Below are 115343 nucleotides of genomic sequence, written 5' to 3'. Positions count from 1 at the left end.
CACCCGTACCCGTGGGGATAGCTGTCGATGGGGCGGGTACACCGCAGAGATCGGCCACAGCGGCACCGGGTACTCGCCCAACACCTGGACCAGCGTGCCCTCGGCCAACTGCCGCCGAACGTGGTAGCGCGGCACCTGGATCAAGCCGAAGCCAGCTTCGCAGGCCGCGACATAGGCGTCGGCATTATTGACGGTCAGCTCACCAGGCAGTTGCCTCTCGTGCACCTGCCCGGCCACCTCGAATTCGAACGGAAAGAACCGCCCATTGCCGGATGCGAACCGGATGACCCGGTGTGACGCCAGATCCTCCGGCACCTGGGGCGTGCCCGCGCGGGCAAGGTAGCCGGGGCTGGCACAGGTCAGTTGTGGCAGGCGCACGATGGGTCGCGCCACCAAGCCCTGGTCGGCGATGTTGCCGGCGCGGATCGCACAATCCACGCCTTCGCGTTGCAGGTGGACCTGCCAGTCATGGAAACCGATGTCCAGTTGCAACGCCGGGTAGCGCGCATAGAACGCCGGCAACCGAGGCACGATCCAGGCGCAGCCAAAGGCAATGGGCATGTCCACGCGCAACGTGCCATGGGGTTGGCTGCGCTGCACCGACAACGAACTTTCCAAGTCGTCGAGGTCGTCCAGCAACTGGCCGCTGCGCTGGTAATAGGCCTCGCCGTCGAGCGTTGCGCGCACCTGTCGGGTGGTGCGGTGCAGCAACTGCACCCCGAGGTGCGCTTCCAGTTGCTGGATCAACAGGCTGACGGTGGCGCGCGGCAGCTTGAGGTCGTCGGCCGCCTTGCCAAAGCCGCCCAGCTCGACGATACGCCGGAACACCTGCATGGCCTGTAGTCGATCCATCATCGGGCTCACTGTTTAGAAATGACGAATAGTTAAACCAATAATCACGGATTTATCCACCCAACCGTTTACTGGACACTGAACTCGTCATTCAACACCAGGGAAACCTCACCATGAACACCCGTCAACTCGGCCATCACGGCCCCCACGTTTCCTCCATCGGCCTGGGCTGCATGGGCATGTCCGATTTCTACACCACGGGCGTGGATGAGCAGGAAGCCATCGCCACCCTCCACCGCGCCGTTGAGCTGGGCGTGACTTTGTTCGACACCGCCGACATGTATGGGCCGCACACCAACGAAGCGCTGCTGGGGCGTGTGCTGCGGGGCAAGCGCGAGGGTCTTTACCTGGCGAGCAAATTCGGCCTGGTGCGCAGCAGCGATCCCCATGCCCGTGGCGTCAATGGCCGCCCCGAGTACATCAGGCAATCGATCGACGGCAGCCTCCAGCGCCTGCAAACGGATTACCTGGACCTCTACTACCAGCACCGCATCGATCCGCAGGTGCCGGTGGAAGAATCCGTCGGCGCCATGGCCGAGCTGGTCAAGGCCGGCAAGGTCCGCCACATCGGCCTGTCGGAAGCCAGCGCCGACACCATCCAGCGCGCCCATGCCGTGCATCCGCTGGCGGCCGTGCAAAGCGAGTACTCGTTGTGGTCACGGGAACCGGAGCGCAATGGCGTGCTCCAGACCTGCCAGCGCCTGGGCATCGCCTTCGTCGCGTACAGCCCGCTGGGCCGAGGCTTTTTGACCGGCACCCAGACGTCCGCGCAGGATTTTGCCGCCGATGACTATCGCCGCACCAACCCACGCTTCCAGGCGGACAACTTCAACCACAACCTGGCCCTGGTGGAACGGGTCAAGGCATTGGCCGCGGACAAGGGCATCAGCGCCGCCCAATTGGCCCTGGCCTGGGTCCTGGCTCAGGGCGAATACCTGATCCCGATCCCGGGGACCAAGCAACGCAAGTACCTGGAAAGCAACGTGGCGGCGAGCTCGATTGCCTTGAGCGCTGACGAGCTGGCACGGCTGGACGGGATCTTCACCGCCGAGGGCGCGGTGGCGGGCGACCGCTATGCAGCCGCGACCATGACGCTGCTCGACGGTTGAGCCCATCGTCAGGCGCAGCCCCCAGGCAGCGGCCCGTTACGCTCAAGCCGCTGCCAAACCCGCCGATAGCCTGATGAGCGTTAAGTGATAACGCTTGGGCCTGACCAGGCCTTGCGGGTTACTTAGGGTAATGATCGATGCTTTCTGCGCTTAACCGCCTGTTGTGTGGTGTCCTGCTGGCCCTGGCTGCGAACGCTTGCGCGGCCGAGGCCCCGCTGCGCATCGTCACCGAGGAACTGCCGCCCTACAACATGACGGAAAATGGCCGGGTGACGGGCATGAGCACCGAAGTGGTCGAGGCGGTGCTCAAGGAAGTCGGCATGGACGCACCGATCCATCCCATGCCCTGGGCCCGCGCGTATGAGCTGGCGCTCAATGAAAGCAACGTCCTGATCTATTCCATCGTGCGCACCCCCACGCGTGAATCACTGTTCCAGTGGGTCGGCGCGATTGCGCCGACCCAGTGGTACATCTACTCGCTGGCCGACCGCCCGGTGAAACTCAACTCGCTGGCCGACGCCCATGGTCACCAGATCGCCACGGTCAACCAGGACGTTGGCGAGCAATACCTGGTGTCGAAAGGTTTTCGCATCGGCGAGGAGCTGCAGTCGAGCACCAAATACGAGCACAACTACCGCAAGCTCAAGGTCGACCACGTGGAGCTGTGGATTTCCAACGAACTCAACGCCCTGTACCTGACCCGCCAGAACGGCGAAGACCCGGACAAAGTGCTGATCCGCTCATTGGCGCTACCCGACTTGAGCAGCGAAGGCCTCAACATGGCGTTCAGCCGCAACACGCCGGTCGAGACGGTCGAGAAGTTCCGGGCCGGCCTGGAAGCGATCCGCCGCAACGGTGTTTACGATGCCATCGTTCGCAAATGGCTATGACATGACCGGCAACTTCAGGGCCGTGTCCAGCGCGCAACCGCGTACCGGGGCATTCAGTTCCCTCGGCCGCCGCCTGGTGCTCGCGACCCTGTTGTTCAGCCTGGTCTTCACCCTGGCGATGGTCACCTGGCGCACCTGGTTGGCCTGGGAGAACAACCTGGCGGAGATGAACTCGGAGCTGGTGCTGATCGACCAGGTGTTCCAGAACACCCTGGCCCACGCCATCTGGGAAATGGACCGTGAATCCCTCGACCAGCAGATCGCCAGCGTCGCGACGGCCGCGCCAGTGGGGCGCGTGGTACTGAACATCGTGCGGCCGGGCCAACCGCCGGAAATCATCGAACTCAACCGATACACCGTCGAGTCTTCCGGTGCCGCGCCGGTGCTGCATCGCCAACTCGTCGCACAGCCCTACGCCGGGGCGCACGAAAAGGTCGGCGAGTTGACCATCGAAGGCGATAACCGCCTGCTGTGGGAACGCCTCTGGGACGAAGCCCGCAGCATCGTCATCACCCAAGTCATCCAGTCGTTGCTGCTGGCCGGGTTGGTCATGACCATGTTCAACCGCCTGGTGACCGTGCATGTGGTCCATATCGCCCGCCACCTGGGCGAAGTCGCGCCACAGACCCTCAAGCGCCACCTGCGATTGCAACGGGCGGTGCACCGCCAGGACGAGCTGAGCCTGCTCGAATGCCAGGTCAACGAACTCCAGGACAACCTCCACGCCCACCTGGAGCGCCAGCGTTCCGATGAACTGGCCCTCGCCGCCAGCCGCGACCAATTGGCCCAACTGGTGGAGGCACGGACCGCCGAACTCAAGGCCGCCAACCAGGCGCTCGAAGCCCTGTCGCGTCACGACGCCCTGACGGGCCTGGCCAACCGGCGCTATTTCGACGAACTCAAGGAGGTCGAATTCCGCCGGGCCATCCGCCACAAGACGCCACTTGCGGTGCTGATGTGCGACGTCGACTTCTTCAAGATCTACAACGACACCTACGGGCACATGCAAGGCGACCAGTGCTTGAAGCAGATCGCCGAAACCCTGCGCAGCGTCTTCGGCCGCTCGGGTGAACTGGCCGCTCGCCTGGGCGGCGAGGAATTCGTCGTGGTACTGCCCAACGTCAACGCCCGGCAGGCCAGCGAAGCCGCCCATCGGCTGCGCGCCAGCCTGGCCGAGCGTGAGCTGCCCCATAGCGGCTCCAGCGTCTCGCGCTTCGTCACGCTGAGCATCGGCATCGCCGAGTTGGACCCCGAGAGCATGGACCACTTCGATCAACTGTTGCAGCGCGCCGACCAGGCGCTGTACCGGGCCAAACACCAGGGGCGCGATTGCGTCGCTCTTTAACACCACGCGGCCAACGAGGTCTGTATGCCTAATCGCCTGACACTCTGCTTATGCCTGCTCCTCGCCCTCTTCAGCCTGAAAAGCCAGGCCGGGGCCATCGAAGTCGTGACCGAAGACTCCCTGTACGCCTACCTGCGTGAAGACAAGGTGGCCGGGCCCGGCACGCAGATCGCCGAAGAAACCCTCAAGGGCGCGGCCCTCAACGACTACAGCGTGCTGCTCTACCCCTGGGCCCGGGCCTACGAAAAGGCGCTGCACGAACCCAATGTGCTGATTTTCCCCCTGGACCGCACGCCGGCTCGCGAGCAGTCGTTCAAATGGGTGGGCGAGATCCTCCGGGTGCCGAGCAAGCTCTACAAGCTTCGCGGCGATGACAGCATCGCCGTCAAGGTCCTCGACGATGCCAAGCAGTACAGCATCGGGGTGGTACGCAACGACGCCAAGCAGATCTACCTGCAACAGCGCGGCTTCACCCGCCTGGTGGTGTCGGCTGACAATCACGATAACTTCCAGAAACTGCTGAACCATCAGATCCAGTTGCTTCCGATGCCGGAGAACGCCGCGCGCCTGATGAGCCAGGACACCCACGTGGACTTCAACAGCCTGGAAGAAGTCTATTCCCTCGACGAACAACCCCATCGGGTCTACCTGGCCTTCAGCCTGAGCACCCCGGACGACATCGTCGCCAAGGCCCAGCGCGCCTTCGAACAACTCAAGGCATCTGGCGAAGTGGCGCGAATCATGGGCGAAAAGCGGTAAGCTCTGGGGATCGGCACGCCCGCGTGCCAACCACCCAGGAGGTCAGTCCCTATGAGCAAAGCGTCCTATGTTCCGCCCAAAGTCTGGACTCATGAAGCCCCATCTGGCGGCCAGTTCGCCAGCATCAACCGCCCGATCGCCGGGCCGACCCACGAAAAGACCCTGCCGACGGGCAAGCAGCCACTGCAGCTCTACTCCCTGGCCACGCCCAATGGGGTCAAGGTCACCATCCTGCTCGAGGAACTGCTGGCCCTGGGGCACACGGGCGCCGAGTACGACGCCTGGCTGATCCGCATCAGCGAAGGCGATCAGTTCTCCAGCGGCTTCGTCGAGATCAACCCCAATTCGAAGATCCCGGCCCTGCTCGACCGCAGCGTGGAACCGCCGATCCGCGTGTTCGAATCAGGCTCGATCCTGTTGTACCTGGCGGAAAAATTCGGCGCCTTCCTGCCCACCGACCCGACCGGGCGCACCGAGACGCTGAACTGGCTGTTCTGGCAGATGGGTTCGGCACCTTACCTGGGTGGCGGCTTCGGGCACTTCTACGCCTACGCACCGGAAAAACTCGAGTACCCGATCAATCGCTTCACCATGGAAACCAAGCGCCAACTCGACGTCCTCGACCGCCGCCTGGGCGAAAGCCCGTACCTGGCCGGCGACCACTACACCATCGCCGACATCGCGGTCTGGCCGTGGTACGGCCAACTGGTGCGCAACAACGTCTATTCGGCCGCCGAATTCCTCGACGCCCAGCGCTACACCCACGTGCAACGCTGGGCCGAAGCCATCGCCAACCGCCCCGCCGTCCTGCGTGGACAACGTGTCAACCGGACCTGGGGTGATGAGGCCAGCCAGGTGCCGGAGCGGCATCGGGCTGAAGACCTGGACTGAAGGTGCGAGGGTCTACTTGTACTGATCCCCCGCCGACGCCGGACTGGTCTGCTTCGCCAGGGCAAACACACACTCATCCAGATAGGGCCTGACGTCCGCCCATTTCTTGCCATCGACGGCAAACCCTCGCAGCTTCTTGCCGGCGTCCACCACGTCAGGCTCATGTTTCATCAGCATGAGCCTGGCCACCGCACTGGCGTCGGCGTCCTTGTGCTTGGTGTGGTTCTGCCTGGCGTAGGAATGGAACTCCTCGATGCGGGCCAGGACCGCCTGGGTACCGTCCATGCACTTGTCGCCGAGAATTTCCTCCCGGCGCTGGACATGGCCACCGGCAAAACTGTCTTCCACCAGGTGCAACAGGCTGCCCAAGGCCACCTTGTCCACGTTGGTACGCAGCCAGGGGCGGCCGACGGCGAACAGGTCCTGCACGGTCTGCCCATTATTGAAATGCTGGTCCCAGCCGTCGATCCTGATGTCCTTCAAATAGGTATTGATGGGGTAAGTACCATCCGCAACCCCCCAGGCGAACTCTGCCCACATCATGATCTCCCGTTTGGTCTTCTCTGCGGGATTGCCCTCCTGGGAAGCCATTGCATGCAGAAACTGCAGGTCGCCGAAATGCGAACGTGCGATGTAGTTTCCCGTGCCCATGAAGGCCATCGGGTCCACGGCGCTCTTGTCCTCTGCCTCTTCGAAAAGGTTCACCCAACACCGGGTCTGGGAAATGAACCCCACCGAATAACGACCATCGCACCCCTTGGTCTTGACATCTTCGGCACTGGGCATGAACACCGGATCGTCGTTCCAGCGAACACCGGCAATGACATACGCACCGGCATCTTCGAGGTTGGGGTTGTTGCAATACTGCCAATCCCCGTCACACCCATAGATTTTCTGCGTCAACGCCTCATGGGCGGAATCGCCGAAGCTGTGCAACGCGAAACTCATGAGAGGCACCGACGCCTTATAGGAAACCCCATACTTCTTGGCCATCTCCCGCTCGGCCTCGGTACCGCTCGGCGAGAGCTGAAACGCCCCGGCCTGCCCAACGCAACCCAACCAAACGCCCCAGGCAATTGCCGCCACTTTCTTGTATTTATTCATGGGTTGTCTCAGCAAAGGCGATGACAAGCTGACGTCTCGTCTGTCGCCATGAAATCGATGGAGTGTTCAGGGTAAATGGCCAGAGGCCATCGCGGAAGCATAGCGGGTGCCGCTGGGGCGTCCAGGCGTTGGCGAGCTGATTTTTCGGGACAGCTAGCCCCCCAGCTCTTCCTGGCTCTGCACATCCAGCATCTCCCCGGCGTGGTCTTCAGCCCAGCGCACCAGGGCCGTCACGGGGGTTTCGAGTGTCCGGCCAAGGTCGGTCACTTCGTATTGAACGGCCACGGGCGAGGAGCAGATCACCTCGCGGCGGATCAACTTGTGGCGTTCGAGGCGCCTGAGGGCCTCGGTCAGTGATTTGTGGGTGATGTTCCCCAACAGTCTGCGCAGTTCATTGAAACGGACGGGCCCGTCGGCCAGCCGGGTCATGATCATGATCGACCATTTGTTGGCGATCTGGTCCAGGACCAGACGGGTTTGCTCCAGCCGTTGCGGGGTGCATTCGGGCTTTGCAGTATCGTCGAGCATATCTAGTACCCTTAAGGTGCGTAATTGCAACCTAGTATCCGATGTATACCATGGCAACTCAACCGTAAATCTCGTCGTGAATCCTCACGATGAGCACAAGAGGATGGGTCATGAACGCACTGACTGGACAAGTCGTACTGATTACCGGTGCATCGAGCGGCATTGGCGAAGCCACCGCGAAGAAACTCGCCGCCGCGGGCGCGAGGGTGGGTCTTGCGGCGCGCCGGGCCGATCGCCTTCACGCGTTGCACGCTGAGATTGAACAACAAGGTGGCCAGGCCCTGGTCCTGGAAATGGACGTCGCCGACAAGGCCTCCGTCGACGCCGGCGTGAGGAAACTGCTCGACACCTACGGCAGGATCGACGTGGCCTTCAACAACGCCGGGCTGATGCCGTTGTCGAGCGTCGATGAATTCAAGACCGACGAGTGGGACCGCATGGTGGACGTCAACATCAAGGGCGTATTGAACGTGTCGGCGGCGGTACTTCCACAGATGATCGAGCAGCATTCCGGCCACATCATCAACACGTCATCGGTCGCCGGTCGCAAGGTGTTCGGCCAGGGTTTCGCCGTGTACTCAGCCACCAAGTTCGCCGTGAGCGCCTTTACCGAAGGCCTGCGCATGGAGGTCGGGCACAAGCACAATATCCGCGTGACCAGCATCCAACCCGGTGCGACGGCCACGGAATTGACGCAGCACACGACCAGCGAAGAGTATGTGCAGATGATTGCCGGCTTCTCGGGCCAGTTGCAGTTCCTGTCGCCGGAAGACATTGCCGACACGGTCCTGTTCGCGGTCTCGGCCCCCGCAACGTCAACATTGCCGAGTTGTTCGTGATGCCGACCAATCAGGTCTGAATCGAACGAGCGGCTGCGGATCGAAGTTCGATCCGCAGCCGCCCCCCTTCAGGCCACCTTGAAACGACTGACCAACTGCTGCTGGTACTCCGCCAGGCGCGCCAGTTCCTGGCTGGTGATTGCCGTCTGCTCGGCCCCGGCGCTGACCTGGATCACCAGGTCATTGATCTCGTTGACATTGCGATTGATGTCTTCGGACACCGCACTCTGTTCTTCCGCCGCCGAAGCGATCTGGATGTTACGGTCGCTGATGGTCGCCACGCCCTCGGCAATTTCCACCAGCAACTCACCCGCCCGCTCGACCTTGCTCGCACCATCCTGAGCCTTGCCCAGGGTCTGCTGCATGGACAGCGCCGCGCGGTCCGAACCGGCCTGCAAGTTGCTGATCATCTGCTGGATGCTGCCCGTGGACTCTTGCGTCTTTTGCGCCAGGGTACGCACTTCCGAGGCCACCACCGCGAACCCGCGACCGTGATCGCCGGCACGCGCAGCCTCGATCGCCGCATTGAGGGCCAACAGGTTGGTCTGCTCGGCAATGCCACGAATCACATCCAGCACCGAGGAAATGGCATCGCTTTCCTCCTTGAGGTCCCCGATGATCGCTGCAGTCTCCTCGGCCTGGCCGGACAACTGGCGGATCAGCCCGATGGTGCTTTCAATCTCGACCCGGCCCTGAGCGGTGCTGATGTTCACCTGCTGTGACATGTGCGCCGCATCGTTGGTGCTTTGGGCCACCTCTCGCACCGTTGCGCTCATCTGGTTGATCGCCGTGGCGACCAGTTCAGTGCCCTGGCGTTGTTGCTCGACACTCTGGCTGGTCTGGATCGTCACCGTGGAAGACTCTTCCGCCGCCGTCGCCACTTGTGCCGTGGCGTTGCCGATTTCCTGCACCACCCCGCTGATCTCCTGGGCCATGCGGTTGAGGTTGCGGGAGATCTGGCCGAACTCGTCCTTGCCTTCGTGACTTGCCCGGGCAGTGAGATCACGCTCCGCCAGGTCATTGAGGACCTGATTCACGTCGCGCACCGCCAGGTCGATCATGCGGATGATCAGGTACGACAGCACCGCCACCGCCAGCAACGCAACGACCACGGCACCGATCGTCAGCCACAGGGCACGGCTGGCGCTATCGCGCTCGTGCATGGCCAGGCGGCTGACACTCTGACCGAGGGCTTCTTCCACCTGGCCCATCAGGTCGATCCGTTGGGTCGCGGTTTCAAACCAGTCTTGCGGCTTGATGCCCAGCAGTTGGCCCAGCGGCACCTCGAATGCCAGGCGCTGCAACCGGGCAACATCGACGGCCGCCGGCTTGCGCATCTGATCATCGAACTGCTGCAGCAAGACGGGTGGGGCCTTGCGACGGAAAGCGTCCAGGTAGGCGGTAAATTCACCCCAATTGCGGCTGAACCGTGACAACAGCCCTTCGTCGAAGCGGTCCTGGGCGAACACCAGGCCGAGCACGACGCGCTCGCGCCCGGCCCGTTCTTTCATTTCGATGAATTGATTGAGTGCGCCGAGCGCATGAACAATGGTCGCGTTATTGATGGTCGCTTCCAGGGAGTGGGTGTAACCGATCAATACTTGAATAATGTCGGTGTAGCGAACACCGGATTCGGTGCTGCTGATATTTAACTTGTCGACTTGTGCACGCACACTGGACAACTCATCCAAGGCACTAATGACTTTGGTGAGTTGATTGTTCCCCGACACCGGCAATTCACGAATCACAGCGACCGATGTGTCGGCATCCCGGCGCATCTGGGCCAGCCGGTCACCCATGGATTTACCGCCGCTACCGAGGAAAACCCCGCTGGCGCCGCGTTCGCGCTGGAGGGTGGTGATGAGCAGGCTCAGTTTCTGGGCGGTGGCGCTGGCGGTCACCGTCGCGTCCATGTCGCGCAGCGTCCGGTAGTTATCGCCGACAAAAATACCGGCCAGGGTCAGGAATCCTAATAACGGCAGTAAAAGAATCAATAAAAGTTTCAGACGTAGCGGTGCATTCCTGAGCATATTCGTTCAAGCCTCATTCCATACTCGATTAGTTGACGCGCGGCGCTGTTGTAAGAAGGGATTTTGTACACGCTGATCGTGGGGTGATATTAACCCAATATCAAATAGCCATCACCCCTAATATCCTACCGTACAGCGTTTATCTAAGCGCCAAGTGCAGAATTTGAATTTGCCTTGATCAAGATCAATAACCTGGCATTTAGTTGATGAGTGGCGGTACGTCACATCTGAGTCTTGTGCCGGGTGCAAGCCCCCTCCCCGGAGGCGGATTCAGGCACCACCGCGCGCCGGCCCCGCATGCGTTCCACCAGGGACAGCACCGCGACATAGAACACCGGCACCCACAGCACCCCGAGCACGGTCGCGGCCAGCATTCCGCCGATCACCCCGGTGCCGATCGCGCGCTGGCTGGCCGCACCGGCATCGCTGGCAAGCGCCAGGGGCAGCACGCCCAGGATGAACGCCAGCGAGGTCATGACAATCGGCCGGAACCGCAAGCGCGCCGCCTGTGCCGCGGCCTGCGCCAGGCTTGCCCCTTCGGCGTGCAACGCCCTGGCGAACTCGACGATGAGGATCGCGTTCTTCGCGGACAAGCCGATGATGGTGATCAAGCCGACCTTGAAGTAGACATCGTTGGGCAAGCCCATCACCGTCACCGCCAGTACCGCACCGAGCACACCCACCGGCACGATCAGCAGCACCGCGAACGGGATCGCCCAGCTCTCATAGAGCGCAACCAACACCAGCAACACCATCGTCAACGACAGGCCCACCAACAGCGGCACCTGATCGCTGGCCTGCTGCTCTTGCAACGACAGCCCTGCCCACTCAAGACTGAAGCCGGCCGGCAACTGCCGGGCGATCGCCTGCAACGCGGCCATTGCCTGGCCGGTGCTGTAGCCCGGCGCGGCATCCCCGGAAAAGCGCAGCGATGCCGAACCGTTGTAGCGACCGATCTGCAACGGCCCGACCTGCCACTCGAACCGACTGAAGGCTTCCAGCGGCACCAGACGGCCCTGGCGATTGGGCACCTGCAGGCGCAGCAGCGCTTGCGGGGTCTGCCGACTGGCCCCGTCGGCCTGGATGATCACCCGTTGCATGCGGCCCTGGTTGACGAATTCGTTGACCTGCTCCGACCCCAGCGCCGAAGACAACGCCGCGCTGATCACCTCGAAACCCACGCCCAGGGCTTCGGCCTTCTCGCGGTCGATGCTGACCTTGATTTGCGGCGCATCCGCCAGGCCATCCTCCCTCAGGTGTGCGATCACGGGCGAGGCCTTGGCCGCCTCGAGCAATTGGCGACGCGCCGCCAGCAGTGCCTCGTGCCCATGCCCTGCGAGGTCCTGCAAGCGCAAATCGAAGCCGCTGGAGGTGCCGAGGCCGTCCACCGGCGGCGGCACGACGCTGTACAGCGTGCCATCGGCCACGTCCTCGAAGGCGGCGTTCGCCCGCCGGGCCACCTCTTCGCTGGTCTGGCCAGTGCCGCGCAACGACCAGTCCTTGAGGGTGACGTAGGACAACGCTGCGTTGGCCCCTTCCCCGGAAAAACTGAAGCCCATGATCGCCAGCACCTGATCGGTGGCCGGTTGGGCCAGGGCATATTTTTCCCACGCCTGGACCGTCACGTCCGTGCGCGAGGCCGAGGCGGCGGGCGGCAGCTGGATATCGGTCACGATGTAGCCCTGGTCTTCCTCGGGCAGGAACGAGGACGGCAACCGGGCATAGGCGAAGGCCAGCACCAGCAGCAACGCCAGGTATAGGCACAGGCTGCGGGCACGGCGGCGCAACCAGCGTTCGCCCAGCCGGTCATAGCGCCGGGCCAGGGCCTGGAAGTGGCGATTGAAGCCCTGGGCCCAACGCGGCACGCGCACCGGGCGCGTCGGATCAACCGGCTTGAGCAGGGTCGCGCACAAGGCCGGCGTCAGGCTCAGCGCGAGAAAACCGGAGAACAGGATCGACACCGACAGGGTCATCGCGAACTGCTGGTAGATCACCCCCACCGAACCGCCCATGAATGCCAGGGGCAGGAACACCGCCGACAGCACCAGGGTGATGCCGACAATCGCCCCGCTGATCTGCTGCATGGCCTTGCGGGTCGCCGCCTTGGGCGACAGGTGTTCCTCGCTGATCAGCCGCTCGACGTTCTCCACCACGACAATGGCGTCGTCCACCAGGATCCCGATCGCCAGCACCATGCCGAACAGCGTCATCATATTGATCGAGAAGCCCAGCGGCGCCATGACCGCCATCGTGCCCAACAGACAGACCGGCACCACCACCGCCGGGATCAGCGTATAGCGCAGTTTCTGCAGGAACAGCAGCATCACCAGGAACACCAGGACCATGGCTTCGATCAGCGTGTAGAGGACTTGCTTGATCGCCACCTCGACAAAATACGAGGTGTCGTAGGGCACGCTCAGGGCCATGTTCGCCGGCAAGGTGCTCGACAGTTGATCCAGCCGCAGCTTGATCGCCTCCGCGGTTTCCAGCGCGTTGGCGCCCGGTGCCAGTTGCACCGACATGGCCGCCGCCGGCTTGCCGTTCAGCCGCGCGTCGAAGCGGTAGTCCTTGCGCCCCAGTTCAACCCGCGCCACGTCGCGAATCCGCACGCTGGAGCCGTCGTCATTGGCCCGCAGCACGATGTTGCCGAAAGCCTCCACCGAGTCCAACTGCCCTTGCACCATGACGGTGGCGGTAATGTGCTGGTCCGCCGGCCCCGGCCGCTCGCCCATGCTGCCGGCCGGCACCTGGATGTTCTGCCCGGCGATGGCCCTGCCCACATCGCTCATCGACAGGTCATAACCCACCAGGCGCGCCGGATCGACCCAGATCCGCATCGCCCGCTCGGCGGTGTACATCTGCACCCGCCCGACCCCGGCCACCCGACGGATTTCATTGTTGATCGCGCGAGCGGCATAGTCCGCCAACCCGACGGAGTCCTGCTGGTCGTCGGTGTAGGACAAGGCATACACCAATAGGAAGTTGGAGCGCGCCTGCTCCACCTCCAGGCCTTGCTCGATCACCGCCTGGGGCAAGCGACCGACCACCCGTTGCAGGCGATTCTGTACATCGACCTGGGCCATGTCCGGGTCGGTGCCTGGCTTGAAGGTAATGGTGGTTTCGGCACCGCCGTTGGCACTGTTGGACTCGTAGTAAAGCAGGCCCTTGAGGCCGTTGAGCTCTTCTTCGATCAGGCTGGTGACGTTCTGGCTGACGATCTGTGCCGACGCCCCTGGGTAATCGACACTGACGTTGATTTGCGGCGGCGCCACGTCCGGGTACTGGTTGACCGGCAGACGCCCCAGGGTCAGCGCACCCGCCAGGGCGATCAGCAGTGCGATGACCCAGGCGAAGTTCGGACGGTTGATGAAAAAATCCGGCATGGTGTGCTTCCCAAGGTCGGTCAGTGGCGAGCTTGCTGCCCGGCCAGAGTGACAACGTGGACCTGCGTCCCCGCGCTGAGCTTGTCGGCCCGCTCGATCACCACCTGCTCGCCGGCCACCAGGCCCTGGGTGATCTGCCAGTCGGAACCGAGCATGGCGCCGGTGCTGACCACCCGCTCACGGACCACGCCACGGTCGTCCACCAGCATCAACCGGGCCTGACCGTCGGCGCCGCGCTGCACGGCCTGCTGCGGCACGAACAACGCTTGCCGATCGACACCGGCCGGCGCGATCACCCGCACGTACATGCCGGGCAGCAGGAGGTTGTCCGGGTTGGGAAACTCACCGCGCAAGGTTACCTGGCCGGTGCTCCGGTCCACGGAGATGTCGGAAAACATCAAGGTGCCACGGCGTAACTGGGGAGGATTGCCCACTTGCACCGTCACCTGCGCCGTACCGTTGCCATCGAGGCTCAGGCGCCCGCTGGCCAGTGCCTGCTGCAAGGCCACCACCTGGTCGGCGGACTGGGTGAAGTCAGCGTAGATCGGGTCCAGTTGCTGGACTCGCGCCATTTGCGTCGCCTCGTCCTGCCCCACCAGCGAACCTTCGCTGACCAGAGCCCGACCGATGCGCCCGCTGATCGGCGCACGCACCTGGCAGTAACCAAGGTTGAGCCGCGCACTGGCCACGTCGGCCTGGGCCGCCAGGCGATTGGCCTGGGCGCTCTTGAGGTCGGACATGGCTTCGTCGAAGGTTTGCGGGCTGACGGCGTTGATCGCCACCAGTTGCTTGAAACGCTGCACCTGGGCGTTGGCCCGATAGACATCGGCCTCGGCCCGCGCCAAGGCACCCTCGGTGCGCATCAGCGCAGCCTTGAGCGGCGCCGGGTCGATGCTGAACAGCAACTGGCCGGCCTTGACGTCGCTGCCTTCCTGGAAATGCCGGGTCAGCACCACCCCGGCCACCCGCGCGCGCACCTCGGCGATGCGCACCGGCTCGATCCGTCCAGGCAAGTCCGTGGTCATGGCGAACGCCCGAGGCTGCACCGTCAGCGTCTTCACTTGCGGCACCGCCGCAGCCGGTTTGGCCGGTGCTTGCCGGTCGCCGCACGCGCTTAAACCCAGCAAGCCCAGCAACACCCAGGCGGGTGCCATCGCGGCGAAAATCTTCTGCATGGTCACTCCCTGCCCAATGAAAAAAGGCCCGCCGATTGCAATCGACAGGCCCCAATACCCCGTGGGAATGGGCTCGCTCGCGAAAGCGTCATCCCATCCAGCATCACTTCAAGCTGACCCACCGCTTTCGCGGGCAAGCCCGCTCCCACAGGTAATGTCGGCGAACACATCACGTGCAATCCCCACCCAACCCCTGTGGGAGCGGGCTCGCTCGCGAAGGCGTCATCCCATCCAACATCACTTCTAACTGACCCAACGCTTTCGCGAGCAAGCAGCGAAAACGCTCAATCAACGCGCTGAACGCTCGTTGAGGCTGCTCGCTGCCTGGAACAGGATCTTCGCCACGAAGTCGACCTCCTGCTCGGTGATGATCAACGGTGGCAGCAAGCGCACTGTCGCACCGTGCCGCCCACCGAGCTCGACGATCAAACCGTGTCGCAGGCAAGCCTGCTGGAAGGCCTTGGCCCTGGCCGTGTCCACTGGTGGATGGCCCTGGGCATCCGGCGCCCCCTGGGGATCGACGATTTCCATGCCGAGCATCAGGCCACGGCCGCGAACATCGCCCACCCAGGCGAATTCGTTCTGCAACGCCTCAAGCTGTTTGCGCAGTTGCGCACCCACCGTTTCGGCGTGCTTGACCAGGCCTTCATCGCGGATAAAGCGCAAGGTCGCGGTGCCCGCCGCCATTGCCAGCTGATTGCCGCGGAACGTGCCGGCGTGAGCGCCCGGCTGCCAGACGTCCAGCGAATCGTTGTAGACCATGACCGACAACGGCAAGCCACCGCCAATGGCCTTGGACAACGTGATGACATCCGGGGTGATGCCCGACTGCTCGAAACCAAACATCCGGCCGCTACGGGCGATGCCGCACTGGATCTCGTCGACGATCAACGGGATGCCATGGGCCTGGGTCAGTCGGCGCAGCTCCTGCAACCAGCGATCCGGCGCGGCAATCACCCCGCCCTCGCCCTGGATCGGTTCCAGGATCATCGCCGCCGGCGCGGTCACGCCGCTCTCCGGGTCGTTGAGCAAGTGTTCGAGGTAACGCACGTTCAAGGTGACCGCCTGGTCGCCGGCCACACCGAACGGGCAACGGTAGTCGTGGGGGAACGGCAGGCGCTGTACACCCGGCATCAACGCACCGAGGGCATTCTTCGGCGACAGGTTGCCGCTGATGGCCAGCGTGCCCAGCGTCATCCCGTGGTAGGCCCCTTCGAACGCCAGCACCGAGTGCCGGCCAGTCGCGGTGCGGGTCAGCTTGAGGGCCGCCTCCACCGCATCGGCCCCGCTTGGGCCGCAAAACTGGATGCGTGCGTTGCGAGCGAACTCGGCAGGCAAGCAACCGAAAATTTCCTGGACGAACGCGTCCTTGACCGGCGTCATGAGGTCCAGGGTGTGCATCGGCACGCCCGCCGCCATGACCTGGGTGATGGCTTCGATGATCACCGGATGATTGTGCCCCAGGGCCAGGGTGCCAGCCCCTGCCAGGCAGTCGACGAACACTTGCCCGCGGCTGTCCTGAACATAAATGCCATGGGCCCTTTCGAGCACCAGCGGAATGCGCCGCGGGTAACTGCGGGCGTTGGATTCCTGCTGTTGCTGGCGCTCCAGCAGCGGCGTCGGATCGAGGCAGTAAGGGCTCGACAGACCGGTATGCAACAGGCGTAGCTGTTGCGCGCCACCCGCTGTGACATTCGAAAAAGCACTCATGATTTCCTCCATGGAGGCTGGGTTTGGAAGGGAACTGCAGCCTGGAAACACATCGCTGACCTGCACCCTCGAGCGCGGGGAGATTGCCTCCCCGCGCCTTCGGTTTTACATGTCGTAGCGCAGGATCATCCCCACCGTGCGCGGTGCGCCGACGTCGATGATGGTGTCGTCGCGGTTGTTGGTGATGTATTCCTTGTCGAACGCATTCTTGACGTAGGCAGACACAGCGACATTCTTGGTGACTTTGTACTCGGTATTGAAGTTGACCAGCACATAAGCGTCGCTCTTACGCTCCCCACTGACCTTGCCGTTGGAGTCGAACTCGTACTCCGAGGGCGCAGTGCTCTGATAGACAATGTCCGTGCCGAACATCAGGCGATCATCGAAGCGATAGACACCGCCCATCGACGCCTTGTATTTCGGCGAATAGAGGAACGACTCGCCGCTCCTGTCCTGGCCATTGTCAGCAACGAAGTCCTTGTATTTGCTATCGGTAACGGCGCCGCCGAAATTCAGGGTCAGCTGCTCGGTGATGTCTTTCTCGACGAAGACTTCCAGCCCCTTGATGTCACTGCGACCGGCGTTGTAGATATCAATGACGGTGCTACCGGGCTGCCGAACGCTGACCTGCTGATCTTTCCAGTCGGTGTAGTACAGGTTGGCGCGGGCACGCAGGCTCTTATCGAAGAACGAACCGCGATAGGACAGCTCGTAGTTGGTGGTGTATTCCGGGTCGTAGGCTTGGTGACCGCTACCGGAGCGCAGGTTGACACCGCCGCCGCGATAACCCTTCTGCACCATGAAGCCAAGGTACTGATCCGTTGCCAGCTCGTAGTCGATACCGAGTTTCGGCAACACGGCATCAAACGACTTTTTGATTTTCTCGGGAACGAAACGGCCGTCTGCCTCGATGTCGGTATCGTTCGTCTCGTGGTCGTAACGCAGGCCGGTGATCAATGTCCAGCGCGGCGCGAACGTCCAGTTGACTTCACCGAACACCGCCTTGTTCTCAATCTTGGTATCACCCTTGACCGTGCGAGCCAGCACGTTGTCGAACAACAGCCGGTCATGGAACTTGTTGGTGTTATGGCCGTAATAGGCACCAATGAAACTCTTCACCGTGTCCGAGTCGTAATTCAGACGCAGCTCCTGACTGAACAGGTTACCGTCCTGCTTACGCAGAACGACCTCGTTGTCCACGGCGGTCTGGTCAAAGTCCAGGCGGTTGCTGTAGTCCGAACTGGTATTGGCGGTCATGCTCGTCAGCGACCAGGCATCGTTCAGGCGATGATCGATCTTGGCGCTGACGGTGTCCTGTTTGAGGTTATCGAAGGCTTCGGTGTTGGATGAAATGTCGTAATAGCTGGGCTTGCCGTCGGAACCGCGCATGGTCGAGCGATCACCCTGGCGGTGTTCGTTGTGGGCATAGGTCAGCAGGACATCGGTATCGTCATTGGGCAGGATCAGCAATTTGCCGCGGGCGTTGCTGGTGCGGTGCGGGTTGGCATCCTTGTCGAGCGTGGTGTTGCGGATGTAACCGTCACCGTCGGAATAGTCCACGGCGATACGACCGGCGATCTTGTCGTCGACGATGGCGCCGCCACCGGCAACCGCGGCCCCATGCTCACCGTAGTTACCAACGTTGGTTTGCGCCGAGAAGCTCGGTTCGAAGGTTGGATTCTTGGTGCGGATTACCACCGCACCGGCCAGGGAGTTGCGGCCCTGGGTGGTGGATTGCGGGCCGAGGAAGACTTCGACCTGCTCGGCGTCCCACAGCGGAACCGGGCTCAGGGTCAGCGCGCGGTTCGGTTGTACGGCACCGTCGACATACACCGACACCGCACCGTTCAGGGCCGCCGGGCCCTGGTCATCGAAACCGGATACCGGCACGCCACGAATGCCCCAGTTTTCGTTGCCAGCCTGGCTGTAGACGCCTGGCGTGCGGGCAAACACATCCACCAGGTCTTTGTCGCCGTGTTCACGCAGGGTCTTGTCAGTCATGACCACCACGCTGGACTGGGTCTGGTCCAGGGTACGGTCAATCTTTTCACCGGTGACGGTGATCGGAGCGATCTCCATCTTGCCGGCCTCTTCAGCCGCCCACGCACCGCTGCTCAGGCCCAACGCCGACCCCACAGCCAACGCAATTGTAGTCTTTTTGAAATTCACGCCCCGCTCCCCTGCGACAGATATTTTTGGTTTTCTTCGAGCTGGCTGAAGGCTGTTCGGTGCCAGCGGAGCGGAGTCTAATCCAAAAAATTATTTAAATAAATAGTATTGATAATCTCTCTCATTTGTACCTAATATGCCGTCCTGTATTGTTTTGCATACATTTACAGACCCGTCCTACATCTGCGACCACTGCCTTGCTGTTCCGGTCGTGACGGGTCGAAAAAGCTATAAGAGGATGCGCAAGGATGACCTCAATCGAACACCTGAACGGGCGTTCCGAGCCTGTTCCATTGGCTTGCACGGATGGCAGCGCAACGGCGTTACCCGTGCTGGTACAGGCCACACCAGGGCAGTCGATCCACGACCTGGAAGCTTCGATTCGCGAACGCCTGCCCCACCTGCTGGCGACCGTTGGCGGTGTCCTGTTTCGCGGATTCGGCGTGCCCACCCCGATCGATTTCAAGCGCTTCGCCGCCAGCTTCGGCGCGCCGCTGGCCAGCTACGAATTCGGCTCCACGCCCCGCAGTAAAGTCTTTGCCGGGGTCTACAGCTCCACTGAATACCCGGCCCACCAGTTCATCCCCCTGCACAACGAACAGGCCTACACCCGGCCCTGGCCTTCGCGCATCTGGTTCCACTGCATCAAGGCCAGCGAGACCGGCGGCGAAACGCCGATCGCCGACAGCCGCCTGATCTACCAGCGCATACCCGACGAAATCCGTGAGCTGTTCGCCCGCCGCGAGCTGCTTTACGTGCGCAACTACAGCGGCGCCCTAGACCTGCCCTGGGAGAAGGTCTTCAACACCCAGGATCGGGCCCAGGTCGAGCGTTACTGCCAGGACAACGACATCGAGTGGGAATGGAAAGCCGACGGCGACCTGCGCACCCGCCAGCGCTGCGCGGCGGTGCAACAGCACCCCGATACCGGCGAATGGGTCTGGTTCAACCAGGCGCACCTGTTCCATGTGTCGGCCATCGAGCCGAGCGTGCGCGCCAGCCTGCTGGCGGCGGTGGGTGAAGAGAACCTGCCGCGCCATGTCTATTTCGGCGATGGCTCGGTCATCCCCGACGCCATGCTCGACACCGTGCGCGAAGTCTATCGCCAGACCGCCATCAGCTTCCCCTGGCAGCCCGGCGACGTTCTGATGCTCGATAACCGACTGGTGGCACACGGTCGCAATCCTTATACCGGTGACCGCAAGGTCATCGTGGCCATGGCGTGAATTGCAGATGTTTTCATTCAAACAGTGGATCGAAGTGCTGGAGTCCAACGCCCGGCATTTTCCAGAGCGTGCGGCCCTGCACTTTTTGCCGGACGGCGTAGAGATCGGCGAAACCCTGACCTTTTCCCAATTGCACGAGCAGTCCCAGTCCCTGGCCGCCGCGTTGCAGGCACGCTACGCGCCGGGTGACCGGGTGTTGCTGATGCTGCCCAGCAGCCTCGACTACGCCCGCGCATTCTGTGCCTGCCTGTACGCAGGCATGATCGCGGTGCCGCTGTTCCCGCCGCCGTCACGTAAACCGCGTCACCTCGAACGCGTGCGAAACGTGGTGGTGGACGCCGAGCCGGCGCTGATCCTGGCCCCGGCGGAGCATTGCGAAGGCTTGCGAGAACTGGTGCAAGGCCGGGTCGACGTGCTGACGGTCCAGCACCTGGGCACGCCAGCCGCCAGCCAGTGGCAACGCCCGGCCATCGACGGTTCGACCGTGGCCTTCCTGCAATACACCTCAGGCTCCACCGGCTCGCCCAAAGGCGTCGAGGTGCGTCAGCGCAACCTGATCGCCAACGTCGAGCTGATGCGCCAGGCCTACGGTTTCGATGAGCACGGCGCCATGGTCAACTGGCTGCCGCTGTACCACGACATGGGCCTGATCGGCGGCCTCCTGGCGCCGCTCTACAGTGGCATGCCCTGCTACCTGATGGCTTCGCAGACCTTCGTCAACGCACCGTCCACTTGGTTGCAGGCCTTGAGTCGCTACCGTGGCACCGTGAGTTTCGCCCCCAATTTCGCCTACGCCCTGTGCAACCGGGTGGTCAGCGACAACCTGATCGCCCAACTCGACCTGAGCGCCTGGAAACACGCCATCAACGGCGCCGAGCCGATCCACCCCGGCACACTGGATGCCTTCGCCCAGCGCTTTGCCGCCTGCGGGCTCAACCCGCTGGCGATCAGCCCCGGTTATGGCCAGGCCGAAGCGACGCTGTGTGTCAGCGCCACCCCGGCGGATGTGCTGCCGGTGGTGTTGCGCCTGGACAAGGCTGTGCTGGAAACCGGCCGCGCGGCCCTGGCGAACGCCGATGCCGCCGCCGTCGAATTCGTCGCCTGTGGCTTCCCGCAGGCCTTGCACAGCATCGCCATCGTCGACCCGCAGACCCACGAGCGTTGCGCCGCTGATCGCATCGGCGAAGTCTGGCTCAAGGGCCCGAGCAACGCCGAGTCCTATTGGAAAAACCCCGAGGCCACCCGCGAAGCCTTTGAAGCACAGATCGTCGGTTCCTCCGAGCACTACCTGCGCTCCGGCGACCTGGGTTTCATGCACGAAGGCCAGGTGGTGATCTGCGGACGGCTCAAGGACCTGTTGATCCTCAACGGGCGCAACCTCTACCCCCACGACATCGAGTTCGCCATCACCGATGCCGAGCCCGGCATCCGCACCGGGCGCATCGCCGCGTTCTCGGAAATGGACCCGGTCCTGGGCCGCGAGAAACTGGTGATCGTCGCCGAGCCGCAGCGCAAGTTCGTCGACCCGGCGCGGCATCCGGCGCTGTTCGCGTCGATGCAGAACGCCGTGCGTGAAGCCGCTGACTGTGGCATCGACCAGATCGTGCTGGTGGAAGCCGGCACCATCCCGATGACCACCAGCGGCAAGATCGCCCGCCAGGGCGCACGCAAGCAACTGGCGGCGGGCACCTTGAGCATCATCGCCCAGAGCGGCGGGCCGGTGCCTTCCCCGCATGAAACCCTCGATGCAGGCCAGCTCAAGGCCCTGGTCCAGGCGTCGAAACACGAGACCCAAGGCGCCTGCCGCCAATGGCTCGCGCAGACCTTGCACGAGGTCAATCCGTACCTGGCCGTGGATTTCCAACAGAGCCTGGTAGGCCAGGGACTGGACTCCATCAGCGTCGCCGATTTCGCCGCACGCCTGCACCGGGACCTGGGTTGGAACCTCGACACCCAGGACCTGTTCGGCGAGCAGACCCTGGCGCAATGGGCCAAGGCCCTGCTGGATTTCCTCAGTGAGCCGCCAGCGGCCGAGCGACCCTCGACGGCGCGCGACAACGCCAGCGAACATCGCCAATCCTTCGCCCAGCGCCGCCTGTGGTTCCTGCGCCAACTCAACCCGGACGACACCCGGCACAACCTAGTGCTGCACCTGAGCCTGCGAGGTCCACTTGAAATCGAGGTGCTGGCCGAGCGCTTGAGCGCCTTGGTCAACCGACACAGCGTATTGCGCACGGTCTACCGCGATGGCATCGACGGCCCGCAGCAACAGGTGCAGCCCGCCACGCCGGTCGCATTGGACTGGCACGACCTGCAAGGGCAGAGTGAGGCGCAGCAACGGCAAGCGCTGCGCGACGCCCTGGCACGCGAACACACCACCCCGGTCAATCTCACCGAGGGGCCGCTGCTGCGCGCCCAACTGCTGAGCCGTGACGCGCAGCAACACGACCTGCTGCTGACCCTGCACCACATCGCCTTTGACGGGCGTTCGGCGCAAGTGCTGCTGGCGGAGTTGGCCGGTGTAGCGAACGCCCAACAGCCGGTGCAATACCTCGATTTCGCCCAGTGGGAAGCGACCCATTGGAGCGAACAGCGGATCGCCACCGAGCAGGACTTCTGGCGCGCCCATCTGGCCGGCCTGCCGCAAACCCTCGAACTGGGCGGCAGCGGCCAGGCCAAGGGTGAACACAGCCTGCACTTCAACGTGCCCCAGGCCACCTGCGAACAACTCTCGGCATTGGCCCGCGAGCGCGGCATGACCCTGTTCATGCTGTTGCTGGCCCACTACCAACTGGTGCTCAAGCAACTGGGCGGCCAGCAACGGTTCCTGCTCGGCACCGACGTCAGCGGTCGACCGTTGGCGGAGCACCACGACGTGATCGGTTTCTTCGTCAACCAACTGACGCTGCGCTGCGACCTGCACGGTGAGCCGACGCTGGCCGGTTTTCTTGAGCGGGTCCGCGATGAAGCGCGTCTGGCGTATGCCCACCAGGGCCTGCCGTTCGACCTGGTGGTTTCGGCCCTGGCGCCGCAACGCCTGCCCGGCCACTCGCCGCTGTTCCAGGTCAAGCTCAACTATCAACCGTCCCGCGTCACACCCGCCAGCATCGCCGGTGCGCAGTTGGACACGCTGGAAGTGGCGCAGGCGCCGGGGGATTTTCACCTGGTGCTGGACCTGGTGCACGGCACCGATGGCCTGGAAGCGACCCTCAAGTACCGCGGTGAATACTTCGACCAGGACCGTGCCTTGCGCCTGCAACACCTGTGGACGCGCCTGCTGGAAGACACTCGCCAGCAGCTGGACGAGCCGCTGCCGGCGCTGGCTGCGCGCGTCGACGCCTGGGACCAGGCGTTCCAGCGTGAGCGCCAGCAGGCCCAGGCGCAGACCGGACGCAGCCAGATGCTGCAAGCCAAACGTCGTTCCATGCCCCTTTAACCGAGTCGGATGCCGTTATGTCTATCGTGCCCCCATCGCCCCGCGCCCTAGGCGCCGTGCGTCGCAAAGCCATGAACGTCTCGGAACAGCGACTGGTCACCGAGCGCCTGCTCAGCCCCGAACACGCCCTGCCGCTGGTGATCGAACCGGCGGTCAGCGGCGTTGACCTGGTCGCCTGGGCCGCCCGCGAACGCGAGTCTCTGGAGCAAAAACTGCTGCAATACGGCGCCTTGTTGTTTCGCGGGTTCAACGTGGCGTCGGTCGAGCAGTTCGACCAGGTGATCGCCGCGCTCTCCCCTGGCGCCCTCGAATACATGTTCCGCGCCTCGCCCCGAACCCGGGTCGGCGGCAACATCTATACCTCGACCGACTACCCGGCCGACCAGATGATTTTCCCCCACAACGAACACTCCTATTCGCCACGCTTCCCGCTGCGATTGTTCTTCTACTGTCAGCTCGCTTCCGAGACCGGTGGCGAAACGCCGATCGGCTCGACCCGCGCGGTCAAGGCCCGCATCAGCCCGGAAATCGAAGCACGCTTCCGGGAAAAAGGCGTGTTGTACGTGCGCAACTATGGCGACGGTTTCGGCCTGCCCTGGCAGAGCGTGTTCCAGTCCGAAGATCGCAGCGAAGTGGAAACCTACTGCGCCAGCGTCGGCATCGAAGTGGAATGGAAGGACAACAATCGCCTGCGCACCCGTCAGCGCGGGCCGGCCGTGGTGCGTCATCCGCGCACCGGCGAAGAAGTCTGGTTCAACCATGCGACCTTCTTTCACATCAGCACCTTGCCACCGCGCATCCGGGATTCGCTGCAAAGCAACTTCAGCGACCTGGACCTGCCCACCAACACCTTCTACGGCGACGGCGAACCGATCGAGCCGCAGGTACTGGAGTCGCTGCGAGCGGCCTACCTCGACTCGCTGGTGCGATTCAGCTGGCAGCCGGGCGACGTGTTGTTCATCGACAACATGCTCGCGGTGCACGGTCGCGAACCCTTTACCGGCAAGCGCGCAATCATGACCGGCATGGCCGAAGCCCTGCTGTCGAGCGACGTCGCCGTTTGACTTCCAACGGGTCCACCCACCGCTTGCCAGCGGCTCGCTCGACTCTCGGTCAGCGAGCCCCGGCGGGCGCGGTGTCACCCCGATCCAAGCCCCCTTTCCAGACGAGTTGAACATGAGCGGACTTCAAGGTTTTCGTATCTCGCCGCAACAGGCAGCCCTCTACCCACACCTCAATGGCGTCGCCGCGCACCCTTACGGCTGTCACCTGCAATGGACGCTGTCCGGCCCGACGGACGTCGACGCGCTGGACAACCGCCTGCGCACGCTGCTGGCCGACTGCGAGATCCTGCGCACGCGCCTGATGCCGGTGCCCGGCCTGCGCCACCCGGTGCAAGTGATCGACGACAGCGGCTCGCTGGCGGTGACGTCGGTGGACCTGCGCCAACGTCCTGTCGCCGAACAGGAGGCCGAACTGGCGCGCCTGGCATCGCAGCCGCGGGACTGGACCACGCCGCTGGCCGTGACCGTGGTGCAACTGTCCGATGACCGCGCCGTGCTGGACCTGGCCGGCGCCAGCAGCCATTTCGACCTCGCCAGCCTCAGGTTGCTGGCGAACATGCTGTTGCAGGACACCCCACCGGACCTGTCCGAGACCCTGCAGTACGCCGACTACGCCGAATGGCGCTGGAGCCTGGTTGAAGACGAACCGGACCACCCGGGCACGCGCTTCTGGAAAACCCTGGGCCAGACCGAGCAGCCCACCTTGCAGCTGTCCCTTGAGGCGCCCTGCGGCAGCGGTTTTGCCCCAGCACGGCACACGCTGGCGCTGCCGGACGACCTCAGCCGTCACCCGAGCCTGAACGCAGACCTGCTATTGGCGGCCTGGGCAGCGGTGCTCGGCCGGTTGGCGGGCCAGCAACAGGTCCCGGTCACGCTGATCCATGAAAGCCGTGGCGTCGAGCTGGAAAGCGCCCTCGGCCTGTTCGAACAGGGCCTGCCCCTGAACATCGACCTGGATGCCCAGGCCACCCTGGCCCAGCAGAGCCAGCAGGTACGCGCCAGCGTCGAGCACGGCACCGGCTGGCAAGACTATTACACCGAGGGCTTCAGCACCGGCTACGCCTTCGCATGGCGCTCGGGCGACGCCCGGGAACGCTACGCCGACGCGCGGATGAACCCGCTCAAGGCCTGTCTGAACGTGCGCCAGTTGCCCGGCCAACTGTTGGCAGACCTGACGTACGATCGCCACGTGCTGAGCGCCGAAGCCGTGCGCTGCCTCGGCGAGCAGTGGCTGCAACTGCTGCTGGGCGCCCTGGCCGAACCGCAGCGAGCCTGGGCGCAATTGCCCTTGGGCGGCCCACTGCAATCGCAACTGCTGGATACCGGCGCCCACCTGCCGGTGATCGAACCCGTGACGCTGGTTGAACTCATCGCCCGCCAGGTTCGCCAGCAACCGGACGCCATCGCCCTCAGCGACCAGGCCGGCGACCTCAGCTACGCCCGCCTCGATGCCTGCGCCACGCGCCTGGCCCATCAACTGGTGGCTGCCGGCATCGGTCGCGACGTGCCGGTGGGCATCCTCTTCCCCCGTGGCAACGCCGCCATCGTCGCCATGCTGGCGGTGTTGAAGGCCGGTGGCGCCTACGTGCCGATCGACCCGACGTACCCGGCCGAACGCCGTGCCTACATGCTCGCCGACAGCGCCATCGCCCACATCGTCGTCAGCGCCGACCTGGCCGACAGCGTGCCGGCCAGCCTGCAACGCTTCGTCCTCGATGACTTGCAAGAGCAAGGCCACGCCGACCTGCCGCCCCTGCCCCAACCGGACCCGGACGCCCTCGCTTACCTGATCTACACCTCCGGTTCCACCGGCGCTCCGAAGGCCGTGGAAATCAGCCACGGCGCGCTGAGTTTCTCGACCCAGGTGCGCATGGCCGCCTATGAAACGCCAGTGCGCGCCTACCTGCTGCTGTCATCGTTTGCCTTCGACAGCTCGGTCGCGGGGATTTTCTGGACCCTGGCCCAAGGCGGGCGACTGGTGCTGCCGGCGCCAGGGGAAGAACTGGAGATGGCGCGCCTGGCGCAACTGGTGACCCAGCATCACGTCAGCCACGGCTTGTCGCTGCCGTCGCTCTACCAGGCGTTGTTGGAGCAGTTGCAACGGGCCGGTGGCAGCGAAAGCCTGCAATGCTGGATCGTCGCCGGCGAGGCCTGCCCGCCGACGCTGGTTAGCCAGCACCACAAGGCCCTGCCCCAGGCGCGCCTGGTGAACGAATACGGCCCCACCGAAGCCACGGTCTGGGCCAGCTACGACGTGCTGGAACCCAACCGCAGCGTCAGCATCGGTCGCCCCATCGCCGGCATGGACCTGCGCCTGCTGAACGAATTCGACCAGGCCTGCGGCATCGGCGAACCGGGCGAAATCGTCCTCGCCGGCCCGACCCTGGCCCGCGGCTACCGCAACAAACCCGACGAAACCGCCAAGGCTTTCGTCACCCTGGCCGACGGCACCCGCGCCTACCGCACGGGCGACCTGGCCTGTTGGCTGGCGGACGGGCGCCTGGCGTTCCTCGGGCGCAAGGACCACCAGGTGAAAGTCCGCGGTTACCGCATCGAACTGGGTGAAATCGAACGCCAGCTGTGCCTCCACAGCGACGTGCGCGAAGCCGCGGTGATCGTGCAGGAACACGCCGCCGGCAAGCGCCTGCTGGCCTACATCCTCGCCGCCCACGGCTATGCACCGGACTCCGAAGCGCTCAAGCGTTTCCTGGGCGAACGCCTGCCCTCGTACATGGTGCCGGCCCGGGTGCTGACCCTGGCGACCTTTCCGCGCACCCCCAACGGCAAGCTCGACGCCCGGCAACTGCCCGACCCGGATCAGTTCGACGAAAGCACTCATGTGGCGCCGCGCAACGCCATGGAAACCGCCTTGCAAGCCATCGTTGCCAAGGTGCTGAAACTGGCGTCGGTCAGTGTCACCGACAACTTCTTCGCCATTGGCGGCGACTCGATCCTGAGCCTGCAAGTGGTGGCCCAGGCCCACGAGCAAGGCATCGCGCTCTCGGCCAAGCAGGTCTTCGAGCGCCAGACCATCGCCGCCATGGCCGACGTCGCGCAACCGCTGGCCGAGTCCGCCGCCGAACCGCTCGCCCAGAGCACCGAGTTCAGCGCCTCGGGCCTGTCCGATGACGAAATGCAAGCGCTGATGGCTGAACTGAACGAGGCCGACCTGTGAGCGGTTTCACCCGTCGCCAGGCCATCACCGTCGCCCCTTTTTACGCAGGACGCTTTCAATGACCACCGCAAAGACCACCGGCAACCCGATCGAAGACATCTACCCGCTGTCGCCGCTGCAACAGGGGATGCTGTTCCATTCCCTGCTCCACGAAGACTCCGGTGTCTATCTGATGCAGGATCGCTACCGCATCGGCGGGGCCATCGACGAAGCCCTGTTTCTCGAATCGTGGCGCCAGGTGGTGGCGCTGCACCCGTCCCTGCGCGCCAGTTTCCAATGGAAAAGCCAGAAGCAACCGGTGCAGGTGATCCACCGCGAGGTCAAGGTGCCCCTGGATACCCTCGACCTGCGCGGCCTCGCCCCTCACGAACAGGAGGCACGCATCCGCACCCTGCTCGAAGACGAGCAGAAAGTCGGCTTCAACCTGTCGAAGCCACCGCTGATTCGCTTCCGCCTGGTGCGCCTGGCCGACGAGTCGTACGAATTCATTCGCAGCTTCCACCACATCCTGATGGACGCCTGGTGCATTTCCCTGGTGACGGTGGACTTCCTCAAGGTCTACGAAGCGCTGTGCAACGACCGCACTCCTGAACTGAAAAGCCCGCGGCCGTTTCGCGACTACATCCAATGGCTGCAACGCCAGGACGCGAGCAAGGCCGAACAGTTCTGGCGTGGCCAACTGCAAGGCCTCAATGCGCCCACGCCATTGACCGTGGACAACGGCGTGGCCCGCGACCGCTACACCGACGCGGTGCTGGTAGACGATCAACTGATTCACCTCAGCGCCACGCAGACCCAGGCGCTGGCCGCATTCTGCCGCAGCCGCCGGATCACCCCGAACACGTTTTTCCAGGGCGTCTGGTCGTTGCTGCTGTCGCGCTACAGCGGGCAGCAGGACGTGGTCTTCGGCGTCACCGTGGCCGGCCGTCCGGCGGACCTGACCGGCGTGGCGGAAATGATCGGCCTGTTCATCAACACCCTGCCGCTGCGGGTCTCGGTTGACCCGAACGCTACCCTTGGCGATTGGCTGGGTGCCCTGCAGGGGCTCAACGTCGACATGCGCGACTTCGAGCACACGCCGTTGACCGACATCCAGGGCTGGAGCGATTTCCCTCGCGGCGAAACCCTGTTCGACAGCATCCTGGTGTTTGAAAACGCGCCCATCGACGAGCAAATCCTCGAGGGCGGCTTCCAGTTCAGCCTTGAAGGCATGGACCACAGCGTGCACACCCACTACGGCCTGACCGTGGTGATCCTGCCCGGCGAGCAACTGGGCATCCGCGTGTCCTATGACCGCGAACGCTTCGAAGCGTCTACCGTGCAACGCCTGCTCGGGCATATCGCCAGCCTGGTCGAAGGCATGCTGGCGGCGCCGGACGCGCCCCTGGGCAGCTTTGAACTGCTCGCCGTCGAAGAACGCCAGCAATTGCTGGGCGATTGGGCGGTCAACCCACACGACTTCCCCCTCGACCAGAGCTACGCCCAGTTGTTCGCCGCCCAGGTCGCCCAGCGCGGTGATCAGGTTGTCGCGCGCTGTGACGACGAGTCGCTGACCTATGCCGAGCTGGACCGGCGCTCCACCCGCCTGGCCCACGCCTTGCGCGACGCCGGTGCCGGAGAAGATCAACTGGTCGCCCTGGTCGCTCCCCGTGGCCTGGCACTCCTGACCATGATGATCGCCGTGTTCAAGGCCGGCGCCGCCATGCTGCCGTTGGAAGTCAACCACCCGCCCGAGCGCCTGCGGGAAATCCTCGGCCTGGCCCGCGCGCCGTTGCTGGTGGTCAGCGAAGCGGCCGGCGGCTTGCTCGAGCCCTTGCTCAGTGGCCTCGACCAACCCCCTGCGGCGTTGTTCGCCGAAGCCTGCTGGAAATCCTGCAACGACGCGCCGCTGCCCCTGCTCGGTCGTCCGCAGAGCCTGGCCTACGTGCTGTTCACCTCGGGTTCGACCGGTACGCCAAAGGGCGTGATGATCGAACAGCGCGGCATGCTCAACAACATCTTCGGCAAGGTCCCGGCCCTGGGGCTGGGTGCCGAGGACCGGATTCCCCAGACCGCCTCGGTGGCGTTCGACATTTCGGTGTGGCAGTTCCTCGCCGCCCCGGTGCTCGGTGCCACCGTGCACATCCTTGCGGACGAAATCGCCCACGACCCGCAGCGCCTGCTGCACGTGCTCGCCAGCGAGCGCCTGAGCGTGCTGGAAATCGTCCCGAGCCTGATGCGCACCTTGCTCGCCCTGTGCCCGTGCGACCTGCAACTGCCCGACCTGCGCTGGGTCCTGCCCACCGGTGAAGCCCTGCCGCCCACCGTGGCCCGGGACTGGTTCGCGCGCTTCCCCGACATTGCCCTGATGAACGCCTACGGGCCGGCCGAGTGCGCCGACGACGTGGCGTTCCAGCCGATCTTTGCCGCACCCGATGCCAACGTCAGCCACATGCCCATCGGCCAGCCGACCGCCAACAACCGCCTGTATGTGCTGGACGAAAGCCTGCGCCCGGTGCCGGTCGGCGTGGCCGGGGAGATCTGCGTCGGTGGCGTCGGTGTCGGCCGCGGCTACCTGCACGACCCTAAGCGCACCGCCGATGCCTTCATCGACCACCCATCACTCAACGCTCGCGTGTACCGCACCGGTGACCTGGGACGCTGGCGTGCCGACGGGGTGATCGAATACCTCGGCCGACGCGACCAGCAGGTAAAACTGCGCGGCCACCGGATCGAACTGACCGAAATCGAACACCGCCTCGCCCAGCATGCCAACGTGCGCGAAGCCGCCGTGCTGCTGCGGGAAAACACCGCGGGCGAAGCCTGGCTGGTGGCGTACTGGTCGGCCCATGACGACACCCTGGGCAGCGATGGGCTGAGCGACCACCTGCGGGCGCAGTTGCCGCCGTACATGGTGCCGGCGGCGTTCGTCTGCCTGGAACGCCTGCCGCTGAACAACAACGGCAAGGTCGACCGCAAGGCCCTGGCCGCCCGGGAGCTGGACTGGCAGGTCGACACCCGGCAAAGCATCGCCCCGCGCAACGCGCTGGAAAGCGCCGTGGCCGCCATCTGGGCCGAGGTCCTGGGGCGCGACAGCATTGGCGTGGAGGACAACTTCTTCACCCTCGGCGGCCACTCGCTGCTGGCGACCCAGATCGTCGCGCGGCTGCGCAGCCACTTCAAACTGGAGCTGCCGCTGCGCACGCTCTTCGAACAACCGACCGTGGCCCTGCTGGCCGACGCCATCGCCGCACGCCAGGCCGACGCCGCCGCGCCGCAGGCCACCGCCCTCGCGGCGCCGACCGCCCGACCGCGCCCGGCCTTGCTGCCGCTGTCGTTCTCGCAGCAACGCCTGTGGTTCATCGAACAACTGACCCCGGGCACGACGCTGTTCAACATCCCGTTCGCCCTGCACCTCAAGGGCGCGCTCAATGTCGAGGCCCTGCACGCCAGCTTGAATGACCTGCTGGCGCGCCATGAAATCCTGCGCACCGGCATCGACAGCCGCGACGGCGTGCCGAGCCAATGCATCAGCCCGTCGCTGACCATCGCCCTGCCCTTCGACGACCTTTCCGGACTTTCCACCACGGCGCGCGAGGGCGCGCAGTTCACGGCCCTGCAAGACACCTTCGAGCAGCCGTTCGACCTGGCCACCCCGCCGCTGCTGCGCGCACGCCTGCTACGCCTGGCGCCGCAGGAACACGTACTGGGCATCGCCCTGCATCACCTGGTGTCGGACGCCTGGTCGGCCACCATCGCCCTGCGCGAACTGGCCCTGGGTTATGAAGCCCGCTGCAACGGCGGCGCCGCCCAACTGCCAGCCCTGGCGCTGCAATACGCCGACTTCGCCCTCTGGCAGCGCGAACACCTGCAAGGCGCCGAACTCAAGCGCCAGCTCGACTACTGGACCACCACCCTGGATCGGCGCGACAGCGAAGGCAGCCCGTTGCTGGCGCTGCCGACCGACCATCCACGGCCGTCGGTGCAAAGCTACCGCGCCGGGATCGTTCAGCGTGAACTGACCACCGACCTCAGTGACCGGGTACAAGCCTTTGCCAGCCGCCTGGGCACCACGCCGTTCACGGTGTTGTTCGCCGGTTTCGCCGTGCTGATGCACCGCCTGAGCGGCGATGCCACGGTGCTGGTCGGCACCCCGGTGACCCATCGCGAGCAACCGGGCACCGAAGGCCTGCTCGGCATCCTGCTGAACAACCTGGCGATCCGGGCCGACTTTACCCCCCAGGCAGACTTCACCGCCCTGGTCAAACAAGTGGCCGAACGCCTGCGCAGTGGCCTGCAACACCAAGACCTGCCTTTCGAGCAACTGGTGGACAGCCTGCAACTGCCCCGCAGCCTCAGCCACGCGCCGTTGTATCAGGTGATGGTGGCGCAACAGTTGGCCATGGAATCGCGGCTGCGCTTCCCCGGGCTGGAATTCGAAGCGCTGGACACGCCGCTGCGGCACTCGGAATGCGACCTGGACTTGCACGTGCTGTGCCCGGCCAATGCGCCGATCCAGCTGGAGCTGATGTTCGCCCTTGACCTGTTCACCGCCGACAGCGCCCGCCAGACCCTCGCCCGCCTTGAGCACCTGCTCGAACACATGCTCGCCGAGCCGCAACGCCCGGTGGCGGCCTTGCCGCTGTTGATGGATGCGGAATGGCAACGCACCGTGGTGGAGTGGAACAGGACCGAGATGCAGGTGCCCAGCCACCTGACCTTCGCCCAACTGTTCGAACAACAGGCCGAGCGGACCCCGGAGCGCGATGCACTGTGCTTCGAGGGCCGCCGCCTGAGCTACGACGAGCTGAACCGTCGAGCCAACCAGTTGGCCCATTACCTGCGCAGCCGTGGCGTGGTCGCCAATCGTCCGGTGGCGCTGTGTGTCGAGCGCTCGTTGGACCTGTTGGTCGGCCTGCTGGGCATCCTCAAGGCCGGCGGCGCCTACGTGCCGCTGGACCCGACCTACCCGGTGGATCGCCTGGCGTACATGCTCGAAGACGCGCAACCGGCGCTGTTCCTCGGCCAAAAAGGGCTGTTGGAGCAGTTGGGCGCCGACCTGCCCCGCCTGCGCCTGGACAGCGACGCGGCACACTTGGCCGACCTGCCGGACGACAACCTGCCGGCGCTCGCCGGGCCGAACGACCTGGCCTACATCATGTACACCTCTGGCTCGACCGGTAAGCCCAAGGGCACCCTGGTCACCAACGGCTCGGTGGTCAACCTGGCCTGGGCGCGCATCCATGGCCTGTATCGCCGCTACACCGACCAGCCGATGCGCACCAGCTTCAACTACTCGTTCGCCTTCGACAGTTCGGTGGCCGAGCTCATCCTGCTGCTCGACGGCCACAGCCTGTACCTGACCCCGGAAGACGTGCGCTACGACCCACAGGCGCTGGCGCAGTTCTTCGCCGAAACCCGCCTGGACGCTTTCGAATGCACTCCGGCCCAACTCAAGGCCCTGCTCGAAAGCGACGGCGTGCGCCGTGGCGAGGTGTACCTGCCGCGCTTCGTGCTGTTCGGCGGCGACGCGGTGGACGCGCAACTGTGGCAACGCCTGCCATCGATTGCCGGCAGCCGCTTCTTCAACACCTACGGCCCGACCGAATGCACCGTGGACGCCACCGGTTGTGCGGTCGATGATTTCCCCCAGCGCCCGATCATTGGCCGGCCGATTGCCAACGTGCGCACCTACGTCCTCGATGGGTTTCTCAACCCGATGCCGGTGGGCGTACCGGGCGAACTGCACATCGGCGGCGCCGGCGTGACCCTGGGCTACCTCAACCGCGCCGAGCAGACCGCCAAGGTGTTCATCGACGACCCGTTCTCGCCGGTCGAAGGCGCCCGGATGTACAAGTCCGGCGACCTGGTGCGCTGGTTGCCCGACGGCCAGCTCGAATACCTGGGACGCATGGATCACCAGGTCAAGATCCGTGGCTTCCGCGTCGAACTGGGGGAAATCGAAACCCTGATCGGCGCCCAGCCGGGCGTGCGCCAGGCCGTGGTGCTGGCCCGCGAGGACGTGCCCGGCGACAAGCGCCTGGTGGCCTACGTGACCTGTGACGAACAGGCCGACATCCATGCCTGGCGCAAGACCCTCGGCGCCGCCCTGCCCGACTACATGGTGCCTTCGGCGTTCGTGCTGCTGGATGAACTGCCGCTGACCGACAACGGCAAGCTCAACCGCAAGGCCTTGCCGGCACCGGACATCCAGGCCGCCCCGGACGCCCTCGATCCGCCCCGCAGCGCCGCCGAACAGCAACTCGCCGCGCTGTGGTCGGAACTGCTCAACGTGCCGGCGGCCCAGATCGGTCGCGACAGCCACTTCTTCTACCTCGGCGGCCATTCGCTGCTGGCGGCGGCGCTGTTTGCCCGCCTGCGCCAACAGTTCGCCACGGTGCCGCCGCTGCGCGCGGTGTTCGAGCACCCGACCCTCCAAGCCCTGGCCGCGCTGCTGGACGACCCGTTGCAAGCACCCGCCGCGACATTCCAACCGGCGCCTCGCCCGGCACGCCTGCCGCTGTCGTTCGAACAACAGCGCCTGTGGTTCCTTGAACAATTGAGTGCCGGCGGTGGCGAGTACAACGTGGTCAGCGCCGTGCAACTGGACGGCGAACTCGACACGCGCGCCCTGCAAGCAGCCCTTGAGCAAGTGGCCCAGCGTCACGAAATCCTGCGCAGCCGCATCGTGCGCGCCGACGACGGCGAGTTGGCACTGGTCATCGACCCCCAGGCCAACCTCACCTTGGGCGTCAGCACCCTGGACGCGACCGACGACACTCACTGGCAGCAGTTGACCGACGCCGCCGTCCACACCGAGACCGGGCGCCGTTTCGACCTCGCCCGCGAACAACCGATCCGCGCCACGCTGCTGCAACGCAGCCGCCGTGCCCAGTCGTTGTTGCTGCTCAGCGTGCATCACTGCGCCACCGATGATGCCTCCAGCCAGAACCTGCTGGATGAGCTGGGCCGCTGCTACAGCGCCCATGGCCAGGGCACCCGCGCCACATTGCCGGACCTGGCGCTGCAATACCCCGACTACGCGCTCTGGCAACGCGAGCCCGCTCAGCAGGCCGCGTTCAGCAGCCAGCTGAACTACTGGCGCAACCAGCTGGAGGACGGTGATTACCTGCTGGACCTGCCCACCGAGCACGGTCGTCCCGACCAACTCGCCCCAGCGGCCGGCGCCGTGCAATGGCAACTGCCACCGGCCCTGGTCGGTCGCCTGCGGCAATTCGCCCAGCAACGCGGCGCCACGCTGTACATGCTGATGCTCGCGGCGGCGCAGTTGCTTCTGGGCCGCTACGCCAACCAGCGCGATGTGCGGGTCGGCAGCCCGGTGGCCCAACGTCCGTTCGCCGAGCTGCAACCGCTGATCGGTTGCTTCGTCAACACCGTGGTGATGCGTGCCGACCTCGACCCGAACCTGGATTTCGAAGGCCTGCTGAATCAGGTCCGCGGCACCGTGCTGGACGCCCAGCAGCATCAGGACGTGCCGTTCGACCAGGTCGTCGAACACCTCAAGCCGGCCCGCAGCCTCGGCCAGACGCCGTTGTTCCAAGTGCTGTTCGCCATGCAGAACGCCGAGGCGTCGAGCCAGTCGTGGTCGCCGCTGCAGGTCAGCGAACGGGCGGTGAGCGCCCAGGCGACCAAGTTCGACCTGAACTGGGAAGTGCACGACGGTGAAATGCTGTCGGTGTTGCTGGAGTACCGCACCGCGCTGTTCAGCGAAACCACTGCCCGGCGCTGGCTGGAACAGTGGCAGCAGTTGCTTGAGACCCTGCTCGAAGCCCCCCGCACCCGTCTTGGCGACTGGTCGCCACTGCCAACGGCCGAGCGCCAACGGCAACTGGTCGAGTGGAACGCCACCGAGCGTCACTACAGCGGCCCCCGTGACTTGCACACTGCCCTGAGCCAGCAAGCGGCCCTGAGCCCCAACGCCCCGGCGCTGGTGTTCGAAGGCCAACGCCTGAGCTACGCCGAACTGGACCTGCGCGCCCAAGCCGTTGCTCGTGCCCTGCGCGCAGCCGGCATCGGCGCCGATACCATCGTGCCGGTGTGCATGGAGCGTTCCGTGGACATGGTCGTCGCCCTGCTCGGCATCGTCCACGCCGGCGCCGCCTGGCTGCCGCTGGATCCGGAACTGCCCGCCGCGCGCCTGGCGTTCCTGATCGAGGACGCCGACGCCAAGGTCACCCTGACCCAAGCCCAATGGTTGCCGAAGCTGCCGGCCGGGCATTCGGCCTGGACCCTCGATGCCCTGCCCGAGGCCCCTACGTTCGAACCGATCAGCGTGCAGGCCAACGACCTGGCCTACGTGCTCTACACCTCCGGCTCCACCGGCCAGCCGAAAGGCGTGATGAACGAACACGGCGCCCTGATGAACCGCCTGTACTGGATGCAGGACGCCTTCCCGATTGGCCCGAACGACCGCGTATTGCAGAAAACCCCGTACAGCTTCGACGTCTCGGTATGGGAGTTCTTCTGGCCGCTGATCACCGGCGCGACCCTGGTGGTCGCCCGTCCGGACGGCCATCGCGACCCGGCCTACCTCAGCCGGTTGATCCAGCAGGAACAGGTCACCACGCTGCACTTCGTGCCGTCGATGCTGCGCGCCTTCGTCGAGGAACCGAGCCTGGCCGACTGCCACAGCCTGCGCCAGGTGTTCGCCAGCGGCGAAGCGTTGCCGGTGGACCTGGTGCGGCGCTTCATGGGCCAACATCCGGCCGCGCTGGTCAACCTCTACGGCCCGACCGAAGCGGCCATCGACGTCTCGGTGTGGCGCTGCTCGGTGAACGATACGATCGTGCCGATCGGCAAGCCCATCGCCAACCTGCGCCTGTACATCCTTGACGAAACCCTGCAACCGTTGCCGATCGGCAGCATCGGCGAGCTGTACATCGGTGGCGTCGGCGTGGCCCGCGGTTACCTCAAGCGCCCGGACCTGACCAAGGAGCGTTTCCTGGCCAGCCCGTTCATCGACGGTGATCGCCTGTACCGCACCGGCGACCGCTGCCGCTTCCTCGCCGACGGCAACGTCGAATACCTCGGGCGCCTCGACCATCAGGTCAAGCTGCGTGGCCAGCGTATCGAGCTGGGTGAGATCGACTCGGTGCTGCTGGCCCAGGACGGCGTTCGCGATGCCGCGACCGTGCTGCTCGACCAACGCCTGGTGAGCTTCTGGTGCGGTGACGCGGATGAAGCCGCCTTGCGCAGCGCCTTGGGCGCCAGCCTGCCCGCGCACATGTTGCCCGGCCTCTTCGTTCAGCTCGAACGCCTGCCGCTCAACAGCAACGGCAAACTCGACCGCAAGGCCCTGGCCGCCCTGCCGTTGCCGCAAAGCCAGCGCGAACGCCCTCACACGGCACCGCGCAACGCCACCGAAGCCGTGCTCTGCGAAGTGTTCAGCGAAGTGCTGGCGTGCGACTGCGTCAGTGTCGACGATCACTTCTTCCAGCTCGGCGGCCACTCCCTGCTGGCCACGCGCCTGGTCAGCCGGGTACGTGAGCGCCTTGGGGTAGCCTTGCCCCTGGCACTGGTGTTCGCCCAGCCCACGGTGGCGGCCCTGGCCGAACACCTGCGCGCCGCATTGCCAGGCGAGTCGATCACGCCGCAGCCACGTCCGGACGTACTGCCGTTGGGCCTGGCGCAAAAACGCTTCTGGCTGCTCAGCCGCCTGGTGCCGGATTCGCGCGAGTACCACATGCCGTTCGCCCTGACCTTGCGCGGCGCGCTTCAGGTCAGCGTCCTGGGCGAAGCGTTCGAACAGGTCAGCCAACGTCACCTGGTGCTGCGCAGCCGCATTGTCGAGGTCGAAGGCGAGCCGCAACTGCTGATCGACGACCATGGGCCGGCGCTCACGGTCACGTCCGTCACCACCCAAGACTGGGCCGGCGCCGGCGCCACGGCCCAGGCCGAGTTGATGCGCCCGTTCGACCTGGCCCGCGCCGCGCCTTGGCGGGCGCACCTGCTGCAACGCCAGGGCAGCGACGAGAATCTCCTGCTGGTCTGCCTGCACCACAGCGCCACCGACGGCTGGGCCATGCAATTGCTCATCGATGAACTGACCCAGGCCTACGCTGCCGGTCTCGAAGGGCAATCGCCGACCTGGGCGCCGCTGGACATCGACTACGTCGACTTCGCCCTGTGGCAACAACACCCGGACACCCAGGCCCGACGCAATGCCAGCCTGGACTACTGGAAAAACCACCTGGGCCAGGACGACTATCAACTCGACCTGCCTGTGGACCATCCTCGTGGCGCCGAAGCGGATCGACGAGCCCGCCAACTGATCGTCAGCCTCGGCGCCCAGCGGGCCGAGGCGATCCGCCAGTTCGCCCGCCAGCGCGGCACGACCCCGTACGTGGTCCTGGCCGCGGCCCTGAGTGCACTGCTGGCGCGTTATAGCGGCCAGCGCGAGATTCGTCTCGGCACCCCGGCCGACCAGCGTGAACAGGCGCAATCCCAGGCGCTGCTCGCCTGCCTGGTCAACACCCTGGTGATCCGCAGCGAAGTCGATCCGCGTGCCCCGGCCGAACAGTTGCTCGCCAACCTCGAAGCCGACCTGCGCGCGGCCCAAGCGCACGCCGACCTGCCCTTCGCCACCCTGGTTGGCGCGGTCGCCCAACACCGCGACCTGAACCGCACGCCGCTGTTCCAGGTGCTGTTCTCCCTCAACTACGGTCGGGTGGACAGCCGCCAGTGGCCAGGGCTGAACGTCGAAGAGCAGGCCTTGCCAGTGATCGACGCCAAGTTCGAGCAGAGCTGGGAAGTCCAGGACGACGGCAGCGACATGACGCTGGCGCTGGAGTACCAGGCAGCGCTGTTCGACGAAGCGACGATGCAACGCTGGAGCGCGCAATGGTGTGCGCTGCTGGATGCATGGGTGGCGGCGCCGACACGCACGCTGATCGAGCTGTTCCCGCAGCAGCAGGACCAGCAGCAACTGGACCGCTGGAACGCCACCGAGCGTCACTACAGCGGCCCCCGTGACCTGCACACCGCCCTGAGCCAACAAGCGGCCCTGAGCCCCAACGCCCCGGCGCTGGTGTTCGAAGGTCAACGCCTGAGCTACGCCGAACTGGACCTGCGCGCCCAAGCCGTTGCCCGTGCCCTGCGCGCAGCCGGCGTCGGCGCCGACACCATCGTCCCGGTGTGCATGGAGCGCTCCGTGGACATGGTCGTCGCCCTGCTCGGCATCGTCCACGCCGGCGCCGCCTGGCTGCCGCTGGACCCGGAACTGCCCGCCGCGCGCCTTGCGTTCCTGATCGAGGACGCCGACGCCAAGGTCACCCTGACCCAAGCCCAATGGCTGCCCAAACTGCCGGCCGAGCATTCGGCCTGGACCCTCGACGCCCTGCCCGAGGCCCCTGCGTTCGAACCGATCAGCGTGCAGGCCAACGACCTGGCCTACGTGCTCTACACCTCCGGCTCCACCGGCCAGCCGAAAGGCGTGATGAACGAACACGGCGCCCTGATGAACCGCCTGTACTGGATGCAGGACGCCTTCCCGATTGGCCCGAACGACCGCGTATTGCAGAAAACCCCGTACAGCTTCGACGTCTCGGTGTGGGAGTTCTTCTGGCCACTGATCACCGGCGCAACCCTGGTGGTCGCCCGTCCGGACGGCCATCGCGACCCGGCCTACCTCAGCCGGTTGATCCAGCAGGAACAGGTCACCACGCTGCACTTCGTGCCGTCGATGCTGCGCGCCTTCGTCGAAGAACCAAGCCTGGCCGACTGCCACAGCCTGCGCCAGGTGTTCGCCAGCGGCGAAGCATTGCCGGTGGACCTGGTACGCAGCTTCATGGGCCAACACCCGGCGGCCCTGGTCAACCTCTACGGCCCGACCGAAGCGGCCATCGACGTCTCGGTATGGCGCTGCTCGGTGAACGATACGATCGTGCCGATCGGCAAGCCCATCGCCAACCTGCGCCTGTACATCCTTGACGAAACCCTGCAACCGTTGCCGATCGGCAGCATCGGCGAGCTGTACATCGGTGGCGTCGGCGTGGCCCGCGGTTACCTCAAGCGCCCGGACCTGACCGAGGAGCGTTTCCTGGCCAGCCCGTTCATCGACGGTGATCGCCTGTACCGCACCGGCGACCGCTGCCGCTTCCTCGCCGACGGCAACATCGAATACCTCGGGCGCCTCGACCATCAGGTCAAGCTGCGTGGCCAGCGTATCGAACTGGGTGAGATCGACGCGGCGCTGTTGAACCTTCCGGCCATCACCGCGGCCTGCACCCTGGTGATCGACAACCGCCTGGTGGCGTTCTACAGCAGCGCCACCGCGCAATCGGGCCTCGACAACCTGCTCGCCGCCGAGCTACCGGCCTACATGGTGCCGGCGGTGTGGGTCCAGGTGCCGGCGCTGCCGCTCAACAGCAACGGCAAGATCGACCGCAAGGCCCTCGCCGCCCTGCCGTTGCCGCAAACCCAAAAGGACTACGCCGCACCGCGCAACGCCCTGGAAAGCCTGTTGTGCCAACTGTTCGGCGAACTGCTCGGGGAAAGCCTGACCGGCGGCCGTGAGGTCGGCACCACAGACAGTTTCTTCGCCTTGGGCGGTGACTCGATTCTCGGCCTGAAGCTGATCAGCCGCTTGCGGGAGCAGGGCTACTCGCTCACCCCACGCGACCTGTTCCGCTCGCCGACCCCGGCGGCGCTGGCCCAAGTGACCACCGCGCTGCTGAGCCAGGCCGAACAGGGCGAGATCACCGGCGCGATGCCGCTGATGCCGTTGCACCAGTGGTTCTTCGACCAACAGCAACCGCAACCCGCGCACTGGAACCAATCGGTGCTGGCCGACAGCGACCGGCGCCTGGAACCGGCCCTCGTGCAGGCCGCACTGGATCGGCTGGTGGCGCACCACGACGCCTTGCGCCTGCGTTTCAGCCAGATCGCCGGGCAACCCGAGGTGCAATGGCAAGCGCAGATCGCCGCCGTGGCGCCTGCACAACTGACCTGCTGCACTCACGCCGATCAACTGGCCGCGGTCGCACAAAGTCTGGACCTGCAACACGGCCCGTTGTTTGCCGCCGCGCTGCTGGAAGGTGAGCCGCAACGCCTGTACCTGGCGGCGCATCACCTGGTGGTGGATGCCGTGTCCTGGACCCCGCTGCTGGAAGACTTCCAACAGCTGTACGCAGCCCTGGAACGCGGCGAGACGCCGACGTTGCCGGCGAAAACCACCGCCTACCGGCAGTGGTCCGAGCAACTGCACGCCCACGCCGCCAAGGTCACCGGCGAACAGCGCTACTGGAGCACCCAGGTCGGCACGAACCCGGCGCCGCTGGCGACAGTCGCCGAGCGCCAGACCCTGTCGGCTCGTTGGGAAGCGACCCGCACCCATCAATGGCTGACCGAGTCCCAGGCGGCCTACCGCACGCAACCGGAAGAGCTGCTGATCGCCGCCCTGGCCGCCACCCTGGCGGAGGCCAACGGCCGCAGCGACATCGTCGTGGACCTCGAACGCCACGGTCGCGATGCGCCCCTCGACGGCCTGGACGTCGGCCGCACCGTCGGCTGGTTCACCACGCTGTTCCCGCTGCGGGTCAGCGCCAGCGGCGCCCGTGGCGAGCAGGTGCGCCAGGCCAAGGAGGCGCTGCGCGCGGTGCCGGGCCAAGGGCTTGGCTACGGCCTGTTGCGCCAACGCGGTCAACTGCCGGCCGGTCACGGCGATGTGCTGTTCAACTACCTCGGGCATGAACAGGCACCGGCGGGCTGGTTGCGCGCCAGCGGCCTGACGCCACCGCCAGACGTGGCGCCGGCGAACCGGGTGACTCACGCCCGCGAAGTGGTGGCCTGGCTGGAGGACGGTGTGTTGCGTGTCGAATGGCACAGCGTCACGCCGGACACCGACAGTCGCTTGCCCGCCCGCTTGCTCGAACACCTGCAAGCACTGGTCGAACACTGCCTCGACCCGCAAGCCGGCGCACTGATGCCTTCGGACTTCCCGCTGGCCAAGGCGCTGAACCAGAAATCCCTGGACAAGTTGCTGGGCAAACTCAAGACCAAACCGAACTCCCAAAGCCAGTGAGTGGCGCAGCGCCCGCGGGGTCATCGCCTGACCCCAGCGAGGCGCCAGACCGACGCTCACTGTTTTCAAGCCTTTGAAATGGACCAAGCAAGCATGAACAACATCGAAGACATCTACTCCCTTTCGCCGACCCAGCACGGCCTGCTGTTTCACAGTGTCTTTGAACCGGACTCGCGGGTGTACTACCAGCAACTGACCCTGGAAATGAACGGCCCGCTGCAACTGGGCGCCTTTCGCGGGGCCTGGCAGGCGCTGATGCAACGCCACGCGGTGCTGCGCAGTGCGTTCCTGTGGGAAGAGCTGGACGATGCCTATCAGGTGGTGCAGCAGGACGTCGACCTGCCCTTGACCGAACTGGACTGGCAGGGCCGCGCCGACACGCAAGCGGCCCTGGAGCAACTGGGCCTTGAGCAACGGGCCCGACCGCTGGAACTGAACGAGTCGCCGCTGATGCGCGTGTGCCTGGTGCGCCTGGCGCCCGAGCGCTGGCACCTGATCTGGACCTTCCATCACATCCTCATGGACGGCTGGAGCGTCGGGATCGCGGTCCAGGAATGGCTGGCGCTGTACTACGAACAGGCCCACGGCCGCCCGGCCCACCTGGCAGCCACCCGCCCTTACCGCGACTACATCGCCTGGCTGGCGGAACAGGACATGGCCGTCACCGAACAGTTCTGGCGCGAACAGTTGCAGGACCTGAGCGAACCGACCCCGCTGCCGTCCTTCGCCACTCGCCAGGCCGCGCCGTCGGGCGCGCCGTTCGCCGAGCGGGAAAGCCGCCTGGACGCAGGTGAAACCGAGCAACTGACCCAGTTCGCCCGGCGCCATGACCTGACCATCAACACCTTGATCCAAGGCGCCTGGGCGTTGTTGCTGGGCCAGCACGCCGGACGCGACGACGTGGTGTACGGCGTCACGGTCGCCGGTCGGCCGGAGAACCTGGCGGCAGTGGACAGCACCGTCGGGCTGTTCATCAACACCCTGCCGCTGCGGGTGCAGTGGGCCGAGAGCCCGACGCTGGTGGACTGGCTGCAACAGTTGCAGCACGCCAACAGCGACCTGCGCCACCACGCCTACCTGCCGTTGGGCAAACTCAAGGCGATGACCCGCATTGCCGCCGAGCAGGCGTTGTTCGACTCGATCCTGGTGTTCGAGAACTTCCCGGTGACCGATGCCCTCAACCAGGACACCGGTGGCTTGAGCTTCAGCGCCCCGGCCAACGACCAGCAGGTCGACGGCCTCACCCTCACCCAGGGCCGCAACCACTTCCCGTTGTCGCTGATCGTGATGCCGGACACCCAACTGCACTACCTGATCAGCTACGACCGCAGCCGCTTCAGCGACGCCGAAGTCGCGGTGTTGTCCACGCAGTTGCGCGCGATCCTGCTGGCGATGACCAGCCAAGCCCAATGCCAGGTCAACCGCCTGGAATGGCTGGACGCCGAAGAACGCCAGCAATTGTTGGCGCAAGGCCGTGGCGCGCAACTGCCCGTGCCCCTCGAATGCCTGCACCAGCGCTTCGAACAGCAGGCTGCCCGTTGCCCCGAGCACCTGGCGGTTCGCGATCACCAGGTCGCATTGACCTACCGTGAACTCGATCAGCAGGCCAACCGCCTCGCCCACTGCCTGCGCGCCCAAGGCATCGACCAGGGCAGCGTGGTCGCACTGGCCTTCGAGCGCAGCGCCGATTTCGTGATCGCCCTGCTCGCCACCCTCAAGGCCGGCGCGGCGTACCTGCCCTTGGATATCAAGCAACCCGCCGGGCGTCTGGTCGACGTGCTGGTGGACAGCCGCGCGGCGCTGCTGCTTGGCGCCACACCGTCGCCCTTGCTCAAGCAACTGGCCGAACATACCCAGGCGTTGTGGCTGGCGGAACAGGCCGACACCCTCGCCCGTCAACCCGACACGCCACCGGCCGTGGCCCACAGCCCGACCGATGCGGCCTACGTGATCTACACCTCGGGTTCCACCGGCACGCCGAAAGGCGTGGTGGTCGAGCACCGCGCCATTGTCGACTACCTCACGGCGGTGCACGCCGTGCTCAACCCGCCGTCGGCCGCCACCTACGGCTTGCTGTCGAGCATTGCCGCCGACCTCGGCCACACCCAGCTGTTCGGTGCCCTGTGCAGCGGCGCCAGCCTGTTGTTGGTGGACGAGGACAGCGGTTTCAGCCCGCTGGCCCTGGCCGAGCTCTTCGACCGGCACCCGGTGGATGTGCTGAAGATCACCCCAAGCCACCTCGCCGGCCTGTTGCAGGCGCTGCCCGATGCGCGGCTGTTGCCGCGCTCGCTGCTGGTCTTCGGCGGTGACGCCCTCAGCCCGGCGCTCCTGGAGCAGGTGAATCACCTGGCGCCGGGGCTGAGGGTGTTCAACCACTACGGCCCGAGCGAAGCGACGGTCGGCGCGATTGCCACCGAACTGACCCCAGGCCTGCGCAGCATTGCCCTCGGCCGACCGCTGCCCAACCGCCACTTGCAAGTGGTCGATGGCGACGGTCGCCTGACCGCCACCGGCGTCAGCGGTGAGCTGCTGATCAGCGGCGCCCTGGCCCGGGGTTACCTGCACCGCGACGACCTCACCGCCGAACGTTTCCACCTGGATGCGCAACAGCAGCGCTGGTATCGCACCGGTGACCGCGTGCGCTGGCAAGTGGACGGCCAACTGGCGTTCCTCGGCCGCGTCGACAGCCAGGTGAAGATTCGCGGCAACCGCCTGGAGCTGGGGGAAGTCGAGGCACAGATCAAGCGCCTGTCGCCGCTGATCGAGCAGGCCCTGGTGCGTGCCGTGGAACTGGACGGCACCCTGCGCCTGGTGGCCTGGCTGGTCGCCAGCCAATCGCTGTCCGCCACCAAGCTGCGCAACGACCTCAGTGCCCGCGTGCCGGACTACATGGTCCCGGCGCACTTCATCACCCTCGATGAACTGCCCCTCACCCGCAACGGCAAGGTCGACGTCCAACGCCTGCCGACCCCGCAAAAGCCTACCGAAGACAGCGCCAGCCACGTGGCCCCGCGCAACGACGTCGAGGCGCTGCTGGCCGAGATCTGGCAGGACGTCCTAAAGCTGGAACGGGTCAGCGTGCACGACAACTTCTTCGCCCTTGGCGGCGACTCGATCATCAACCTGCAGATCATCGCCCGCGCCAACCAACAAGGGCTGAAACTCACCCCGCGCCAACTGTTCGAGAACCGCACCATCGCTGACATCGCCCGGGTACTGGGTGCCGACGCCAGCCAGGGAATGACGGACAACCTCGCCGAAGGCTATGAATTGCCCCTGGGTGCCGGCCAGCGGGCCCGCCTGGAACAGGGTGCGCTGGACGCCACGTGGCGCTGCGTGGCGCTGGCCCAGGCCCTTGACAGCGAATTGCTGGGCCAGGCGATCAGTGCGTTGCAGCAACACCACCAGGCTTTGCGTCTGGCGCTCAAGGCGCTGCCCGAAGGCCAATGGCAACAACGGGTGCTGGGCGCGGCCAAGGCGTCGGTCATCGGCAGCGAAACCCTGGCCGCCTGCACGCCAGCGCAGTTGCAGCGCCTGGCCCAGGCCGGTGTCGATGCCCTGGAGCTGGACGCCGGCCAGACCTTGCATGCCCGACTGCTGGACGTGGCCGGCAAGCCATTCTTGCTGTTGGCCGCTCACCCACTGAGCGTCGACGAAGCCTCTTGGTCACTGCTGCTGAGCGACCTCAACCTGGCGCTGGCGCAACTGCGCTATCAACGGCCGGTGCGCCTGTCCTATGGTGGCGGCGACTTCACCCAGTGGACCCGGCACCAGCAGGACCACGCCCAAGGGGATGCCCTGGACGAGGCCTGGGAGCACTGGCTGCAATACGCCGGTGCCGATACCCTGCAACTGCCTGCTAGCCAGGCATCGGCCGACCTGGTCGAACAGGCGCTGCCGGCCAGCCTCTCCAGCGACCTCAAGCGCGTGGCCCAAGTGCTGCAACTGGACTGGAACAGCCTGTTGGCCGCTGCCGTGGCCGAACAGTGCCGTGAGCACGGCGGCGCCGGCCTGCTGGCGCTGAGCGTACAGGGTGGGCGCCCCACCGCCGAACGCTTGCCCGTCAATGCACCGATTGCCGTGGCCGACCTTGAGCCGGCCCGCATCCTCGGCCCGTTGGACCTGGCGGTGCCGTACTTCCTCCAGGCCGAAGGCGACAACCTGCTGCAACGCGTGCAGGCGCTGGCCGCGCAGTGGCGGGCCTACCCGCAGCACGGCGTCGACTACGGTGCCCTGCGCTACCTGTCGGACAACGCGTACCTGCAAGAACCCCTGCGTGACCTGCCGCCGACAGCAGTCGCCATTCGCTGGCAGGGCAACCGCGACAGTCACCGCGAAGCACACGGCATCCTGGCCCAGATCGAGGCTGCGAGCCCATTGCCTGCAACGAACTGCCCGCTGACCCTGGACGCCTGGTGGCAGGACGGTTGCCTGCACGTGCGCTGCCAGGGTGCCCTCGCCGCCACCTGGGCGCCGCAGCTCGTGCAACGCTTGGGCGAACTGGCCGGGCTGATCAACGCCGCCGACCTGCGCCCCGCCAGCCAGGCCTTCCCGCTGTGCCACAAGCAAGCGGCGACCCTGGCGGCCGAACCGCTGGACTGGCTGAACATCGAAGACGTCTACCCGCTGTCGTCGATGCAACAGGGCATGCTGCTGCACACCCTGCTGCAACCCCACAGCGGGATCTACCTGATGCAACAGCGCTACAGCTGGGACGGCGTGTTGCAACGCCCGGCGATGGAAGCGGCTTGGCAACTGTTCCTGCAACGCCACCCGATGATGCGCACCGCATTCTGGTGGCAGGACGACCACGAACCGCTGCAATGCGTCTACCGTCAGACCCAGGCGGCGTTCGACTGGCAGGACCTGCGCCATCTCGATGCCGAGCAGCAACGCCTGGCGATGGACCAAGCATTGGAAGCCCAGCGTCTGCAAGGCTTCGACATGGCGTGTGCGCCCCTGACCCACCTGCGGGTATTCCAACTGGATGAGCGTCGCTTCGCCGTGGTGCGCAGCTTCCACCACATCCTCACCGACGCCTGGTGCTTCGGCCTGCTGATGGAAGACCTGCTGGCGATCTACCAGGCCATCGTGCGCGAAGAGCCGGTAGCCCGTCCGCGTCTGCGTTCGTTCCGTGGCTACATGAGCTGGCTGGAGCGCCATGACATGGCCGCCGCCCACGCTTTCTGGCAGGCGCAGATGGCCGGTTTCAGCGAACCGACGCCACTGCACGTGGACAGCCCCGTGGCGCGCCCCGAACAGGCGCCGGAACAGGTGGGTGACTTCGACCAGACCCTGAGCATCGCCCAGACCCAGCGTTTGCAGCAGCTGTGCCAGCAATACCAACTGACGCCGAACACCTGGATCCAGGGCGCCTGGGCGCTGTTGCTGTCGCGCTACAGCGGCAACCGCGACGTGCTGTTTGGCGTCACCGTGGCCGGTCGTCCCACCGACCTTGCCGGCGTCGAGGAAATGGTCGGGCTGTTCATCAACAGCCTGCCGCTGCGGGTGGACGTCGACCCGCAAGCGCCGGTCGCCGACTGGCTGCAAGCGCTGCTGTCGCAGAACGCGCAATTGCGCGAGCACGAAAGCGCGTCGCTGGTGGACATCCAGCGTTGCAGCGAAGTACCCCGCGGCCAGCAACTGTTCGACAGCCTGGTGGTGTTCGAGAACGCCCCGCTGGACATCAGCAGCGTGCAACTGGGTGCCTTCAGCATCGACATCTATGAAGACCGGGTGCACACCAACTTCCCGATGACCGTGGTGCTCTACCCCGGCGATCGCCTGGGCATTCGCCTGTCCTATGACAGCCAGCGCTTCACCACCGACACCGTGCAGCGCATGCTCGGCCATCTGGTGCAATTGCTGTCCAGCATGCTCGACCAGCCACAGGCACCGCTGGGCAGCTTGCAGATGCTCCCCGAAGCGGAGCGCCGTCACTTGCAGGTCGAGTGCAACCCAAGCACCGTCGACTTCCCGCTGGAGCGTGGCTACGCCTCGCTGTTCGCCGAACAGGTCCGTCGCCGCCCGCAGCACATCGCCGCGGTCTGCCAGGACCAATCGCTGACCTACGCCGAACTGGACCGTCGCACCAACGCCATCGCCTACGCGCTGCAACAGGCTGGCGCCGGCCCGGAAACCCTGGTGGCGCTGTTTGCCGAGCGTGGCCTGGCCCTGCTGACGATGATGATCGCCACGCTCAAGGCCGGCGCCGCGTTCCAGGCCCTCGACATCCAGCAGCCGCCGGCCCGCCTGGCGGAGCTGCTGGACCTCGGCGAAGCCCCGCTGCTGCTGGTGTGCGACAGCGCCAGCGCGACCCTGGACAACGTCCTGCCACAACTGCGTCGGCAACCCACCTGCCTGGTCGCCCAGGCGCTCTGGCAAGGCAGCGAGGCACCGGCGGTCACCTATGCCCACGACCCCGACCAACTGGCCTACGTGATCTTCACCTCGGGCTCCACCGGCACGCCGAAAGGGGTCATGGTCGAGCAACGCGGGATGCTCAACAACATGTTCGGCAAGGTCCCGAGCCTGGGCCTGGGCGAGCACGACCGGATTGCCCAGACCGCGTCGGCGGCGTTCGATATCTGCGTGTGGCAGTTCCTCGCCGCACCGCTGTTCGGCGCCACCGTGCAGATTCTTCCCGACACCCAGGCCCATGACCCGGTGGCCCTGCTCGACGCCGTCCAAGCGCACGGGCTGACGCTTCTGGAAACCGTGCCGGCGCTGATCCGCGGCATGCTCCAGGAAAGCCAGGCGCACCATACCCTGGCAAGCCTGCGCTGGTTGCTGCCCACCGGTGAAGCCTTGCCACCGGCCCTGGCGCGGGACTGGTTCGCACGCTTCCCGACCATCGCCCTGATGAACGCCTACGGCCCGGCGGAATGCTCGGACGATGTGGCCTTCCACCCAATCACCCAAGCCCCGGCCGACGACTGCCTGCACATGCCTATCGGCAAACCCACCGCCAACAACCAGGTGTTCGTGCTCGATTCAGCACTGCGCATGGTGCCCATCGGTGTTCCCGGTGAATTGTGCATCGGTGGCGTCGGCGTGGGGCGCGGTTACCTGCGCGACCCACAGCGCACCCGCGAAGCCTTCGTCCCGCACCCGTTCCAGGCGGATGCGCGGCTGTACCGCAGCGGTGACATCGGCCGGCTGCGCGCCGATGGCGTGCTCGAATACCTCGGCCGCCGCGATCAGCAAGTGAAGATCCGCGGCCATCGGATCGAACTCGGTGAAATCGAAAACCGCCTGATGCAACACCCGGCGGTGGACAGCGCGGCCGTCCTGGCATTGCCCGACGCCCGGGGAACCCTGCAACTGGTCGCCTGGTACGTGCTGGACAGCACCGCCGACCTGGGCGACGAGCCCGCGCCACAGGTGCTGGCCGCTTACCTGGGCGCGCAACTGGCGAGCTACATGGTGCCGGCGCGCTGGCTGGCGCTGGAGCAATTGCCGCTGAACGCCAACGGCAAGGTCGACCGCCGCGCCCTCGCCGCCCGCGGTGTGCCCCAGGCCGAGACTGCCGAAGCATTGTGCGTGGCCCCGCGCACCGAAACCGAACAGGTCCTGGCGCAACTGTGGCAGGAGATTCTCGGTCTGGACACGGTCGGTGTGCACGACGACTTCTTCGCCATCGGCGGTCACTCGCTGTTAGCAACCCAGGTGCTGTCGCGGATTCGTCGACGCCTGAACGTGAACCTGCCGCTGCGCACGCTGTTCGAGCGCGGCACCCTAGAGCAGTTGGCCGCCGCGGTGGACCGCCAGCGCGAGGTCCCGGTCGAGTCCGCGGGCGACAGCGACATCGCCCTGGCGCCACGGCACCAGCCGTTGCCGTTGTCGTTCAGCCAGCAACGCTTGTGGTTCCTCGATCGCTTCGAAGGCCCGAGCGCCGCCTACAACATGAGCACCGTAGTGCGGCTGCGCGGCGCGCTGGACATCCCGGCGCTGCAAGCGGCGTTGCAAACCGTGCTGGAGCGCCATGAATCACTGCGCACCGCCTTCCAGCTCAACGGCGACCAGCCTTGCCAAGTGTTCAGCCCGGCCCCGGTGGTCGACCTGACGCCGACCGAGCTGGCCCCGCTCGACGGCGAGCAGCAAGCGCACACCCTGCAACGCCTGATCGACGAGCAGGCCGGCACCCCATTCGACCTGCAACAGGCGCCGATGCTGCGCGCCCGGTTGCTGCGCCTGGGCGCGGACGATCACGTGCTGCAACTGGTGCTGCACCACATCGCCACCGACGCCTGGTCCATGGGCATCCTGGTGCAGGAGCTGATCACCGGCTACCAGGCCTACACTCGCGGTTCGACCCCGGACTTGCCGGTGTTGCCGGTCCAGTACGCCGACTACGCCTACTGGCAACGCAGCGAAGCGCAGCAACGCCAACTGGCACGGGCCATCGACTACTGGCGCCGCCAACTGGACGCTGCACCGACGCTGATCCCGCTGCCGCTCGACTACCCGCGCCCGGCGCGTCCCGACTACCAGGGCGCGGCCCTGGAGCAACGGTTCAGCCCGGCCCAGGCGCAGGTGCTCAAGGCCTATGCGCAACAGCAGCGAGCGACGCTGTTCATGGTCCTGCTCAACGCCTTCAACAGCCTGATGCAGCGCGCCACCGGGGCCAACGACTTCATCGTCGGCACCGACCTGGCCAACCGCGAACACCCGGCGCTGGAACACCTCATCGGCTTTTTCGTCAACGTGCTGCCCATCCGCGCACGCCTGAGCGAAGGCGAAGGGTTCGACGAGCGCCTGCAACGCCTGCGTGAAGACTGCCTATCGGCCTTCCAGCACCAGCAGGTGCCGTTCGACAAACTGGTCGAGGAACTGCAACCGCCCCGTACGCCAGGGGTGAATCCGCTGGTCCAGGTGCTGTTCGTCATGCAGAACACACCCACCGGCAATGCCAGCCTGGCCGATCTTGCGGTGGAGCACCTGGCGCCGCGCCAGGAAAGCAGCAAGTTCGACCTCGCCGTGTTTGTCGAGGAAGACGAAGCCCAAGGCCTGAATGTGCGTTGGGTGTACCGCACCGGCGTGCTGCAGGAAGCGACCGTCAAGCGCCTCGAACAGGGCTTCGAAAGCCTGGTGGAGCGGATCGCCTCGGCTTCCGGGCAAGCACTGGACGATTGGTCCTGGCGCTTGGCGCACCCTCAGGACAGCAGCGCGCCGACCCAGCCTGAAGCACCGGCCGACGACGCGACGGCACGCAGCGCGCGCAAGCTGTCCAAGCTGAGCAAGCTCAAGCAGACCCGGGCCACCGCCGTCAGCCAGTTGGCCCACGAACAGGTGCGCACCCGCACGCTGATCGCCGGGCAGCCCCTGCCGCTGGTCATCGAACCGCTGCTGGGCGACCTCGACCCGGCGCACTGGGCGCTGCAAGCCCGGGCATGGATCAACGAGCAATTGCGCACCCACGGCGGGCTGCTGTTCCGCGGCTTCAACCTGCCGGACGCCGCCGCCTTCGAACAGTTCGCCCAGGCCATTGAACCGGACCTCTACGGGACCTACGGTGACCTGCCGAAGAACACCTCCGGCAAGAACATCTACCACTCCACGCCGTACCCGGAACAACACATGATTCTCTTCCACAACGAGAGCTCGCACCTGCCGCAGTGGCCGCGCAAGCAGTGGTTCTATTGTGAAACACCGTCGCCGGTGGGCGGTTGCACGCCGATCGTCGATTGCCGCCAGGTGCTGGCGCGCCTGCCGGACGACATCGTTGCCCGCTTGAAGAGCCAGGGTCTGCTCTACGTGCGCCACTTCACCGACAAGCTGGACGTGCGCTGGCAGGACTTCTTCAAGACCCAACAGCGCGAGGAAGTCGAGCGCCAATGCCAGGCATCGGGCATGCGCTGGGAATGGCTGGGGGCCGATAACCTGCGCATCGCCCAGCACTGCCCGGCCATTGTCGAGCACCCCGAGACCGGCGAGCTGTCGTTCTTCAACCAGGTGCAATTGCACCACACCGCCTGCCTGGAGCCTGAAGTGCGCAGCAACCTGATCAATCTGTTCGGCCCGCAACACCTGCCGCGCAACGTCTATTACGGCGACGGCAGCGTGATCGAAGACGCGGTGATGGACGTGATCGGTGCGGCGTACGAAGACTGCGCCGTGCGGTTCGCCTGGCAAAAAGGTGACATGGTGATGCTCGACAACATGCTGGTGGCCCACGCCCGCGACCCGTTCGAAGGCGAGCGCAAGATCTGTGTCGCCATGGGCCAGATGATGCGTCGTGACCAATTGAAGGGGGCTTTGCCCGCCGTGCCGCCGCAGCCGGCGGCGGAGGTGCAGGCATGAGCGCCTACGAAAAGCGTGAAGAAGCCTTCGCCCTCTCGCCGCAGCAACGCAGCCAGTGGCTGGGCGGTTTGCCGTCGGCGCGCCTGGAGCTGGAGATCAGCGGCGCGCTGGCCCTGGAGCGCGTGCAGCAACGGCTCGCCGCGCTGAGCGCCTGCCACGAAGCGCTACGCCTGCGGGTACGGCCCGAGCCGGGCCTGTTGCTGCCGTTGCAGGTGGTGGAGTCGGCCGTCACCGCACACGACGCCATCCGTGTCGAGGTGCAATCGGTGGGGGCCGATCGGCATCGGCTCAGCCTGCAACTGCCAGCCCTGGGCGCGGACCGCGGGACCTTGCTGCGCCTGGCCCAGGCCTTGGCTTGCGCGCAGGCGCCGACGGTCGACGACGAAGCCATGACCTACACCCAATACAGCGCCTGGCTCTACGAATTGCAGGCCGACGAAGACGCCGAGCATGGCCGGCGTTTCTGGGCCACCCAGGCGGTGGACCCAGCGGCCACCGGCGAGCTGTTCTACCGCCAGGTGCGCAGCGACCGCGCCGCCACCCCGGTGACCACTCGCCTGCTCGCCAGCCCGCTGTTGAACGCGGCCCTGGACAGCTTTTGCCAGCGCCACGATGCATCTGCCGAGCAGGTGCTGATGACCGCCTGGGCCGTGTTGCTGCAACGCTTGAGCAGCGGCGACAGCCCGGCCCTGACCTTGAACTGGGTCCATGATTGCCGCGACGACTACGAAGAACTCGCCGACTGCTGGGGCCTGTTCGCCAAGCCCCTGCCCCTGCGCTGGCAACCGGCCCCCGAGAGCTCGTTCGCCCAGGCCCTGGCACACCTGCAAAACCTCTGCGAGCAAGCCACCGAATGGCAGGAATACTGCGGCGTCAGCACCGCCCAGGCATCCGAAGCGTCGCACTACGGCTTCCAGTGGGGCGCGCAACTGCCCGAGCGGCTCGACGTCCTGGGCAGCAGCGCCTCGACGCTCACGGTACTGGACGCCCACGCCATCCCGGCAGGCATGGAGCTGCTGTTGGTGGCTGAAACGACGGGCAGTGGTTATCGCCTGAGCCTGTCTCACCTGCCGAACCGCTACAGCGAACAGGCCGCCGCGATGCTGCTGGAACAGCTGCAGTCGCTGCTGCTCGATGCCCTCGCCAACCCTGCCACGCCGCTGTCGGCGCTGTCGTTGCAGGCCCCGAGCTTCGCCGCAACGCTGGCGGCGCTACAGGGCCCACTCGACAGCGCAGCGGTGTTGGCCAGCGTACCGGCGCGCTTCAGCGCCTGCGCCAGCCAATACCCTCTTCACGTGGCCCTGCGCGACCACCATGGGCATCTGGACTACGCCGAGCTGGACGCACGCAGCAACCAGCTGGCGCATTACCTGCGGGCCCAGGGTATCGGTCGCGAAGACCGCGTGGCGCTGTACCTGGATCGCTCGGCGCCGATGGTGCTGGCGATGCTCGCCGTGCTGAAAAGCGGTGCCGCGTTCGTGCCGCTGGACGTGCATCAACCCGCCCAACGCTCCCTGGCCATCCTGCAACAGGCGCGACCGACGTTCATCCTCAGCGGCGCGGCGGGCCCGGCACCCGCCCTGCCCGCCGTCGCCAGCCTCGATTTGCGCGAGGAAACGCTCTGGCAGCAAGGTCCGAGCCACGCACCGGAGCACGAGGTCCAACCCGCAGACGCCGCCTACGTGCTGTTCACTTCCGGCAGCACCGGCACGCCCAAAGGCGTGATCGTCGAGCACCGCCAGCTTGCCAGCTACGTCGCCAGTGTCTCCCGGCGCCTGTCACTGGCGGCCGGCGAGCGCAGCGCGGTGGTCACCTCGCTGGCCGCCGACCTGGGCTACACCTTGCTGTTCCCGGCGCTGCTCAGCGGCGGTGAACTGCACCTGCTGGACAAGGAAACCGCCATGGATGCCCAGGCCTGGGCCACGTGGCAGGCGCAGCATCCGGTCGATCACTTGAAGGTCGTACCGTCGTTGCTCGACGCCTGGCTGATTCACGCCCAAAGCGCCGCCGTGCTGCCGCGCAAGCAACTGATCCTCGGCGGTGAAAACTGCTCGCCCCGCTTGCTGCGCAGCGTTCGCGAACACGCGCCGGCCCTGACGATCTTCAACCATTACGGCCCCACCGAAACCACGGTCGGGGTGGTGATGCACCAGCTCGAACCGGCCGTGGACTATCGCCGCCTGCCCCTCGGCGACCGTCTCGACGGCATGCGCCTGCACCTGCTGGACGAGCAACTGGCGCCCGTCGCCCCCGGCCAGAGTGCCGAGCTGTACATCGCCGGCCCGCAATTGGCGCGGGGTTACCTGGACGCACAACAGGACGCCGGACGGTTCATCGAGCCGGCGCAAGGGCCCGGCGAGCGCCTGTATCGCACCGGCGACGTGGCGCGCTACCTCCACGACGGCAGCCTGGAGATCGCCGGGCGTGCGGACCGCCAGGTGAAGATCCGCGGCTTTCGCGTGGAACTCGACGAGATACAGGCCCAACTGGCCGGCCTGCCCGGTGTGGCCCAAGCGGCGGTGGAGTGCATTCCCCGTGGCGAACTCGGCCAGCAATTGTTCGCCTTCATGACCCTGGCACCCGGGCATTCGACCAGCGTCGCGCGCTTGCACGGCCAGGCCCAGGATTGCCTGCCGGACTACATGCTGCCGACCCTGCGGATCGTCGAAGCGTTGCCGCTGATGGGCAACGGCAAGCTCGACCGCAAGACTTTGCAGCAATGGGCCGACAAAGTGCTCGACACGGTCGGCAGTGCCTTGCCGCGCACACCGCTGGAGGCCCTGCTCGCCGAGGTCTGGGCACAGGTCCTGGGCCTGGAGCGGGTGGGCATCGACGATGACTTCTTCGAGCTGGGCGGCCATTCCCTGGCGGCGGTAACGCTGGCCAGCCGCTTGCAGACCGCCCTGTCGGCGCCAGTGACCGTCAACGCCGTGTTCAACGCGCCCAGCGTCTCGGCGTTCGCGGCGCTGGTGCAGGCCGAGTTGAAACTGTCGCCGCTGGTCAGGCTGTCGCCGCCCGGCGTCGAAGCGGCCAACCTGTTCTGCTTCCACCCGTCCACCGGCCATGTGCAGGACTACCGCGCGCTGTTGACGCCGTTGCAGGCCTGGAACCTCTGGGGCTTGCAGGCGGCCTACCTGGCCGAGGACAGCACGGCGCTGGGAGGCGACATCGAGAGCCTCGCCGCGCTCTACGTCGAACACCTGCGCCAACAGCAACCCCACGGGCCTTATCACCTGCTGGGCTTCTCCCTCGGTGGACTGCTGGCGATCGCCGCGGCGGCGCGCCTGGAAAGCCTGGGCGAACAGGTCGCCTTTCTGGGCATCATCGACTCGCAATACCAGCACCAGGCGCCGGAGGACAGCGTCCAAGCGCTGCTGGAATCGGCGGTCGAGGCCTTGACCCCCGACAGCCAGGCGCTGATGCGCCAATTGCCGGCGCCGCTGATGAGCGCGTTGACCGCGCAACTGGATGCCCTGCCCCGGCGGCGAGACTGCCGGAACTGGTGCAGTGGGCGCGCCAGCAAGGCTTGCAACTCGATGGCGACAGCTGGGAACATTTGCAGACGCGGCTGCGCTACCAGCAGCATACCCAGCACTTGCTGGCCAGCTTCAAGCCGGCCCGGCTGAGCTGCCCGGTGCATGTCTGGTGGGCCAGCGACACCCTGGCCCAGGCTGACTTTGCCGATCCACACTGGGAACGCCTGAGCAGCGGTTCGCTGACCCGCGACGTCATCCCGGCACAGCACCTCACTGTCCTCGAACAGCCCGCCTTCCAGCAGCAACTGGCGGCGCGTCTCGAGGCCCTTGCGACACACGGAGCGGTTTGAAATGGATCTGTTGTTACTCATGGCCAAACGTTCATGGCGCGCCCTGCTGGTGGCGACCTTGACGGGCCTGATCTGCGGCCTTGCGGCGGCTGGCCTGATCGCCAACATCAACCACAGCCTGACGGTGTTCGACCAACTGCGGCCGATGGATGGCGTGTACTTCGGCGCCCTGGTGGCGCTGGTGGCGGTGTCGCGGGTGATCTCCGACGTCAGCCTGCTGCGCCTGGGCCAGGCGGCGGTCAATGACATGCGCCTGCACCTGAGCGCCAAGCTGATCGACACGCCGTACGCGCAGTTGCAGCGCCTGGGCAAGCACCGCCTGCTGGCGATGCTGACCGACGATACGCAAACCATCAGCCAGGCGGTGGAGCTGGTGCCGATCCTGCTGGTCAACGCCGGGATCATCGCCGCCTGCCTGGCCTACCTGGGCTGGCTGAGCCTGCCGTTGCTCGGCCTGACGCTGTTGCTGATCGCCCTGGGCAGCCTCAGCTTCAACTGGCCGCAACGCCGGGCACTGACCTCGATCTCACGGGCCCGTGAGCTCAAGGACCAGTTGTTCGACCAGTACCGCCTGCTCACCGACGGCAGCAAGGAACTGCAACTCAACCACCCGCGCCGGCAACACTTCTTCACCCGGTTGCTGATTCCGGTGAGCCAGCAATATCGCCGGGATTTCGTGCGGGGCATGAGCATCTATGCGCTGGTGATGAACTGGGGCAATGCGGTGTTCTACCTGCTGATCGGCGTGGTGCTGTTCGCCGCGCCGCACTTTATCGAGCTGCAGGTCAGCCTGGTCACCGGCTACATCCTGGCGATCCTCTACATGATCACGCCGCTGTCGGAGCTGATGCACGCCCTGCCGACCCTGGGCCGGGCCAGTGTCGCGCTGAACAAGATTCGCGCCCTGGAAGGCGAGATGCAGGCCGCCGACGAGGCCATCGAGACGATCACCCCGACCCAGGTGCGCAGCCTGGTGTGCCGGCAGGTCAGCCATACCTACTACCGCGAGCGCGAGGACGGCCATTTCACGCTGGGCCCCATCGACCTTACGCTCAATGCCGGCGAAGTGGTGTTCATCACCGGTGGCAACGGCAGCGGCAAGACCACCCTGGCGTTGTTACTGACGGGCCTCTACCGGCCGGAAAACGGCGACATCGTACTCGACGAGCAAGTCTCCTCCAGCCACGACAACCACCATTACCGCCAGCACTTCTCGGCGATCTTCACCGACTTCTGCCTGTTCGAGAACCTGTTCGACGGCGACGATCCGCACCTGGTGAAGCAGGCGCAGGACTACCTGATCCAGCTGCAGCTTGATCACAAGGTGCAAATCGAGGAAGGCAAGCTGACGACCCTGGCCCTGTCCACCGGGCAACGCAAGCGCCTGGCGCTGCTCAGTGCCTACCTGGACGATCGCCCGTGCTACCTGTTCGACGAATGGGCGGCCGACCAGGACCCGGTGTTCAAGCATTTCTTCTACACCCGGATCCTGCCGGACCTGCGCGAGCGGGGCAAATTGCTGATCGTCATTTCCCACGACGACGCCTACTTCGGCCTGGCCGACCGGCTGATCCGCATCGAGCACGGCACGCTCAGCGAAGTGGCGCCCCAGGCTGCGGCGAAGGCCTCGGCGGTGTTGTCCTGAGGTCGTCGACAGACCCGTGGATAATCTGGCGAGCCCCGTTACCGGGGCTCACGCCTATTCATAGATGTAATGCAGATAGCTCACCTGCTCCGCCAGGGGCAGGCGATGCAGTTTCGGGCAGGACTCGCAGAGCACCGGTGGCTGGCCTTCGACGGGCTCGTGCAACTGATAGTGCAGGCAGCAATGCCGGCGCAAGGGCAAGGTTGGGCAAATCTGCGGCGCGGGCGACTCGACCATGCGTTGCAGGCCCCGCAACTTCAGGCGCCCGTCGTTGACCGTGGCTTGCTCCAGCCAACGGTGCGCCTCGGCGAACCCGTCCCGGGAGAGGTCGGGGTCCATTCTCGCGAAGGCCCCGTCCCAGATGGCAACCATGTTGCCCCAGAGTATTTTCGGTGCCAGGCCACCGGCAGCCGCCAGGGGGATGAACAACGGCGCCAGGTGCTCATGGACCAACCGCGACCAGTAGGCCGCGCGCTCTTGCGCGCCCAGGGCCGGCAGGCGGCTCGGCAGGCCCAGCGCCGACGGTTGGCCATCATCGTGCAGCAACTGTGCTTGCTCGCCCCAGAAGTCGATGGCGCAGTGACGGGTCAACACACAGGCCAGGGTGGCCGGCAGGACGATGCTCATGTAGTTCATCGACCATTGCGAGACCACGGCCGCGCGGTTCACGCCGGGGTAGCGCAGCGCGAAGCGGGCCAGCAAAGGCTGCAGCACCTCGGGGTTGGCCAGTTGGTTCAACGCGATGCAAGGCTGATCGCCAGGCCCCTGTCGGATCACGCGCTTTATCGGCGGCCAGGCCTGGTTCAGCCATTCTGGAAATTCGATAACGGGCTCCCGTGACTTTCCCTAATTAATGCAAACGATTAGCATTGGCTGATCCTATCCTCCCGCCCCTGTAAACTCAACGTCGTCAGCGACCAGGCTTACCAAAGACCTCATGCACACACTTCGCAATTTCTGGCGCCTCGCACGGCCTTTCTGGGTATCCGAGGAAAAGTACCCGGCCCTGTTGCTGCTGCTGGGTACCGTGCTGATGACCCTGTGCCTGGTGGGCGTCAACATCCTCAACAATTTCTGGAACCTGCATTTCTACAACGCCTTGCAAGCCCTGGACTACCACGGTTTTCTCGTTGGCAGCCTGCAATTCATCCTGCTGCAGGTCGGCACGGCCGCCTTTACCGTGGGCGCGTTCCACTTCCAGCAGAAGCTGACCATACGCTGGCGGCGCTGGGCCACCCGCCACATGCTCGACCAATGGCTGGGCAGCCAGCGCTACCAGAAGCTGAAGCTGACCGAGACCGAGGTCGATAACCCTGACCAGCGGATCGCCGAGGACATCGACCTGTTCATCGTCAAGTCGCTGAAGTTGAGCCTGGGCTTGCTGACGTCGGTGGTGTCGCTGTTTTCGTTCCTGAACATTCTCTGGCAGGCCTCCAGCCTGGTGAGCGTGCCGTTCAACGACCAGTCGGTGGTCATCCCCGGCCTGCTGGTGTGGATTGCCCTGGTGTACGCGCTGCTGGGCACAGGCCTGGCGTTCTGGCTGGGGCGCGCCCTGCCCGGCCTCAACTTCATGCAACAGCGGCGCGAGGCGGACTTTCGTTTCTCGCTGATTCGCCTGCGGGAAAACGCCGACTCGGTGGCCCAATACCGCGGTGAGGCGGTGGAGAACGAACGCTTCAACCGACGCCTGGAGGCGGCGCTGGAAAACTTCTGGGCGCTGGTCAAGAAGCAAAAGCTGATCATGGGCTACTCGACGTTCTACCTGCGCAGCGCCACGGTCATTCCCATGTTCATCATGGCGCCGCAATTCTTCGCCGGTGCCTTTCCCCTCGGCCGCCTGACCCAGATCAGCGCGGCCTTCGGCGAAGTGCACGCGGCCATCGCCTATCTGGTCAGCGTGTTTCCGGAGCTGTCGGAATGGAAATCGGTGATCGATCGTTTGAACGGGTTTCAGGAGCGCCTGGACAACGTCGAGGTCAAGTCTGCGGTGCGCCTCGAACAGCAGGCCAGCGGCCTCGACATCAAGGACCTGGACGTCTGGCTGCCGAACGGCCGGCAATTGTTCAAGGGCTTCAACCTGTCTCTCAAGCCCGGTGACAGCCTCATGATCAGTGCGCCGTCGGGCTACGGCAAATCGACGCTGATCCGCACCATCACCGGGCTCTGGCCCCACGCCACGGGCAGCAGCCACTATGACCGTGAACGGGCACTGACGCTGTCGCAAAAACCCTACCTGCCGCTGGGCAGCCTGCGCGAAGCCCTGTGGTACCCCAACCCGCCAAGGCGCGAGGAAGACGCGGCGCTGCGCCAGGCCATGGAGCACATCGGCCTGCAGCACCTGGGCGATCAGTTGGACCAGGAACGGGACTGGGCCCAGACCCTCAGCATCGGCGAACAGCAACGCTGCGCCTTCGTCCGCGCCCTGCTGGCCCGGCCCACGGTGCTGTTCCTCGACGAAAGCAGCTCGGCCCTGGATGCGGCCAACGAACAGCGCTGCTACCAACTGCTCAAGCAGGCCCTGCCGGAATCGATCCTGATCAGCGTCGGGCACAACACCTCGCTGGAACAGATTCACTGGCAAGTCCTCGAACTCAAGGACGAGGCCCAGTGGGTCCAGCGCAAAGCCCGGCAAGCAGCCATACCCCTGGGCTGACCCCGCTACCGTCTTCGCGGGCAAGCCCGCTCCCACAGGGTTGTTTGGCGGACTGGAGAGGTGTTTTCGCCATAGATCTCTTTGTGGGAGCGGGCTTGCTCGCGAAGAGGCCGGCAAGCCCTCTCCAACCCACCACAAGGTCCCCCAGCCCAGAACAACCGCCAGTCCTGCGCCCACGAGATCTCTCTGAACTTCCATCCGACCTTGCGTCTCTGCCCTTTACCATCACCCGATTAAAAAGGCAGGACGTCATGAGAGCACTTACTTATCACGGCGCGCACAGCGTCAAGGTCGACACGGTCCCGGACCCGGTTCTGGTGGACAGCGACGACATCATCCTGCGTGTAACGGCAACAGCCATCTGTGGCTCGGACCTGCACCTGTATCGCGGCAAGATCCCCACGGTCGAGCATGGCGATATCTTCGGCCACGAGTTCATGGGGATCGTCGAAGAAACGGGTTCTGCGGTGACCGCCGTACAACCCGGCGACCGCGTGGTGATCCCATTCGTGATCGCCTGCGGCAGCTGCTTTTTCTGCCAGATGGATTTGTTTGCCGCCTGTGAAACCACCAACACCGGCCGCGGCGCGATCCTGAACAAGAAGTCCATTCCACCGGGAGCGGCACTGTTCGGCTTCAGCCACCTGTACGGCGGCGTCCCCGGTGGCCAGGCCGAGTATGTGCGAGTGCCAAAGGCCAACACCGGCCCGTTCAAGGTGCCGGGCACCCTCGCGGACGAGAAAGTGCTGTTCCTCTCGGACATCTTGCCCACCGCGTTTCAAGCCGTCACCAACACGGGCATCGGCAACGGTTCGAGCATCGCGATCTACGGTGCCGGGCCGGTCGGTCTGTTGAGTGCGGCGTGCGCGAGAATGTTGGAGGCCGAGCGGATTTTCATGGTCGATCATCACCCCTATCGACTGGCCTACGCACAACGCACCTACGGTGTGATTCCAATCAACTTCGATGAAGACGACGACCCCGCCGACACGATCATTCGCCAGACCCAAGGCATGCGCGGGGTCGACGGTGTAGTGGATGCGGTCGGCTTCGAAGCCAAGGGCAGCACCACCGAAACCGTGCTCGCCACATTGAAGCTCGAAGGCAGCAGTGGCAAGGCCTTGCGCCAGTGCATTGCCGCCGTACGCCGTGGTGGGGTCGTGAGTGTGCCAGGGGTGTATTCCGGGTTCATCCACGGTTTTCTGTTTGGCGACGCGTTCGACAAAGGGCTGACCTTCAAAATGGGCCAGACCCACGTGCAGCGTTACCTTCCCGAATTGCTCGAACACATCGAGACCGGCCGCCTGGCACCCGAGGTCATCATCAGCCATCGAATGGCCCTGGAGCAGGCGGCCGAGGGCTACAAGATCTTTGACAAAAAACAGGAAGATTGCCGAAAGGTCATCCTGACCCCCGGCGACTCAGCCATCGCAGTGCCAGAGGGCGACGGCCCGGCCCTGGCGCTGGGGACCTAAAGCCGCCTCCCACAGTGTTATGGGGTGGACTGGAAATGTGTGCCCACCACAGATCCCTTGTGGGAGCGAGCTTGCTCGCGAAGACGATGGTCCATCCAGCATCGGGGCAAACTGACCCACCGCATTCGCGGGCAAGCCCGCTCCCACAGGGTTGTTTGGCGGACTGAAGAGGTGTGTCCACCACAGATCCCTTGTGGGAGCGAGCTTGCTCGCGAAGACGATGGTCCATCCAGCATCGGGGCAAACTGACCCACCGCATTCGCGGGCAAGCCCGCTCCCACAGGGTTGTTTGGCGGACTGGAGAGGTGTGTCCACCACAGATCCACTTGTGGGAGCGGGCTCGCTCGCGAAGACGATGGTCCATCCAGCATCGGGGCAAACTGACCCACCGCATTCGCGGGCAAGCCCGCTCCCACAGGGTTGTTTGGCGGACTGGAGAGGTGTGACCACCACAGATCCACTTGTGGGAGCGGGCTCGCTCGCGAAGACGATGGTCCATCCAGCATCGGGGCAAACTGACCCACCGCATTCGCGGGCAAGCCCGCTCCCACAGGGTTGTTTGGCGGACTGGAGAGGTGTGTCCACCACAGATCCACTTGTGGGAGCGAGCTTGCTCGCGAAGACGATGGTCCATCCAGCATCGGGGCAAACTGACCCACCGCATTCGCGGGCAAGCCCGCTCCCACAGGGTTGTTTGGCGGACTGGAGAGGTGAGGTGGTCAATTTTTTCCGGACACCTCAATCGGTGTTTTTCAGGCTGCTTGCCGCTCATACTGATTGGGCGGCAAATAGCCCAAAGATGAATGGATTCGCCTTCCGTTATAGAACCGCACGATGTAGTCCGTGATGTCTTTGATCGCTTCGCCATGGTTGGCGTAATCCTTGCGCCAAACACGCTCCATCTTCAGATTCAAGAAGAAGCGCTCCATGACCGCATTGTCCCAGCAGTTGCCCTTGCGACTCATGCTGCAACGCATTCCATGTCGCGTCAGCAAGTTCTGGTAATCCGTACCGGCATACTGGCTGCCTCGATCCGAATGAGCGATCAAGCCCGGTTCAGGTTGTCTCTGCGCGATGGCCAGTTGCATCGCACTGCATACCAACTCTGCTCGCATGTGGGGTGCCATGGCCCAGCCCACGATTTTGCGTGAGTACAGGTCCATGACGGCCGCCAGGTACAGCCAGCCGCTGCGGGTACGGATGTAGGTGATGTCAGCGACCCACGACTGGTTGATGCGCTCGGGATTGAACTGGCGATTGAGCAGGTTCTCAGCCACCGGAAAATTGTGATTGCTGTCAGTGGTATGAACGAACTTGCGCTTCCAAATCGGACGCAAATCCTGTTGTTTCATCAGGCGGCGGACCTTGTTCCGTCCAACGGAGACGCCAGTGTCACGCAGCGCTTTCACCAAACGACGGCTGCCATAACAGTGTTCATTGGACACGAAGGCAGCCTTGAGCTGAGCGGAAACCGAGCACACAGGTTTTGGCTTCAAACGCCGCTGACGAGCTTCGTAAAACCCCGAACGACTGATCCGCAACACCCGGCAGATACGCGCCACCGGGTAGGCCTTGCATTGGACTTGGTGAACCAACTGGTGGATCACTTCAACTCGCGGGCAAAGAAGGCCGTAGCTTTTTTTAATATGTCATTATCCGTCTTCAGTTCGCGGACTTGCTGTTCAAGCTGGCGAATACGCTGCTGGTCGCTGGTCAATGGTTTGCCAATCCCCGTACCGCCCGACTGCTCGGTTTGATACTGCTGAACCCAGCGGCGTACGGCGGTATCGCTCAGGCCTAAATCGGTACAAACCGAGTTCACGCTCAGACCTTGATCAACAACCATCTTGCAGACCTTCAGCTTGAACTCGGCGTCGAATTTTCTGTACTTCTTAGTCATGGAATATTCCTCAATGAGTGTAGTTTCACCCATTGAGGTGTCCGGGGCTATTAGACCAGCTCAAGGTGTGTCCGCCATAGGGAGGGTATCTGTCATTCACCTGTGCGGGCTTTGGAGGCGTTCGCTCCATATTTTTCCAGCAACTTGAGTGTCACGCCGTTGGTCCAGCCGAAGCCGTCCTGCAACGCGTATTCACCGCCGCCACCGCCCTGCCCCTGGCCAGACACGTTGTATTTCTCCACGAGTTTGTCCTCCTTGCGGTAAAGGTTTTGGACCTGCTGGAGAAAGCGCTGGCCAATCTGTGCCGCGAGGTCGCCTTGCTGGTAGCGGTCCAGCCCTTCCACCGCCACCCACTGCAACGGCGCCCAGCCATTGGGTTCGTCCCATTGCTGGCCATTGCTGACCTGGGTCGTGGCAAGCCCGCCAGCACGCAGCAGGCCGCCGCGCACTGCCTCGGCCGTGCGCCTGGCGTGCTCGTTGGACGCCAGCCCGGTGTACAGCGGGAACAGCGCCGCAGCCGTCAGGTCCGGACGCTGTCGGTCGAGCTGCCAATCGTAATCGACGTAGTAACCGCCATCGGCCTTCCACAAGTGCCGTTCGATGGCCTGCTGACGCCGGTCGGCGCGCTGGCCGTAAGCCTGGACGCACGACACGTCGCGGAGGGTCTCGCAGCCCTTGGCGATGGTGCGTTCCAGGTGATACATGAGGCTGTTCAAGTCCACCGGCACGATGGCGGTGGTGCGTATCGTCTCCAGGCGCTTGCCGTCACCCAGCCAGCGCGAACTGAAATCCCAGCCGCTTTCGGCGCCGGCGCGCAAGTCGCGCCAGACCTCCTGGCGCGTCCGGTCCGGCGCCTGGGCGGCGGTCTTGATGTCTTGCAGCCAGGACTCCTGGCGGGGCGTCGCGCTGGCGTCCCAATAGCGATTGAGCACGCTGCCGTCGGCCAGCTTGACGACATGCCGGGCGGCCGCGCCGGGCTTGAGCGTCTGCGCACCGTCCATCCAGTAGGCGTACTCACGTTGCAGTTGGGGAAGGTAGCGAGCGTAGGCCTGGTCGCCTTCGATGCGAGCCTGCAGCTCCACCATGTAGGCGAAGAACGGCGGCTGCGACCGGCTCAGGTAGTACGTGCGATTGCCATTGGGGATATGACCGTAGGTGTCGATCATGTAGGCGAAGTTGTCGGTCATCTGCCGGACCTGATCCTTGTCGCCGCTGTGTTCGAGGCCCAGCATGGTGAAATACGAGTCCCAGTAGTACATCTCGCGAAAGCGTCCGCCCGGCACCACGTAGGGCTGCGGCAGCGGCAACAGGCTGCTGTACTGTGGCACCTCGCGGTAGGTGCGGCTCAATACCGGCCAGAGCGAATCGATGTGCGCCTCGATCGGCGCGCCAGGCTTGGGCGGTGGGCTTTGCGCTTCGCCGGATTCGATGAAGTTGTCTTGGACGAAGCCCTTCAGGTCGAAACCGTCGCGCTCATGAAGGGCAAGATAATCGGCGCGGATCTTCGCGGGATCGCGCTTGGGCAGCGCATCGACGAAGTGTTTCTGGTCGGTGAAGATCCCCTGGCGCTGCACCGCTTCAAACAGCTCCGGGTACGCGTGGTCAGGTGCAAGAGGGGTACGTTCCTTGGCGTCTTCATAGCTCCATGTGGCAGGCGGTTGACTCGAACAAGCGGCGCACAACAGTGCGGCGAAAGACAGGCTGGTGAAATCCATAGGTCGCATAGGCAGCTCCATCGTAGTGTCGTTCCTGACACAGGAGTGACCTGATGGACGGGCCCGGGTTCATTAAAAGACCCTGGCCCGGACCACGGCGCCAAGCCGCCTGTGCATGCAGCCACCGGCGCTCAGGCGGTTGCCCAGCCGTTCGGCCTCGGCCGCGCTAGGCCGTCTGTTCCTGCTCCAACCGCTTGAGCAGTGCCTCGGCGACGGCCTCGGAAGACGCCGGGTTCTGGCCGGTGATCAGGTGTCCGTCCTCGACCACATAGACCGCCCAGTCCGCCGCCTTGGAGTACTCGCCGCCCTTGGCCTTGAGCATGTCTTCCACCAGGAACGGCACCACCTGGGTCAGGCCCACCGCGTCTTCCTCGGAATTGGTGAAGCCAGTGACTTTCTTACCCTTGACCAGCGGCTGGCCATCGGGGGCAACGACGTTCTTGAACACGCCGGGGGCATGGCAAACGGCGGCGACGGGTTTGTTCGCGGCGTACATCGCCTCGATGAGGATCTTCGAGTCCCGGTCCTCGGCGAGGTCCCAGAGCGGGCCATGGCCGCCGGGATAGAACACGGCGTCGAAGTCATAGGGATCTACTTCGCCCAGCAGCACCGTGCTGGCCAGGGCAGCCTGGGCCTCGGTGTCCGTGCGGAACCGGCGGGTGGCGTCGGTCTGGGCGTCCTCTTCATTGCTCTTGGGGTCCAGCGGCGGCTGCCCGCCCTGGGGAGAAGCCAGCGTGACGTCCATCCCGGCGTCGACGAACACATAGTAGGGCGCGGCGAACTCCTCCAGCCAGAAGCCGGTTTTCTTGCCGGTATCGCCCAACTGATCGTGAGATGTAAGGACCATTAGAATGTTCATCTTAACCGCTCCTCCGAAGATCAAAGGCAAGGCGCGTGTCGCCTTGCTTAAGGTTCAGAGGTTGTGCCGGGCCAGACGTTCCATGGACATCAAGAGGACGCTGCACCTGAAGAATGCTTGGCAAGGTCAGCCGGCCCGTGGGGTATCCGAGGGTGATTCGCCGAACAACGCCCGATAATGCGCGGCGAAGTGGCTCAGGTGAAAGAAGCCCATGGCGACGGCGATATCACCAACGTTCAGTGTGGTCGCACAAGTGCTGATCAGGCGTCGCCGCACGGCGTTGAGCCTCAGATTGCGCAGGTACTCGACCGGACGCATCCCGGTCACGGCCTGGAAACTGTTCTGCAGGGTCTTGCGGCTCACCCGCAGTTGCCCGCACAAATCGAGAATGCTCAACGGCGTGTCACCGCTGGCGGCGACCAGTTCCTGGCAGCGTTTGACCAGGTAGGCGCTGACGGTGCAATTGCCGCGGCGGCCACGCACTTCATCCGAGGCATTGCTGAACAGGTCGAGGAACGCATCGAGCAGCACGTCTTCGAGCATCTTCTCCGCAGCCGGATGGATGGCGTCCGTCTGCTCCAGGAGGTGTCGGAACAGCGGATGGATCCGCTGCTGCACCCTGAGCAGTACCGCTTCATCCACGCTGATCTGCGATTCGCTTTTCAGGCGCCTGAGCTGTTCGTTCGACAACTCGCAGGCCGCCAGCTTGGCGAAACGCACCGTGTCGACGTTGACCGCGAAAAAGTGCGTGCCTTCCGGGGCATGCAGGACGAAGTCCTCGCTGTCGCGCAGCAGCACCACGCTGCGGGCGTCCACCCGATGCCCCTGGACCACTGGTGCGCTGCCCAGCGACATGGCGATACATAAGCGGCCTTTTGGCGCGCTGCCGCGCTGCACCACGCGCTTGTCCAGCACTTCCTGGAAAATCTGAAAACGGTCGGCATACACCTGCCGCAATTCGCTGCTCAGGCTGCCACGACCGAGTTGATCATAGACTTGTTGCCAGCCCCGTATGGAGCCGGCGTGTTGCTGGGGATCATTGAAGGTACGGACTTCGGCAAGCATGATCATCGTTCCTCGGTGGCCCCGTTGTAATTCCCAGCCCTTCATGGGCTGCCCGGTCCTCCCTGACGGTGGCTGGCTTCACGCGGCGTCGGTACCCGCCTGGAAAACCAAAGCCAGTTCCGTGCCAAGCATCTGCAAGCGGTACTCGCCGGCCTGGATGGCCAGGGGTGCCAGTAATGCACCGGACAGCACCACCTGGCCCGCCTCCAGCGCCTGTCCGTCGGCCAGCAGTCGCCGCACCAGCCAGCACAGATTGCTCGTCGGCGCGTCTTCCCGTGCCTGGGTGTCACCGCTGCCACAGGAGACCCCGTCGCAGGTGAGGCGATAGGCCACACTGGCGTGCAAGACCGGATCGAATACCACCGGCGAACCGAGGCAGTAGCGCGCGGCCGCGGCATTGTCCGCCAGGAACGCGCCCACGCCGAACTGCCAGCCCAGCCAACGGCAGTCGGCGATCTCGAAGGCCGGTGCGACCATGGACACGGCAGCCAGGATGGCTTCGTCACTGTAGTCACCCGGCACCAGTGTCCGTCCCAGCACGAACGCCAGTTCAACTTCCAGCTTGGGCTGGATCAACTGCGCCAACGCCACCGTACTACTCGGCTTGACGGCCATCGCTTGGGTGAGCGCTCCCAGCACCGGCTCGTGGAGGCCGAACCGGCGCTGGGCCGCGCTGCCGGCAAACGCGACTTTCCAGCCGGACAGTTGCTCGCCGCGCACTTCGCGTTGGCGCAGGGCCTCTCGCTGCAAGGCATAACCGGCGGGCACATCCAGTGCCAGGGGCGGCAACGGTGGCAAGGCCTCGGCGCCCAACCCGGCGTGGTGGAGTCGAACCACCAGATCGTCGAGCGGGTTCATGAGTGCTGCTCCGCCAATTTGCGCAACACACCGTCGAGCCGTTCCGGCGTGGTGATCGCGGCAACGAAGCGGTCCGGGCGCACCACCACGATGCAGTCGCGCACCTTGGCAAACCATTCCCCCAGCCGGTTGTCGACGTCCTCGACACTGATGGCGCCGCTGGCCGTCAACGGTTGGCCGGCCGCCTTGCCACTGCGTGAACGGTTGACCTGGATGAAGCGCGTGTCCCAACGCGCCCAATAGGCGGCGCTCTGCTCGCTGAGCGCCTCGCGCGGGTTGACCCTATACCCCAGCACCGCGTAGGAATGCCCCAACACCTCGTCAAGACGACGCCGCTGCCCCTGAGCATCCTCGATGGCCGGCTGGATGAACAGTTGGCCGACCAGATCGTCCTCATGCAGTTCTGCCCGCTCATGATGGACCAGGCCCTTGGTGATGGTCGCCTTGGGCTTGAACTTGAACTCCAGCAGGTGCGAGCGCAGGTTGTCGACGCTGTTGACGGCCTGGAACAACCAGTCCCGTACCCCGGCCATCAACGGGTTGGTCAGGCCCAGCACCGCGCCCATGTTGTCGGCCAGGGCGATCAGGTCGGTGGCGTGCCCGCGCCGCTCCTGGTCGTAGCTGGCCAGGATCGACGCCGATGCCCGCCCCTGGATGATGGCCGCGATCTTCCAGGCGACGTTGGCCACGTCACGCAGGCCTGAGTTCAGGCCCTGGCCGGCCCAGGGTGGGGAAATATGCGCCGCATCCCCCACCAGCGCCACGCGCCCTTCGACAAAGCGGGCCGCAACCCGGGAGTTGTGGGTGTACGCCCGGATACGGATGATGTCCAGTTGATCGACCGCATCACCAATGTGCTCCCGGATCAACGCCCGGATGGTGCCCTCCTCGCACATCCTCGCCTCGTCCTCGCCTTCCAGCAACATGAACTCCCAACGCCGTTGCTGGTACGGCAAATAGATGCAGACGAAGGGTCGCTGCGGATCGGCATGCAAGGCCGTGTAAGGCGCATCGAGGGTGTCGTTACAGGTGTCGATTACCACCCATTTGCGCGGGTGGGTCAGGCCCAGCAACTCGATGCCGAGTTTCTTGCGCACGGCGGAACGACCACCGTCCGCCCCGATGACGTACTGCGCCTGCAATTGATACAACTCACCCTGGGCGTCGCGCACCTGCAACGTCACGCCGCGGTCATCCTGCTCCAGGTCGAGCATTTCATGGCCCTGGCGCAGGTCGACGCCGGCGCGCGTGCCGAGCTGTTCGCGCAGGGTCGCTTCGAGCAATTGCTGCATGAAGATATTGCGCATCGGCCAGCCGTAGCGGGCGGTGCTCGGCTTGACCTCGGCAAAGCACACGCCCCGCGCATTGTAGTAGCGCAGCGGCACGTCGCAGATCATGTCGCGGACGGCCAGCTCGGCGATGCCGATGCCTTGCAGCACCCGCAGCGCCTCATCGTCCATGCCCACCGCGCGGGGATACGGCAGGATGCCGTCCGCCAACTCGAGGACAACGCATTCGATCCCGTACAGCCCCATGTAATGCGCGGCGGTGATCCCGTTCGGGCCACCGCCGACGATGACAACCTGGGTCTTGTCCTGCTTCATCACGATTCACCGCATTGTTTTTGTTGTGGTTGCAAGCCCTGGCCGTCCAGATAGTCCTTGACGACACGGTTGAAGATCTCGCTCTGGTCATCATGGACGTAATGACTGGCATCGGCGACTTCCGTCGTCTGCACCCGAGCATTGGCTTGCCTGATTGCCTCAAGGGTCGCCAGCGGCAGGAAATCGGAGCGCGCGCCACGAATGAACAGCGTCGGGCAATCCAGGCTGCGTACCGCCGGCCACAGGTCGGTGGGCGTGATGGTCAGGCGTGCCTGGGCGATGCCTTGCTGGTCGTGACGCCACTCGATGCCCGCCAGCGTTTCCTTCATCGAATGCATCAGCCGGGAGGCCAGCCCCTCCTGGGACAGGCCGGGGCGCGACTGCTGCCAGAACTGGGCGGCACTCGGCCAATCGGGAAACACCAGCGGCGTCTCGCTCATCTCGCGGCGGATACGCGCGGCTCCGTCGCCACTGACAGAAGAGCCTGGGCCAATGTCCTCGATCACCAGCGCCTGTAGCCGTCCGGGATTGAGCCGCGCGTACTCCAGTGCGTTGGTGCCGCCGAGGGAATGCCCCACCAGGATGAACTGCCGCAGCCCCAGGTGCACCACCCAATCCTCGACGTCACTGACATAGGCCTCGGTCCGGTAGCTGCTGGCCGACGCCCAGTCGCTGAAGCCACGGCCGCGTTGGTCGAGGGCATGGCAGCAGTACCGGTCGCCCAGCGCATTGGCCAGCGACTCCCAGGTCCGGGCATAAGAGCGCAGGCCGTGGAGCAGCAGCACGGGGATGCCCGACTCGTTGCCCCAGGACACGTAGTGCAGGTGCATCGACGATCGATTGGTGAAGAAGTGGCTGTTCGCAGACATTCGTTTGGCTCCCACGGTCAACGCCCCTCAGTACAGGCCATCGTTGCCCTTGACGTCGGCGGCCTGGAGGCCACCGAGTCGCGCATGCAGGCGTCCGCGCGTGGCAAACGCCCAGATGATTACCAGTTCATCGGCGGACGGGCCGTCACTGAACGAAAGCGAAATGCTGTCGTAGTGCGAACGCACATACAGCGCATCCTTGTGGGCCAACGGCACGTCGATGGTCGCACCCGGCCCGCCACGCTTGCCGGTGGAAGGCACCCAGGACTTGCCACCGCCCAGCGCGACCCGGATCGGGTCCGCCGCCGGGTTGGTGAGCAAGGCATTGCCGTGCTCGTACTCGCCCGCGCTGCCCACCAGGCAGGCCTTGCCATAGCTGACGATCTCGCGCCCGCCCGCCAGGGCCTGGATACGCCGGCCGAACTCCTGGCCCAGCAACGGCGAGGGTTCGACCAACTCGGCCAGGCTCTCGCTGAAGCGACCGGCATACGGGTTGGCGATCACGGCGCCAATGGCGTACTTGAACAACGGCTCGCCGTCGGCCAACTGGCCGGTTTCGTTGGCCAGGGTTTCCTCGACGAAGCTGTACCACTTGCGGATGTGATAACGGGCGAAATTAGCGGTTTTCATCAGACATGCCTCTTGTTCAAAGTGGGTCGAGATCGAAGTGACGACTGGGCGCGCCGGCCGACTTGAAACGTTCCTTGCCGCGCTCGTCGTCGTGTTCGGTCTCGAGGAAAAACTCCATGCGATTACCGTCGGGGTCGTTGAAATACACGCCGTTGCCGATTTCATGATCGGTGATCTTCACCACCTCGATCCCTTTGCCAAGCAACATGCCGTAGAGCTGGCGCAGGGTGGTCATGTCGCCGGCGATCTCCAGCCCGTAGTGCTGCAGGCCCAGTCCACCTTGGTGGGCACCCGGTTCTGCGCGGATCAGGGCGATGTCGTGGTGCTTGGCACCGAAGGCCATCATGATCCAGCTTTCACCCCGGGCACTTTCGTGCATGCCCAGCACGTCGGCGTACCAGCGTGCCGACGTTTCCGGGTCCTTGACGAACAGCGACAGATGCGTACGAACGACCTCGACTTTCATCGCGCGATACCTCAGTTCTTCTTGATGATGGATTGATGCCCGGACTTGATCTGCGCCACGGCTGGCGTCCAGAGCACATCAGCGATTTCACTGAACTCGCGCCACTGTTTCTGCCAGCCGTCACCGCCGTTCTCGGAGGTGAACAAATGGCCATACTTGGTGCCGGCGACGATCTGGCGCGGGTTGGCCGGGTTCAGGGCAATTGCCCAGACACAGGAGTTGGGTTGCTGTGACAGCGGCAGCACTTCCCAACTGATGGCCGCGTCCCGGGAGACGAGCACCTTGCTGGTGGTACCCGGCGTGCCATCGGAAATGCTCAGGTACAGGGTGTCCTGGCTGCCCAGCGGCGCATTCATGGCACGCACGTAGTACAGGCCGAAGGTTTCGCGGGCTTCTATGCCGGTCCAGGTCTGGCCCTCATCGAGGCTGCGGTAGACGGCGTTGACGCACACCACGACGATGACTTTCTGGCCGTGGTTGGGCAGTACCAGGATGTTGTGGATGTCTGAGTTGTAGTCCCACAACAGCCGGTCGTCGACACGAGTCCAGCTGTCGCCGCCATCGCGGCTGTGGAACAGGCCGCCCTCTTCGAGGCCGAACCAGAGCTGGTTGCGGTCCGTCGGGTCATAGGCGAACGCCAACAGGCGCGGCCGGCTGACACCTTCGCAGAACTCGGGAATCTCCACTGGCGCCCGGTCCCAGTGCTGGCCGCCATCGAGGGTGCGCCACAGGACGGCACGGGACGGTGCCCCGGTGCCAACGAAAATGCGCTGGGCATCCTGCGGATCCACGGCGACCTTCCACACCGTCTGCCCGTTGAACGGTGAGTCCACCCGTTGCCAGTGCCCGCCAGTGTCGCGGCTGACGCACAGGCCGACATCGGTGCCGGCGTAGATCACTTCAGGCGCCTCGGGATGAACACTCAAGGATCGGGTGATCGCATCGAACTCAAGGTCTTGCCCCAGGCCGAGGCGGTGCCAGGTGCGCCCGTCATCGGCACTGCGGATGACCGCCTGCCCCACGGTGGCGACCAAAAGGGTTCCGTTACTCATCGCTGTTGCTCCTCAAATGAAGATGCCACGGGTCAGGCCACCGTCGATGCCGATGGACTCGCCCGTTACGGCGCCGGCCTTGGGGGACGCCAGGAAACCGATCAGCCAGCCCATTTCGATGGGCGCCAGGGTGCGGCGAATCGGCGTCGCGTCGATGTAGCCCTGCTCCACCTGCCCAGGGGTCTTGCCCTGCTTGATCCCTTCGCGCTCGTACAGCTCCTGGATGTGCGGGGTGTCCACCACGCCGGGGTGAATCAGGTTGACGGTGATACCGGCCGGGCCCAGTTGGTCGGAGAGGGTCTTGGTCATGTGGGCGATGGCGAGGTTGCGCATGCCCGAGAGCACCTTGCTGCCACGCCCGGTCAGGCCACCGATGTTGATGATGCGACCGAAGCCACCGGCCTTCATGTGCGGGGTCACGGCCTTGGCGCAGCGGAAGTAGCCGATCACCTTGGTGTTGAGGTCCGACAGCAGCTCGTCGTCGCCGGCGTGCTCGATGTCATTGCGAACCACCCCGGACGGCGCCGCGGCGCCGTTGACCAGGATGTCGATGCGGCCAAAGTGCTTGTAGGCGGCCTGCACCATGTCCGTCACGGCCGACATCTGGTTGGTGTCGCAGTACAGCGGCAGTACCTCGTTACCGGTCTCGGCGCTGATTTCCTCGGCAGCCTGCTGCAAGAACTCCATGCGCCGGGCGCAGATCGCCACCTTGCAGCCTTCCTGGGAAAGAAAACGTGCGACTTCCTTGCCGATGCCCATCCCACCGCCGGTGACGATTGCCACGCGGCCTTGCAATTCCAGATCCATAGCAGTTCCTCTTGTGTTTATTCGGTTCAGGCCAGATCGACAAAGACACTCTTGGTCTCGGTGTAGGCATCGATCACGTGCTTGCTCATTTCCCGGCCCCAGCCGGATTGTTTGTAGCCACCAAACGGCGACGCCGGGTCGACGACGTTCCAGCAGTTGATCCACACCGATCCGGCTTTCAACTGTGCGGCCACCCGGTGGGCGGAGCGCAGGTCCCGGGTCCACAGGCCCGCTGCCAGGCCATAGGGCGAGTCGTTGGCGCGCAGCACCAGTTCGTCGATCTCGGTCCAGCTCATGACCGTCAGCACCGGTCCGAAGATTTCCTCGCGGGCGACACAGGCGCGTTCGGCGCGGTCGAGAAACACGCTGGGCTGGATGAAGTGGCCGCGCTCCAGGTGCTCGGGCCGCGCGCCGCCGCACACCAGCTCGGCACCCTCTTCCTGGCCGCGTTGCAGGTAGCCACGCACCGAGTTCAACTGCCGGGCCGATACCAGCGGCCCCATGCTGCTGCCCGGGTCCAGCCCAGGGCCCAGCGAGTGGGCGGCGGCATGGCGCTGGAGCTCTTCGAGCACCTGGTCGAGGACACTGGCGTGTACATACAGGCGTGACCCGGCGGTGCAAACCTGGCCCTGGTTGTAGAAAATGCCATCGGCGGCGCCCTTGGCCGCCCGCACGATGTCGGCGTCGGGCAGGATGATGTTCGGCGACTTGCCGCCCAGCTCCAGGGACACCTTCTTCATGTTGCCGGTGGCGGCCTGGGCGATCAGCCGGCCCACCTGGGTGGAACCTGTGAACGCGATCTTGTCCACGTCCGGGTGCTGGGCCAGCGGCGCACCGGTGTCGGCACCCAGGCCGGTGACCAGGTTGACCACCCCGGCCGGGAAGCCGGCGGCCTCGATCAACTGCACCAGGCGAATCGCAACCAGGGGCGTCTGCTCGGCAGGCTTGAGCACCGCGACGCAACCGGTCGCCAGCGCCGGGCCGAGCTTCCACACGCACATGGTCAGCGGGAAATTCCACGGCACGATCAAGGCGCAGACACCCACCGGTTCGCGCAGGGTGTAGTTGAGCATCGGCGCGCCGCTGGCGGGCGACACCGGCAGCGTGCTGCCTTCGATCTTGGTCGGCCAACCGGCAAAGTAGCGCACGATGTTGGCCGCGCTTGCCGCTTCGCCCCGGGCCATTGCGATCGGCTTGCCGTTCTCCAGCGTGATCAGTTGGGCCAATTCTTCACGGTGCTGGTCGAGCAGTTCCGCCAGGCGCAACAGCAGCAGGCCACGCTGGGCCGGTGAATGAGTGGCCCAGGGTCCGGTGAAGGCCGCGCGGGCGGCAGCGACGGCGGCGTCTATATCGCGCTTGTCACCTTCGGCCACGTGCGCCACGCTGCGTTCGTCCGCCGGATTTTCCACGGCAAACCGACGGCCACTGGCGGCGTCCTGCCAGGTCCCCCCGATGAACAGCCGGCCGGGTTGTGCCAGGAATTGCTCGACGGCGGGCAGTAATTGGATCTGACTCATATCCCCTCCTTCACAGGGCCATTTCGATCAGGCAAGGACCGCCATCAGCCTTGGCATTGGCCAGGGCCCGTTGCAGTTCGGCGTTGGTGCAGACGGTGCAGGCCGGCAGGCCGTAGCCCTTGGCCAGGGCCTTCCAGTCGACGCGTGGGCGGTCCAGGACGGTCAGGCTCAGGGCTTCGGGCCCCAGCTCGGTCATGCCGAAACGGCGCAATTCGTTCTGCAGGATCGCGTAGCGATGGTTGGCGGCAATCAGAATCACCACCGGCAATTGCTCGCGGGCGATGCTCCACAAGGTCTGGATGGTGTACTGGGCGCTGCCGTCCGATTGCAGGCAGAACACCCGGTTGCCACGCTCGGCCAGGGCCGCGCCAAACCCCACCGGAATGCCCTGGCCGATGGCGCCTCCGGTATTGGTCAGCACCCGGTGCCGCGCGGCATGGGCCGAGGCAGTGAAGAACGGGTAGCCACACGTGCCACCCTCCACGGAAACGATGCAGTCGTCCGGCAGTGAGGCAGCCAGGACCTGACCGATCGATTGCGGAGTCAGCTCGGCTTCGCCCGGCGGCAACTCGATGCCCATCGGGGTCGGCTGGAAGGCCGGTGCCTGCAAGGCATCGGCAAGCGCGGTGAGCGCACCGGCGACATCGTCCCCCACCTCGGCCAGGCACAGCAGGCGTTCACGCTCGGCCAAACGCGAGGCGATGCCCTCATAGCCGAAGTAACTGATCGGATCCGGGACGCCGGCACACACGACGGCGTCGTACTGGTCGAGGATCTCGATCGCCACCTCGGGGAAATACGGCAGGCGATCCAGGTCCGGCAAGCCACCGCCACGGTAGCTCAGGCGCGGGAACGTCTCGGCGAACATCCGTACACCCGGCAGTTGGGCCAGGCGCCCCGCCGCCTGGAGTCCGTCCACGGACAAGCCCTCGTCACCGACAATGAACACCAGCCGGCGCCCGTCGCGCAGGGCCTGGGCCACGGCTTCGATCCGGTCACCGGCCATACGCCGGACCGGGGCCTGCAAGGCGCTGAACGGACGTTCAATCGCCACGCTGTTGGCCTGTAAATCCATCGGCAGGATCAGGCTGGCGATTTGTCCCTTGGCCTGCCAGGCGGCACGCACCGCTTCCTGCAGGTCTTCCCCGACGCCGGCCGCCGTGCGCGAAGTCCGCACCCAACCGGAAACGCTGCCGGCCAGGGCCTGGATATCGCTGGCCAAGGGCGGATCGTAGTTGACGTGCCAGGAGGCGTGATCGCCGATGACATTGACGATAGGCGTGTTGGCCCGCCGGGCGTTGTGCAGGTTGGCGATGCCATTGGCAAAGCCTGGCCCCAGGTGCGTCAAGGTCATGGCCGGTTTGCCGGCGATCCGGCCATAGCCGTCCGCGGCCCCGGTGCACACGCCCTCGAACAGCGACAGGACCGGTTTGAGGGCCGGCGCACTGGCCATCGCGGCCACCAGGGGAATCTCCGTCGTTCCGGGATTGGCAAAGCAGTACTCGATACCGCTTGCCACCGCCGCCTTCACTATCAGTTGCGCACCATTCATTTCCAGCCCTCTTGATCGAGCGTTTGCAGTGGCTGAGATTTATCACACAGAAAACCTGGATCAACAAGCTATTTTTTAACGTAAAACTCGTATTTTGAGATTTTATTGTATTTTTAAACTTAAAAACGCCATGCATATGCTTGTTTTTCTCAGCCACAGGAGTACCGTGATGGCGGGTTATCCCTGCCATGGGCAGGCTTTCCATCCCTGGCGCGTCTACCTATAGTGCTCACCCATCGGCCATCCACGCGCCCTCCCTCCTTAGGAGTCAAATGAGCAGTCTGAGTAAAATGCTGAGCGTCCTGGACCTGTTCGGCCCGCAACAGCTGAAGATCGACCCCGACACCATTGCCGAACGCATGGGGTTGTCGCGGGCGACGGTGTACCGCTACGTCAAGGACCTGTGTGACGCCGGCCTGCTGGTCCGGGTGGACGCCGGCAGCTATGGCCTGGGGCCACGGATCATCGAGCTGGACTGGATGATGCGTCAGTACGACCCGATCCTCGTGGCCGGTCGCGAACTGATGCATACGCTGTCCGAGGAAACCGGACTGGCGGTCTTCGCCAGCGTTTTCTACGACGGCCACATCATCAACACGTACATTGCCGAACCCGATGACACCTACCAGTTTTCCTTTGGCCGAGGTCATCCGCTGCCGTTCTTCCGCGGCGCGCAATCCAAGGTGCTGATCGCCTTCCAGAAAGGCCGGCGCCTGCAACGCCTGTTCGATGAACACATGGCCAACGACCCCGACAGCCCTTACGACTGGGCCGGTTTTTCCAAGGCGGCGAAGAAGATCCGCAAGGATGGCTATTGCCTGACCCACGACGAGCTCAACCAAGGCCTGACCGGTATCGCGGCGCCGATCATCAACCCGGCGCTCGACGAGGTGGTCGGCAGCCTCTCGGCGGTCGGCAGTACCCAGAGCTTCAAGCTGCTACGCCAAGACACCGTGGTGGAAATGGTGATGGAGACCACCCGGCGAATCGCCGAGCGGATGAAGCACCCGCCGGTCTCCGGCCAGGGCTAGACAACCTCGCCAAGACAGACGCTGCGGTGCCATCCGCCCGCAGCGGCGCCGGATCAGAATGGAACGGCGACGGTGACCTGGCTGTACAGGTTGGTCCCGTTGCCGCCCACCTGGTTACCCCCTGTCGCGGCATCCCGGTCCGGTTTGTAGAGACCGATCAACGGGGTGACGATCAGGTGCTCGCTGACAGCCCACTCGGCATAGAGATCCAGCTCCCGGGCGTCGAGGTTGACGGCGTTTTCTTTGCGTACGGTGTTGTAGTCGAAGAACAGCGCACCGAGGGTCAGGTTCTCCAAGGGCGTGGCCTTCAGGCCGACATGATGGATACCCGTGTTGGTGTTGAACGGCCCGGCGTAGTTACCGGCCACCTCGCCCTGGAACCAAGTGCCGTAGCCAGTGCTCTGGCCGGTGAACAGCGAATCCCACCGGGACGAGTAGCAGGTGTAGCGGTACGTCAGCTTCGGCGCCCAGGCAACGTCCGCGAAGGTATACCCGGCCTCGGCGTACCAGGCATTCTCGGTGCCGGCGTCCTTGTCCTGCCAGGCGTACTCGAAGGCGAAGCTGGCGTTCTCGATGCCAGCGTCGCCCTCGCCGCGCAGGCTGTAGACGTCCAGCCCCTTGCGTTGGCGCTGGAAGTCGCTGGCCCACCGATCATCGACGTCAATACCGTGCACCCAGGTCAGCCCCAGCGTGCCGGCCTTGGCGGTGTAGTCCAGCGTACCGGCCGCGAGTTCGGTCTCGGCCTGGGCACGGTTGTCGGACTTGAGCCACACCACGCTGCCGTGCACCCCGTCCTGCCCTCCCAGCCGCACCACCGCGGTCTGGTCGAAGGCATGCCGGGCCGCCATGTAATAGGCACCGCCACGGTTCAGGCGGCCGTCGGCCGGTCCTTTACCCAGATTCGGCCCGTCGTCGTTGATGAGGAAGCCTCGCCCCAGCTTGACCACCTGGCGGCCGCCAGAGACATCGACGCCATCCTGGCCCAACGCCGGGAACAGGTCGCCGGAGCGCCAGCCCAGATAAGCCTCTTCGATCTTGGTGGTGCGCTCGGATCCAACCGAGTTGCCGGCCGGGTCGCCGTCCCCCCAGGTGGCGGAGCTGACCAGGTTGAACGCACCGTAGGCAGTGCCATGGCCGGCCAATCCCTGGTCGCCACTCAAACCGTACTTGATAAACCCTTCTCGCCAGGTCGATCCCCCCGGCGTGCCGTCGTAATTCTTGCGACTGTTGAACATCCCGAACACCGCCACGGCGTCGGCGTTGAGGTGGCTGTTTTCATCGGCGTACAGTTCGTATGCCTGGGCCTGGCTGATGACCGACAGCGTCAAGGCGCAGACGAGACTGTCCCTTGTACGTGAAACCCACGATGGATAGCGCATGGTTGAAGCTCCTGAGGGGGCGCCTGATGCTCAGGCGCGAACCGACGCAACCTGGCTGCGTCGGTGGAACGGACGCCGACTAGCGGCAGTCGGTTAGGGCCATATCGAGGGCAGAGACCATCTGGCCCGCCTCATCGGCCGTGAGGGTCAGGGGCGGCGAAAGGACGATCTTGTTGCCGATCGGCCGCACCAGCACTCCGGCGCGTCGTGCCTCGTCGGCGATGCGCGAGGCACGGCCGGACGCCGGATCGAGCGGCTCGCGGGTGGCCTTGTCGGCCACCAGGTCCAGGGCGATCATCAGGCCCTTGCCGCGCACCTCGCCGACCACTGCGTGGCGCTCGACCAGCGGCTGCAGTTGCGCCAGCAACTGGGCGCCGACGGTGGCCGCATTGCCCGGCAGGTCCTCGGCCTCGACGATATCCAGCACCGCCAGGGCCGCGGCGCAGGCCGTCGGGTGGCCGCTGTAGGTGTAGCCGTGCATGATGACGTTGCTGAAGCCCGGGCCGTTCTCGATCGCATCGGCCATGCGCTGGTTGAAGACCGTCGCGCCCATGGGGATGTAGCCGGCGGTGATGCCTTTGGCCAGGCACAGGACGTCCGGGGCGACACCCCAGCCGCGACTGCCGAGCATGCAGCCGGAGCGACCGAAACCGGTGACCACTTCATCGGCAATCAACAGGATCGCGTGGCGATCACAAACCTCCCGCAGGCGCTTCCAGTAGTGCGCCGGCGGCACGATCACGCCCCCCGCCCCCTGCACAGGCTCGGCCACCATTGCAGCAATGGTCTGCGCGCCCAACAAGGCAATCTGGTCTTCGAGCTGGCGGATACAGTGCTCCGTCAACGCCTCGGGGTCGCGGCAATCCCAGGGATTGCGATACAGCCAGGGAGTGTCGAGCAGATGACAGCCGGCCAGCAACGGACCGTGGTTGTAGTGGTACACGCCGTTGCCGCCCACCGAAGTGCCGCCCATGTGCACGCCGTGATAACCATTGCGCAGCGACAGGAAGCGCGTGCGGCCCGGTTCGCCGCTGGCGATCCAGTACTGGCGGGCCATTTTCAGGGCGGTCTCGACGGCATCGGAACCGCCGGAACTGAACAGCACCCGCGCCATTTTTTCCTGGGCGAACATCGACGTCAGGCGCTCGGCCAGGTCGAATACCCGTGGATGGGCAATGCCGTCGAACGTCTGGTAATACGCCAGCTCATCCAGTTGCGCGGCAATGGCGGCCTTCACCGAGGCGCGGTTGTGGCCGATATTGACGTTCCACAAGCCGCCTACGCCGTCGAGCATGCGGTGGCCGTCGATGTCCGTGATGTAGTTGCCGTCGCCGCTGGCGATGATCAAGGTCCGGGCCCGGTTCGCCGGGGCCGATGAACTCATCGGATGCCAGAACTTCTTGGGTGCTGTCTTATATTTCTCGTACATGACTGTTGCCCTCACTCGGTTTCAAGCTTGCGTACGTACACCAACTGCTGGGAGGTGAATTCCAGCAACCCTTCCAGCCCGAACTCGACGCCAAAGCCGGACAGCTTGCAGCCACCGAAAGGCGTGTTCGGTTGAATTTGCGCGTGACAGTTGACCCAGGCCACACCGCATTCCAGGCGACTGGCAAGAGCCTGCGCCTGGGCCAGATCCGTACCCCAGACCGACCCGCCCAAGCCCATGTCGCTGGCATTGGCGCGGCGCAGGGCGTCCTCGACATCCTGGTAGGCGATGACCGGCAACACCGGGCCAAACTGTTCTTCGTCGACCAGGCGCTGGCCGTCGGTGACATCCATCACCACCGTCGGCGGATAGAAAAAGCCCGGGCGGTCCAGCCGCGCACCGCCACACAACACACGGGCTCCCTGGGCCTGGGCGTCGCTTACCAGCCCGGCGACAAGCTCCAGTTGCTCAAGGTTCTGTACCGGGCCGAAACTCACGCCAGGCTCCAGGCCGTCGCCGACCACCTGACGCCGGGCGATGGCCGCCAAGGCCTCTGCGAAGGCCACGTACTGGGATTGGTGCACGTACAGCCGCTTCAGCGCGGCGCAGGTCTGCCCCATGTTGAGGAAGGCCGCCTGGAAGATGTCTTCGACCACCTGTTCCACTGGCGTGCCCGGCAACACGATCGCCGCGTCGTTGCCACCCAACTCCAGCGTCAGGCGCTTGAGATTGTCAGCCGCACCGCGCATCACACTCATGCCGGTGTCGGTCGAGCCGGTGAAGACCACTTTGTGAATGCCCGGGTGCCGAGCGATTGCACGGCCGAACCCCTGCTCGCCGGTGACGATGTTGATCACGCCCTGGGGGACATGCCGGGCGATGATCCCGACCAGTCGTAACGTGCTCAGGGGCGTCAGGCTCGAGGGTTTGCTGATCACGCAGTTGCCGGCGCGCAGGGCCGGCATGATGTGCCATACGGCGATCATGAAAGGCCAGTTCCAGGGCGTGATCGACGCCACCACGCCCAAGGGCTTGCGGTGCAACTCGACACGCTGGGCGGGGGTTTCTTCCACCAGTTCTACCGGGATCTGCTGTTGCCCGGCGTAGCGTGTCCAGGCCGCGGCCCCCATGACTTCGGAGAACGCCAGCGCCATGGGCTTGCCTTGCTCCAGAACGATCAGGCGAGCCAGTGCTTCGGCGTCGCGCTCGATGTCCGCGGCAATGGCCAACAGGCGCTCGCAACGGTCCTCATGGGCGGTGCAACGCCAGGAGCCAAACGCCCGCTGGGCAGCGTCGACGGCCTGGTCCAGCTGGGCCAGCGAGCCGGCGGGGCAGCGGGCGAATGCTCTGCCGGTCGCCGGGTTGATCACCTCGAAGTGACCGTCCTCGCCGTCCACCGGCTGGCCGTTGATGAGCATTTGATAATCGTGCATGACACTTTCCTTTCGCGCACCGACAAGCCGTCCGGTACACGGACGGGTCGGTATTTTTCGTAGGGGTTGAACGGGGCCGCGGGGCTTAGAGCTTATGGCTACCCAGTGCCTGGTATCGCTGCGGCGCGGTCTTGCGCAGTCGCGCGGCCAGGAGCACGCCGCCCAGCAGGGCCGCGGGGATGATGGCGCAGAGGCCGTAGGACAAGGCCACGCTGGCACCCGTCAGGACATCGAAATGAACCACTGCCAGGACCAGGACCGCCAGCAGCGCCAGGCAGGAAAAACCGGGGAAGATCCGCCCGCGCCAGATGCCCAGCTTGAGCTCGGGGTGGCGCCGGAAGAAGACCAGCACCGCCGCCGACGTGATCGCCATCAGCAGGATCACACAAAGCGTGGCCAGGTTGGACAGCCAGGCAAAGAGTTGCAGGATCGGGTCGGCGTCCATGGCGGCAAAGATCAGCACGATCACCGCAGAGATCAGGCTCTGCAACGCCGAACCCATATGAGGGCTCTGGTGGACGCGGTGGGTCGTGCCCAACTGGCGCGGCAGCAGGCCGTCACGCCCAATGGCATAGAAGTAGCGCGCCGCGGCGTTGTGGAAAGCCAGCAGCCCGGCATAGATGCTGACCATGAACAGCACGCGGATGATTTGCGTCAGGTACGGGCCGACAAAGTGGTCAGACATGCCATAGATGAAGGTGGTCGGGTCTTGCAAGGCTTGCAGCGTCGGGACGATCTTGTCCGCGCCGACGCCCACCACCATCGCCCAGACCGACAGGGCGTAGAACCCGCCGATCAGCAGGACCGAACAGTAAGTGGCAATCGGGATCGTGCGTTGCGGGTTCTTGGCTTCTTCACCGTAGATGGTCGTGGCCTCGAAACCGATGAACGCCGCGAAGCAGAACAGCAGGCCGATGGACGGCGTACCGCTGAGCACATGGGTGCGATCGAACGAATCGAGATTGATGCCGCTGTCCCCGCCGGTCTTGAGGATGGCGAAGTCCAGGGTCAGGATGGCCAGGTACTCGGCGATGACCACCACCGAGAGCAACCGGGCCGAGAGATCGATCTTGCGATACCCCAGGATCGCGACGCTGATCATCGCCATCAACGAATACGACCACCAGGGCAGCACCAGGCCGAAGACACTGGCCATGGTGCCGCTGACGACGCCCCCGAACATGCCATAGAGGCCGACCTGGAGGATGTTGTAGGCGAACATCGCCAGCACCCCCGCCGCCCCGCCGGCCAGGCCACCCAGGCCTCGGGCGGTGAAGGCATAGAAGCCACCGGCGTTGGTGACATGGCGGGACATGGTGGTATAGCCCACCGAGAACGCCAGCAACACCATCAAGGCCAGGATCAGCAATGCCGGTGTGCCGGCGCCGTTGCCCAGCATGATGCCAATGGGAAAGCCGCCGGCGATCACACTCAGCGGGCTCGCGGCCGAAACCACGAAAAAGATGATGAAGCCGACGCCCAGGGCACCACGTTTCAGATCTGTCGAGCTGTTGATCGGGATAGATACACTCATTTTCTTGACCTTATTGTATGAGGCAGTCGCTGCAGGATCGGCGCGGTCAACCACTCACCGGCACCGAACAGCTTGTCGTTCTTGTCGCACGCTGGATTCGATCCTATGCCGGCCCATGAACGCCTCGCTATCCCAAATTGGTAACATCGGCAGGCTTGCCCCAAAACAGGTCAAGACGCTCCGCGAGCGCCTGCCGATTCGGGGTGCACGGGAGTGATCCCGTCCAGGCAAAGGGTTTATTTCGCGCCAATGTCCGGCGCTGCTCCCCGCTCGTGGGGCGCCGCCGCGCCGTTCAAGCGTGGGCGCAGTGGGCGATGGTCGCGCGGGCGGTATGGGACGGCAGTTCGGCGAACAGCGCCTGGTACTCCGCCGCAAAGTGGCTCAGGTGATAGAAGCCCCACTGGGCGGCGGCATCGCCAATCGAAAGATGGGATGCCGGAGTGGACATCAAGGTCCGGCGCACGCCGTTGAGGCGTACGGAGCGCAGGTAATTGAGCGGCGTCGTCTCCGCCACGGCGCGAAAACTGTTCTGCATGGTTCGCCGGCTCACCTGGAGTCGTTGGCACAACTCACTCACGCTGGGCACGTGGTTCATCTCGGCGGTCGCCAGGCGATGGCATTTCTCGACGATGAAGCTGCGGGTGGAACTGGGGCTGCGCTGGCGCTTGTCGCAGGCCGGATCGGTCATCAGTTGCAGCAACTCGCCGAGCATGGCCTGCTCCAGCTCCCGGTCGCGGGCGCTGTCGAGCTCTTCGCTCACCAGTGCCTGGGAGAAGACCGCCAGCAACCGACGCCGGGCGTCCGCGAAGCGCTGGGTGGACACCCTGATCACCGGCTGTCGGAGCAGTTGGCTGATGTCCTTCGCCGACGCGGTCTGCACCAAGGCCTCCTCGAACAGCTCACGCTCGAAGGTGATGGACAGCAGCTCCATGCCCATCGGCATATGGAACATGAACTCCTCGCCACCGTGGAGGAAGAACAGGCTGCTGTCGTCCACGTCACGCCCCTGCATCCGGATCGAACCCGGGACGTTGATCGGCACCGCGAAGCACATCTTGCCGGCCGGGGCCACGCCGTGCTGCACGACACGCTGGTTGATCTGCTCGCAGAAAACATGGCAACGGGCGGTGCTCAACTGCATGAGCGAACTCTCGGCCGAACCGGCGGTGAGCTGGTTGTAATCCTGGCTCCATTCCTGGACCGTGGCCGCGTGGACATGGACGTCCTTGAAGTGACTTATGTTTATGTTTCTCATATTTCGCGAAAGCCCCGTTCAATATTATTGTTTTTATCCTGCCTTCCCGGGCGATATTCTCACAAAGATCAGATTCTGCAAATTCCATCACGTGACTTCAACGCGTGGCCACTGGCATTCGCTCAGTGTATCCATGTGCCGATTCGGGCTACCGGCCAGGATCGCACTCTGGGGATGATCGACATACTACAACCGACATCCAGAGAGACCGTCATGAGTGAAGCCAAGCTTGAATCCCTCCACTTCGCCGATGCCCCGCGAATCACTTCCAGCACCCTGCCCGGCCCGATGGCCGCCGAGGCCCTCGCGTTGTCGGCGCGTACCGAGTCGATGGCGCGCGGCGGCGGTCGCATGCCCGTGGCCATGGACCGTGCGTTTGGCGCAACCTTCAAGGACACGGACGGCAACACCTACATCGACCTGTCCGCCGGCGTAGGCGTCAGCAGCGTAGGCCGTTGCCACCCGAAAGTGGTGCAGGCCATTCGCGACCAGTCCGAAGTGCTGATGCATGCCCTGGAAGTCAACAGCACCCGCCGCACCGAACTGGCGGCCAAGCTTTCCGAGATCGCTCCCGAAGGCCTGCGCGGCGACTGCATCACCTTCTTCACGCAAAGTGGCAGCGATGCACTGGAAGCGGCGATCAAGTTTGCCAAGCGTATCACCGGGCGGCACCAGATCATCGCCTTCCACGGCGGCTACCACGGCGTGTGGAACGCCTCGGGCGCGCTGACCACGGGCACCGCCTACCGCAAGGGCTACGGGGCCATGATGGGCGGCGTGATCCATGCGCCCTACCCGTATGCCTACCGCTTCCCATTCGACACCACGCACAAGAGCGCCGAGCAGATCGCCGGCGATTACGTGGACTACCTGCTGAACACACCCTATACCGCCGCCGACGACGTGGCCGCGGTGATCGTGGAGCCGGTGCAGGGCGAAGGCGGCTACGTGCCGCCCTCGCCGGAATTCCTGCAACTGTTGCGCAAGGCCTGCGACCGCAGCGGTACGCTGCTGATCGTCGACGAAGTGCAATCCGGCGCCGGGCGCACCGGCAAGATGTGGGCGGTGGAGCACTCCGGCGTCAAACCCGACATGCTGACCTTCGGCAAGGGGATCGGCAGCGACCTGCCGATGGCCGGACTGATCATGCGCTCGGACCTGGCGGCCGCCATTCCTGACGGTTCGATGCCCAATACCTTCGCCGCCAACTCCCTGTCCGCCGCGGTGGCCCTGACCAACATCAGCATCCTGCAGGACCCGGACCTCGACCTGCTCAACCGCGCCCACACCCTGGGGCTCGAAGCCCAGGCGCGCATCCGCGGTTTCAACAGCCCGCTGGTCGGCGAGGTCCGCGGACGCGGCCTGATGATCGGTATCGAACTGGTTGCGGACCCGGTCACCAAGGCGCCGCTGGAAGGCGCGAAGATCGGCCAGCTCATGGGCTACCTGCTGAACCACGGCGTGCTGATGATCCCCTGCGGTCGCTACAGCAACGTGATGCGCGTCATGCCTTCGCTGACGATCTCACGGGCGCTGTTCTTCAAGGCACTGGACATCTTCGGCGACGCCCTGGCCTCCCTCGAGGCTTGAGGCTGTCTCGCCCAACACTCCCTATCATTCAAGGCCTTTAACATGACCCAGCACCTGAATCACTTCATCGCAGGCGCGACCTTCGAAGCCTCCGACGGTGGGCGCCTGCCCCTCATCGACCCTGTGACCGAGCAACAATACGGCAGCTGCGCCCGTGGCACCCGCGAGGACGTGGATCGCGCCGTGGAAGCGGCCCACGCCCAACTGGAAGGCGGCGCCTGGAGCCAGCTCGACGGCGCCCAGCGTGCACGGCTGCTGTTGAAACTGGCGGACCTGGTGGAGCGCGACACCGATCGGCTGGCCGACCTGGACGCCAATGCCATCGGCCGCTCGCCCATCGAGCCGCGGCGCCTGGACATACCCAACGTGCTCGCCAACCTGCGTGCCGCCGCCGGCTGGGCCAACCAACTGGAGGGTCGCACCATCCCCTCCGGCGGCTACTTCGGCACCCGCACCCTCTCGTACACCGTGCGCGAGCCGGTGGGTGTCGTGGGCGCCATCGTGCCCTGGAACTCGCCCCTGATGATCACCGTCTGGAAACTCGCCGCCCTGCTCGCCGCGGGCTGCACGGTGGTCATCAAACCGTCGGAAGAAACGCCACAGTCGGCCTTGCACCTGGCCGCGCTGGCCCAGGAAGCCGGATTCCCCGACGGCGTGATCAACGTAGTCACCGGCGTAGGTGCCGAAGTGGGTCGGGCGCTGTGCGAACACCCGCATGTCGCCAAAATCAGCTTCACCGGCAGCCCCGAGGCCGGACGCGAGATCCAGCGCACCGCCGGTGTGCTGTTCAAGCGCGTGGCCCTGGAGCTGGGAGGTAAGAGCCCGCAGATCGTTTTTGCCGATGCGCCTTTTGACGACGCGCTGCGTGGCTGCACACTCGGCCTGTTCGCCAACCAGGGCCAGGTCTGTGCGGCCGGCTCACGCATCCTGGTGCACCGCAGCCTCGCGGAACGCTTCGCCGCCGCCCTTGCGCAAGCCGCGCGCACGGTCAAGGTGGGCGATCCGCGCCTGCCCGATGTGCAGATGGGCCCGGTCGCCAAGAAAGCCCAGTTCGAACGCGTCAACCGTTACATCCAACTGGGGATCGACCAGGGCGCCACACTGCTGGCCGGCGGCGTGTCGAACCCCGGAAAAGGCTGGTTCGTCCGGCCGACGATCTTCGCCAATGCCCGCAATGACATGGCGATCGCCCGAGACGAAATCTTCGGCCCGGTCGGCACGGTGATAACGTTCGACAGCGAAGAAGAAGCCGTGACGCTGGCCAACGACTCCAGCTACGGCCTGGCCGCCACCGTGTGGACCAGCGACCTGGTGCGCGCCCATCGCGTCGCGGCGGCAGTGAAGGCCGGCGCCGTGGGCGTCAACTGCTGGAGCCCGTTGGACGCCAACCTGCCGTGGGGTGGCGTCAAGGCCAGCGGGATTGGCCGTGAAGGCGGGATTACCGGCGCGCTGGCCTACACCGAGGAGAAAGTCATCACCGTACTGTTGCCGACCTGAAAACACTCACTGCACCGGACCGAACCAGCGTCCAGGCCGCGCAAGGCCTGGACACTGGCCGGCCGGACATGCAGCCCCGATGCCTTGATGATCAATGAAGAGACTGCGATGAACAGCACAAATCAAGCGACAATTGATCGGTATCCGACGTCCTTGCGGTTACTGCACTGGGTGCGCGCCGTGCTCGTCACCGGCCTGCTCTGGGCCGGCTGGCACATGACCGGCCTGGCTGATGAAGTGGCGAGCAAGTACGAACTCTATTACCCCTGGCACAAGTCCTTCGGGGTGCTGGCGTTCCTGCTGGTACTGGTCCAGATCGTCCTGCGCTCGCGAACCGTCGACCTGCCCAGGCCATTGAGCACCCTGGACCGACATGAACAGATCCTGTCGAACCTGGTGCAGCGCGCCATGTATGGGCTGCTGGTCGTCGTGCCGTTGATGGGGTACTCCATGTCGAGCACCTACACCATGAGCGACGGGGTGTTCTTCTTCGGGGTGAACCTGCCCGAACTGCTCTCGAAGAACGACGACTGGTTCGTCGTCTTCCAATGGCTGCACAAGGTGCTCGCCTACACCCTGCTCGCCTTGATCGTGCTGCACATCGTTGGTGCTCTCAAGCACCGTTTCCTTGACCGCGACCCTCGCAAGGATGTGATGCGCCGCATGCTCTGAACAGGCGCGGTACCTCCTCCCCCTTTTGCAAGCAGGCGCCACGATTCGTGGCGCCTTTTTTTGTCGTGCCCCCTAGAACGTTACCCAGACGATGAACTGGAAGTACGTGTTGGTCGCGGCACTGCCACTTTGCAGCCCGCCGTTGCCGAGCCACTTGTCGGGCTTGTAGAAACCCAGCAGCGGCGAGAGCGTGATGGTGTCCGTCACCATCCAATCCAGGAACAGGTCCACCTCCCGCGCGCTGTAGTCGCGCTCCTGTCGATCCGAGAGCTGGCGGAAGTCGAAGGCCATCGCGTTAAGGGTCAGTTTATCGGTCGGCTTGACCGAGAGGAGCACGTCGTTGGTGACCATGTTCGAGGTCAGCGAACCGGCGTAGTTGACCGCCACTTCACCCTGGTAGCGTTTGCGGTAGCCACCCTGGAACAGGAAGTCCCAGCCTTCGGAATAGCGCGCATATCGATAACTCACGGTCGGCTGCCACTTGATATCGGCGAAGGTGTAGCCGGCATCGAAGAACATGGCCCGTTGCGCCCCCGAGCGCTTTTCCTGACGCGCCACCTCGAAGGCGAAATCGGCATTCTCGATCCCGGCGTTGCCCTGCCCGCGAACACTGTAGATATCCATGCCCTTACGCTCCATCCGGTCGGCGAAGGCGTAGCGTTTCTCAACATCCAGGCCGCGGATATAGGTCGAGCCGATCGAGCCGACAGACGTTGTGTAGTCGACGGTGGCGGCCGCCACTTCGGTCTTGGACTGCCCTGGGTTATCCGACTTCAGCCACATCAGGCTGCCGTGAAGCCCCTGCGTCCCTCCCAGCTTCAAAACAGCGGTGTTGCCAAACGCCAGACGCGAGCCCAGGTAGAAGGCACCGCCGCGATCGAATCGGCCATCGACAACGCCCTCGATAGGGTTGAAGGCCCTACCGGGGTTGAACCCGTCGTCGGTGATCAGGAAACCGTCCACCGTCACCAGCTGTCGACCGAAAGAGAAGTCGACTCCGTCCTGGCCCAGCGCCGGTACCGACTCACCTGATTTCCATCCCAGGTAGGCATCTTCCAGCGCGGTGTCCCTTTCGCTCCCGTCCGTGTTCGACCCCGGATCCCCATCGCCCCACGTTCCCGAGCTGATCAAGCTCAAGCCACCATAGACCGAACCATCCGTGAGCTTATCCGTCGTACCGCTCAAGCCATATTTCACGAAACCTTCCTGCCAGCGCATGCTGCCGGGCTGCTTCTGCGGGTCACCGAGGTAGTTTTCCTGGCTGCCGAACCAGCCGAACCCGGCCCACAGGTCGGCGTTCAGGACGGTGGCGCCTTCATTCTCGTTGTACAGCTCGTAGCCCAGGGCCTGGGGCTCGAACGTGCAGAGGGCGACCAGTGAAAACATTGGGGCGTATGGGGGGGTGCGCATGACGTCTCTCCTGTTTTTATATTTATGAGGCGAGCCGGGAGTGTTTCGGCCAGGGTTGCCCATGCGGTAACCCAAATCAGCAAGTGCAATGCAGTGGTTTGCGCTTGCGATCCGTGGCGCGGCCGCGGGCCCCCGCTGGGCTGCGCAGCAGTCGCAGGAAACGGCTGGACATCGCACTGCAAAAACACTTGCGAGACCCGAGAGGTTGCCGTTTTGGGTTACGGCCTCGGTCAGTGCCGACCTTATGCTGGGGCCATAAGAACGTATAAGAACCGAGGCACCGCCATGACTCCCATGTCCCCATCCCCGTTATTGCGCCAGGGGCTTTGCCTGCTGGCTCTCGTCGCCAGCAGCGCACTGCCCACCGTGGTCACGGCCCACCATTCGTTCGCGATCTTCGACCAGACCCGGACGATCACGGTCAAGGGCGTGATCCAGCGCTTTGCCTGGACCAACCCCCATATCGCCATTTACCTCGACACCCCCGGCCCTCCGCCTCAGCAGATCAAGATCGAGACCGGCAGCGTCAACGCGTTGAGCCGCACAGGCTGGACGGCCGACTCGATCAAGGCCGGCGAGGACGCCGAGGTCACTTACAAACCGCTGAAAAACGGTGAACCGGGCGGGTTGCTGGTGGAAATCAAGATCGGTGATGTCGTGCTCACGGGCGGCGGCTGAAACCCATCGCGCCCCGGCTTCATGAGTACTCGACAGCACACAGATCAACAGGGTGGAGACGCTTGAATGAAACCGACACGAACCTTGAACCCGGCAACGATGTTGCTCGGCGTCGCCCTCATGGCGTTCGCCGGGATGAACGCGGCGGCAACGCCCAAGAGCCAAGGCACGGCCACACGCCCCGACATCAGCGGCACCTGGGAAAGAACCCCGGACGACTGGTTCGGCGAGAACCCGGACAACCCGGTGCACCCGGGCGGACCGATGGACCTGAAGGAACCCTATGCCAGTGAATACGCCGTGCTGAAGAAGCGCGAAGCCGCGGCGAACGAGGCCGGGACACCCTTGGCAACCACCAGCGCCCGATGCTTGCCAGAGGGCATGCCGGTGTTGATGGCGGCGCTGTTTCCCATCCAGATCATCCACGACGAGCAACAGGTGGTGGTCCTCGGCGAGTACCTCCAGCAAGTCCGCCGGATCCTCCTGAACGAAGCGATGCCGCCGAAGGAGAAACTGGACCCCACCTACCAGGGCCACTCGCGGGGCCATTGGGAAGACGACACCCTGGTGGTGGAAACACTCGCGGTGCGCACGGACGTGGCTTTCTACGACGTTCCCCACGGCAAGGACATGAAGATCACCGAACGCATCAGGCTGACGACACCGGACCATCTGGTGGATGAGGTGTTGATCGAAGACCCCCAAGTACTCAACCGCCCTTATCGCTTCACCTTCGAGTACAAGCGGTCCGACTACCGCATCCAGGAATACGTCTGCGAAAACAACCAGATCGTGATCGACAGCGAGGGCAAGACCAGCCTGCGGCGCGACTGACGCGACGCCCTTCAATCACCACTTGGCCCACAACTTCTGGAGAGTGCCCGGATGGAACGACTGATCGCCTCCCATTGCCTGCGACCGACGAGACTGGGCGCCTGCATGTCGCTGCTGCTGATGTCGAGCGCCTTCGCCGAGGTGCCCCGCATGCCCACGGTGATCGCCGTGCCACCGTCCGGCAAGCCACCGCTCTCTTCGGCAAACTATCCGGGCACCGAGTACAGCGACCTGGATGGGCAACGCTACGTCGAGCAAGAGTTCTACCTGCAAGGCGTGGCACCGGCCATCACCGCCAGCGGCCAGCAGCTCTTCGATGCGCCCTACACCACACGCATTCTGGTGCGTAAACCGGCGGACCCGGCGCGTTTCAATGGCACCGTAGTGATCGAGCCTTTCAGTTGGTTCGGCGAGCGCGGTGCCGGATGGATCCTCACTCGCGACTATCTGCTGCGCCGCGGCTACGCATACGTCGGCTACACGCTGAACATCAACCGGCCGCCGGTCGACCCCAAGTTCCTCTCGGACACCCCGGCCGCCGAGGCCGAGCAGATTGCTCAATACGGGCGCATCGTCAACTTCGAATTCATGCGTCGCTTCGACTATGCACGCTACGCACCGTTGGCCAGCTACTACGACCCCGAACGCTTCACCCGCGGTAACGCGCCCGACCCATTCGCGCCGCAATCCCAGGGCATCGGGGCGCAACTGGCGTTGCTGCTCAAAACCCCATCGGCGCAAGGTCCGCTGGCCGGTCTCGATGTGCGCCGAATCTATGTCAACAGTTGGGCGGTAACCGCGCAAGTCTGGATGGACTACCTCGACCAGGGTCGGCACCAGCAATGGCGCATGCCCGACGCAACGCCCCTGATCGATGCCTACATGACTGGCCGCATGGCCTATGGCGAAGTGGGCGGCGACGTGATCCGGGTGCCGCGCCAGATGCCTGCCGGCGTGCCTTTCGTGACCGTCTACAGCCAGTCGGAACTGATGCACGACGTTATCGAAGGCATCGACCTGCCACCGGACACCGACAACCCGCAGATCCGCTATTACGAAGTGACCGGCATGCCGCACCTGCGATTGGCCGACCTCGGCACGGAGCACACCGAGAAGGTCGCCGCCGACATTGGCAAGGGTGACGACCCACAGTGCCGAACGCTGTATGACGAGCCGGCGGAGGTGGTCGTCGCGGCGCTGCTGGACGGCATGGACCAATGGGTTCGCGAAGGCAAGCCGATGCCCAGGGCCCAACGTGTGCTGCGCGCCGGCAAGACCGCCGCGCGCGACCCGGTGACCGGCAACCTCCAAGGCGGCGTACGCCCGCCGTGGATCCAGGTGCCCAGCGCGACCTATCTCACCGACCAGGAAACCGGCTGCGGCCTGATCTACGACACCAAGGCGCCTTATTCCAAGGAGCGCCTCGGCAAGCGCTATGGAAGCTTCAGCCAGTACCAACAGCAGTTCGAAGAGGCCAAGGCCACGGCGATCCAGCAAGGCTATCTGCTGCCGGAAGATGCGCCGGACCTGCGTCCGGTGGCGCGCCCCCAAGACTTCTAACCCCCCTGACCCAACACGGGAGAAAACCGATGTCATCAGCACCGATCATTGCCTGGCTCTACGCGACACCGGTGAGCACAGCCATCCGGGACATGCTCTGGGTCGTACCCACTGTCCAGTCCATCCATATCCTGGCTATCGCAGTGATCTTTGGTTGCGCCTTCATCTCCGATCTGCGGCTGGCCGGCCTGTTCGCCACGGACGAGCCCTTGGGCAGCGTCGTGCGCCGTTACTACCCGTGGATGCGTAACGCTCTCATCGTCCTGCTCGCCACAGGCCTGGTGATGTCCATCGGCGAACCCGACCGTGTCCTCGTCAACTCGACGTTCTGGCTGAAGATGGCCCTGGTAGTGGCCGCGTTCACCCTGGCCTGGTGGATCCGACGCCCCTTGCTGCGCCCTGCTGGGCAACCCCCGGAGGGTGCCAGCCGTCTGGTCAAGCCACTTGCCTGGCTGTCGATCGCCCTGTGGTGCGTGGTGATTTTCTGCGGCCGCTGGATCGCCTACACGATCTAACGCTTCCAACCCACAGCTCTCAGGTATTCGCCATGGACATTCAATCCGCCCTGCAAGCCCTCGAAGCCACCACTGTCGCCAGTTGGATCAGGGAATCGGGCTCGGCTTTCCCCACCCTCGAATCGGTGCACGTGATCGGCATCGCCCTGGTGTTCGGCACCATCGCCGTGGTGGACTTGCGCCTGCTCGGCATCGCTGCCCATCGCCGCAGCGCGTTGCGGCTGATCCAGGAGCTGCTGCCATTCACCTGGGTCGCCTTTGCGACGTGTGTGATCACCGGCCTGCTCATGTTCGCTTCCAACGCTTCCACCTATGCGCAGAACCCGATCTTCTGGTGGAAGATGGGGCTGTTGCTGCTGGCGGGCATCAACATGGGCATATTCCACCTGGGGGTCTTTCGCCGGATCGAGGAATGGGACGCGACGCTACCGCCCCCCGGCCAGGCGCGCGTCGCCGGCTTCAGCTCGATGGTGTTGTGGGCCGGGGTGGTGTGCCTCGGCCGCTGGATCGCTTTTTTCTGATGGCTCGCCTGTTGCCACGCAGCCCCACAGGCGCCGCGACCAGGCTGGTGAGCCCGCGCTCGGGCCGATGGGAGTCGCTGGCCCTGCTGCTGATGACCCTGGCGGTCATCGCCAGCGTCGCCGGTTATGTCCTGCTGCGACCCCAGAAAGCCGTCCCGCCCACCGCCTTGAGCTGGCAGGTCCGCTCCTTCGACGGCCTGGGTGCGGTCGACCAGGCGATCCACGGCGCACTGCTGCCAGCCGGCGAGGAAATCATCTGGTTCAACAACGACACCGGCGGCTGGATCACCCTGGAGCAGGCGCAGAAGCTCGTGCTGCCGCCGTTCTACCGCGATGCCTTCTGGAAGGCCAACGGCAAGGTGCGCTGGCAATTGATCCTGCCAGGCACCCACCAACCCCATGCCGTTGCCGGCGACACGCACACCGAAGGTCACGCCGATGCTCCTGCGCCGGCCCCGGGCACTGCCAGCGTGTCGCAAGCCACCCAAGGCCAGGGCGCGACGGTCTATTACGGCGCCGGTGGCAGCGCGCCAGGCCAGAGCGCCTACCTGCTGGTGATCGGGCATGCCCATGCCGGCGTCATGTGGGCCAACCAGGCCACGATCTGGGTCCACCACGACCCGGACGCGCCCTACCCCGGCATCGTCAAGCCCGAGTCGCTGGTCAGCAAAGGCTGGCGCCAGGTCATTGCCTATGACGGCAGCCGAGAAATCGAACGCGTAAAAGGAACCTTGCCATGATCGTCCCTGCAAGCTGCGCCCGGCTGCGCCGGTGTATCGCGCTGCTGATGCTCCTCCCTGCCATCGCACTCGCCGGCCAGGCCCATGCCCAGGGCAAGAAGCTCAAGATCGGTGTCACTCTGCATCCCTATTACAGCTTCGTGGCCAACATCGTCGGTGACCAGGCGCAGGTGGTGGCGCTCATTCCGGCGCAGGCGAACCCGCACAACTATCAGCCGTTGCCCGCCGACATCACCCGGGCGATGACGCTCGATGCCCTGGTCGTTAACGGTATCGGCCACGACCAATGGGCCTTCGAGATCGTCAAGGCCGCCGGCCGCACCGAGAACCTGCCCATCATCCAGGCCAATGCCACGGTCGCCCTCATTCCCATCGCCGGCGACCAGGGCGGTGCCAAGGTGGTCAACCCGCATACCTTTGTCTCCACCACCGCCGCGATACAGCAGGTGTTCGAGATCGCCCGCCGGTTGGGCGAGCTGGACCCGGACAACGCGCCGGCCTATCGACGCAATGCCCTGGCCTACGCCGGGCGCATCCGCGCGCTACGGGCACGCTTCATGAACCGCTTCGCCAACCTGGACCTGTCTTCGTTCCGCTGTGCCACGACGCACGCCGGCTACGACTACCTGATGCAGGAGTTCGGGCTGTTCGTCAGTGCCGTGATCGAGCCGCGCCATGGCGTCGCGCCGACCGCGCGGCAGTTGGCCAATACCCTCGACGCGATCAAGAAAGCCAATGTCCGCGTGCTGTTCGCCGAAAAGTACTTCTCCATCGACCTGGCCCAGCCGATCGAGGCTGCGACCGGGGTGAAAGTCTTCGCCCTGTCCCACATCACCGGCGGCGCCTACAGCGCGGACGAGTTCGAGGTGGCGATGAGCGAAAACCTCGAGACCCTGGCCGAGGCCGTCGAATTCACCCAGCCAAAATGAAGGAGAAAAACCTGATGCGCGGACCCGCTGTCGTGTTCGATAACGTCTCGCTGCAACTGGGAGGCACGCAAGCACTGGACGGGGTGAACTTGCGGGTCGAAGCCGGAGCGCTCCACTGCCTGGTGGGACCCAATGGCGGTGGCAAGACCTCGCTGGTGCGCGCCCTGCTCGGCCAGATGCCGCACTCAGGGACCATCCGCCTCGAAGGCGAGTGCGCCAGGCCCATGGGCTATGTCCCGCAGCGGCTGGATTTCGACCACAACCTGCCCATGACAGTCAACGATGTCATGGCCCTGCTCGGCCAGCGCAAGCCGGCGTTCCTGGGGGCAACCCGGTCCAACCGTGCGGCGACGACCCAGGCCCTCGCGCGTACCGGCGTTGCCGGTATGGGAGACAAGCCCTTTGGTGGCCTGTCCGGTGGCGAACGCCAGCGCGTGCTGCTGGCCCAGGCGATCACCCCGGCGCCCCGCTTGTTGATCCTCGACGAGCCAACGGCGGGCATCGACGAAGCCGGCATACGCCTGGTGGAGGCACTGGTGGTCGAGCTGCACCGCACGGGCACCACCATCCTCTGGGTCAATCACGACCTCGAACAGGTCAGGCGCATTGCCCAGTCGGTCACCGGGATCAACCGGCAGGTGATGTTCCATGGAGACCCGCATCAGGTCGCCGGCCAGTTGGAGATGTCCCGATGAGCGCCTTCTACACGTTCATTCGCGACCATCTCCAGGCGCTTGCGGCGAACCACTTCCTGCCGCAACCGTTCGAATACGAGTTCGTGATCAATGCGTTGCTCTGCGCACTGCTCATAGGGCCGTTGCTGGGCGTGCTGGGCTCGATGGTGATGATCAAGCGCATGGCCTTCTTCAGCCAGGCCGTCGGCAATGCGGCCATGACCGGGGTTGCCATTGGCGTGCTGATCGGCGAGTCCTACACCTCGCCCTACTGGTCAATGTTCGGCTTCTGCGTGTTGTTTGCGCTGACCCTCAAGTACACCCAGCATCGCACGGCACTGTCCAACGACACGCTGATCGGCGTGTTCCTGTCGATCTCGCTGGCGGTCGGGGCATCGTTGCTGCTGTTCGTGTCGGCAAAAATCAACACCCATGTGATGGAAAGCGTGTTGTTCGGTTCCATTCTGGCGGTGGACCACACCGACATGAACGTGCTGCTCGCCGTCACAGCGACCTGTGCGCTCGTCGGGCTGCCGCTGTACAACGGCATGCTGCTGAGCAGCCTCAATCCGAGCCTGGCACACGCCCGGGGCGTCCCGGTGCGCAGCGTCGAGTACCTGTTCGTCATACTGGTGACCCTGGTGACGGTGGCTTGCCTGAAGATCATCGGCGCCGTGCTGGTCGAGGCCCTGCTGTTGATACCGGCCGCAGCGGCGCGCAATGTCAGCCGCTCGCTCCCGGGGCTGGTCACGCTTGCCGTCCTGATTGCCACCTTTGCCTGCATCGTCGGCATCCTGGCACCCATGCAGTTCCAGATTCCCGTACCCACCGGTGGTGCGATCGTGATCGTCGCTGCCCTGGTGTTCATCGTGACCGCCGTGCTGCGTGCGACCGCGGCCCGATTCCGGGGGGCCAGCCTATGAAGAGGCTTGGCCGGTCGTCTCGCTCCTGGCTCGCGCTGCTGGTCCTGCTGCTGGGCACTCCGCCGGCCGCCTTCGCCGGCCCCCGGGTGCTGGTCGCGCTGCCGGCGTTACAGGCATTGACTTCAGCCCTCAGCGCCGACACCGGCATCGAAGTCGTCCGTCTGCCGCCCGATGCCGCCACGCCTATGGAGAGCCAGGCCAACGCACTGGCGCGCCTGGATGCCAGCGTGTTCCAGCAGGCCGATGCGGTGATCACCCTCGGCAGTCTCTGGCGCGCCGACCCCTTGTTTGCCGCGGCCCGTCGTCACAATCTGCGCACCGTCGAGATCGACGCCTCGCGCTCCTGGGACTCGATCAGGCCCGGCGTCGCCGTGGCCCGCACACCCGCGAACGACGTGCCCTGGGCCGGTGCACGGAACGGCAACGGCGGCCCGTCGCCTTACGCCTGGCTCGGTCCCATCAATGCCATGCGCCTGTCGGCGAACATCGCCGCCGACCTGATACGCCTGGCCCCCGCCGACGCCCCGCAAATACAACGCAACCTCACCACACTCGAAGGCGGATTGCGCCAACTCAAGGCCGAATACGGCGACCGGCTCGCGCAACGGCCGGACCTGCGCGTGTTGTCGTTGGCCGATGAGTTCATCTACCTGTTCGGCGAGTTCGACATTTTTGTCGACGGCTGGTTTGTCTGCCAGGACGTCGACTGGAGCGACGACGACCGCGCCGCGCTGAGCCGCTACCTGCGCGAGCGAGACATCCACGTGGTGGTCCACAAATGGGCGCCGGACGCCAGGATCGCCAAGGCCATCGAGGATGGCGGCGCTCGCTTGCTGATACTGGACGCGGGCAACCCAGGAATACTCGCCAAGGGAACCGTCGCCTATGACGCACTCGTGCGCGTGAACCTGGACGCCTTGCTGACCGCGTTCGCCGCCACCGACACACACCAATGACCCACTCGGCCCCTGGAGACTGCCCCCCTATGAAAATGCCCTGTTCGATGCACCGGCCAGCCATCGCCGGTGCCCTGCTATTCTGCCAGGCGGCCCTCGCCCATGGGCCGGTCTTCGACTGCTACATCGAGGCCGATGACCAGGTGAAATGCGAGGCTGGCTTCACCGACGGCAGCTCCGCCGCCGGCAGGAAAGTCTACGTCCGGGACGCCAGCGGCAAAGTGCTGCTCGAAGGCAGTGTCGGCCATGACAACACCTACAGGTTCCAGCCCCCCACCGGCAGCTACTCGGTGTCGTTCCTTGGCGGAGACGGCCATGACGTCTCGATCCAGTCCTCCGAAATCACACAGTGAATCGACCATGACCCATCCAAGAACGCTGCTCCAAGGCCTCGTCGCGGCGATGCTCATCGGCATGACCGGCGCCGCGCAGGCGCATTTCCAGATGCTCTACGTCAAGGACACCGCCCTGGCACGCGGCGAACCCTTGGAGTTCGCGGTCGTCTTCACGCACCCGTTCGCCGGTGGCCCCACCATGGTCATGGAAACGCCCCGCGCCTTCAGTCACACCAGCGCCCATGGCGGGGAAAAAATCGACCTGCGCCAGTACCTGCGGCCTGTCCAGTGGCAAAGCCGCGAGAACCGGGCAACCGCCTACCGCGCCTCAATTCCCCGTGAAGTGGTGCGACCACTGGGTGACCATATCTTCGTACTCGAACCCGAGCCTTACCTGGAAACCGAAGAAGACGTCTACATCCAGCAGTTCACCAAGCTGGTCGTGAACGTCGGCGGCGTGCCCGGCAACTGGGCTGAGCCACAGGGCCTGCCGGTGGAGATCCAGCCACTGAGCAAGCCTTATGCAAACTGGACCGGCGGCGTGTTCCGCGCTGTCGTGCTGGCCGACGGCAAGCCTGTGCCGTTCGCCGAGGTGGAAGTCGAATACCTCAACCACGCCGTCGAGATCGACAACAACACTTTCGGCCAACATGCCGACGTCACGGCCCCACAGGCTTCTTTCAACGCCACGAGCACATACGCCGATGCCCAGGGCATCATCACCATCGGCCTACCCCGGGCCGGTTGGTGGGGCATTGCCGCCCTCGACATCGGCACCACGAAAACCCACAAGGGCAAGCCGCTGTCCCAGGACGCGGTGCTGTGGGTCCAAGCCAGGGACATGAAATGAATCGCCTCACCATCCAATGGCGGATCACCCTCCTGAGTGGCCTGGTCCTGCTGGTCGTCGTCGGGGCCCTGACCGCGGCGGCGCTGTATCAGAACCAACAGAGTGCCGCATTGCTGAAACGCCAGAGCAGCGAGTTGCTGGGGCAAGCGGCCTTGGAACGCTTGCAGGCCCAAGCCTCGTTCCATGGCCAGCGAGTCGAGCGTTTTTTCAATGACACAGCGTTGTACGGCGAGGGGCTTGCCCAGACGATTCTTCAACTGCACGCCCAGGCCAGGGACGGGCGACTGACGGTCGAGCAACTGCGTCATGACCTGCTCGGCGTGACGCGCCAAGCGCTCGCGCGACACGAGAAGATCCTCGGCTTGTATGTCGTGTTGCTCCCCAACGCACTGGGCGATGCAGATGCCGGCTTTTCCGGGAGGCGTGATCTGGCCGGCAACGAGATCGGGCGCTTTGCCCTGTATTGGTCGCAAAGCCAGCCTGGGCGCCTGGTGCAGGAAGTACTCAGCGAAGCCCAGATCTTTGCCGACACCGCACCGGCCGGCAGCGAACCAGCCAACGCCTGGTTCGTGTGTCCGCAGACGCAAGGTCGCGTCTGCGTCACGGAGCCCTACGCCGTCGAAGTCGAGGGGCACAAGACCCTTATGAGCAGCATTTCGGTGCCCCTGGTCGTCGACGGCAAGACCCTCGGTGTCGTGGGCATGGACATCAGTCTCAGTACGCTGCAGGAACTCGCGGCCCATCTCGCCGCGGACCTGTATGCCGGGCAGAGTGAAATCAGGATCCTGTCCGCCTCCGGCCAGGTGGCCGGGCAAGGTGGCACGGTGTCGGCCGCCAGCATCGACGTCCGCCAAGCCGTGCAAACGGTCACCGGCAACGCGCCCTGGCAATTGCAGATACGCGTGCCGCAAGAACAGGTGCAAGCACCCGCGCTGAAAATGCAGGCACAACTGGACGACAAGCGGCGCCAGGAGAACTGGTTCAACCTCGGCTTGGGCCTGCTGGCCGGCGGCTGCGGATTGCTGCTGATCTGGCTCAGCGCCTACGGCGTCACCCGCCCGTTGCTCAACGTCGTGCGCTTACTCGACGCCATTGCCGAGGGCGACGGCGACCTGACCCGGCGCCTGCCCCATGAGCGCCACGACGAACTGGGCCAACTGGCACGGGGCTTCAACCGGTTTCTCGACACGCTGCAGCCCATTATCCGCAACATCCAGCAAGCGTCCCAAGACACGCGAGATAACGCCGACACCTCGGCAAGGGTGGCCGAGGAAGTCAGCGCCGGCATGCGCCAGCAGTACCAGGAAGTGGAACTGGCCGCCACCGCGCTGCATCAGATGAGCGTCAGCGCCCAGGAAGTTGCGCGCCATTCCCACCAGGCAGCCGACGCCGCCGCGGCGGCCGATCACGCCAGCCGATCAGGCCAGGAACTGTTCGCCAACGCCGCCGGCAGCATCGAGACCCTCGACCGGCGCCTGGAGACGACGCTCGGGCAAGTGAAGGCGCTTGCCGATAACAGCCAGCAGATCAACCAGGTGCTGGATGTGATCTGCGCCATCGCTCAACAGACCAACCTGCTGGCCTTGAACGCCGCCATCGAAGCCGCCCGGGCGGGTGAACAGGGACGCGGCTTCGCCGTGGTGGCGGACGAAGTTCGCCACCTGGCCAGCAATACCCAGGCCTCGGTCGAGCAGATACGCAGTGTCATCGAAGCACTGCAACAACTCAGCCTGGAGGTGGTGCAGAGCACGCAACAGAGCCGCGAACTGGCCCGGGGCAGCGTCATCCATGTCGAACAGACCCATGGCGCGCTGCAACACATCGCCAACGCCGTGGAAGTGATCGAACACATGAATCAGCAGATCGCCAGCGCGGCCCTGGAGCAAAGCACCGTGGTGGAAGACATCAGCCATCGCGTCAGCGACATCCGAGTTATCAGCGAGACATTGACCAGCCGCATGCAGGACGCCTCGCAAGCCAGCCATTCGCTGTACGACATGGCAAACCATCAGCAGCAACTGGTCGGGCACTTCCGTGCAGGAGCGGGCTGACGTCAAGTCACTCCATGGCCCCCGCCACGGCGGCATCGGGCCGTGGGGCACGCCGTGACAGGCAGGTCTCCGGCATGGCCAACAGCAAGCCGAAGGCCAGCGCAGCAATCGCGGCAAGTGTCAGGAATGCCGCGCTGTAGCCCGCCCCTTCGACTACGAAGCCCGCCAGGCTGTTGCTCAACGCGGCGCCGAGGCCGAACACAGTGGACAGCACGCCGAGGCTGACGTTGAACCGTCCCGTGCCCTGGGTCAGGTCCTTGACCACCAGCGGAAACAGCGCGCCAAACAGCCCGGCGCCGATGCCGTCGAGCAATTGCACCGCCACCAGCCAGTAAAGATCGTCCGAAAGCACGTACAGCACGCCGCGAATCGGCAGGATCAGGAATCCGGCCAGCAGCAGTGGCTTTCGCCCCCAGATGTCGGCCTTGAGGCCCACCAGCCAGGCCATCGGCACCATCACCAGTTGCGCCGCCACAATGCACGCCGAGGTCAGCGGCGTGGCCAGGTGCGCGTTGGCCTGAGCGAGTTTCTGACTGACCAGCGGCAGCATCGCCGCATTGGCCAGGTGGAACAGCGCGCAGCACATGGCGAAGAGCAACAGCGTGCGGTTATCCAGCAGGATCCGTAACGCCGAAGGCATCTCGCCGGTGACGGTCTGGCCGGTCTCCAGGCCGCGGGCCACATCATGGTCGATGGCTTCGGCGGACACGCAACTGACCGCGATGATGCTGGCCAAGGCCATCGCCGCCATCAGGTAGAACACCGCGATGGGACCGAACAGCCAGGCGAAACCACCGGCCAGCAACGCGGCGCAGGCGTTGCCCGCATGATTGAAGGTTTCGTTGCGCCCGGTCCGCCGGGTAAAGGCTTTCGCCCCGGTGATGCCCAGGGAAATGGCCGCGATGGCCGGGGCGAACACCGACGCCGCCACGGCACTGAGGGCCTGGGTCAACGCCACCAGACCAAACGAAGAGGTGAATGGCAACACCAGGCACCCCAGCGTCACCAGCAAGGCCGCGACCGCCACCACCGCGCGCTTGCTGCGAACGCGGTCGATCAACGCGCCGGCGGGGCCCTGGGTGATGAGCCCGGCGACGGCCGCCAGGGTCATGACCATGCCGATGCTGGAGGGTTGCCATTGATGCACGGCCAATAGATAGATGGCCAGGTATGGCCCCAGCCCGTCGCGGACGTCGGCGAGGAAGAAGTTCAGGCTGTCCAGGGACAGGTTATTGCGGCGATCCAGGTGTCGATCCACGTAGGCCTCGGCAAGGGCATTGGCCCGAAGATAATTGACAGCGGCACTGACGCTCAAATGCCGCAAGCGCAAGGCGACCCTAAGGTCCCTTCTTCATTCAGTCAAACCGTCAGACGACGAGAGCGAGGCGTCATTTCAACCAGCCAACCCAGCGACTGACCCACCGCATTCGCGGGCAAGCCCGCTCCCACAGAGTCATTTGGCGGACTGGAGAGGTGTGTCCGCCACAGATCCCCTTGTGGGAGCGAGCTTGCTCGCGAAGGCGGTGGCCCATCCAGCACCGGAGCAAACTGACCCTCCGCCTTCGCGGGCAAGCCCGCTCCCACAAAGAGATGACGGCGCCACCGTGTGGGGTAGGCCTATCCTCCGTTGCCCAGCATCGCCCACAGTGACGCCCCGACCCCAGTGATACTTTCCCCGGCAATCAACCCCGCTGCCGCGGTGATGGCGAACCGTTCCGTGACGGTCGGCCAGCGGCAGCTCACCAGCCAGGTGAGCACGGCGCCGAAAGCCATCATCAACGACACCGATGCCGGCAGTACAAACGCCAGGCCCAGGGCCGCCGTGCTGGGCAGCAGCCGGGCATGGCGTTCGGGCAACATGCTGTCGAGTATGCCCAGCAGCAAGCCGGCCAGACCGCCGACGAAAATCGACCAACGGATGCTCGTCGACAGGGAATCCAGGCCATGGGTCAGGGTTTGCGCCACGGCTTTCCAGGTGGCGACCGCCGGGGCCGGCCATTCTTCGGAGAGCAGCATGGCCTGTGGGTCCGGGATCAAGGCCAGATAGGCCAGTACCCCGACGATGCTGCCAACGAAAATCCCCAGGGTCTGGGCGATCAACTGCTTGCGCGGCGTCGCGCCGATCGCCCGGCCCACCTTGAAATCGTTCATCAGGTCGGTGCACTGTCCGGCCGAGCCGCCGGCGGTGTTGGCGCTCATCAGGTTGATCGGCACCTGCCCAGGTGCCACGATGCCGAAGCTCAGCTGTGACAGTTGCCCGATGGCCCCGATGGGCGGAATACCCGTGGCGCCGACCACCCGGGCGGCCACGGCGGCCAGGCAGATGGCCAGGGGAATGGTCAGCAAGGCCATCCACAGGTTGATGCCGAACAGCAGCGCTTGCAGGCTCACCACCAGGACAATCGCCAGCCCGAAACCGGCGGCTGGCCCCACCTTGGGCACCCGCCAGAGCGCCCCGCCACCGGCCTGGGTGGACGCGTGCAACGACCACAGGCGAATCGCCAGGGAGGCCAGCGTCGAGCAGACCATCAGACTCACGCCCGGCCACAACAACCACTCCACCAGCGCCGCGAACTGCGGACCGCTGCTGCCAGGGGGCAACTGCACCAGGCCTTGCCCCAGCAACCACGGCGCCAACCCGCCCCAGGCCAGCAACGCCCCCAGCAGCAGGCTCAGGCCGACACGAATCCCGATAATGCCGCCGAACCCCAGCAACAGCAGCGAGGGGTCAGCGGTGAAGGTCAGGCGCTCCAACTGGCCCGTCGGCGCCCAGCGTGGCAAGGCCCACATAAATGTGTCGATCCACTTGGCCAGCCCGGACACGAACGCGGCGCCGAGCAACACCTTAAGGCGCGTTGCTGCCTCATGGCCGTGGTTGTAGATGTGCAACAGGGTTTCCAGCGTCGCCATCCCCTCGGGAAACTTCAGCGCCTTGTCATTGAGCAACGACGGTCGCAGGTACCAGGCAATCCAGATCCCGAGAAAACTCACCGAGAACACCCAGGCCACCATCGGCAGGGCATCCAATTGCTGCCCGGTCAGCAAGGTGTACGCCGGAATCGGCGCCACCAATCCACCGGAAATGATCGAGGCCGCGGCAGACGCCACGGTCTGGTTGATGTTGCTTTCGTGCAGCGTCCACGGCACCCCGGCGCCGGAACGCCGGGCCAGGCCTTGCCAGATGCCGTAGCTGATCAGCAGGGCAATGATCGACATGTTGAACGACCAGCCGATCTTCAACCCGGCGTACACATTGGAAGGCGTCAACAGGATCCCAAGCACGATCCCGGTCGTGACCGCTCGTAGGCTGAGCTCGCGTTGCACAGGGCTGTCGAGGGGATTCGGTGGCGAGGTGTGGAGCATGCGAATTCCTTATCGGCGATGAGACAGCACGATCACTCGGCGCGACGGCTTAACAAGTGAGCGTTGCATGCACGGAAGGTTCACACACACCGGCAAATCCGCGTGTGGGAGCTTGCTCGCGAAAGCGCAGGCCCAGCCAGAGAATAGATCCCCGGCTGAGCCCACCGGACTCAGCCAGCCTTCTGCGCCTGCCCGGCCAACACCTGCTCCAAGACCACCTCCAGCGGGTGACGCAGCTGCTTGTCCGCCAGGCGCTTCACCTGGCTGCGGCAGGAATAGCCCGTGGCCAAGGCTTCGTCTTCCTTGTCCAGCTTATCGGCCCAGGACTGCTCGAAAATGGTTCGCGAGCTGTCCTGGTTGCGAACCTCATGCCCGTAGGTGCCGGACATGCCGCAGCAGCCGGTCGCCTCGGTCACCAGCTTGAGCCCCAACTGGGCGAACACGGTCTGCCATTGGGCCGTGCTGGCGGGCGCGTTGGTCTTTTCCGTGCAGTGTGCGAGCAAGCGGAACGTGCGCGCCACGGGCGCCGTCTGCGGCGCCACCGCATCGACGAGCCACTCCTGGGGCAGCAAGACCTTCGGGCACGCGTCGAGCCCCAGCACCTTCTGGTATTCCTGGCGATAGACCAGGGTCATGGCCGGGTCGAGGCCCACCAGGGGCACCGCGCAGTCGGCAAGGGCCTGGAGCTGGGTGGCGTTGCGGATCGCCGCCTGGTTGAAGGCACCGAGGAACCCCTGCACGTGCAACGGCTTGCCATTGGCGCTGTAGGGTGCAAGGAAAACCCGGTAGCCCAAGCGGTGAGCCAGCTCGATGAAGGCCGCCAGCAGCGGTGTTTCGAAGTAGCGGGTGAAGGCGTCCTGCACCAGCACCACGCTTCGCTCACGTTGTGCGGCGCTCAACTCACGCAGGGCGGGCACGCTGGCGACGGCGACCTTGCAGCGGGTCAAGGTGGCCTGGAGGTTGTAGCGACTGATCAGCGGACTGTCGACCATGCCGACCTGGCGCGCGAGCAGCCGGCTCAGCCATTTGGAGCCCATTACCGCGTTGTACAGACCCGGTGCGTAAGCCATGTAGGGGATGGTGAATTCCAGCGAGCCGATGAGGTAGTCGCGCAGCGGCCGTTGGTAGCGGCCATGGTAGAGCTGCAGGAAACGCGAGCGGAACTCCGGCACGTTGACCTTGACCGGGCACTGCCCCGCGCAGGATTTGCAGGCCAGGCAGCCGGCCATGGCGTCGTAGACTTCATGGGAGAAATCCGCCTCGCCCTGTGACCGCGCACGGTTGTTGCGCAACCGCGTCGGCAAGCCTTTGAGCCAGGACGCTCCGTCACGTGCCGCCTCCAGTACATCGACATTGGCCGCGCCTTGCAGGCGCAACCACTCGCGCATCAACGACGCCCGGCCCTTGGGCGAGTGCTGGCGTTCGCGGGTGGCTTTCCACGACGGGCACATGGCGTCGTCGGGGTCGAAGTTGTAGCAGGCGCCGTTGCCATTGCAGTGCATGGCGGTGCCGTAGCTTTGCCACACGCGCTCGTCGATTTGCCGATCCAGTTCACCGCGCAGGGTCACTTCGTTGACCTTGAGCAGGCCTTCGCTGGCGTCCGGCGGCGTGCAGATCTTGCCGGGGTTGAACTGGTTGTGAGGGTCGAATGCGCCCTTGAGCGATTGCAACGCCGGGTACAGTTCGCCAAAGAACGCCGGCACGTATTCCGAGCGCAGGCCCTTACCATGCTCACCCCACAGCAAGCCACCGTAGCGTTGGGTGAGTTCGGCCACGGCATCGGAAATCGGCTTGACCAGCGCAGCCTGGGCCGGGTCCTTCATGTCCAGGGCCGGGCGTACGTGCAGCACCCCGGCGTCGACGTGGCCGAACATGCCGTAGCTCAAGCCGTGGCTGTCAAGCAATGCACGGAACTCGGCGATGTAGTCGGCGAGCCGCTCCGGCGGGACCGCCGTGTCCTCCACGAACGGTTGCGGGCGAACCTCGCCCTCGACGTTACCCAGCAAGCCCACCGAGCGCTTGCGCATGGCATAGACGCGGTTCACCGCCGCGGCGCCTTCGGCCAGCGTATGGCCCAGGCGCTCGATGGTCTTGTCGCTTTGCAGGTGCTCCACGAACGCCGCCACGCGAGCATTCACCTGGGCGGCGTCGTCGCCGCTGAATTCCACCAGGTTGATGCCCAGGGTCGGGCGCTCGGCGTCTGCCGGAAAGTATTCGGCGACGCTGTGCCAGACGATGTCCTTCATCGCCAGCATCAGCACCCGCGAATCCACGGTTTCGATCGACAGCGGCTCGTGGGCCAGCAACGCATTGGCATCGCGCAGGGCGTCCATGAAGCTGCCGTAGCGCACGTTCACCAGCACCGAATAGTGGGGAATCGGCAGCACGTTGAGCTTGGCCTCGACCACGAAACCCAGCGAGCCTTCGGCGCCGCACAGCACGCTGTTGAGGTTGAAACGCCCCTGCTCATCGCGCAGATGCGCCAGGTCGTAACCGGTCAGGCAGCGGTTGAGCTTGGGGAACACCGACTCGATCAAGTCGGCCTGGGTGTCGTGGATCTGCCGCGCGGTGCGGTACACCTCGCCGATGCGCCCGGGCTCGGCGCAGGCCTGCGTCAGCTCGGCGTCGGACAGCGGCTGGCTGTGCAGGCGCTCACCGCCGAGCAGCACACTGTGCAGTTCCAGCACATGATCGCGGGTCTTGCCGTAGGTGCAACTGCCCTGGCCGCTGGCATCGGTGTTGATCATGCCGCCCACGGTGGCGCGGTTGGAGGTGGACAGCTCCGGGGCGAAGAACAACCCATGGGGCTTGAGCGCAGCGTTGAGCTGGTCCTTGACCACGCCCGCTTGCACCCGCACCCAGCGCTCGGCCACGTTGATCTCAAGGATGGTGTTCATGTGCCGCGACAGGTCGACCACGAGGCCGTCGGTGAGGGACTGGCCGTTGGTGCCAGTGCCTCCCCCTCGTGGCGTCAGTTTGATCTGGCGAAAGCGCGGTTCGGCCATCAGCCGGGCAATGCGCGCGACGTCATCGGCGTCCAGGGGAAAGACCGCGGCTTGCGGCAGGCGCTGGTAGATCGAGTTGTCGGTCGCCAGCACGGTACGGGTGGCGTAGTCGGCATTCAGGTGGCCACGAAAGCCGCTGGCGCGCAGGGCCTCGAGAAATTCCGGGTAATGGGCCGCAGGGGCAACGGCCGGCAATTGGGCGATCATTTAATGGCCTCTCAAGGGTCTCATCAGGTCATACTTGTCGCCGGCGCATGAATCGGTCAGGCTCGGACCGGCATTTTAGCCAATGTTCCCTTAGGCTCTGCGGCCAGACAAACGGATAATCCTGCCGCTATCGATGACTTTTACGAATGAATTATCGCCACCTCACACCGTCCATGTCGCTGCTGCTGGCATTTGAAGCCGCGGCCCGGCATGAAAGCTATACCCGCGCCGCCGTGGAGCTGTCGCTGACCCAAAGCGCCGTCAGCCGGCAGGTGCAGGCCCTGGAAGAACAATTGGGGCTGACGCTGTTTCGTCGTGAAGGCCGGCAGGTCCGGCTGACCGACGTCGGACGCCTGTACCAGCGGGAAATGAGTGAGGCGCTCGGGCGCATCCGTAGCGCGACGTTGCAGGCGATGGCGTATCAGTCCGGCAGTGGCACCTTGCGCCTGGCGACATTGCCGACGTTCGGTTCGAAGTGGCTGCTGCCGCGGCTGCATGCGTTCTACAAGACCCACCCCGGCATCCTGGTGCACATCAACTCCCGGATCGATGCCATCGACTTCGACACCAGCGACATCGATGCCGCCATCGTCGTCGGCCATGCCGACATGCCCGGCCTGATCAGCCATCGCCTGCACGCCGAAGAACTGACCGTGGTCATTTCCGCGCAAGCGGCCAAGGTCCATGAGACGTGGACCCCACAGCGGATCAGCGAACAGATGCTGCTCAACGTGGCGAACAACCCCACCGTCTGGGGCGACTGGTTCAGCCATTACAACCTGCCCCACCGCATGATGCGCCTGGGCCCCAGCTTCGAACTCACCTCTCACCTGATCCAGGCGGTGAAGGCGGACATCGGCATCGGCCTGGTACCGCGCATCCTGGTGGCCGATGAGCTGGCCAACGCCGAACTGATCAGCCTTGACCTGCCGGTCGCCAGCCGCCGCAGCTATTACCTGACCTACCCGCCCCGCAACGAAATGCTGCCGTCGCTGCGGGCGTTCCGTAGCTGGTTGCTGGAGCAGATCTGATGCCCAGGCGCGCCGACGTCAGTGTGCAGGCCCAGGGGTCGAGATGAAGCCGGTGATGGCCGCGACGACCTCGGCGCCCCGCTCAAGGTAGGGCACATGCCCTGAGTCTTCGATCAACTGGCCGCGGGCATCGGGTAATTGCTCGAGCAGGTGATCCAGTGTCGCGGGAAGGAACACCTGGTCATGCTGCCCCCAGATCACCAACGTTCTCGAAACGATTTGCGGAAGCCGATCGAGCAGCACATCCAAGCCTTCGCGGCGAAAGTCCTCGACCACTCGCTGTACCGCCGCGAACCTCGCCCTGCCGCTGGCGGCCATGGCCTGCGCCAGGCGCCCGCCTACCCGGGGCGGCTGGCGAAACAACAAGCGCCAGAACTGCCGCATTTCCTCGACCGTGCGATAACCAAAGACGCTGCCCTGCCCTTGCAGGCCTGCTTGCAACACCGGGCCGAGCGCGTTCGGGCCCAGTCCCGCCGGCGCCAGCAAGACCAGGTGACTGACCCGCTGGGGATGCCTGGCGGCGTACAGGCCGGCCACGCAACCGCCCAGGGAGCTGCCGACCAGCACGAAGGGGCCTTCGATGACCTTATCCAACAGGCCCTCAAGTGCTGCCAGCAAGGCCTGCGGCCCGTAACCCGCGGACGGCGCGTACAAGGACTGGCCATGGCCCGGCAGATCGACGAAGAGACACGGGTGACGGCGCGCCATGCCCAGGATCGCAGGCCCCCACTGATCCTTGCTGGCGCCCAGGCCGTGCAGGATGACCAGGGTCGGGCCTGTCCGCTCGCCGGTGCTTTGCAGGTACGCCAGGCGTCCCTGCTCACTCGTGTGCCAGCGCAGCTTCAGGCCGAACTGCCAGCGGTGGACCAGGCGCAAGGTGCCGAGCAACAGCCGATCAACGCTGTTCATCCGCCACCTCTTGCCGCTTGCGCCCCGCGAGCCTGGAAAAAAGCCGTTGCGCCACGCGCAGTTGGCACAACGCCACGCCCGACAGCGTCAACGCGGCACCGATCACCAGGCGCTGGCTGATCCCTTCTGCGAGCAGGATCTGGCTGACGGCGATCGCGAACAACGGCACCAGGAGCAGGTACGGGCTCAGTTGCTGCATCGAATTACGCCCCAGCAACCAGAACCACAGGCCGAACCCCAGCAGGCCGCCACTGAGCGCCGTATACACGACCGCCCACCAGGCCTGGGCGCTGGCCGCCTGGACACTTGCCCATTGCCCGCCTTCCTGGATGAACGACCATAGCAGCAGTTGCGGTGCGGCAATCACAGCGGTCCAGGCACTCAACGCCAGCGGGTCCAACGGCCCGAGGCGCTTGGTCAACACCGACCCGAGCGCGAAGGCCAGGGCCGCCAGCGCCACCAGCAGCATGCCCACGACACTCCCGCTCGCCGACGGTTTGGCCAGCAGCACCAGCACCCCGGCGAACGCCAGCACGATGCCCACCAGCACCTGCACCTTGAGCACTTCGCCCAACAACGCGAACGCCAGGATCAGGGTAAAGGGGGCCGCCAACTGGTAGATGATCGCCGAGGTCGAGGCATCTACCCGGGCGATGCCGCAATACAGCAAGCCAAAGTGCAAGGTGCCGGTGATCGTCGCGACCAGCGCCACGGTCCCGAATTGTTCGCGCTTGAGACGCTTGAGCAACGGCAGGAGAAACAGCGCCATGATCGCGTAGCGCATGGCGACCATGAGGATCGGTGGCAACTCGGCGCCGCCGATCTTCACGGCGGTGACCTGCGCGCCCCAGAGCAGCGCGACCAGCAGCGCCAGCAATGAATCTTTCAATGGCATGACGGTTAGCCCTTCTGAAACTGAATGGGGCGCAGGATCCGTTCCGGCTTGGCCGGCACGAGCCCCGTGGGGTGAAGTCGACGGTGGTGCTCGCAGAGCCGGTCCAGCGTCTCGCACAAGGCCTGCTCCGCTTCGGGGTCGTGGGCCAGTTGTGTCTGGAAACACGGTGGAAAGCCCGACCCCACCAGGATCATTTTGTTGAGCAGCACGTTCAACGCGACCTGGGAGAAAACGGCCGTGTGCCCATAGCGCCGGCCGACGACCGCAATCGCCGCGAGCTTGTCGCGCAAGGGGCGCTGGCGCGGCCGCAGGAAGCCGTAGCCGACGCGCTCCAGGAACGCCTGGAAGCGACTGTTGGTACCGTAGGCGTGCATGACGGGGAGGTAGAGCACCGCATCGGCGCGATCCAGCCGCGCCACCAACTGCCCGACGTCGTCCTGCATCGCGCAGTCCTGTTCCGAGCAGGCGTTATCGGCGTCGCAGTAGTCGATCCGGTAGTCCTTGAGCCAGATGGCATCGACCTCGACCTCCTCGCCCAGGTGGCGGCGCACCAGCGCCACCACCCGTGCACTGACCCCACAAGGTCGGCTGGAACCGACAATGATGGTCAGGTTCATGATTCAGGACGCCTCCCGCAGCCCTTCTTCACTCACCAGGTAAGCGCGTAACGCCTCCTCCATCAGTTGCCCGGTCAGCCACAACGTGACACGCGCCACTTCCTTGATCTGGCGGCGATGCTCTTCGGTCTTCACCGCTCGTTGCATGGCCACGCGCACTTCCTCGGCATGCTTCTCATCAATGGTCGAGTGAGCGACGAAGAAGGTCATCTGCTCGTCCTTCAGGCCCAGGTCGGCGCGGAACCGTTCCAGGATCGGCTGGATGTGCTCGTAGACGTCCTCGGCCCAGTAGCTGTAGCCCAGCCGCGCAATCGGCCCTTTGCGGATCGCCACGTCGTTGAGGAACGCAATCAGCGCCTGGGTCGGCGCCAGGGGCGCCGGCATTTCCTGCGGCAGCAGCCCGACCGATTCGAGGTCGCGCAGCACCATGCGCTCGTGGCCCAGCTCTTCCAGGGCGTGCTTGTAGACGAAACGCAGCAGGGTCGTTTCTTCCGGATCGGCGCTGAAGGCACACGCGGCCTGGTTGACCGAGTTGTAGCGGGTGTAGTGGTACACCTGCAGCATCAACTGCTGATAGAGCGCGGGCGATGTCGGGTTTTCCTGACTGAATTTCCAGTAGGCGCCCTGCTTGATCTGGGCCCAGCCCGCGTCGACGATGGCGTCGAGTTCCTTGAAGAATGCTTGCATTTCAAATGGCTCCTTTAACGGTGTGGTAAACATTTTCGAGTTCCAGGTACACGAGGCTGTAGCGCCGCTCGACCTGCTCTCCGGTCCAGGTCACGTCATCCACCAGCACGCGCCCGCCCAGGCCGACATACAGCGCGGCCAACGGGCCGCGACACAGTGCCGAGATGAACCGCAGATGGGTGTTGGCCCTCAGCCAGATGGCCGCTTGCAAGAGAAACAGGCGCAGGTGCCGTCCCCCGCGATAGCGCTCATCCAGCACCAGGCGATTGGCATCGAAGGCATCGGTCGATTGCTGGAAATAGGCGTGCACGTTGACGGCCCGCTCGACGAAACTCAGGCCATGGCCCAGGGGCGTGACGCGCAGGGTCCCGACCACTTCGTCGTTGTCCAGGTAGACCAGGTGATAGGACAAGGCGTCGCGCAACTGCTCTCGTCGCTCGAAGTCATCCTCCCTGGCCGGGTTGGTCCCCAGGTAACGGTTGCGCAGTTGCCGGACAGACTCGAACAGCTCATTGGCGTGGTCGATCACGCGAACAGACAGGCTCATCGCTGACCTCACTGGCCTTGACGCTGATCGACGATGCGCGCTTCTTTCCAGCTGAACCAACTGCCGAGGTTCACGTGATCGGCCAGGTCGCTCACCACCATGACCGTGGCCTCGACCCCCAGCCGTTCGCGCAGGCGTTCCTTGATCAGCAGCACCAGGCGGCCGCGGTCGCCCTCGAAGAAGCGCGACATCTCCAGCTTGGCGATGACGGTATCGCGATCATTGGCGCGACTGAGGACGATCTGGTAGCCAAGGCACTGCTCGACGCCTTCAAGCAGCGCCTGCTCGATCTGCGCGGCCGAGAAGGCACGATCATTCAGTTGCACCGCGTCCTTCACCCGGCCGACCACCTTGACGGTCTGGCGCATCGATTGCGGGTAGCCGGGCCGCGACTGGATCGAGACCAGGTCACCGGTGCGGTAGCGAACCAAAGGCTTGCTGCCGGGAATCAACATGGTCACGCACAGCTCGCCATCGCCGGTGCTGCCCAGGCTTTGCCCGGACTTGGGGTCGAGCACTTCGATGATGTAGTTGAGGCGATGGGGAACCAGTTGGTCGTTGGCGTTGCAGGCCGCGATGATCATCGCTTCCTGGGAGCCATACAGGCTGTTGTAGGCCTGCGCGCCCCACAGGCTGTAGAGGTTGTTCTTCAACGCCGGCGTGCACAGTTCGCCGCTCATCATGAAGGCACGCAAGGCGAAATCCTCGCGCGGATTGAAGCCCTGGCGCTCGGCTTCCTTCGCCATGGCCAGCAACAACCCCGGCGCAGATGCGAGCACGCCGATGCGCAGGTCCTTGAGCAACTGCAGGGACTTGGCCCAGCCGATCACCGGCGAGTGCGGCCAGATCTTGGCATTGCACAGGTCGAGCTGGGTGCAGACATCACCCAGGGTGTCACCGAAGGAATGGACCTCGGTCGGGCCCATGATGCCGACGACCGTCTTCTCCCCCGGAAAATGCTTTTCGATCACGGCCTGGTAGGCCATGGCCAGTTGGCGATTGCTCGCGTAGCTTTCCTTGCGGTCCCGTGGGCATGGCGTGGCAGGCCCGGTGGTGCCCGTGGTCTCGTAGTAGAAGATGCTGTCTTCGAGGGGGCCGGACAAGATGTCGAAACCGGCCTCGCGCAGGTCATCCTTGGTGGTGAAAGGCACGCTGGCAAGGTCATCCAGAGTCAGCGAACGCTCGTCGACCTGGGCGAGGTGCCTGGAGTAGAACGGCGAGGATCGCTTCACATGGCCGATCACTTCCCGCAACTGCTCCTGGTGCCATGCCGCCAGCGCGGCGTCGCTGAGGACGTCGGTCCAATAGGCCTGGTGGATCGGATCGTACCGTTTCTTGAATGTCTCTAGATGCTCTTTCATGTCAGCCGCTCAGGGTTGATGGGTTACTGGAACTCAACGGCCGCTACGTTAGTGACTGAAGTTACAAATACCCAGCTGAGCGATTACACAGTTGTGCGCACACGCGTTTCTTGTTATGAGCACGCGCGTTTACATAATGGACAGGGACAGCGTTTGCGCCGATCAACATTAAGCAATGAATGAAAGATGAATATCCGTCCCGGTTTACGGTTGACAGCCCAGGGGGGCACTGGTAATTTCGCCGCACTGCCGTTTATTTCCCGCAGTGCCTAGCCAAGACTGGGATGTCTAAAATGTACTATCACCTTTCTGCTATCAGTTCCTCCCACAGCTGCCCCGACAGCTGTTCCCGGGCCATTCTGGCCATCTTCAAAAGCAATATCTGGCGTCGCTAATCCAGCGAAGACCAGCGCCTGTCTGCTGCCTGCCAGCAACATCCTGACTCTTCATCCTTGAACTCGAAGGCGTTCGCGCCTTGTGCCCTGCACGTTGACTGGCCGCAATCCGTGGCCGGCCTGGTATTGCGCGCGGCATAAACAGCGTTCGTCCCGAACATTCAGGATATTCGTCCATTCCTATTTAAAGTGTTTACGCACTTTATATTTCCGTGGCGCTCTTTTAATGGAGTGCCTGAATCGCTGCACCTCGAAAAATGGTATTAACCGTGAACAGAAAATTAATTGACGTCAAAGTAACTCGCCGTGAAGAACGTCGACCCATGGACGCATTGGGTATATATGCAAGTGCCGCGGCTCAACGAGGTCGTGAGTCTGTCTTTATTCTTGAATCACTCTCCGGCCCGAGCCGCGACCGCCGCGCGACGATCATCGGGCTCGACCCGCTCTTCGAAGTATGCATCGATGAAGGCCAGGCACAATTGCGCGGTTGCCCTGCGCTTTGCGAGCACCTGCGCGAGCACCTGCAACAAGACGGCGTGCAGATCGATCACGAACACAAGATCCACCTGCCGGACAGCGAGGCGGCTTGGAACCTGCTGCGGGCCATCCAGGCGACGTTCCAGCCGGCGGCCAATGCTCCTTCCAGCCTGGCGTTCTTCGGCTATTTTTCCTACGACTGCGTTCGCCTGATCGAGCGGCTTCCCGACCTGGCCGAGCAAACCTACGACTACCCGCTCATCGCCCTGTCGGTCTACCAGACCCTGGTGTATCTGCACAGCAACGGCATCGTCGAAACCCTGATCAACAACCACCCCTTGTGGGCGGCCCGCACCGTGCAAGACTACCCCTTTCTGAGCGCCGCCGAGCCCGCGCAAACGCCGGAGTTGCCGGCGTACCCAGCGACCTTCGAGGAAACCCGCACGGTGTCCCCGGAGCAGTTTCACCAGCGCGTCGAAGTGGCGATGGAGCACATCCGCGCCGGTGACGTTTACCAGATCCAGCTCGGCCATGAGATCCGCATTCGCTC

General features: G+C 64.8%; 73 protein-coding genes (2 of these 73 cut by a window edge). 36 read left to right on the top strand and 37 right to left on the bottom strand.

Annotated elements, in window-relative coordinates:
* Positions 1-852: the 5' portion of a LysR family transcriptional regulator gene (locus KI241_RS10900; RefSeq protein ID WP_123578038.1), read on the bottom strand. It extends 72 nt beyond the left edge of the window; only the first 852 of its 924 coding nucleotides appear in the window; the start codon lies at positions 850-852; the stop codon falls past the left edge of the window.
* 113 nt (positions 853-965) lie between these two features.
* Between KI241_RS10900 and KI241_RS10895 the strand changes: the two genes are divergently transcribed.
* The 5 genes from KI241_RS10895 (at position 966) to yghU (ending at position 5846) form a co-directional block, all read left to right on the top strand.
* Positions 966-1961 (top strand): aldo/keto reductase, encoded by a 996-nt coding sequence (locus KI241_RS10895; RefSeq protein WP_042732496.1) that lies wholly within the window; start codon positions 966-968, stop codon positions 1959-1961.
* Positions 1962-2098: 137 nt separating this feature from the next.
* On the top strand, positions 2099-2851 hold the full coding sequence (locus KI241_RS10890) for a transporter substrate-binding domain-containing protein (protein WP_042732823.1): 753 nt from the start codon (positions 2099-2101) through the stop codon (positions 2849-2851).
* Position 2852: 1 nt separating this feature from the next.
* Positions 2853-4196: a diguanylate cyclase gene (locus tag KI241_RS10885; RefSeq protein ID WP_123578036.1), complete on the top strand. Its 1344-nt coding sequence runs from the start codon at positions 2853-2855 to the stop codon at positions 4194-4196.
* Positions 4197-4220: 24 nt separating this feature from the next.
* The gene (locus tag KI241_RS10880; RefSeq protein WP_042732821.1) at positions 4221-4955 is read left to right on the top strand and encodes an ABC transporter substrate-binding protein; all 735 of its coding nucleotides are present in this window, start codon (positions 4221-4223) and stop codon (positions 4953-4955) included.
* Between the two features lie 51 nt (positions 4956-5006).
* On the top strand, positions 5007-5846 hold the full coding sequence (gene yghU, locus KI241_RS10875; protein ID WP_047735514.1) for a glutathione-dependent disulfide-bond oxidoreductase: 840 nt from the start codon (positions 5007-5009) through the stop codon (positions 5844-5846).
* A gap of 12 nt (positions 5847-5858) precedes the next feature.
* Here yghU and KI241_RS10870 read toward each other — a convergent pair whose 3' ends face one another.
* Positions 5859-6950: a hypothetical protein gene (locus KI241_RS10870; protein ID WP_212803676.1), complete on the bottom strand. Its 1092-nt coding sequence runs from the start codon at positions 6948-6950 to the stop codon at positions 5859-5861.
* Positions 6951-7103: 153 nt separating this feature from the next.
* Complete coding sequence (locus KI241_RS10865; RefSeq protein WP_123578034.1) at positions 7104-7478, bottom strand: helix-turn-helix domain-containing protein; 375 nt, start codon at positions 7476-7478, stop codon at positions 7104-7106.
* 110 nt (positions 7479-7588) lie between these two features.
* On the opposite strand from KI241_RS10865, the gene KI241_RS10860 reads away from it, so the two are divergent.
* Positions 7589-8317, top strand: coding sequence for an SDR family oxidoreductase (locus tag KI241_RS10860; RefSeq protein ID WP_244868272.1), 729 nt, complete (start codon positions 7589-7591; stop codon positions 8315-8317).
* Between the two features lie 68 nt (positions 8318-8385).
* Here KI241_RS10860 and KI241_RS10855 read toward each other — a convergent pair whose 3' ends face one another.
* The 5 genes from KI241_RS10855 to KI241_RS10835 all read right to left on the bottom strand — a co-directional run bounded on the left by KI241_RS10855 (position 8386) and on the right by KI241_RS10835 (position 18784).
* Positions 8386-10347, bottom strand: a complete 1962-nt coding sequence (locus tag KI241_RS10855) for a methyl-accepting chemotaxis protein (protein ID WP_212803674.1) — start codon at positions 10345-10347, stop codon at positions 8386-8388.
* A gap of 221 nt (positions 10348-10568) precedes the next feature.
* Complete coding sequence (locus KI241_RS10850) at positions 10569-13730, bottom strand: multidrug efflux RND transporter permease subunit (protein WP_212803673.1); 3162 nt, start codon at positions 13728-13730, stop codon at positions 10569-10571.
* Between the two features lie 20 nt (positions 13731-13750).
* Positions 13751-14905: an efflux RND transporter periplasmic adaptor subunit gene (locus tag KI241_RS10845; protein WP_123578030.1), complete on the bottom strand. Its 1155-nt coding sequence runs from the start codon at positions 14903-14905 to the stop codon at positions 13751-13753.
* Between the two features lie 288 nt (positions 14906-15193).
* Entirely contained in the window at positions 15194-16615 is a 1422-nt protein-coding gene (locus KI241_RS10840; protein ID WP_123578029.1) for a diaminobutyrate--2-oxoglutarate transaminase, read from the bottom strand.
* A gap of 105 nt (positions 16616-16720) precedes the next feature.
* Entirely contained in the window at positions 16721-18784 is a 2064-nt protein-coding gene (locus tag KI241_RS10835; RefSeq protein ID WP_123578028.1) for a TonB-dependent receptor, read from the bottom strand.
* A 248-nt stretch (positions 18785-19032) separates the two neighbouring features.
* On the opposite strand from KI241_RS10835, the gene KI241_RS10830 reads away from it, so the two are divergent.
* From KI241_RS10830 to KI241_RS10795, 9 genes are all read left to right on the top strand, one after another.
* Entirely contained in the window at positions 19033-20010 is a 978-nt protein-coding gene (locus tag KI241_RS10830) for a TauD/TfdA family dioxygenase (protein ID WP_123578027.1), read from the top strand.
* 7 nt (positions 20011-20017) lie between these two features.
* Positions 20018-23446 carry a condensation domain-containing protein gene (locus KI241_RS10825; protein ID WP_212803672.1) on the top strand — a complete coding sequence of 1143 codons (3429 nt, stop codon included), beginning with the start codon at positions 20018-20020 and terminating at the stop codon, positions 23444-23446.
* Positions 23447-23463: 17 nt separating this feature from the next.
* Positions 23464-24510, top strand: a complete 1047-nt coding sequence (locus tag KI241_RS10820) for a TauD/TfdA family dioxygenase (protein ID WP_042731828.1) — start codon at positions 23464-23466, stop codon at positions 24508-24510.
* A gap of 112 nt (positions 24511-24622) precedes the next feature.
* Positions 24623-27685, top strand: a complete 3063-nt coding sequence (locus KI241_RS10815; protein WP_212803671.1) for an amino acid adenylation domain-containing protein — start codon at positions 24623-24625, stop codon at positions 27683-27685.
* 58 nt (positions 27686-27743) lie between these two features.
* Entirely contained in the window at positions 27744-41705 is a 13962-nt protein-coding gene (locus KI241_RS10810; RefSeq protein ID WP_212803670.1) for a non-ribosomal peptide synthase/polyketide synthase, read from the top strand.
* A 93-nt stretch (positions 41706-41798) separates the two neighbouring features.
* Positions 41799-52007, top strand: coding sequence for a non-ribosomal peptide synthetase (locus KI241_RS10805; protein WP_212803669.1), 10209 nt, complete (start codon positions 41799-41801; stop codon positions 52005-52007).
* Positions 52004-55633, top strand: a complete 3630-nt coding sequence (locus tag KI241_RS10800; RefSeq protein WP_244868271.1) for an amino acid adenylation domain-containing protein — start codon at positions 52004-52006, stop codon at positions 55631-55633. Before KI241_RS10805 ends, KI241_RS10800 begins: the two co-directional genes overlap by 4 nt.
* Positions 55603-55833 carry a hypothetical protein gene (locus KI241_RS27775; protein ID WP_244868270.1) on the top strand — a complete coding sequence of 77 codons (231 nt, stop codon included), beginning with the start codon at positions 55603-55605 and terminating at the stop codon, positions 55831-55833. Before KI241_RS10800 ends, KI241_RS27775 begins: the two co-directional genes overlap by 31 nt.
* Position 55834: 1 nt before the next feature.
* Complete coding sequence (locus KI241_RS10795) at positions 55835-57478, top strand: cyclic peptide export ABC transporter (protein ID WP_047735542.1); 1644 nt, start codon at positions 55835-55837, stop codon at positions 57476-57478.
* 54 nt (positions 57479-57532) lie between these two features.
* On the opposite strand, the gene fhuF is transcribed toward KI241_RS10795, so the two are convergent.
* Complete coding sequence (fhuF, locus tag KI241_RS10790) at positions 57533-58216, bottom strand: siderophore-iron reductase FhuF (protein WP_123578022.1); 684 nt, start codon at positions 58214-58216, stop codon at positions 57533-57535.
* Between the two features lie 199 nt (positions 58217-58415).
* On the opposite strand from fhuF, the gene KI241_RS10785 reads away from it, so the two are divergent.
* On the top strand, positions 58416-60131 hold the full coding sequence (locus KI241_RS10785; protein ID WP_212803668.1) for an ABC transporter ATP-binding protein/permease: 1716 nt from the start codon (positions 58416-58418) through the stop codon (positions 60129-60131).
* A 251-nt stretch (positions 60132-60382) separates the two neighbouring features.
* A complete protein-coding gene (locus KI241_RS10780) occupies positions 60383-61606 on the top strand; it encodes a zinc-dependent alcohol dehydrogenase (protein WP_212803667.1) in 1224 nt (407 codons plus the stop codon).
* A gap of 752 nt (positions 61607-62358) precedes the next feature.
* On the opposite strand, the gene KI241_RS10775 is transcribed toward KI241_RS10780, so the two are convergent.
* From KI241_RS10775 to KI241_RS10715, 13 genes are all read right to left on the bottom strand, one after another.
* Positions 62359-63506, bottom strand: a protein-coding gene (locus KI241_RS10775) for an IS3 family transposase (protein ID WP_144419424.1) whose coding sequence is annotated in 2 segments (ribosomal slippage) — positions 62359-63251 and positions 63251-63506 — 1149 coding nt in all. Because the reading frame shifts where the segments join, the coding sequence is not laid out codon by codon here.
* Between the two features lie 92 nt (positions 63507-63598).
* Positions 63599-65230 carry an alpha,alpha-trehalase TreA gene (treA, locus tag KI241_RS10770; protein ID WP_047735548.1) on the bottom strand — a complete coding sequence of 544 codons (1632 nt, stop codon included), beginning with the start codon at positions 65228-65230 and terminating at the stop codon, positions 63599-63601.
* A 157-nt stretch (positions 65231-65387) separates the two neighbouring features.
* Complete coding sequence (locus KI241_RS10765; protein WP_047735549.1) at positions 65388-66080, bottom strand: type 1 glutamine amidotransferase domain-containing protein; 693 nt, start codon at positions 66078-66080, stop codon at positions 65388-65390.
* 126 nt (positions 66081-66206) lie between these two features.
* Positions 66207-67145: a helix-turn-helix domain-containing protein gene (locus KI241_RS10760; protein WP_042731329.1), complete on the bottom strand. Its 939-nt coding sequence runs from the start codon at positions 67143-67145 to the stop codon at positions 66207-66209.
* Positions 67146-67223: 78 nt separating this feature from the next.
* The gene (locus tag KI241_RS10755) at positions 67224-68003 is read right to left on the bottom strand and encodes a fumarylacetoacetate hydrolase family protein (protein ID WP_212803666.1); all 780 of its coding nucleotides are present in this window, start codon (positions 68001-68003) and stop codon (positions 67224-67226) included.
* Positions 68000-69607, bottom strand: coding sequence for a bifunctional 3-(3-hydroxy-phenyl)propionate/3-hydroxycinnamic acid hydroxylase (locus KI241_RS10750; RefSeq protein WP_042731321.1), 1608 nt, complete (start codon positions 69605-69607; stop codon positions 68000-68002). Before KI241_RS10750 ends, KI241_RS10755 begins: the two co-directional genes overlap by 4 nt.
* Entirely contained in the window at positions 69607-70476 is an 870-nt protein-coding gene (locus KI241_RS10745; RefSeq protein WP_212803665.1) for an alpha/beta hydrolase, read from the bottom strand. Before KI241_RS10745 ends, KI241_RS10750 begins: the two co-directional genes overlap by 1 nt.
* 27 nt (positions 70477-70503) lie before the next feature.
* On the bottom strand, positions 70504-71106 hold the full coding sequence (locus KI241_RS10740) for an amino acid synthesis family protein (RefSeq protein ID WP_042731323.1): 603 nt from the start codon (positions 71104-71106) through the stop codon (positions 70504-70506).
* Between the two features lie 16 nt (positions 71107-71122).
* A complete protein-coding gene (locus KI241_RS10735; protein ID WP_042731324.1) occupies positions 71123-71572 on the bottom strand; it encodes a VOC family protein in 450 nt (149 codons plus the stop codon).
* Positions 71573-71583: 11 nt separating this feature from the next.
* Complete coding sequence (locus tag KI241_RS10730) at positions 71584-72624, bottom strand: YCF48-related protein (protein WP_042731325.1); 1041 nt, start codon at positions 72622-72624, stop codon at positions 71584-71586.
* Positions 72625-72636: 12 nt separating this feature from the next.
* Positions 72637-73431, bottom strand: a complete 795-nt coding sequence (locus KI241_RS10725) for an SDR family oxidoreductase (RefSeq protein WP_042731326.1) — start codon at positions 73429-73431, stop codon at positions 72637-72639.
* Positions 73432-73457: 26 nt separating this feature from the next.
* Complete coding sequence (locus tag KI241_RS10720; RefSeq protein ID WP_042731327.1) at positions 73458-74948, bottom strand: aldehyde dehydrogenase family protein; 1491 nt, start codon at positions 74946-74948, stop codon at positions 73458-73460.
* A gap of 10 nt (positions 74949-74958) precedes the next feature.
* Positions 74959-76500, bottom strand: coding sequence for an acetolactate synthase large subunit (locus KI241_RS10715; protein ID WP_123578856.1), 1542 nt, complete (start codon positions 76498-76500; stop codon positions 74959-74961).
* A 272-nt stretch (positions 76501-76772) separates the two neighbouring features.
* Here KI241_RS10715 and KI241_RS10710 point away from each other — a divergent pair, with 272 nt between their 5' ends.
* Positions 76773-77531 (top strand): IclR family transcriptional regulator, encoded by a 759-nt coding sequence (locus KI241_RS10710; protein ID WP_123578855.1) that lies wholly within the window; start codon positions 76773-76775, stop codon positions 77529-77531.
* Positions 77532-77584: 53 nt separating this feature from the next.
* On the opposite strand, the gene KI241_RS10705 is transcribed toward KI241_RS10710, so the two are convergent.
* The 5 genes from KI241_RS10705 to KI241_RS10685 all read right to left on the bottom strand — a co-directional run bounded on the left by KI241_RS10705 (position 77585) and on the right by KI241_RS10685 (position 84561).
* The gene (locus KI241_RS10705) at positions 77585-78910 is read right to left on the bottom strand and encodes a hypothetical protein (protein ID WP_123578854.1); all 1326 of its coding nucleotides are present in this window, start codon (positions 78908-78910) and stop codon (positions 77585-77587) included.
* Positions 78911-78989: 79 nt separating this feature from the next.
* On the bottom strand, positions 78990-80339 hold the full coding sequence (locus KI241_RS10700; protein WP_042731992.1) for an aminotransferase class III-fold pyridoxal phosphate-dependent enzyme: 1350 nt from the start codon (positions 80337-80339) through the stop codon (positions 78990-78992).
* Positions 80340-80350: 11 nt separating this feature from the next.
* Positions 80351-81772, bottom strand: coding sequence for an aldehyde dehydrogenase family protein (locus KI241_RS10695; protein ID WP_123578853.1), 1422 nt, complete (start codon positions 81770-81772; stop codon positions 80351-80353).
* Positions 81773-81857: 85 nt separating this feature from the next.
* Positions 81858-83306, bottom strand: a complete 1449-nt coding sequence (locus tag KI241_RS10690) for an APC family permease (RefSeq protein ID WP_123578852.1) — start codon at positions 83304-83306, stop codon at positions 81858-81860.
* A gap of 292 nt (positions 83307-83598) precedes the next feature.
* Positions 83599-84561 (bottom strand): helix-turn-helix domain-containing protein, encoded by a 963-nt coding sequence (locus KI241_RS10685; RefSeq protein ID WP_042731995.1) that lies wholly within the window; start codon positions 84559-84561, stop codon positions 83599-83601.
* 213 nt (positions 84562-84774) lie between these two features.
* Here KI241_RS10685 and KI241_RS10680 point away from each other — a divergent pair, with 213 nt between their 5' ends.
* The 3 genes from KI241_RS10680 (at position 84775) to KI241_RS10670 (ending at position 88320) form a co-directional block, all read left to right on the top strand.
* Positions 84775-86151 carry an aspartate aminotransferase family protein gene (locus tag KI241_RS10680; protein ID WP_123578850.1) on the top strand — a complete coding sequence of 459 codons (1377 nt, stop codon included), beginning with the start codon at positions 84775-84777 and terminating at the stop codon, positions 86149-86151.
* A 42-nt stretch (positions 86152-86193) separates the two neighbouring features.
* Positions 86194-87648, top strand: coding sequence for an aldehyde dehydrogenase family protein (locus KI241_RS10675; protein ID WP_042729189.1), 1455 nt, complete (start codon positions 86194-86196; stop codon positions 87646-87648).
* Between the two features lie 108 nt (positions 87649-87756).
* Positions 87757-88320 (top strand): cytochrome b/b6 domain-containing protein, encoded by a 564-nt coding sequence (locus KI241_RS10670; protein ID WP_042729190.1) that lies wholly within the window; start codon positions 87757-87759, stop codon positions 88318-88320.
* Between the two features lie 72 nt (positions 88321-88392).
* Here KI241_RS10670 and KI241_RS10665 read toward each other — a convergent pair whose 3' ends face one another.
* A complete protein-coding gene (locus tag KI241_RS10665) occupies positions 88393-89730 on the bottom strand; it encodes a hypothetical protein (protein WP_123578849.1) in 1338 nt (445 codons plus the stop codon).
* Positions 89731-90015: 285 nt separating this feature from the next.
* On the opposite strand from KI241_RS10665, the gene KI241_RS10660 reads away from it, so the two are divergent.
* The 13 genes from KI241_RS10660 to KI241_RS10600 all read left to right on the top strand — a co-directional run bounded on the left by KI241_RS10660 (position 90016) and on the right by KI241_RS10600 (position 101296).
* Positions 90016-90408: a DUF6152 family protein gene (locus tag KI241_RS10660; RefSeq protein ID WP_123578848.1), complete on the top strand. Its 393-nt coding sequence runs from the start codon at positions 90016-90018 to the stop codon at positions 90406-90408.
* Between the two features lie 66 nt (positions 90409-90474).
* The gene (locus tag KI241_RS10655; RefSeq protein WP_123578847.1) at positions 90475-91242 is read left to right on the top strand and encodes a hypothetical protein; all 768 of its coding nucleotides are present in this window, start codon (positions 90475-90477) and stop codon (positions 91240-91242) included.
* Between the two features lie 51 nt (positions 91243-91293).
* Positions 91294-92802 (top strand): alpha/beta hydrolase domain-containing protein, encoded by a 1509-nt coding sequence (locus KI241_RS10650; protein WP_080922045.1) that lies wholly within the window; start codon positions 91294-91296, stop codon positions 92800-92802.
* Between the two features lie 29 nt (positions 92803-92831).
* Positions 92832-93317, top strand: coding sequence for a DUF6644 family protein (locus KI241_RS10645; protein WP_042729194.1), 486 nt, complete (start codon positions 92832-92834; stop codon positions 93315-93317).
* 32 nt (positions 93318-93349) lie between these two features.
* A complete protein-coding gene (locus KI241_RS10640; RefSeq protein WP_042729195.1) occupies positions 93350-93838 on the top strand; it encodes a DUF6644 family protein in 489 nt (162 codons plus the stop codon).
* The gene (locus tag KI241_RS10635) at positions 93838-94578 is read left to right on the top strand and encodes a hypothetical protein (protein ID WP_212803664.1); all 741 of its coding nucleotides are present in this window, start codon (positions 93838-93840) and stop codon (positions 94576-94578) included. The genes KI241_RS10640 and KI241_RS10635 overlap by 1 nt, the downstream gene beginning before the upstream one ends.
* Positions 94575-95507, top strand: a complete 933-nt coding sequence (locus tag KI241_RS10630) for a zinc ABC transporter substrate-binding protein (RefSeq protein WP_042729197.1) — start codon at positions 94575-94577, stop codon at positions 95505-95507. The genes KI241_RS10635 and KI241_RS10630 overlap by 4 nt, the downstream gene beginning before the upstream one ends.
* A gap of 14 nt (positions 95508-95521) precedes the next feature.
* A complete protein-coding gene (locus KI241_RS10625) occupies positions 95522-96202 on the top strand; it encodes a metal ABC transporter ATP-binding protein (RefSeq protein WP_042729198.1) in 681 nt (226 codons plus the stop codon).
* Positions 96199-97104 carry a metal ABC transporter permease gene (locus KI241_RS10620; protein WP_042729199.1) on the top strand — a complete coding sequence of 302 codons (906 nt, stop codon included), beginning with the start codon at positions 96199-96201 and terminating at the stop codon, positions 97102-97104. The genes KI241_RS10625 and KI241_RS10620 overlap by 4 nt, the downstream gene beginning before the upstream one ends.
* Positions 97101-98060 (top strand): zinc ABC transporter substrate-binding protein, encoded by a 960-nt coding sequence (locus tag KI241_RS10615; protein ID WP_237614135.1) that lies wholly within the window; start codon positions 97101-97103, stop codon positions 98058-98060. The genes KI241_RS10620 and KI241_RS10615 overlap by 4 nt, the downstream gene beginning before the upstream one ends.
* A gap of 29 nt (positions 98061-98089) precedes the next feature.
* Entirely contained in the window at positions 98090-98413 is a 324-nt protein-coding gene (locus tag KI241_RS10610) for a hypothetical protein (protein WP_042729200.1), read from the top strand.
* Positions 98414-98420: 7 nt separating this feature from the next.
* Positions 98421-99245 (top strand): DUF4198 domain-containing protein, encoded by an 825-nt coding sequence (locus tag KI241_RS10605; RefSeq protein ID WP_042729201.1) that lies wholly within the window; start codon positions 98421-98423, stop codon positions 99243-99245.
* A complete protein-coding gene (locus KI241_RS10600) occupies positions 99242-101296 on the top strand; it encodes a methyl-accepting chemotaxis protein (protein ID WP_123578842.1) in 2055 nt (684 codons plus the stop codon). Before KI241_RS10605 ends, KI241_RS10600 begins: the two co-directional genes overlap by 4 nt.
* Before the next feature lie 7 nt (positions 101297-101303).
* Here KI241_RS10600 and KI241_RS10595 read toward each other — a convergent pair whose 3' ends face one another.
* The 3 genes from KI241_RS10595 to KI241_RS10585 form a co-directional block, all read right to left on the bottom strand.
* The gene (locus KI241_RS10595; RefSeq protein WP_212803869.1) at positions 101304-102554 is read right to left on the bottom strand and encodes an MFS transporter; all 1251 of its coding nucleotides are present in this window, start codon (positions 102552-102554) and stop codon (positions 101304-101306) included.
* A gap of 359 nt (positions 102555-102913) precedes the next feature.
* The gene (locus tag KI241_RS10590) at positions 102914-104659 is read right to left on the bottom strand and encodes an OPT family oligopeptide transporter (protein ID WP_212803663.1); all 1746 of its coding nucleotides are present in this window, start codon (positions 104657-104659) and stop codon (positions 102914-102916) included.
* 170 nt (positions 104660-104829) lie between these two features.
* Complete coding sequence (locus KI241_RS10585) at positions 104830-107871, bottom strand: FAD-binding and (Fe-S)-binding domain-containing protein (protein WP_212803662.1); 3042 nt, start codon at positions 107869-107871, stop codon at positions 104830-104832.
* 146 nt (positions 107872-108017) lie between these two features.
* On the opposite strand from KI241_RS10585, the gene KI241_RS10580 reads away from it, so the two are divergent.
* Entirely contained in the window at positions 108018-108902 is an 885-nt protein-coding gene (locus KI241_RS10580) for a LysR substrate-binding domain-containing protein (protein WP_042728850.1), read from the top strand.
* 18 nt (positions 108903-108920) lie between these two features.
* Here the strand turns inward: KI241_RS10580 and KI241_RS10575 are convergent, their stop codons facing one another.
* From KI241_RS10575 to KI241_RS10550, 6 genes are read right to left on the bottom strand one after another with little or no spacing between them, the layout of a single operon-like run.
* On the bottom strand, positions 108921-109811 hold the full coding sequence (locus tag KI241_RS10575; RefSeq protein WP_123578835.1) for an alpha/beta fold hydrolase: 891 nt from the start codon (positions 109809-109811) through the stop codon (positions 108921-108923).
* Positions 109798-110706, bottom strand: a complete 909-nt coding sequence (locus tag KI241_RS10570) for a DMT family transporter (RefSeq protein ID WP_047735558.1) — start codon at positions 110704-110706, stop codon at positions 109798-109800. Before KI241_RS10570 ends, KI241_RS10575 begins: the two co-directional genes overlap by 14 nt.
* A 5-nt stretch (positions 110707-110711) precedes the next feature.
* Positions 110712-111323: a flavodoxin family protein gene (locus KI241_RS10565; RefSeq protein WP_047735560.1), complete on the bottom strand. Its 612-nt coding sequence runs from the start codon at positions 111321-111323 to the stop codon at positions 110712-110714.
* A 3-nt stretch (positions 111324-111326) separates the two neighbouring features.
* On the bottom strand, positions 111327-112010 hold the full coding sequence (locus tag KI241_RS10560; RefSeq protein ID WP_047735562.1) for an iron-containing redox enzyme family protein: 684 nt from the start codon (positions 112008-112010) through the stop codon (positions 111327-111329).
* A gap of 1 nt (position 112011) precedes the next feature.
* Complete coding sequence (locus tag KI241_RS10555) at positions 112012-112557, bottom strand: hypothetical protein (RefSeq protein ID WP_042728855.1); 546 nt, start codon at positions 112555-112557, stop codon at positions 112012-112014.
* An 8-nt stretch (positions 112558-112565) separates the two neighbouring features.
* Positions 112566-113918: a phenylacetate--CoA ligase family protein gene (locus KI241_RS10550; protein ID WP_123578834.1), complete on the bottom strand. Its 1353-nt coding sequence runs from the start codon at positions 113916-113918 to the stop codon at positions 112566-112568.
* Positions 113919-114636: 718 nt separating this feature from the next.
* On the opposite strand from KI241_RS10550, the gene KI241_RS10545 reads away from it, so the two are divergent.
* On the top strand, positions 114637-115343 hold the 5' portion of the coding sequence (locus tag KI241_RS10545) for an anthranilate synthase component I family protein (protein WP_244868269.1). The gene runs 709 nt beyond the window's last position; 707 of the gene's 1416 nt are visible here — the first part of the coding sequence; it begins with the start codon at positions 114637-114639; the stop codon falls past the right edge of the window.

Origin of the sequence: Pseudomonas sp. Cab53, from assembly GCF_018325965.1 — a bacterium.
Classification (GTDB): Bacteria; Pseudomonadota; Gammaproteobacteria; order Pseudomonadales; family Pseudomonadaceae; genus Aquipseudomonas; species Aquipseudomonas chlororaphis_E.
The sequence above is the reverse complement of the archived record's forward strand: the minus strand, read 5'-3'. Positions and strand labels throughout refer to the sequence as shown.

What these genes read in the sequence shown, in the direction of transcription:
- KI241_RS10895 (WP_042732496.1), top strand. Translation starts at nt 966, where the DNA reads ATGAACACCCGTCAACTCGGCCATCACGGCCCCCACGTTTCCTCCATC.
- KI241_RS10890 (WP_042732823.1), top strand. Translation starts at nt 2,099, where the DNA reads ATGCTTTCTGCGCTTAACCGCCTGTTGTGTGGTGTCCTGCTGGCCCTG.
- KI241_RS10885 (WP_123578036.1), top strand. Translation starts at nt 2,853, where the DNA reads ATGACCGGCAACTTCAGGGCCGTGTCCAGCGCGCAACCGCGTACCGGG.
- KI241_RS10880 (WP_042732821.1), top strand. Translation starts at nt 4,221, where the DNA reads ATGCCTAATCGCCTGACACTCTGCTTATGCCTGCTCCTCGCCCTCTTC.
- yghU (WP_047735514.1), top strand. Translation starts at nt 5,007, where the DNA reads ATGAGCAAAGCGTCCTATGTTCCGCCCAAAGTCTGGACTCATGAAGCC.
- KI241_RS10870 (WP_212803676.1), bottom strand. Translation starts at nt 6,950, where the DNA reads ATGAATAAATACAAGAAAGTGGCGGCAATTGCCTGGGGCGTTTGGTTG.
- KI241_RS10865 (WP_123578034.1), bottom strand. Translation starts at nt 7,478, where the DNA reads ATGCTCGACGATACTGCAAAGCCCGAATGCACCCCGCAACGGCTGGAG.
- KI241_RS10860 (WP_244868272.1), top strand. Translation starts at nt 7,589, where the DNA reads ATGAACGCACTGACTGGACAAGTCGTACTGATTACCGGTGCATCGAGC.
- KI241_RS10855 (WP_212803674.1), bottom strand. Translation starts at nt 10,347, where the DNA reads ATGCTCAGGAATGCACCGCTACGTCTGAAACTTTTATTGATTCTTTTA.
- KI241_RS10850 (WP_212803673.1), bottom strand. Translation starts at nt 13,730, where the DNA reads ATGCCGGATTTTTTCATCAACCGTCCGAACTTCGCCTGGGTCATCGCA.
- KI241_RS10845 (WP_123578030.1), bottom strand. Translation starts at nt 14,905, where the DNA reads ATGCAGAAGATTTTCGCCGCGATGGCACCCGCCTGGGTGTTGCTGGGC.
- KI241_RS10840 (WP_123578029.1), bottom strand. Translation starts at nt 16,615, where the DNA reads ATGAGTGCTTTTTCGAATGTCACAGCGGGTGGCGCGCAACAGCTACGC.
- KI241_RS10830 (WP_123578027.1), top strand. Translation starts at nt 19,033, where the DNA reads ATGACCTCAATCGAACACCTGAACGGGCGTTCCGAGCCTGTTCCATTG.
- KI241_RS10825 (WP_212803672.1), top strand. Translation starts at nt 20,018, where the DNA reads ATGTTTTCATTCAAACAGTGGATCGAAGTGCTGGAGTCCAACGCCCGG.
- KI241_RS10820 (WP_042731828.1), top strand. Translation starts at nt 23,464, where the DNA reads ATGTCTATCGTGCCCCCATCGCCCCGCGCCCTAGGCGCCGTGCGTCGC.
- KI241_RS10815 (WP_212803671.1), top strand. Translation starts at nt 24,623, where the DNA reads ATGAGCGGACTTCAAGGTTTTCGTATCTCGCCGCAACAGGCAGCCCTC.
- KI241_RS10810 (WP_212803670.1), top strand. Translation starts at nt 27,744, where the DNA reads ATGACCACCGCAAAGACCACCGGCAACCCGATCGAAGACATCTACCCG.
- KI241_RS10805 (WP_212803669.1), top strand. Translation starts at nt 41,799, where the DNA reads ATGAACAACATCGAAGACATCTACTCCCTTTCGCCGACCCAGCACGGC.
- KI241_RS10800 (WP_244868271.1), top strand. Translation starts at nt 52,004, where the DNA reads ATGAGCGCCTACGAAAAGCGTGAAGAAGCCTTCGCCCTCTCGCCGCAG.
- KI241_RS10795 (WP_047735542.1), top strand. Translation starts at nt 55,835, where the DNA reads ATGGATCTGTTGTTACTCATGGCCAAACGTTCATGGCGCGCCCTGCTG.
- KI241_RS10785 (WP_212803668.1), top strand. Translation starts at nt 58,416, where the DNA reads ATGCACACACTTCGCAATTTCTGGCGCCTCGCACGGCCTTTCTGGGTA.
- KI241_RS10780 (WP_212803667.1), top strand. Translation starts at nt 60,383, where the DNA reads ATGAGAGCACTTACTTATCACGGCGCGCACAGCGTCAAGGTCGACACG.
- treA (WP_047735548.1), bottom strand. Translation starts at nt 65,230, where the DNA reads ATGCGACCTATGGATTTCACCAGCCTGTCTTTCGCCGCACTGTTGTGC.
- KI241_RS10765 (WP_047735549.1), bottom strand. Translation starts at nt 66,080, where the DNA reads ATGAACATTCTAATGGTCCTTACATCTCACGATCAGTTGGGCGATACC.
- KI241_RS10760 (WP_042731329.1), bottom strand. Translation starts at nt 67,145, where the DNA reads ATGCTTGCCGAAGTCCGTACCTTCAATGATCCCCAGCAACACGCCGGC.
- KI241_RS10755 (WP_212803666.1), bottom strand. Translation starts at nt 68,003, where the DNA reads ATGAACCCGCTCGACGATCTGGTGGTTCGACTCCACCACGCCGGGTTG.
- KI241_RS10750 (WP_042731321.1), bottom strand. Translation starts at nt 69,607, where the DNA reads ATGAAGCAGGACAAGACCCAGGTTGTCATCGTCGGCGGTGGCCCGAAC.
- KI241_RS10745 (WP_212803665.1), bottom strand. Translation starts at nt 70,476, where the DNA reads ATGTCTGCGAACAGCCACTTCTTCACCAATCGATCGTCGATGCACCTG.
- KI241_RS10740 (WP_042731323.1), bottom strand. Translation starts at nt 71,106, where the DNA reads ATGAAAACCGCTAATTTCGCCCGTTATCACATCCGCAAGTGGTACAGC.
- KI241_RS10735 (WP_042731324.1), bottom strand. Translation starts at nt 71,572, where the DNA reads ATGAAAGTCGAGGTCGTTCGTACGCATCTGTCGCTGTTCGTCAAGGAC.
- KI241_RS10730 (WP_042731325.1), bottom strand. Translation starts at nt 72,624, where the DNA reads ATGAGTAACGGAACCCTTTTGGTCGCCACCGTGGGGCAGGCGGTCATC.
- KI241_RS10725 (WP_042731326.1), bottom strand. Translation starts at nt 73,431, where the DNA reads ATGGATCTGGAATTGCAAGGCCGCGTGGCAATCGTCACCGGCGGTGGG.
- KI241_RS10720 (WP_042731327.1), bottom strand. Translation starts at nt 74,948, where the DNA reads ATGAGTCAGATCCAATTACTGCCCGCCGTCGAGCAATTCCTGGCACAA.
- KI241_RS10715 (WP_123578856.1), bottom strand. Translation starts at nt 76,500, where the DNA reads ATGAATGGTGCGCAACTGATAGTGAAGGCGGCGGTGGCAAGCGGTATC.
- KI241_RS10710 (WP_123578855.1), top strand. Translation starts at nt 76,773, where the DNA reads ATGAGCAGTCTGAGTAAAATGCTGAGCGTCCTGGACCTGTTCGGCCCG.
- KI241_RS10705 (WP_123578854.1), bottom strand. Translation starts at nt 78,910, where the DNA reads ATGCGCTATCCATCGTGGGTTTCACGTACAAGGGACAGTCTCGTCTGC.
- KI241_RS10700 (WP_042731992.1), bottom strand. Translation starts at nt 80,339, where the DNA reads ATGTACGAGAAATATAAGACAGCACCCAAGAAGTTCTGGCATCCGATG.
- KI241_RS10695 (WP_123578853.1), bottom strand. Translation starts at nt 81,772, where the DNA reads ATGCACGATTATCAAATGCTCATCAACGGCCAGCCGGTGGACGGCGAG.
- KI241_RS10690 (WP_123578852.1), bottom strand. Translation starts at nt 83,306, where the DNA reads ATGAGTGTATCTATCCCGATCAACAGCTCGACAGATCTGAAACGTGGT.
- KI241_RS10685 (WP_042731995.1), bottom strand. Translation starts at nt 84,561, where the DNA reads ATGAGAAACATAAACATAAGTCACTTCAAGGACGTCCATGTCCACGCG.
- KI241_RS10680 (WP_123578850.1), top strand. Translation starts at nt 84,775, where the DNA reads ATGAGTGAAGCCAAGCTTGAATCCCTCCACTTCGCCGATGCCCCGCGA.
- KI241_RS10675 (WP_042729189.1), top strand. Translation starts at nt 86,194, where the DNA reads ATGACCCAGCACCTGAATCACTTCATCGCAGGCGCGACCTTCGAAGCC.
- KI241_RS10670 (WP_042729190.1), top strand. Translation starts at nt 87,757, where the DNA reads ATGAACAGCACAAATCAAGCGACAATTGATCGGTATCCGACGTCCTTG.
- KI241_RS10665 (WP_123578849.1), bottom strand. Translation starts at nt 89,730, where the DNA reads ATGCGCACCCCCCCATACGCCCCAATGTTTTCACTGGTCGCCCTCTGC.
- KI241_RS10660 (WP_123578848.1), top strand. Translation starts at nt 90,016, where the DNA reads ATGACTCCCATGTCCCCATCCCCGTTATTGCGCCAGGGGCTTTGCCTG.
- KI241_RS10655 (WP_123578847.1), top strand. Translation starts at nt 90,475, where the DNA reads ATGAAACCGACACGAACCTTGAACCCGGCAACGATGTTGCTCGGCGTC.
- KI241_RS10650 (WP_080922045.1), top strand. Translation starts at nt 91,294, where the DNA reads ATGGAACGACTGATCGCCTCCCATTGCCTGCGACCGACGAGACTGGGC.
- KI241_RS10645 (WP_042729194.1), top strand. Translation starts at nt 92,832, where the DNA reads ATGTCATCAGCACCGATCATTGCCTGGCTCTACGCGACACCGGTGAGC.
- KI241_RS10640 (WP_042729195.1), top strand. Translation starts at nt 93,350, where the DNA reads ATGGACATTCAATCCGCCCTGCAAGCCCTCGAAGCCACCACTGTCGCC.
- KI241_RS10635 (WP_212803664.1), top strand. Translation starts at nt 93,838, where the DNA reads ATGGCTCGCCTGTTGCCACGCAGCCCCACAGGCGCCGCGACCAGGCTG.
- KI241_RS10630 (WP_042729197.1), top strand. Translation starts at nt 94,575, where the DNA reads ATGATCGTCCCTGCAAGCTGCGCCCGGCTGCGCCGGTGTATCGCGCTG.
- KI241_RS10625 (WP_042729198.1), top strand. Translation starts at nt 95,522, where the DNA reads ATGCGCGGACCCGCTGTCGTGTTCGATAACGTCTCGCTGCAACTGGGA.
- KI241_RS10620 (WP_042729199.1), top strand. Translation starts at nt 96,199, where the DNA reads ATGAGCGCCTTCTACACGTTCATTCGCGACCATCTCCAGGCGCTTGCG.
- KI241_RS10615 (WP_237614135.1), top strand. Translation starts at nt 97,101, where the DNA reads ATGAAGAGGCTTGGCCGGTCGTCTCGCTCCTGGCTCGCGCTGCTGGTC.
- KI241_RS10610 (WP_042729200.1), top strand. Translation starts at nt 98,090, where the DNA reads ATGAAAATGCCCTGTTCGATGCACCGGCCAGCCATCGCCGGTGCCCTG.
- KI241_RS10605 (WP_042729201.1), top strand. Translation starts at nt 98,421, where the DNA reads ATGACCCATCCAAGAACGCTGCTCCAAGGCCTCGTCGCGGCGATGCTC.
- KI241_RS10600 (WP_123578842.1), top strand. Translation starts at nt 99,242, where the DNA reads ATGAATCGCCTCACCATCCAATGGCGGATCACCCTCCTGAGTGGCCTG.
- KI241_RS10590 (WP_212803663.1), bottom strand. Translation starts at nt 104,659, where the DNA reads ATGCTCCACACCTCGCCACCGAATCCCCTCGACAGCCCTGTGCAACGC.
- KI241_RS10585 (WP_212803662.1), bottom strand. Translation starts at nt 107,871, where the DNA reads ATGATCGCCCAATTGCCGGCCGTTGCCCCTGCGGCCCATTACCCGGAA.
- KI241_RS10580 (WP_042728850.1), top strand. Translation starts at nt 108,018, where the DNA reads ATGAATTATCGCCACCTCACACCGTCCATGTCGCTGCTGCTGGCATTT.
- KI241_RS10575 (WP_123578835.1), bottom strand. Translation starts at nt 109,811, where the DNA reads ATGAACAGCGTTGATCGGCTGTTGCTCGGCACCTTGCGCCTGGTCCAC.
- KI241_RS10570 (WP_047735558.1), bottom strand. Translation starts at nt 110,706, where the DNA reads ATGCCATTGAAAGATTCATTGCTGGCGCTGCTGGTCGCGCTGCTCTGG.
- KI241_RS10565 (WP_047735560.1), bottom strand. Translation starts at nt 111,323, where the DNA reads ATGAACCTGACCATCATTGTCGGTTCCAGCCGACCTTGTGGGGTCAGT.
- KI241_RS10560 (WP_047735562.1), bottom strand. Translation starts at nt 112,010, where the DNA reads ATGCAAGCATTCTTCAAGGAACTCGACGCCATCGTCGACGCGGGCTGG.
- KI241_RS10555 (WP_042728855.1), bottom strand. Translation starts at nt 112,557, where the DNA reads ATGAGCCTGTCTGTTCGCGTGATCGACCACGCCAATGAGCTGTTCGAG.
- KI241_RS10550 (WP_123578834.1), bottom strand. Translation starts at nt 113,918, where the DNA reads ATGAAAGAGCATCTAGAGACATTCAAGAAACGGTACGATCCGATCCAC.